A 115,343-nucleotide genomic window follows, 5' to 3' on the forward strand; every position below is an offset into this window, starting at 1 on the left:
GCCGAACCAGTCGCGCATCTGCTGCTCTTGCCGCGCCTTTTTCCACCCACCTTGGTTAAACATCACTTTTTCACACTGGCCCAAGACCATCCGTTTTTTAGCCATAGCTGCCGATGAAGCCCACGCAAATGCCAAAAAGTTCTCGTCATCATGAAGCAGCTCAGCAATATGGTTGTGATCCGGGTTATGAAGTTCCCCACCAATGGTCAGCCAGTTCTTAATCACCCAGTCTTTCAAGTCCACGGCGGGCGCAAGCAGAATTGCTTCTTGTTCTTCAGCGCGGTCAATTAAGTCTGCCGGAGGAAATGGTCTGATCTGTGCCATTGAATATCTGCCTTTTTAAATCTTTCAGCCATTGGGATGCTCGATAAGAATCAATCTGCAATGGGCCTGATTCTTCAATCCTGTAACGTTCCGCAGATTCCAATCGCACTACGGTAAAGCCCATTTCAGCAGCGTCATCGTAACGATCCAAGCTCCAAGCCTTATTTGCCAGTTTCCCAGCACGCCCACCAGACCAAGGCCCGCCTGAAATCTCAACTAAAATTCGATGTTCAATAAGATGAAAATCAAAACGCCAATGCTTTGTAGATTTAAACTGGAATTTCTTTTCGTATTTGATATTCAGGACATTGAGCGCTTGTTCGAAATATTCCTCAGCCTCTAGATATTTTTCTTTGGCCTTAGGTAAAGGTTTAGAACGTGGTTTCGTTTTAGGTGGGCGTTTCTTAGTTTTCCAAAAATAGTCATATGCGTTCATATATTGGGCCCATTAAAAAACCTCCCGAAGGAGGTTTTTTGAATTACATAATAGAAATCAAGGTAACTTAAAAATTTTCCCAGTTTCATTACTATGAAAATGTAAATCAAAGCTAGGCTTAATTATTTCATCAGCTATTTGTATATACCTGATGCAATCACCAAAACTATTAGGCTCATCATTTGATCTGTCGCACATTGCTTCGACTGTATATACAGCGCCATGTTGATCAACCACATCTACTAGAACTTTTTCTAATGGAATATTCATAGATTAATTATCAATCGCGACAATTTCACTTGCTTGAAATCCACGCTGCCCTTTAGATACTGAAAATTGCACTCGCTGACCTTCAGCTAATGTTTTAAAGCCATTTGACATAATTTGAGAAAAATGAGCAAAAACGTCACTACCATTATCTGCCGCAATAAAACCAAAACCTTTTGCATCATTGAACCACTTAACAGTGCCAGTAGTTAAATTAGACATATACTTTTCCTTATAAATTTTTGTGATAGAGCAAAATTTGAAATACTCTGAGCTTAAGAAAATAAAAGATAAATTAAAAACTCTTACTCTGTGATGGATTGAATAGTGTTAAAGAATTAAGAATACAATTTATAAAGTTTATTCAATTCAGTATAAAAAGATTTACCATCTAAATTCAGTTCAATTTTTTTGCCTGACTCAAGTTCAACTTGTTTTGCAACTTCAACCAAAGTGAGGCCACTCATTGTGCTTTGAACTTTATTTAACGGGATGATGTTAACTCGTATGACATCACCATTGATCGCTGCGGCTGTAGTCCAGCCATTTTTAATGTTCATTTTAATCACTCATATATTGAGCTTTTGTAAACAGAAACAGTCTTTAAAAGATAAAACCAATTGCAAGGTTGGAGATAGTTCACTTAAGAAGATATTTAAACTTATAGTATTTACAGTAGCTTGGAGATTTTGAAAAAAGATATAAAATTAAATTAGTATCTTGGAAAAATACTTAAGGAAAACCCACTAATAGCTGTGGGCTTCCCTTGATCGGCATGATGCGAATTCATGCTATGCGTTAACTGTTTGAATTCGGTGTGAACACCTGAGATTTTGAAGGGAATACGCAATTCCTATAACAACTCAAACACTACCGTTCCGCTTACGGATTCGATCGAGCCCACTATAACAGACCCTAGCCTTTTAACCTATTTATATCTAACTTTAATTTTTAGATTAAGAAAAACCCAGTAATAACCAACACCTAAATGAATTCCAAATATGCTGCTATGAATAAATTAAACCGCTATAAAAAAAACCTAGAAAGCATTAAGCAATCTAGGTTATAAACTTTGAATCTTTTTCGTTGGTAGCGGGAGCTGGATTTGAACCAACGACCTTCGGGTTATGAGCCCGACGAGCTACCAGACTGCTCCATCCCGCATCAACGAGTTAGCTTTATACGCTTTAAATAGTTACATAGCAAACTTTATTTTAAATATAAAGACTTAGTGCCGCTGCGGCATTATTTTTCGATATTCCCGATGCTTAGTGGATTTAAACTGAATATTTTTTCGTATTTGGTCCTAAAGTGCGCGAGAGATTGCTCGAAACTCTCTTCACATCTAAATATACCTCTTTAGCCTTAGGCAATGGCTTAGTACAGGGTTCTCTTATAATGGTTTTTTACAGGTAGTGAGTTAATACTGTTTCTCGTCCACGTATTGCGCTCATTGAATATTCAACCCAAGTTAACTTGACTGAAAAATCACTCAATCTTATAGGTAAATTTTAATTGATCAGGCTTTTTTCCATTACCAACCATACATAGCCATTTTTTTTATTGCCATATAAATAAAGCTGATAGTGCAACCAATTTGCACCAAAATCATCAAAGGTTCGCGACCATTTTATTATTTTATATGCTCGAATTTTTCCATATTCCGATTCCACACTTTTATCATAAAAAAGTACACTCTCAATTCGATTAGTGTGGACTCTAGCAGACATATATTCATAAGTTGAGATTAAACAAAAAACTATGACACCCCCACAAAGAATACTTTTTTATATAAATATTTCATTAAGTTATAAGTCGTTTATTAATATATTTTTGAATCTTAAATATATTAAATCACATGCACTACTTCCATCAAGAGCTAGTGATAAATTTCTAATTTTTGCATGATTAAAACTCCCCGCATTCTAGATGATGTAGAGGGCTTTTATGTGCCGTAATACGTTCGGCGGAAAGTTTTAAATCCTCTTCATATAAAACTCATCACCACACTATATTAAGTATGGGGACAAACCATGACGGAGAGGAACCATGAAGAATATCTACATGCTTATAGCATTATTTCTACTTACTTTCTGGATGATGATTTTTAGCTTATTGATTGAGATCTACTTAAAAAATATACCATTCTTAATAATTGGGATCATTTCTCTTTTTGCCCTAGTTTTAATCATTTTGGAGATAAAGAAACATCCGAACGATATACTTTTTTAAACCAATTAGGATGAAACAGCCGGCATAGCTACCACAGCAGTCCTATGCTGCGGTCCATGGCTACTCCCTACTTTGATTGCCACCTAATAGGCACGGTACTCATCAATTTTCGGTTTCATTATCAACTTTTGGTCGGGGCATCACTCCCAATTCTGATTGTCACTTTCCTGCATATCCTTTTCATGCTCAATGAACTGCATGGGTTGTACCCTCTTTCGCGGGGTCTAAACGCGTTTGCTTAAACAGTCTTTAGCTAATCAGCAAACTTTTGGAACTGGGCATGACTTTTCTCCAGATATTAAAAAAGCCCCATAGTTCCCTATGAGGCTCCACCTTTATCATTTGCGCTGATTTAGGATGCTATTTAGCAACCTGCATTATATATATTCTCTTTAAATATGTATATTAGATACATCTTATAATTTTTGCGCCCATTAATAAACCACCCAAAGGTGGTTTTATAGATCTTTTAATTTTCCGTACTTTCTGTGCCATTCAACTAAATTTAGAATTTGAATATGCTTTTTTAGCTTACCAATGAACCTTGCATTTAACTCTGTCCCCAAAATAACTCCATTTAAGGTACCTATATTTATTAGATTAAAATTACCGGATAAATAGTTTAAGTAATCACTAGGCTCACCATATTTTTCTTTATTTTTCAGGTAGTACTCAGCAAGCTTCACTACACAAAATGCCCGCTTAACAGAGAAGACCTCCTCTCTCTCAAGATTAATTACAACACTTTGCTCACCGGTTAAAATCAATTTAGTTGCAACTGGATTCAGATATTTTCCATTCTCTACTGTAATTAAGGGCATTCAAGCTTCCTAATAATAGTTATTAAATCACTACTTTGGGCTTAATCACAATAATTCAATAGTTTTTACAAATAAATCAGTAACATATTTTTACTATAAAATCAAAAAACCTTACCTTGAGCTTTATCATGAAACCGTCAATCGCCAGCATCTCACTCCGAGTCAAACCCGCTCGAAAAGAAAAACCCCGCCAACAACTAGAGTGCGACGGGGTTTTATATGCCGTAATACGTTCGGCAAGTTAATTTATTTCTTTAACCTTAAGGCAATCTCGGCAAAACCCTATATCCCCATCCTTACAATGTTGAATTTCAGTCACGCCATGAAAGCCGAATAAGCATTTAAAAAACTGAAGCATATTGTTGCCCTCAACGATATGGTTGTGATTTGGTGGGATTACACCATTTAAAAAGGATCGAATTCGAACTATTTAAAAATCAGGCAATAAAAAAGCCTGCCCTCTTGGAGAAAGAAACAGGCTATAAACTAAATGCACTACATGCCATGGTGAATCTGTTTATACGATAATAGTAACTGATTTTCAACATAATACAATTATTAAATATACCAAACGGTAAATTAATTTCACATTTAAAAGCCCGATCAAATGACCGGGCTTCCGTTGTTATATCTGGCGCGCCATACAAGAATTAAACTTGTGACCTACCCCTTATGAGGGGATCGCTCTATCCAACTGAGCCAATGGCGTATGTATGGTGCCAGCTGGATTCATTTTCAAACCGCTAGGATTAAAACAGCTGGCATAAAAAAGCCTGCAACCTCTGGGGGGAAGCTGCAGGATAAAAATTGTATTAGCATTCGTGGAGAAGTTAATACTTAATACCAAGCATTCTAGTATGCTTTATTCAAATATTCATGTAACTTTTGGTAAAAAAATACCCGCTAGATTAGGGCTGCGGGTATATAAACTTTGAATCCTAAAAAAAGCCCACCATTTAGCGAGATTTCCTTGATATCTAAATCTACTCTTTTGAACACTTCACTTCAAACTGGTATTCGTCTTGGGTAACCTTAATTTTAATATTTTTATATTTTCGTTTGTTTGGATCCATAGCTGAACCCGCGACTTCCTCAAAAAATCCACGATTATCCATTAGCTCGCTATATGCTTTATAACCCAACAAAATCTTTTCAGGTTTTTTGCCTTTAACTGCTAATTCACTGAGCGTATCATCTAATTTACTGAGAGTTAAAATTGCCATTTCAGTTAAAGCTCAAAAACAAAAAAGTCATTATCGCTTATTTTTATGAACAAACAATGTCAAAAAAAGCCCACCATTTGGCGAGCTTTCAATTTACTTTAGCGCTTTATATACACTTCGGTCACTATAACAGAAATATGCCATATGCTGTCCGGACAGTCAATTGATTCTTAATCGTTTATCGTGCCCATTTAAAAAATACTTGCCTGCAAAAATCATATTATCGATCGAAGTCTTCCCAAGCTTGAATTCGTTTTCCATTTGTCTAAGTGACATCCCACGGATATTCTTCTCAATGAAAAGATTGACCGCTACTTTCGCAGAATCACATATGCGTTTTGAAAACTTTAGATTGATAATCAGCTTATGCACCTCATCTGCTTCATAGTCGGTTATTTGGCACGTTAACTGATTCTTGCGAGGCGCCACCCCTTTATTATTCTCGCAAATTAGCCAATAGATTTGGTTTACACCCAATGTATCAGGCGCATTACCTGATTTCATGCGACAGGTTTGAATGTATGCCCCGTACTGCTTAAACCAGTCTTCAGCCGTTAATTTTGACCAATCCATCACTTCAATTTTTGCCGCTGCATTCATACCCTGCCCTCATACTTCTTTAATATCGATGTCGTGTACTGTTTTCATCAAGTGTTTCTTATTGCGATAACTCGCCAACTTCCGCGTTATCGCCGACTTCACATCCTCAACCACAAAGGCCCCATTTTCGATGTATGTGAAATCTGCAAAGTACCGCAGCGCGGGTTTAGCTCGCTTCTCACCTTGAATCTTTACTTTCGGCGCCAGCTCAAATTTGACCTGACACCGTAACTCTGAAATTTCACCCCGCTGCATTAACGCTGTAAGCTCGATATAGCGCTTGTACTCCTTGACGCTATCAAACTTCATTCCATCCTTTTCAATACGCTGTGCGTTGTATTTGCTGCGCCCTGATTTAGCTTTAGCCTTGGGTGCATATTGAGAGTGATATTCAGCGAGTGAGATGTTAGTCACTGTCACCTCGCCAAGTTTCAAAGAAGAACACCACTGGATCAGACTTAATCTCAATTAAGCCAAAACGATGTAAATGACGCGCATGTGTGCTATCACGAAGCAACTGAACATCGCGATAGTGCTCAATAGACTTACGCCACGATTCAAGACTCATTGAATGCTTATTGATGTTGCAAGGAACACATGAGGGATTAAGGTTCTCAATAGTATCTAGATGTCGGTTATGCATTTCACCAGTAGATTTAACGCCGCGCTTTGGGCACCACGCCAAAACCCTATCCACTGCCTCAATATGATCCGCATGCCACTTATCTCCCAACTCACAGCCACAGTAAGCACAATGGCCACCGAATTTCATTTTGAGTTCCGCACGCTGTTTTTTATTTAGATTCATGCTGTCACCCCAAATAATTGCTTTGCTTTCCCGCTCAAGTAATAGCGATATTCACGATCACCGCTGCCGACGATGTAAATCAACCCAATATCAGCAAGCGTTTTTAGATACCGTTGCACCGCGCGGCGCGATAAATCCGGCATTACCTGCTGCTGAATCTCTGTTGTTGTGGCTACTGGCATATGCTTAATTGCCAGCAGTGTGTCTATACCGCGGTTTAGCACTGCAGCCTTGGCGTAATTGGCTTGGCGCTCGTTCATGCGGCACCTCGATACGCAAGCTCATGTTTGAAATTGGCTTCAACCAATGCGCGTGACAACTGCGGGCAAACTGAGTTGCCAACCATACGTGTCTGCTCAGTCTTTGTGAGCCGGATCTCCACCCCACACGCATCAATTCCACGATCAAAAATGTATGAAGCTGGGAAGCCCTGCGCTTTGAAGAGTTCAGCCGGCTGCAGCATGCGGAAGCCAATATCCGTGATTTGATACTGCTGCTGATTGATCGTTACCAGGCCGAAGCGGTCACGGGTTGGAATAGTTCGCAAAGGCTCTTGTACTGAATTTCCATCTTTTTCATTGCCATAAAATGCAGTTAAGAAAGCCCCCACTTCAGCAAAATGGCCGCCGCCGCTGGTAATGGTATGCAACGGCTCATCAGCTGCCTGCCCGATGCAATTATTTCGCATTTTTGACAAATGACTGACCATCAAAGCATGATGACCGCCTTTGACTTGCGCACAGATCGTCCGCAGCGGCTCATTGATTGGCATTGAACGAGGGTTTGAAGCATTGGCACATTCAGTTAAGACCGGCGCCACAATCGCAAAGCCTGGTGCGCTTGTAATAGTCTGCAAAGGACTCATCAAGGATTGGCCTCTGAAGTAGCGGTAATAAGATGCAGTGTGATTTGCCTTCACAATGAATGGATTGCCAGAATTCAAGACAAACTTTTCAACCCCTTTGGCAATACGATTCATCGTTGCCTCAGCCAGCGGACGGCGGCGGTTGAAAATGCTCGGACACTCAATTGACCAGTCAATGCATTCAGCGGCCGTGCGCCATGGTTTCAAATGGCCCTTTTGCACCTGGATGCTTTCTGGATTGCCATGCGTAACTGCTGGCCATTGGATCTTAATTCCGTCACGGCGGGCAATTAAGAAGAAACGTTTGCGAATCGTTGGTGAACCATAGTCACACGCGCGCAACTCACGCCATTCAATTTCATAGCCTTGGCGTTTCAGCGCCTTCACAAAACTTTGAAAGGTTTCCCCTCGGTGTTTTGGACATGGCTTTCCATCTTCACCAACATGGCCCCAAGTTTTAAATTCCTCAACATTTTCCAGCATGATGACTCGCGGTCGCGCTTTAGCAGCCCAGCGCAATGCAATCCAAGCAAGGCCACGTATTTTCTTTTCTACTGGCTTGCCGCCTTTCGCTTTTGAGAAATGTTTGCAGTCCGGCGACAGCCAAACCAGACCGACAGGCTGATTACCTGTCACTTCAACCGGATCAATATCCCATACGCTTTCACAGTAATGCTTCGTGTCGGGGTGATTTATACGATGCATTGCGAGTGCCTTAGGATCGTGATTGATTGCGATATCAACCGGGCGCCCAAATGCCTGCTCAAGACCCGTGCTGGTGCCTCCGCCTCCGGCAAAGTTATCAACGATTAATTCGTGTGGTAGAAATGACATATTCATGCTGCTTCCCCTGCGATCGTTCCAGTGAAGCCCACCTGCTTGAGGTATTTCTCCCATTTTTTGGCTTGTGCTGGATCTTCAAGCTTGACGGCAATCTTGGCAGCCAGTTTTTCATAGCTGTCACCAGGTTCACTGAACTTGCTGGCGAATTCACTATGATGGGCAAGTTTCTGTGCGAAGGCAGCAATCTGTTTTTCAGTGAGGTGCTGCGGTTTTGAATCTCCAGCTTTGGCTTGATGGCCAGCTGCAGGTTTTGAATACTTGGTTCGGTATGCGTGAATCAGCCAATCTGCAAAATGGAAGTTCATCAGTGCATCACAAAGATTCTTGTCTGCGTTGTAAATTTCAAATGCGCGTTTTTCCCGATCTCCCCAACTTGCCGTCATGAGATATTCAAAATCCAAATCGGGATCTGCCAGATAAATTTCTTCACGAAGTTTTTTAAAGCAAAGCCAGTCTTTTTTATTTTTAGATTCTATTGGGAGATTCCTTGGGAGATTCTGTGTCCCAATTTCGGTACTGGTCTCGGTCCCAATATTGGTACTGGTTCCTGTACCGTTTTCGGTACTAGTACCAATATTGGAACCTGTACCTAAATTGGAACCAGTTCCGTTTTTACCACTAGTTCCTTTTTTGGTACTGGTTGGCTCATCTTCGCGACCCATCACGCCTATCAATTGATAGACTTTCACGCCATTTCCGACAATGCTGCCAGTAAATTTTATGAGCGATTTCCGCTCTAGATCATCAAGCACTTTGATGATCGTTTTACGGTTCATTTTCGTATCTTTTACCATACGCATAATGCTGGGATAGCATTTATGATCTTCGCCGGCCCTGTCTGCAAGCGATAGCAAAATGAGGCGTTGGGTTGAGCTGTCTACGTCAGCCTTCCAAGCCCAAATCGTTGCATCTAAGCTCATTGACCTACTCCTTTCATAAAGCAAATCCAATGCGTATTTGCACGCTTGCCACTGATATGGCCAAACAAGGGTTTATTAGGTGTGAGCTTCAATATTTCTGAGACTTTGATTTGAGTTTCATTCCACTTGAATATCAACACACCAAACTCTTCAAGCACACGAAAACACTCTGTGAAACCTTGCTGCAAGTCTTCTTGCCAGCTTTCATTTAACTTGCCGTACTTTGCTGCCAACCAACTGCTTGACCCTGCCTTTGTTAGGTGTGGAGGATCAAATACAACTAACTTGAAGCTGTTGTCATGAAATGGCAAAGCCCTAAAGTCCATCTGCTTGTCTGGTTTTATGTTCAATTCACGGCCATCACAAAGCTGCTGTTCTAAAACACGAATATCACCAAAAATGACATTGGCATGAGTGCGATCAAACCAAAACATTCTGCTTCCGCAACACGGATCTAAAATCAGCGCATTTTTCTTTGGATCTGTATTCATAATTTCTTTACCGCTGGCTTCACAAAGCTTCCGCCTATAAATTCAATAACACCCGCGCGGCCCATGCTCTTTTCAATTTCAAGAACGGTGTACATGGGTATGCGGTATCTGCACTGCAGCTGTTCGCGGTAAATATCGCGCTGTATAGCTGCATTCGCTTCGCTGTAGTTTCGCTTTCGTAAGTTGCGTTTAGCTGCTTCCATTAACTCATTCAGCAGATGCAGCGCGGGCTCATGCCACGACTGAATGCTATGAAGCTGCTTTTGATCTAATATCTTTTGAAATGCATGGCTCATGTGACCCAGCCTTGTGCGCCTAAGGCACGGTGCAGATAGATGGATTCATCTTGATTAACGGTTTCATGGCTGGCAGAGACAAATAGCGCTGCTGGCGCCGGCAGCCGTTGTTTAGCTTTAAGCTCTGCAGTTGTGGCAGAACGAATGAGGTGGGTTAATGCAAAGTTTCTATTGCCATCCAGCAGCACACTATTCCCCTGCACTTTATGCACAGTCATTAAGCGGTCTGTTTTAGAGTTATCGATAAACACGACTACATCACCAGCCAAGAAATCATCTGCAGTTTTCACATATGCATCGTCTGTGGCTAGGCCGAGTTCAAATTCACGGCTTTCAATATTCCGTGTTAAGTCATGTTGCGATTTGTTGTTTGTCTTACCAAGTTGGTTGTTGCCTAAATTGCGCTGTGCTACTTTTGTTTTGTTCATTCAATTTCTCCAAATTTTGATGAATCCATAAAGCCTGATCTGCCCGGTCGGGCTTTTTTATTGCTCTACGCATTTGTTTATTTGCGCCTCGAGCTCTGCCAAGACTTCATGCATGGCATGGATGACCTTGGACATATCTATGGCCTCGCCGCGGGTGATCCGTCCGTCCGCCATCATTTCTTTGAACAGCGCGTATATATCCCCACCGCCCATGCCTACACTCAAAACCAAATCCGTCAGCGCGGTATCTCTGCATTCAGGGATATTCGGCAGATTGATGGCCACTTTCCCGTGCTCGGCGCATAAGGCCTGCAGTATTCGGTAATCCCCTGTAATGGCCATAATGGTTGAGGCTTCCATCAGCGTGAGGTGATGTGTCTCTGTGTTTTGGTTCACTTTGCTGTTGAGCACTGCAACGCTGCGCATGCCCATTCGGACAGCGAGTGCGGCTGCCCCGCCTTTAAATTGGCGGACGGTGTGATAAGCGGCATCCAATATGTTCATGGCAGTTCCTTTTGAACGTGTTTATTGGATGGCGGGTTTATTACTATTTTGGGTAGAACGCTTTATAGGGACTTTGCCTTTTGCCAAATCACGAATTTGATATTCGCGCATCAATGGAATTTTCTTTTCTGGCCATTGGCTAACAGCCTGAGAACTAATTTCTAACTTCAAAGCCAAGTCTGCGACACTACAATTCAAAAGCTTTAGAGCTTCTTGTTTTGTCATTAATTTCACCCACAAAGGTAACTTTTCTTACCTTATTAAACAGCATAAAACTTACCTAGTCAAATGGTAAGATTCCTTACATCAAATATGGACCAATATTATGGAAACACTTGGTACACGCCTAAAAGCATTAAGAAAAACGAAAAAGGTGACTCAGCAACAGCTTGCTGATGCTATTGGTGTATCTAAAACTTCTGTAATTTATTGGGAGAAAGACGATAATCTCCCTAAACACGAAAGCCTAATGGCGTTATCCAAAGCCCTATCAGTAACACCTGACTTTCTCTTAAGTGGTAAGTCTTCAGGTGATTTAGACGCGAATATATCCACCCCTTTTCCTATTTCAGGTCGTCTTGTACCTGTCATCTCTTGGGTTCAAGCCGGTACATGGACCACTGTCGAAGCTGTGCCTGCGGGTACACAGTTTGAAGAATGGCTGCCGCCAAATCCTAAATGCGGCAAGCATGGCTATGGCTTAGAAGTTTCAGGCGAATCCATGCTCCCTGACTTCCGCCCTGGCGACAAAATTTATGTAAATCCTGACTTTCAGGTAAATGATTTAAAAACTGGGGATCTTGTCATTGTTTCTTGTGAAGGCGACAAAGCAGCAACGTTTAAAAAGCTGATCGTAGAAACAGACAATATGTATTTGCAACCGCTAAACCCCGAATGGTCTGAGAAAGCGATAGCTTTGGAAGATGGTTGTAAATTGGTGGGTAAAGTTGTTGGATTGTATAGGGATGTATAGTGCAATCACCAATACACCCCTCTTATATTTGATTATAAAAATAGAATCCCCTGTCTATTCACGTGCCTAGAAAACTTAGATTGGATATCCGCTAATAAAGTAGATCTTAAGCGAAAAGGTGTATTTAAATTAGAATATTCAATCGAATTGTTTTCATTTAGAGTTTGTAAATATCGATAATCTAAAACTAAAAATACTTCTTTATCTGCATAAATAAAATCTGGTGAAATATAGAGAGCCTCGGTATTTACATCAATTAACTCTTTCATTTCACTTCTTACAATTAATCCTTTCGCAATTTTTGGAAAAAAAGCTTTTTGTTGTACATAGTCACATAAAGGGTCAATGCAAACTTCAATAAGAATAGCATCGCTAAATAAACTATCTTTTTTTTGTCGGCATGTTTGTTTCTGAACACGCTTATTTAAATCGTTAAAATTAACATTATGATTAATCTGTTTTAGATTAGCTACAGCATCTTGCTTCGCACTCTTTATTTGATCACCATTTAACTCATTAATATTTATCTTATTTTTCTTATAATACTCATCAATCAGAGCTGTTCTTTTTTCATCTACAAGGTCAACAAAATCAGCAATTAATTCATTATGCTGAAAAAAATTCTCACTAGGATCACGCAAAATTATCTTATCAAATATTATTTTTTTGAATCTATCATTTTCACAAAGAACAACTGTACCAGGATACCTTGCATCCTTTTTAATAGGTGTTCCTGTCAATAATTTGGAGTTAATTTCTAACTTGGATAAAACAAGACCGTTATCATCTTGTGTTAGATCTAAATTATGAGTCAATGAGTAAAAACTTGTTTCCAATTTATCCATAAAAAGCTGATTAATTACTTCAAATGCAGCATTAACTTTAGTAGTGTCATCCGAAGTTGAGTAATGACGCCCAATACTTGCCTTTGCAAAAATATTTAAAAGCCCTCTAGTCTTAATAGCCCAATCTTTGTAATTAACTTCCGGAGGGAAGAACTCGGATGCAATTTGATTAGTAATATTATGAATATGATTTTCCCATTTATATAAACACTCTAATTCAGAAAAATTACTTAATTCATCCTCTAAAAACTTTTTGAGATTATTATAATCTCCAGTATCAACTCTAGTACCATCCAAATCAAAGAAAGAGATTTTATCTGCTTTCATTATATGAAACGGTTTCTTTTTATCCATACCACCAGTTTCATCAAAAACATAGCTTTCTAAATCTGAAATTTTATCATCATGTCTAGTCCACACTACAAGTAAGTATGGATGACAAACTGAATTAACAATACGATTTAGTACACCTTTTAATTGAGAAAAATGTGATTTATCAGGTATTTTATTATCTAGTAAATTTAAATCTAAAAAAATTATTCTTATATCATCGAAACCTTCCCCCTTTAATGGGAGTTCCTCTTGATTACCACTAAAATATTTAAAAGGTAAACCATTTTTAGATAAATAATTAATTAATGGTAATGCCTGATCAATTTGATCATCAATGATAATAATACGTCCATTTTCTGGTAAAATCATTATTTACTATGCCTTAAACTTTATTAAAACTAAACACAACAATTGCGCCATTATTAAATTCCAATGGAATATCAAAATCATTAAAATCTGGAAATTCTAAAATACCATTATTTGCAAGTAAAGCTTGACTAGCAATGTGCAAACCTAACCCCATACCAGAGTCATTAGGTTTGTATGAAACAAAAGGCTCTATAAGTAATGATTTATCTGAACTAAGATACCCAGTACCATTATCAGCAATAATAAGATGATATTTGTGCTTACTTTCTTGAAAATCAATATATATTTTCTTTGAGCCTAAAGGTGCATTTAATTCATCAAACTTTCTTCCTAACCAATAAAATGAGTTGTCAAAAACATTCTGCAAACTACCCAATATTAAATTCTTTGAAATCTTTATTTTAATATCTTTACGCTCTTTATATTTACTAATAACTTCAACATTGTGTGACATCTGCCGAAATTCAGTATTAAATAAAGCTTGATCTACAACTGTGCTTAATGATTGAACTTTTCTTGCTGATTTTTTTAACAACTCAGAATAGCCTTCAATCATTAAAGATAAATGCTCTACTAAATGCCTAGCTCTTTCAGATGCTTTCTCAACTTTAAGTAGTTTTTCAACCTCATAAATGATTTTTTCAACTTCATGAACTACAATTGAAAGGCTGAGCCCAGAACCAGCAGCATGTAAAAGATTTTCTTTAACAGACTTATAATCTGAATCAATCTTTTGTAAATACTTTACAATTTCATTTTTAACAGGTGTATCTTTTACATTTTTCTCAACATATTCTTTAGTTTCATTAATAATATAATCAACTGTTTTATTTTCTTTTTTTGCACCTAACTCAAGTCTAAGTTTTATTTTATCCTCTTGTCTTAGCTTTTCAATTAAATCTAGAACATGTAGTACTGCACCTTTAAAGGCGTAATAAGCCTCATTTTCAACAAAGCCTTCTCTATTTGTTTTTTCTTGCAAATCAAAACTTGCATCTCTGTCTACCTGAACCGCAGCAACTAAAAGGTTATTACTTACTGCCTTTGCAGGGGTTTGAAACCTACGATGATCTAATCCCAACCAATCATTTTCAGGTTCACCGTAGTCATATACCCGCAAACTATCTCTAAAAACTTTTACACCAGTATGCATTCTAAGAATATCTTTGAAACCTTTTTTATCAGCGATGCCGTAATTCATTACAACGGCTTCTAAATCAAAGATATAACCGACAAATTGAACTTTTCCAATTTTATAAGCATCTAAATTAATTAGTTTTCTATTTTTATTTTCGATCTCATAAAGGGTTATGCTTTCACTTATAAGAGGATAAGTAATATCAATCTTTCTTGGAGAAATTTTATCCAACATTTCAGACCAAGGCATAAACTCATAATAAAATTTTTGTATTGTTGTACCGTCAAAAACTACTTTAAATTTAAATAAGGCTCTTTCTCTAACTGTTTCCCAACTTTGTAAATCTGATAACCAATCACTATTTTGCTTCAATGTTAATGTTGGTTCAAACTTTTGACTTGTTGCTACAAACGGAGATTTTAATGAATTTACAGTTCGTGCAAGTTCACGAACCATTCGTCTATCCCATTTATTTTTAAGTCCCTTAATAATAATTTTAGTACCGGTTTGATTTTCTGACTCATTAAATACAGTTGGAATATCGTGTTCTATAACCTGAATAGGTACATCTTTTAAATATTTAACATTGTTAATATTTTTCCAATCAATATTAACCTCAACTTCTTTACAATTTTCTTTTTTTGTGATGAGTTGAATAACATCTCCTAGTTTATGAACACCAAATCGCCCAATTCCTTTTTCTCCAATTGGTAACCTTTTATATTTTGGAGAAAATTTTGGAGTGTTATCAGAATTTACTTTCGAGTCACTACCAGGCTCAAGCCATGCATTTTCGACAATATCGATATCCATACCATTACCATCATCTAAAATAATAATAGTACCAGTTTGAGGATTCATAAAATCGTCTAATATAACTTCACATAATGTGGCATCTGCATCGTAAGCATTCTTAATTAGTTCAATTACTGCAATATGCTCATTTTTTATAAGCTGATCACCCAACTGAGCTAGCAAACGAGCTCGAGGTTTAAATTCATATTTTTTAATATCAATCATTCTTCAAATTATCCTTTATCGCTTCTGCTATAACTCTAGCTAATAATACAGGAACAGCATTTCCTATCTGTTTATAGGCACTTGTACGACTTGGTTTGCCACTCTGACTTTCAAAGTAATAATCATCAGGAAAAGTTTGCAGTCTAGCTGCCTCTCTAGGTGTTAATGATCTGTTTTGCTCAATATCAGGATGAATATAATGGTGTCCATCTTTTGACATGTGAGCAACTACAGTATGCGAAGCTGGTAAGTCAGCCGCCACGATTTTAAATCGATCTGTAAATGACGTTGTTACTCTATGACTTTTCAATCTTTCTGGCAAGTCATTATAATTTAATCTTTTTTTATGTTCATTCCAAACTTGCACCACAGACTTATAAATTTCTAAATCTTGTTTTGTATTTGGCCTAGACTGATGCCAAGTAACAGGAAATTTAGTACTTATATTGGCTAATTTAAGCCATTTGCTCTGATTTTTTGATATTTCACATGGTAAGTGAGAGCCTTCACCAGCTTGAATTTTTGGAAGATCGGTCAGCGCATCCTTAACAGTTGCATACCCTATATCATTTATAAACTCAGGATAGAAATTTTCATGATACTGCCCTCTTTTTCCAATCAGAATAATACGCTTCCGATTCTGAAGCACTCCAAACTCAACTGCATTTAAAGTTTTGTATTCAATAGAATAACCAATTTCTTTGAACAGCTTCTTCATTTTATCAAAATAAAGCTCACCATCAGGATCTCTAGCAGACAATAGCCCTAATACATTTTCAAATACAAAATACTTAGGTTGATAGCGCTTTAAAAACTCTGCGTATTGAATATACAAATGATTCCGTGGGTCATCCTTCATGTTCCCGCGCGCGCGCCCTATAAGTGAATATGCTTGGCATGGTGGACCACCAACAATTAAATCTAGTTCTTTACCATCTAAATTTTTATCAACTTTTTCAAAAATAGAATCTAAAGTTTTCGGCTCAATAAATTCATTAATCACAGAGTCCAAAATAGATTTAGGTGCAACACTCCAAAAATCATTTCTAGAAATTTGACCATTTAAATAATCGACATAAGGCTGAATATTATTTTGTTGTTTCAACCAATGAAATACTTGCCTAGTTTTAAGCGTTGCACATGCAGCAGCATCTGCCTCTACATGAGCTACAGATTCAAAACCTGCTTGAACAAAACCTTCGGATAAACCACCAGCACCAGCAAATAAGTCTAAAAAATTAAAAGTAGGACGTAGAGGCTTCATACCACAAACACAACAAATAAAACATAAGCAAGAGTGCCAGGATAAGGCCATTGTTTCAAGCAATATTTCCAAATTTCATAAATATAGTTACATGTAAAGATCTTATTTTAAATCTCCTAGGCTGGGTTTTCTTTTGCCTACTATAAAACAAAACAATTAAAAGTAACTTTAATTACTAAATACACTTGACTCTAAAAGTAAGTTATCTTACCTTTATCTCACAGACAACAAAAAAGCGCACTGACCTGAGAAATCTAATGCGCTTTTACAGAAACCTGCGAGATAAGTATGAACAAAACCTTCACCCCATTCAATAGCTTTGCTGTAAGTATATTTACAGCCAGCATCGCAATTGGCGCATTAGCATACGCATACCAGCCAGACTTTCGCGGCATGCCATCGTCCAATGATCAAATTACCCCAGCGTATAACGCTGTGGCCGCTATGCAATTCAACACTGCCAATTCAGGCACTGCAGTAGTCCGCTTAGACGGCTTTACCCTAGACGTCAGCTTCGACTTCGAACGCATCGATGATTCATACGGCGTACCCGGCAGCGAATTCACCAATGCCGAAATCACAAATCTATCTGTAGACAAAGTCATGGATACATCTGGCTATCCAATTCGCGACTTTACAGACTTCAATGACCATCTAAGCATCAACCAAATGCTGGTGGCCCACATGCTCCAATACAAACTGCTGGAGGCTGCCTAATGAACAAGACTTTTGATAAACCATTCCGCGAAGACTTGGGCCTTGATGCTTCTGGCTTCCATCGCATCAGTATGGGCAACACGGTTTACTGCGTGAAGAATAGTGAAATCTACATCCTAAATACTGCAGGTGAACTCAACCGCGTAGACGAGGCCACACTGACAGCAAAGTCTTGGATCCGCCGCAATGTAAATGAAGTGCTCGGCGCTCAGAAGATCACTGCCCGCTTCATCTGCCGCCTAAGCCATGGCTATAAGGTGGATGTGAATGGTACTGAATACATCATTAAGGTTTCTGCAGATTTTTCTAAAGGCTTCGACCGCAACGTATTTGAAAAGAATGCCCCTGTTTTCTCCTGGTTATATTGCGTGGTTGTAATTGAAAACGGCATGCATAAAGCGGCTCCAGCAGATCTGGTCAATTCACTGCCATTCCAAACTGCAGTTAAAAGTGTCTTGAACCCACAGCGCAAGCTTGACCGTGTGACTCGTCACCATAGCTTCAAGCGCTGGAATTCACGCCATGAATGTGAGCAGTACAAGATTGCAAAACACAACTCTGATGCCTTTGGCACATCTTTTAAATAATTGAGCTGGGAGAAATAATATGAACGCATTACAGCAAATTCAGCTCGAATTAAAAGCGCCAAAGAGTAAATACAACTCCTTTGGTAAATACCACTACCGCAGCTGCGAAGACATTCTCGAAGCTGTTAAGCCTTTGCTGCAGGCAACCAATTCAACTTTGGTTATTACAGACGAAGTGCAGCAAGTTGGCCCAGTAGTTGTGGTTACTGCAAAAGTGGTCTTTACAGATGCAGACGGCAAAGAAACCACTGTTACGGCGCACGCAGGTGTAGAAATTGATAAGAAAGGTATGGACGTTGCGCAGACATTTGGCACATCCAGCTCCTACGCGCGCAAGTATGCCCTAAACGGCATGTTCCTAATTGACGACACCAAGGACTATGATTCTGATGAATATCACAACCAAGTGAATCAGCAGGCTAACCGCGGTCAATCAAATCAAGGACAACAACGCCAATCTGCACCCAAAAATCCGCCAGCGCAGCAGCAGGCAAACAATCCTCAGCAGAAGCCATTAGACCAGCGCTATCAGGATGCTTTGGTGTCTATTCGCAATGCCAAGAAGCCTGAAACTTTGGATAAGGCTATCAATACCTTTGGCAATACTAAATTTAATAATCAGATTCGGCAGGCCTGCCGCGCCCGTGCGGATCAAATGGGATGGTCAGATGCACCGCCACAGCAGAATCAAAACCCGCAGCCAAACAGTATGCATAGTTAATTGGAGGATATAACAATGAACCCTATTCTTTCAGGTACCGAAGCTTTTAATGCAATGATGGCTGGCAAGCATGTAATGTGCCGGCCTGTTGGTGACATGCTGGATTTTGATGAGCTGAACCAATTCCCTGCGACGATCTTTGGTAAAGCAGGTTTTGAGTTTTGCCTAAAATTAGAAATGATGGAAGTATCCGGCATCCGTTTTACCAAGCCATTAAATGCCTTTGAATTAAACGATGGCCAAGATATTTTTATCGTTCAGCCGACATGTATCGTACACACCAAATACGATGCCAAAAATGCTGAAATCCATGAAAGCTTACTCAATGGATTTGTTCAGGCAGATGAAGAAAATGCCAAACTGCAGCTGCAGGCAATTGCAGATCTATTTGGCCGCGTGGTCGCGCATCCAATCGTTAAAACTGCAGAAGTAAAAACCCGTAAAACTCGAACCCGTAAAGTTAAAGCGGATACCGCAACAGATGAGCAAAATTCAATATCACCTGATGCGGAAGTAAAGACTCAGCCGGCAGAAGTAGCCGTCGCTGAACCGTCAATCAGTATTGAGCCACCAGCGGCTGCCGAAGATCTTGAATATCAAAATTTGCTCAATGATTTACTGAACCGCGCGGCCATGGCCAAAACACCGACGGAAGCGACTACCCTAACCAGCTATACAAAACCGTGGAGTGAAGCGCAACGCAAGCCCCTGCTTGATGCAATTCATAAGCGCTTAAATGAGCTAAATCCGCCTGAAAATGCTCAAGTTAAAGAGCCACCGTCATTGATGGTACAAATTCAGAATGCTAAAGATTTGACTGAATTGGATTGCTTGGAAATTGAAGTATCTACTAGACATGCTGATATTCAGCCAAAGCTCATGGGTTGTGTGAAACGCCGCCGCTTTGAATTAGAGAATCAAGGCAGTGAGGTGGCTCAATGATTTGCCCTAAACAGCTTATCCCTGCTTTCACGATGTTTGTAGCAAATGATGATTATCAATGCGTAATCAATAAAATCCTTGGTGAAACAATCTTCACCAAAGCAAATAAGCCAGGACTAAAAATAGACCGGCTTGGGAATATGAATGAAGCAGCGCAAAAGCGTTTTGAGCTGTTCCTTAAATTATGGCTGAAGAATGGCAAGGAATTCGTTCTGCGCCTTCAGGCTCAGGCAATTATGTTGAAGGTGGCGTGATGGATATTAAAGAAAAACAAGCTATTTGGCTTAAAGAAAAACCTTTGTTTGAAGCTGAATTAATTCACTCTCATCTTCTACCGTTTTTCAACTTCAATGAAAATACCGGTGATTATGAAATCAAAACTGAAAGCGTCAATAACACAGATGAGGAAGATCGTAAGGTTGCTTATGAGTCTTTAAATACTGGTTGGGCGATGTGGTTACGCGCAAAACGCACCACCAAAGCCCAAGTGCCGGAAGGATTTGTTTTGGTGCCGAAAACCATTACAGATGAGTGGATGAGCCCTTTTGTTGTTCGGCTTGTTTGTGATTATGTTGAAGAATATAAAGGGCTGCCATTTGAGGTTAAAGATAGTGAAATACCTGGAATTGAAGAAAACTATCGATGGCCCATTCGTCAAGCGCATGAAAAGTTGATGAAAGTGATTGAAGCACAGGAGCAAGGCCAATGAAAAACTCTATGTCTAAAGATGAATGGTTTAATGTCTTGTCTGCACTTTTTGATATGCATGTTGGCCATGACAATGTGGATGAAGATGGGTGGATCGAAGACTACAACCAAGGAAAATCCCCGCACGATGCTTTCTATGATGAGTTTCCTGAATATGAAGGCATTGAGGATTAAAGAATGACTGAACTCTCCCCTGCAGAAATCGAACTTTTAGAAGAATTCCGTGAAGACCTGGCACCGCGCCATGTATCAGGAATGTTTCATACAACAACATTGCCGGCTGAATTAGTCACATTGTTATACAAGCTTATAAATGAAAAATTGGCTGCGGCAGATGGGTTGCCAGCGGCTGTGCGGAAAAGTCTGAAGAAGGTGTCTTGATGGAAAATAAAGGATACGACTTGCAGGTAAGTACGGTCGATTACTTATTTATTAAATACAGATCAATGACTGTAACATTGGAAGTAATGGCTAGGGATTATTACCCTCATTTAAAAAAAGCAGAGCTGCTAAAAAGAGCAAATGGACAAGAGTTCCCATTCTCAGTTTTTAAACTCGATAAAAGTAAACGTGCACCATTTTTAGTGCACGTTCGAGATCTTGCAGAGGCGCTAGATAAGCAGTATGAGATGGCTGCAAAAGATCATGCTACATTTCATTAATGAGATGTAGCATTTCATCGATAGTTAGCGGAGCTTTTCTCTTTTTGAGAGAGACATACCGTTGCAAGCTCTGCCAAGAGCTATGCAAACTGTATTGCTGAATTTGCGGCACCGTTAACCCCTTCTCAGCAAGTTGCGTACATCCTTCATGGCGTAAATCATGAAATCTTAAATTCTCAATACCTAGCGCATTACAGGCATGATGAAATTCAGTAGCAAGAGTTTGAGATCTTAAAGGCACCAAATATACCCCCTCTGTTTTTGACTTGAACCGCTTTCTAACTTCCGGCTGCATCAGCAGGTCAATGACTTTCTGGCAATCATCAGATACGATAAAAGACTTATGATTCCCCTTGGAACCATTTGGATTTTTAATGTCCCGAACTTGCCATGTATTAAATTCTTTTTCAAAATCCCTAAACTCAAGGCGTGTAATTTCAGCTTGACGACGGCACGATGTAATTGCCAACATACAAATCAAATGCATTGGGTATCGTGTAAATTTTTTTAACGTCCATTTATCATAAAAGAATAGTATCAGACGTTTTAGTTCATCATTAGTTGGCAATCTATCTCTTGATAAACTAGCAGAAATTTTTCGAGTCTTTCTTAATTGCGCAGTTGTCTTGTCAAAAACTTGGATATTAACTTCAGCATCCCACATGATTGATGCATGTGTTATCACCGTTCTTATTTGTAATAGCTCCTGCAAAATGGTAGATGGCGAAATAGGCCCAACTTTTACTTTGGGGCAATATGTATTTCTTAGAGCAACATGATCCGATAAATCTGTGGCACACAAGTGAGAAAGCTTTTTTTTGCCAATCGGAAATCGTTTTATTAATTTTAGCGTATTTACTTTGGATTTAGTGTACACCCCGCCAACCTCCTCAAGATAGAGATCTATTGCATTAGACAGTGTTAATGGAGTGTTGGCTTTTTTTGAATGTAAAACATTTGGATTAGCTTCTATCTCAAGTTCTCTTTTCTTTAACCACTTTTCAGCAAGTTTATTTGTGCTAAAGGTTTTACTTTCCTTGTAAACTGGATACTCTTTACGGTTAATACGGATCTCAGCCCTATATCTCAAAGTACCGTCAGATAGAGTTCTTTTAGAAATAGTGCCCATATATTTACGCCTTAAACCTTTTTTTTATTATGGCGTAACTCAGGGTGTAAATATAAGTTTGTTCGCATGTGTTTATTGCTGTTTGCGTGTATTTACATGCTATTTTAATGAACACTAAGACTTTGTAAATTATTGAAATTTTATGAGACGCTTATATAGCGCCGCATTGGAGAAGAAAGGTAAAACCTATGTTAAAATGGTTTGAAAAGCTTGTAGATCCTTACCCTGAAAAAGGCTTGAATGAACCTCTTCCGAAAACATTCTTCCCCTTTGTCTGGCAAGCGGCCAACGGCGTAAAACGCTATTTATTGCTGCTTGTGCTTTGTACAGCTGGGGCTGCAAGTTTTGAAGCATTTCTTTATGCAAAAATTGGCGATCTTGTAAATTGGTTAAGCCAAAGCCAGCCAGAGACATTTTTGCAAAATCATAGCCAAAACCTGACTGTTCTAACCTGTATTTTATTGGCCAATGTATTTTTTTCCAGTTTGCAAACTATTGTAAAGCATCAAATGCTGTACAGCAGTTTTCCAATGCGGCTGCGCTGGCGCTTTCATAATTTACTGCTGCAGCAAAGCTTAGACTTTTTTCATAACGATTTTGCTGGCCGCCTTTCCGCCAAAGTCATGCAAACCGCCTTAGCCGTGCGTGAATTCTGGATTATTTTAGGAGACATGCTGGCTTACGTCTTCATTTATTTTATTACGGTCAGTTTTGTTCTAGCCTCTATTTCTCCAATGCTGATTATTCCGCTGATGCTCTGGCTGGCACTTTTCATTTGTTCCGCCTCCTACTTTATTCCAAAGCTCAGCAGCATTTCCAATGAACAGGCAGATGCCCGGGCGGTCATGACTGGCCGCGTCACCGATGCCTACACCAATATTCAAACCGTAAAGCTATTTGCGCATGCTGGACGTGAAAGCCAGTATGCAAAAAGTTCAATGCAGCAGTTTATGGCCACGGTGTTTAAACAAATGCGCTTTGGCGCACGCTACTCCATCAGCATCAGTGTTCTGAATATAGTGCTGTATGGCGGCGTGATCGGCATGGCCGTATATTTGTGGATGCAGGGCCAAGTTGAACTCGGCGTGATCGCGGCAGCTACGGCCATGATTTTAAAATTGAGCAGTATTGCTGAATTCATTATGTGGCAGACTTCTGCACTCTTTGAAAATATCGGCACAATTCAGGATGGCATGAAAACCCTTGGCCGCCCAATCAGCATTCAGGACAAGCCTGATGCCAAAGAACTTCAAGTTAGCAAAGGTGAAATTAAATTTGAAAATGTCAGTTTTGCCTACAGCACTAAAAATGTATTTGATCAGCTGAATATCACCATCAAGCCTGGGGAGAAAATTGGTATTGTAGGCCGTTCAGGCGCAGGCAAATCAACCCTCATTCAGCTCTTATTGCGTTTTTACACCATCGACCAAGGCCGTATTTTAATAGACGGTCAAAATATAGAAGATGTTACCCAAGACAGCTTAAGGCGCAATATTGCTCTGGTGACACAAGATACGTCCTTATTGCACCGCACTGTAGAAGAAAACATTAAATATGGCCGTCCAGATGCGACCGATCAAGAGATGTATCAAGCGGTGCAAAAAGCCAAAGCTGATGAGTTCATTCCTCAGCTGGTCGATTTGCGGGGCAAAACCGGCTATGACGCCTATGTCGGTGAGCGAGGCGTAAAACTGTCCGGAGGACAGCGGCAGCGTATTGCCATTGCCCGCGTGTTCTTAAAAGATGCACCAATCCTCATCTTAGATGAAGCAACCAGCGCTTTGGATTCTGAAGTAGAAGCAGCCATTCAATCCAGTTTAAATGACTTGATGCACGGCAAAACGGTCATCGCCATTGCGCACCGCCTGTCAACGATTGCGCAAATGGACCGCTTAATTGTTCTGGATCAAGGAAAAATTGCAGAGCAAGGCACACATGAAGAGCTGGTAGCCATGAATGGTATTTATGCGCACTTATGGCAGCGGCAGACAGGCGGTTTTTTAATAGAGCAAGAAAGCAACAAAGAACAGAAAGGAACGGAATAGCATGCTGTATTTGGAAGATATAAAAGTGGGCGACCGCTTCATTAGCCGTGAATATGAAATGACGCTGGAGGAAATCAAGCAATTTGCCCAAGCTTATGATCCGCAAGTCTTTCACTTAGATGAAGATCAGGCAAAAGATCACCCGATTTTCCAAGGTCTAGCAGCCAGCGGATGGCATACTGCCGCAGTGACTATGCGGTTATGGACAGAATGTTTTCCCGTTGCCAATGGCTTAGTGGGTTCAGAGTCCAGCTTAAGATGGCCGCGCCCTACGCGGCCTGGCGATTTGCTCCATGTAGAAGTTGAAATTACAGCGATTGCGCCATCGAAAAGCAAAACAGACCGTGCCATTGTCACTTATGTGACGCAGGCGCTCAATCAGCATGGCGATGTTCTTTTTATTTCAACCACAAAGATTATTGTCTTTAAAAAAGAACCGCTTGTGGGATAGAACAACAGTATTGGCTGCATGTCCTGCAAACAATTTTATAGCACAGCCAGCCCCGCGGATTCACTGCAGGCTGGACAGTTAAATTGTCCAACAATTTTAATAGTCCTTCGCATTTTTTCATGCCAATATAGCTTTGGAAAAATAGAAAAAGATAAAAACTGCAACGGATAGCAAATGAAAACACCTTCTCTACGTCAAGACCAAGGTATTCCTGGTGTTTATGGATTATTGCTTTTAGATGTTGTATCCCGCTGGGGCTACAATGACCATACATTATTTGAACCTTTCGGTTTAAACAGTGAGCAGCTGGCTGATCCTAATTACCGCATACCGACTGCTGTTGCGAATGAACTAATGCAGCATGCCCTGCGTTTAACCGGCGAACCGACTTTAGGCTTTCATTTGGGTACGCAAATGCGTATTTCCATTCATGGCTTTATTGGCTATGCTATTATGACAGCACATGACATTACGGATGCGCTGATTCTAGCCAACCGCTTTATTCAACTGCGCATGCCTTTTCTGCAGCTGTTTTTTTCGACTTTTGACAGCAAAGCCACTGTACAGCTGCAGACAGACGTCACTTTAGAACCGTTGCGCACTGAAATTTCCATTGCTTTAATTTTCGGCATTATCAGCATGGGCAAAGCCATTACAGGCACAGATTACGGATCTGGCGACATTGACTTTGATTTTCCCAAACCAGAAGGATTTGAGCGCTTTATGGCAAAATTTCCACGCCATAATTTCCGCTTTGAACAGCCTCATTTAATTCTAAGTTTTGATAAGCATTATTTAGGCAATAAGCTTGTGCATGCAGACCCGATAGCCAGCCAAATCGCCATTAACCAATGCGAAGCCGAGCTGTCAGCTTTAGGCGAACGCCACCGTTTGGCAATGCGGGTACGTGACCTGTTAACAAACTCTGAGCAGCATTATTTAAGTATTGAGGCGGTAGCCGAACGCCTGCATATGTCTGACCGTACTTTAAAACGCCAGCTGGCCGCTGAGGGAACTTCCTTTTCGACGATGGTGGATGAAGTCCGTTACCGCCATGCCACTTCCCTGCTGTCGCGGACAGACTTTACACTTGAACAAATTGCTGATGAGTTAGGCTACAGTGATGTAGCCAATTTCAGCCGCGCATTTAAACGCTGGAGCGGGCGCAGCCCAAGCAACTGGCGTAAAGACCCTTATCTTTAATTCATTCTGATAATTCTTTTGTTTTTCGCGAAAAGCATGTATAAATCATGCCAAAAATGATTTTAATAGTTTTAAGGAGTTAGCCATGAATCATCCTTCAGATTTGAAATATGCAAGCACGCATGAATGGGTGCGCATTGAAGGTGATCTTGTCGTAACTGGCATTTCTGACCATGCACAAGATGCATTGGGCGACTTGGTTTACGTTGAAGCGCCGGAAGCAGGCACACATGTTACTGCTGGCATGCAAGCTGGTGTCGTCGAATCTGTAAAAACAGCATCAGATATTCATGCGCCTGTCTCAGGCACAGTCATAGAAGTGAATGCCGCATTAGAAGATGATCCTGATTTTGTGAATCATGAGCCTTATGGCAAAGGCTGGATTTATAAAATTAAGCCAGACAATATGGCGGATGTTGAAAAACTGCTTTCCAGCAGCGATTACGAAGCAGGCCTGTGATCCGCAGCGTGTTTATTCAGCATAAAAAATCGGCCGCAAAGGCTGATTTTTTATGTCTGAAAAATAAAACAGCGCTCAAATTCGATAGTCCAGACGGAATGAGGTCATGCTGAGCGAGCCGCCAACTGCAGCCTCATTAAAAAGCGACAATTCATCTGGATCTTCTTGCAGCCCCAACGCATACAGCATTGGGTAATAATGATCCGGCGTCGGTGTAGACAGTTTGAAGGCTTCTCCTTGCCTGTCCCATTCAATCAGTTGCTGATGGCGTTTTTCCAAAAGCCAATTCTTCATTTTAGCATCTGCTTCCAGTGCCCATTCATAGCCAAATACCGGCTCATTCAGCTTATCCCAAGCAACTTTCATTAAATTATGCACCAAATTGCCGCTGGTGATGATCAATACCCCTAAACGCCTTAGCGCCCGCAGCTGATGGCCAAACTGATAATGAAACGCGGCTGGCTGGCTGTAGTCAATACTCAGCTGCACAACAGGAATATCGGCCTGCGGATAGAGATGCACAAGCACACTCCAAGCGCCGTGATCAATGCCGCGTTCTGCATCTTCAGCAATGGACACCATACTGATGCAATGCTTCACGGCATTGACCAAGGCTTGAGAGCCTTGCACAGGATACTGCACATCAAACAGCGCTTGCGGAAAACCGCCAAAATCATGAATAGTCGCAGGATGCGCCGCGGCAGTGACCGCACTGAAGCCCTGCGTAAGCCAATGTGCAGAAATGCACAGAATTGCAGCGGGCCTTGGCTGAAGATTTTCCCCTATTTTATGCCAAGTTCTCGAAAAAACAGTGTCGCTAATTGCATTCATTGGCGAACCATGCCCCAGAAACAGCACAGGCATCGGTGCAGTCACGGGCAATTTAGTATTGGGCCGTGCAGCGGAAAGCAATTGATCATCTGAGTTCATCATGATTGCCCTCAAAAGCGATGATGTCTTTAGATTAATCTGAATCCGCAACGGAATGCGATTTAAATTGTAAACTTAAATAATTATACAAATAATCACATAAAGATAATTTAATGAAATTATTTTGATTTTATGCGGATATTTTTCAATGAAATATTACAATAACTATACTTTTCATCTATATGATTCTATAATAAACCTTAATTTCTGACGGTTTGTCTCATCTGCGCTCGTATAAAAAATATATAAAGAGCCAAGCCGCCTGTTCAATTTCATACATTCAGGTCACTTATGAACGCTGTAAATGCACAACATTTATGGAATAAGCCGTTTATTCTATGTTTGTTGAATAATCTGTTTTTATTCATCTTTTATTTCGCACAAACCACTATCTTGCCCATTTATATCCTGAATGAACTAGGCGGCAGCTTGTCTCAGGCAGGCTTAGCCATGACTTTATTCATGGTTTCCGCAATTGCAGTACGCCCCTTCAGCGGCTTAATTATAGAAAAACTGGGCACTAAAAAAGCGCTGTATATTTCTGAAACCTTATTCTGTTTATTCAGCCTTACTTATGTCTTCGCAGACAACCTCACAATTCTAATGATCATCCGTTTTCTGCATGGCATTTGGTTCAGCATTTTGACGACTGTGACTGTGCCCATCGTCAATGATTTCATTCCTGCAAAGCGCAAAGGCGAAGGCATGGGATATTTCCTGATGTCCATCAATTTAGGTATTGTATTGGGCCCGCTGATTGGGCTGACCTTTATACAGAGCATGTCATATACTGCGGTTGCAGGCATTTTGGCCTCTTTTGTTGTACTGGGTTTTATCTTTTGCTTTTTGATCCCGCTGCCAAGTCATCAGAAAACAGCGATGGAGACTCCCAAAAAACAGCTCAGCATTCATGACTTTATTGAATTTAAGGCTTTGCCAGTGGCTTTAATGGCCATGATGATTTCGTTTTGCTATGCCAGCATTATGTCGTTTATCGCGACTTTCGCCGAATCAAAACACATGCTCGCTTATGCCAGCGTGTTCTTTGCCGTATTCGCTATTTCAATGATGAGCCTGCGTCCGATTACAGGAAAAATATATGACCGCAAAGGCCCGAATGCTGTGGTTTATCCGGCATTAATTTTATTTTCAGTTGGCTTGGCAGTTTTAGCGTTTATCGACAGTGTGGCTGGCCTCTTATTTTCAGCTGTCTTGATTGGCATGGGCTTTGGTTCAGCGCAGCCTTGCCTGCAGACTATTTCGATTCAGCGTTCACCTAAAAACCGCATTGGCCATGCCACTTCAACTTATTTTACATTTTATGATCTTGGCATTGCCATTGGCTCAATTGTACTGGGCATGATCATTGCTGATACCAGCTATGCGGTTGCCTACAGCATATGCGCCGTTTTGGTCTTAATCAGCCTAATCTATTATAAATTTATGGTTGCCCGCCAACCTGCATCTTAACCAATGACAGCATCATCAGACTCAGCCTATTTTGAAGTGAAGATTATGCATAGCGCGGCAAGCGCCTTGCATAATCATTTCACAGACTATTGCATATGCAAAACTGGATTAAGATGCCTGCTGCGCGTCGCCACTTTCAGCTTTTTCTTCAGCCTGCATGCTGAATTCAGCCGCTGTATTTTGCATCGCTGGGTTTGCCCGCGGGCTTTTCAGTTTAATCTGCAAACGCAGCTCATTCATTGAGTCAGCATTTCGCAGCGCCTCTTCATATGAAATTGCGCCATCGTTATACAAATCAAATAAGGCCTGATCAAACGTCTGCATGCCCAATTCACGCGACTTGCCCATAATCGCTTTCAGCTCGTGGAATTCGCCTTTTAAAATTAAGTCTGAAACTAACGGTGTATTCAGCATAATTTCCACTGCGGCGCGCCGCCCTTTCCCATCTTCAGTTCGGATTAAGCGCTGTGAAATAATCGCTTTCATATTTGAAGATAAATCCATAAGCAATTGATTGCGGCGCTCTTCCGGGAAGAAGTTAATGATCCGGTCTAAAGTTTGATTGGCATTATTTGAATGCAGAGTCCCTAAACACAAATGGCCTGTTTCAGCAAAGGCTATCGCATGCTCCATGGTTTCTGTATCACGGATCTCGCCAATCAAAATGACATCTGGCGCCTGACGCAGCGTATTTTTTAGAGCATTGTGCCAAGAATGGCAATCTACGCCGACTTCACGGTGGGTAATCATCGATTTTTTATGCTTATGCACATATTCCACAGGATCTTCAACCGTAATGATATGCCCTGCACTGTGTTCATTCCTATAGTCGATCATAGCTGCCAAAGAAGTGGATTTGCCAGAACCCGTACCGCCCACGACGAGCACCAGGCCGCGTTTTTCCATAATCACGCTTTTCAGTGATTCTGGCAGCTGAAGTTTTTCAAAATTTGGAATTTCATTGGTAATGGTTCGAATGACCATGCCAACATTCAGCTGCTGCTGGAATACATTGACACGGAATCTGGATACATTAGGCACACTAATGGCAAAGTTGCATTCCAGTTCAGTTTCAAATTCTTTACGCTGTTTTTCATTCATTAAGCTAAAGGCAAAGAGTTTGGTTTTATCGGCTGTCAGTTCCTGCTGTCCAAAAGGCTTCATTAAACCCTGATGCTTAATGCTTGGTGGAAAATCTGCCGTAATAAACAAATCTGAACCGCCATATTCAACCACTTTACTGAGCATATGGAACATTAAACGGCGCGCTTCTTCCAGCAATTCGGCAGTGTACATAAAAAAATTTCCCAAAAATTCAATTCAGCAATACAAAATTACTGTTTCATCACAGTTTTTGTTTTTGTATTCATTTATTGTGCATAAAATCAGGCAGAGTCACAAATATAAATCATTCATTTAAATAATATTTTTAAAAAATAATGTGCAGTATTTCAAAGAAAAAGCTTAAAGCTTGATGGATTGTGTTTTCAATAAAAAATGCCCTTCAAAGTGAAGAGCATTCTGCTGCATGGGCTGAAACGATGATTTAAGCGAACAACGCTTATGCGCTGCGCTGCAACTGTGCTGCTTGTAAAAGTTCTGCAGTTTCCAACAACAGCTGCTGGGTTTTATCCCATCCTAAGCAGCCATCCGTGACCGACTGGCCATAAGTCATATTGCAGCTGACTTTCTGCGCGCCATCCACTAGATGACTTTCAAGCATGACGCCGCGTACGTTGCTGAACTGGCGTTCTTGCACAATTGTATGCAGCACTTCGGGCTGCATCAGCGGGTTCTTACTGCTGTTGCCGTGGCTGCAGTCAATCACCAAAGCAGGAAATTCGCCTTTTACCTTGGCTTTAATTTTTTCAATTTCTGCCAGCTGATAGTTAGGGCCGGTATTTGAACCGCGCAAAATTAAATGCGCTTTAGGGTTGCCCTTAGATGACAGCATACCTGGCAGGCCTGATTGGCTCATGCCCATGAATTGATGCGGATTTACAGCAGATTGAATGGCATCTAAAGCAATTTGAATTGAGCCGTCCGTTCCGTTCTTGAAGCCAATGCTGTAAGGCATTAAACTCGAAATTTCACGGTGAATCTGAGATTCGCTGGTGCGTGCGCCAATTGCGCCCCAAGCCAATAAATCGTCAAAATACGCGGTTGCCATCGGGCTCAAAATTTCTGATGCAATTGGCAAGCCCATTTCTATAATTTGCAGATAAAGTTCACGGGATTTTTCCAATCCCAATTGCATATCTGCTGATCCGTCTAAATTTGGATCATAAAGAAAGCCTTTCCAGCCGACTGTCGTGCGCGGCTTTTCAATGTATGCGCGCATCACAAGGAAAATTTGGTCTGAAACTTGTGTTTGAATCCGTTTTAATTTTTCTGCATAGTCTAAGGCTGATGCCGTGTCATGAATGGAACACGGGCCGGTAATCACCATTAAGCGTTTATCTTTGCCTTCTAAGATATTTTGTATAATTTTACGCTGTTCAGCAATTTGCTGAGCATGCGCATAAGATAAAGGCAATTGCGCCTTCAGTTGCGTTGGCAGGCTTAAAACTGTTTCTTGAGCGGCTGTTTCTTGTAATGCAGTGTTTAAAGCGTTCATTGATTTTTTCCTTGGGACTGCCTTTTTACAGTCCGATCTTTTATTTGAGCGTTATGGGGCGAATGGATTTCTGACAATGCGTCATAAACTGACTAAAATAAAACCAATATGAACTGCTAAAATATGAATAGTTAAAAGTCATCATGAGGAAATCTCCAAAATATTTATAAAAATCAAGACATAAAAAAACCTGATCAGGGTTGCCGATCAGGTATAAACTTGGTGGGCAACCATTTTCTTTGCCCGAATACATTCAGGCAATTATCTAAATTGCCAAAAATAATACGATGCGTTTGAAAGAACTGGCTGCTTTAACATTTTGAATTCATCAAAAAAAGGTGCTTGTCTGAAACTTAAAATACGCTGTATTGTCTACTTTGACAATAGTTTTTTATAATTTCCATCAGAATTGTCCAATAAATATAAAGATCATCCCTACGCACTATTTATTTATATATTGATTAAATATTCACCTTTGCTTAAAATGCTTTTGCAATCTATCCCCATGCACTTTTCAATTTTCCGCTATTTGAGTATCTGCCAATGAAGTAAGCGCTGTTTCATTATCAAAAACCGAATCTTCTTCTTTTTTGATGTGCAAAATAGTGCCTTTCATTCAGCTTACAATACGAACTGAAAAAATATAAATCATTAAAAATATTTAACTATTTTGCGCATTTTTGTCACTGCGAGGTGCGTTAATGACCCCACTAGCATGTGCTGTTTCTCAGCTCAACTTAGACTTCCTGAATAAAACACCCAATCAATCAACATTCCAAAAGCTGCAGTTCAATTTAACGCAACAGCAAATTTCAGCATGCACAGGCAGAAATGGCTTAGGAAAATCACTGCTGATGCAAGTTTTACATTTTCAGCGTACTTCGATACTGCCTTACAGCGGTGAAATTCTATGGCAATTGCCGCATGCATATTTAGCGCAATTGAAGCGTGTAGATGAAAACACCATCGCCGGAGCTTTAGGCATAACCGAGATGCACCAGGCGTTTATGCGTATTGAGGCTGGAACCGCCAGTCTTAAGGACTTTGATTTAACAGAAAATCAATGGCATTTGCCGGCACAGTGGAGCGCGCAATTAACACAGGCGAAATTGCCGGATAATTTAAGTTTTCCTGTTGAACTGCTAAGTGAAGGGCAAAAAACCAAGCTTGCGCTATGCGCTTTATTTTTAAAGCCTGATCATTATCTGCTTTTGGATGAACCCAGCAACCATTTAGATGCTGAATCTAGAACATGGCTAGTAAACAGTTTAAAAGCACATCCTGCTGGCGCGTTCATCATCAGCCATGACCGGACTTTACTCAATCAGGCCCATCATATCTATGCGCTGAATGAATATGGATTGCAGCATATCTCAGGCAATTATGATGATTATGTTCAACAGCATGAGCTGCAATATGGGGCGCTGGAACGCCAAACCGTCCAGCAAAAGCGTGAACTTAAGCAGCTGAAAGCCAAACAGCATGAAACATTAATGAAAGCGCAAAAGCGTCAACGCAGCGGCAAGCAGCTGCGGTCTTCCAGCTCGCAAGCGCCTATTTTACTGGACTTTAAAAAAGAACAGGCGGGCCAGAGCTTGTCTGGTGTGCAGAAACAGCAGCAAAAACAGATGGAGGAAAAACAAACGCTATTAAATGCTGCTCAAAACCAGTTAGAGCACTTTAAACAGCAGCAGTTTAAATTTCAGCATCATGCGGTTAAAACCGGCGAAATCTTAAGGATTGATCATTTACCGCTGCCATTCGGGACGGAAATTCCGCTGTGCTTTTCCTTAAAGGCGGGTGATAAAATTCATCTGCAAGGACGCAATGGATCTGGTAAATCGACGCTTCTTAAATTATTGAAACAGCAGGCGCAGGCAGCCAATCCGCATGTTTGCTTGGCGGTAAAGCCTGTATATTTAGATCAAAATTTCAGCAACTTACAGCCTGAGCATAGTGTTCTAGACAACCTATCGCTATTTAACCCTAAATTACCGGCGTCAGAATGGCGCAATCAATTGGGGCAGCTGAGAATCCGAGGAGATCGGCCTGAGCAGCCGCTATCACGCTTGAGCGGCGGAGAAAAGCTGAAAACTGCACTGCTTGGCTTGAATTTCTGGCCTGAAAATATTGAACTGCTGCTGTTGGATGAACCTGAAAATCATTTGGATATTGAGTCTCGGGAACTGCTGGCGCAGGCCATTGCGCAATATACTGGCGCAGTCATTTTGGTGTCGCACGATGCTGATTTTGTTGCACAATGCGGTATTGATATGCATTGGGACATAGAATCAAATTAATGCGCTGATTCAAATTTAAGCCCCTCATGCACCAAGTATGCAGCTGAGTATTGGTGCATGAGCAATGAAGTTGAACGGCTGTTAATGGCTTAGAAGTTCAGTTTGCTGGACAGCAAGCCGAATGCACGCTGCTTTGCGTGTTCCGCATAATGTTTTGCTTCACTTTTCCAGTCATTTGGCAATGAGCACTTGGCAATACGCACCCAGACACTGGCAAACTGCTTCATAAAGCTCGCTTCATTATAATGAATGCCATATTCAGCACACAGCGCTTTGATCTTAGGCGCAGCTTCAGCATAGCGGTTCGCTGGCATATCTGGAAACAGGTGGTGCTCAATTTGATGGCTTAAATTGCCGCTTAAAATATGCAGCCAAGCCGTGCCTGAAAAGTTGCTCGAACCGCGGATTTGACGCAAATACCATTCTGCACGGGTTTCATTGTCAGTATTGTCCATTTCAAAATTTTCAGCATCTTCCGTAAAATGGCCATTAAAGATAACGGCTGACGCCCATAGGCTGCGGATGACATTGGCCACTGCATTTCCGGCAAAAACAGGAATAGCGTTCGGGCCTGCAATGAGTGGAAAAAAGACATAATCCTTGATAATCTGGCGCTTCATTTTTTTGCGCACAGGAGCCGCATCTTCCCAGACCTGCGCCCAAGTTTTGGTTTTATAGGCAATCACATCTTCAATATGCAGATTCTGCACCCCCACATACCATTCAAAAAACAGCATCAATTGAGCAGCCAATGGAATATTCAGCAAAAAGCGCGGTTCCCATTTTTGCGACTCGCTGACCCGGATCAAGCCATAACCGACATCATGATCCATGCCAACAATATTGGTATACGTGTGGTGGATATAATTATGCGTATACTTCCAGTCAGGGCCTGTCGCCATGGTGTCCCAGTCATAATTTGCGCCGTTTAAGCTCGGGTCATTCAGCCAGTCAAACTGGCCATGCATGACGTTGTGGCCCAATTCCATATTTTCTACAATCTTTGACACGCCCAGCAGGCCTGTGCCCAGCAGCCACACGGGCGGCAGCCAGCCAGCAAACATCAGCATGCCGCGCGATGCAATTTCACTGTAACGGACAAAATTGCGGATTTTGTAAATATATTTAGCGTCATGCTCTCCTAAACTATCCATAATTTCACGGCGGATCGCTTCTACTTTGGCGCCAAACGCTTCAACCTGAGCGGTGCTCAAATACTGTGATTTACTTTTTTCACTAAAATTAATGGGCTTATTCATTTTTTTCTCCCCCTTTTCATGCTTATAGATTAATTGTGACTGGGCTGATGGCCTGTGAAATGCATAATTTAATTTGTGAATTGTTTTGACTGTCAATTTCACCCGTCAAAATATTCTTGACGCTACCCTGCACCTTGGTGCATGAACAGGTATTGCAAATTCCCATGCGGCAGCCATGCGCGGGCCTTAATCCCGCCTGTTCTGCGCTTTCCAAAAGATTGCTTTTGGCCTGAAACGCTTGCTGAGAACGCAAAAATTTTACAGGCTGTTCTGCCAATGTCTCATCGGCAGGAATCTGAAAATATTCTGTGTGCAATTGAGCGGTTAAACCCGCATGCAGATAAATCTGCTGCACACTTTGCATCATGGATGATGCACCGCACGCATAGCATTCACGCTGCATAAAACCATCGACCAACTGTTCCAGAAGCGCTTGGTCTAAATGCTGTTTCTGCTGCGCGGTATTAATTAAATGCAATTTAAATTGCGGATAATGCTCTGCTAAAGCTTGCAGTTCATCTGCATAAGCATTGTCCCGGCTAAAATATAGCAGATCGACTGGTTTTGAACTGCTCAGCAGATGACTGTTCAGCAAGGCATAAATGGCGGTAATGCCGCTTCCTGAAGCAATCATTAAATTGGCGCGTTCAGCCGGCTTGAGTACAAAATTACCCTGCGGCTGAGAAATTTCTACAATTCCGCCTAAGGCCAATGATGTCAGCGCATTTGAAACCGCACCTTGCTTTTTAACGGCAATACTCAGCAGGCCTTGCGGTGAAACTTGCACGACTGAATAGCTGCGCTGCTGGCGCACACCGCCAATAATTGCAGTAACAAGTACACTTTGCCCTGCCTGATAAGCCTGGAAATTAAAGTTTTTGTTCGGGCGCAGCTGCAGCTGAATAAAGTCGGTGCTTAATGGTTTAACACTGATGATTTCAGCTTTAATTTTCTTCCATGCCCAAATTGAGTTAATTTTTTCTGCTATAAAATCAACAAAATCTTCGCGGATCCATTCCGGCTTATATTCTGCGCGTGTATGCATGCGGCCCTCGTCTAGTTGAATAATAGATTAATAATATACAAGTGTTCATTATTGTGATGCCACAATATTACGCGCCTATTATTTGTTCTATATCAATTCAGGACATAATCGGCCATTTACAGTTTATTTGCATTTTCTGTCAGACAATGTGTCATATTTTGCCAATTTGAGAGGTGAGAAATGCTGGCATCAGAGAGAGGATTTTGCAAAAAGTGCCAAATCAGCATTTTAGGAGCCAAAAAAACCAAGCCGAAGCTTGGTTTTTTTCACGCGGCTGATTTATGCTTAATTTTCAAAATGCACGACAGAACGGATTGATTTTCCTTCATGCATAAGATCAAAAGCCTCGTTGATTTTGTCTAAGCCCATGGTATGCGTGACAAATGGCTCAAGCCGGATGTCACCTTTCATGGCTTCTTCCACCATGCCCGGCAGCTGTGAACGCCCCTTCACACCGCCAAAAGCGGTGCCTTTCCATGTGCGGCCAGTGACCAGCTGGAACGGGCGTGTTGAAATTTCCTGGCCTGCGCCTGCTACACCAATAATGACCGATTGCCCCCAGCCGCGGTGCGCGCATTCCAGTGCAGAACGCATGACATTGGTATTGCCGATACATTCAAAAGAATGGTCAACGCCCCAGCCTGTCATTTCGACAATCACTTCCTGCACAGGGCGGTCATGATCTTTAGGATTCACAAAGTCGGTTGCGCCAAATTCTTTGGCTAATGTATATTTTTCTGGATTGGTATCGACCGCAATAATGCGGCTGGCTTTGGCTTTTTGAGCGCCTTGCACGACTGCCAAACCAATGCCGCCCAGACCAAATACAGCAACAGTATCGCCTTCCTGCACTTTGGCTGTATTTTTGACTGCGCCCAAACCAGTCGTCACGCCGCAGCCCAGCAAGCAAACGTGCTCATGATTCGCTTCAGGATTAATTTTTGCCAGTGAAACTTCTGCCACAACAGTATATTCAGAGAACGTTGAGCAGCCCATATAATGATAAATTGGCTGGCCATTATAGGAGAACCGTGTTGTGCCGTCCGGCATCACGCCTTTGCCTTGCGTTGCGCGCACAGCTACGCAAAGATTGGTTTTACCCGACTTACAGAATAAGCACTCACCGCATTCCGCCGTATACAATGGAATCACATGATCGCCAGGTTTAACACTGGTGACGCCTTCACCGACTTCTATGACGACACCTGCACCTTCATGGCCCAATACCGCAGGAAATACACCTTCAGGATCATCACCGGATAATGTAAAAGCGTCTGTATGGCAAACGCCTGTGTGGCTGATTTTAACCAGCACCTCGCCTGCTTTTGGCGGCGCAACATCAATTTCAACAATTTCTAAAGGTTGACCTGGCCCAAACGCAACAGCTGCACGAGATTTCATCGAATGGATATCCTTTTATAATGGCTAGATTAACAGATGATCTACAGTAACCGCTTTTTATTCAATGATTCAACCTTTAACATGATGATAATATGAACGTATAACATTAAGGTGCCCTAAAAAATAAATATGCAGATTTGTTTAGCTTTTCAGGCTGGTTTCTTTTCTTTAATCATTTTTTCACTTACAGGGTGCAGTTTGCCAATGAATGAATCTAAACCTGATGCGCCTATTTATATGCATACGCAGCATTGGCTGAATGAACCCGGTGTAGAACAGCATTTGTCACAAGGTTTAACTGCGTATTTAGCACTGGATGAAGCGTTTATGAGCATTGCCTCACGCGTGCATTTAATTCGAAAAGCGCAGCATACAATTGATTTGCAATATTATATTTGGAAAGATGACTATATTGGCCACATGATGCTGCAGGAACTTTTAAAAGCTGCGGATCGCGGCGTGAAAGTCCGATTACTGATTGATGATCAGAATGGCACACAGCTGGACAAAGTCTTGAAACCGTTGGCATTGCATCCTAACTTTGAAGTTAAAATATTCAATCCGTATAAATTTAGAAAACTGCGCATTATCGATTACGCTTTTCGCTTCAAATATATTAATCACCGCATGCATAATAAGCTCATTATTGCAGACGGCGCTATCGCCGTCACAGGCGGCCGCAATATTAGCCGTGAATATTTTGATGCCAGTGATAACTTTCAATTTACCGACTTAGATATTTTATTTTATGGCACTGCTGTCAAACATGCGAATGAAGTCTTTTCAGATTTTTGGAATGATAATTTAAGTTATAGCGCATCACAATTATTAGGAGCTAGCTCAGAAGCCGAGCTAAAAAAATTGCGCCATCAATATGAACTGGATGCGACGCAAAAAAACCAAGTTGAAAACAAAATTGAATTTGCACAAAAACAATTAGATAAAGACCTAAAACAGCGTTCTTTCAACTGGGCGCCTGCACATTTTGTTGCAGATAGTCCAAATAAGATTCGCGGACAAGCCAGCGGAAATCAGCTCATTTATAATCAAATGCATCATCTGATGGGTGAGCCTAAAAAGCACATGGAGTTGGTTTCGGCTTATTTTGTCCCAACCCAGCGCGGAGCAGACTATCTTTCAAAATTGTCGAAAAATAATATTCAGGTCCGTGTTTTAACCAATTCTTTTGCTGCCAATGATGTGGCCGTTGTACATGCTTTTTATAACAAATACCGCCATGAATTACTGAAAAATGGCGTGCAATTGTATGAGTTTAAGCCCTATTTAGAGCGCAAAAAAAGAACATGGTATGAAGTAATGACGGGAAATGTAATTCCCGCAAAAGGAAAAAGTGCTTCTAGCTTGCATGCAAAATTTTTCGATATTGATGGTATTGTCTTCATTGGTTCTTTTAATTTTGACCCCCGTTCAGTGAACCTAAACACTGAAGTTGGCTTGGTGGTAGAGTCGGATGCATTGCAAAATGACATTTCAAAAATACTGAATCAGTACTTACCGCAAATTGCCTATCAACTTAAGCTAAATGCAAACAATGAAATCATCTGGACAGATCAGCGCCCCGATGGTTCTATCCATGAATTTAAAATTGACCCCGGAACCACACGGTTTCAGCGGTTCAGCATGAAAGCGGTTTCATACTTGCCTATTGAATGGATGATGTAATGACTTAGTCATTACATTTAAATACACATAAGCCTTTTATTTCTAATGCAATTGTACATTTTTTAAATTTTGCATCTTGAAAGGCTTTCACATGCTCAGCGACAGACATGTACAGTTCATTGTTTTGCATTGCGTCTAGTGCATATAAATGATCACAGACCAAATAGCAGCCGCCTGAATTCATCATTTTTTTAACTGCTTGATGAAATAACGGCGCATGGCGCTTATGCCTTAATTCATGAAGCGCCTGATGAATAATAATCACATCAAAAGGTTTATATGAACTCTGACTTTGCAGGGCCTCCTCCCATTGCGGCTGTTTAAAATCGCCTGTAATAAACTGGCATCGCTCCAACTCAGAAGGTATTAACTTGCGCTTTGCAAGCGCATGCATTGCATCCGAAAAATCAAAAGCAGTGTATTGAATATCGGGACATTGCCGAATCATGTGTTCTGCCAGATAACCCGGCCCAGCACCGAGCTCCAGAATATGACCTTTGGGCGCGTGCTTCAGAATCTCTTCTGCATAGAAATCAAAAAATTTATAGCGCCATGGCCGCTTTACATTGACTTCATTGGCCCATTGCAGTGCATCCGCCGCGTTTTTGAGATCAATTGGACTGTGCACATCTTCCGGCTGCATATCTTTATCTTCTTATCAATGATTCATGACTATTTATACTTAAAAAAGATCAGTCCATGCAAAGGTTTTACAGCTGTTTTTTATTACTTTAAAATTGCGTCTTTGCGGTTTCTCCCTTTCTCTCCTGTTTTGTGGTCTCTCAATGCATTTTTTTGATTTAAGCCGTCATTTTAATATTAATGATATTTTAATCCCTTATAAGACTTTAGAAGACTTAGGCCAGCAAGAATGGATCTTGGCCAAAGTCCGTGTAGAACATGACTGCTTAACTGACAATGAATTTCTAGAAGGTCAAGCGGTGTTAAAGTCCAATCAGAATATTCAGATTGAACTGGAATGGCTGATTAGAGATACGGGGCATGAACTGCAGGTTTTATTCAAAGGTGTGGAAACTGATGCCGCTACAGAAACATTGGTTTTGGTGAAAGGCGCTCAATTGGTCGATGCCGAAAATCAAACGCTGTCATCGCAAGCGCTGAGCCTTTGGATTGATGGAACATTGCTGCCCCTCATGCCAAATATCCGCAAGGAAATTAAAGCGCGTTTAAATTTATGGGATTATGTGGAATATGATGGTTAATGCTTACATTAATGGCGGCGTTTAAACGGCTGCGCGCATATTCAGCTCATTTAAAGCAGCGGCTAAAACATCAAAAACTTTTTTGTCTATGCACTGTGCTGCATTAAAACGGATAAACTGCGCAGCATTTTTGGATTGGCTGAAAGAATTTCCCGGCGCCAGAATAATGCCTTTATCCAAACACAGCTGCGACAGCTTGGCTGCATCCATATGCACGGGCAATTGACACCATAAAAAAATTCCTGCTTTCGGCAAAATGACGGGGTAAATACCCAATACGGCCAGTTTTTTCACTGTCTCAGACATGGTTTTTTGCAGCTGTTTTTTCAGCCATTCAATATGGCGCAAATAACTGCTGTCAATCAGCGCCTGGTAAATAATCTCTGCATTTAAGTGGCTGGTATTAAAGTGTGTCGCAATATTCAGATCGATTAATTGATCAATCATCTCTTCTTTAGCAATAATGTAACCGCATCGGATAGCCGCCGACAGTGTTTTTGTAAAGCTGCCGATTTGAATCACCTGTTTCAATCCCAGCAATGTCAGATAGCGCGGTGCGGGAACATATTCAAAGTCGCTAAAGATCTCATCTTCGATAATGTACAGCCCATTTTTTTCCACAATTTTGGCAATTTCAAAGGCAGTTTGCATCGAAAGTACAGCGCCTGTCGGATTATGAATACCTGAATTCGTCAGATACAGTTTGGGCTGATAGTGCATTGCCTGCTTAAATGCCTCGATCTCTGGGCCATTTTTACCAAATGGCACTGCAATGCAATTGAGCCCGTGCGCCTGAATTAATGCCCTAAAATTAAAATAGCACGGGTCATCAATAATGACTGTATCACCTGCTCTTAATAAATGCCGGAAAATCAAGTCAATAGATTGCGTAGCAGAATCACTGACTAAAATTTGCTTTAAAGTCAGCGTGATATCGCAGGCTTCCCGCTTTCGCGCAATATAGCGCCTTAACTCAACATGCCCATGCGGAATAGAATAATCCAGCAGCAAACTGCTGTCTGCTTTTGCGGCCATCTTCAATGCTTTTCGCAATGCCTGTTCCGGCATCCACTCTTTCGGCAGCCAGCCGCAGCCTGGCTTTAACATATGCGCTGGAGCATCTAAAGACTGGCGGGAAATCCACAGCGGATCGACTTCACGGCGATATTCAATTGTATGCTCTGACAATAAGGCCGATGCAGTTGAGGGCGGGCAAATAAAATAGCCGGCGCCAATTCTGGATTCTAAAATTCCAGCACTGACCAAACGCGCATAAGCTTCTACAACAGTCGAGACTGAACAGCCATGCTGCTGTGCATATTGGCGCACAGAGGGTATGCGCGCCCCTGCAGTGAGTTGACGCTGTAAAATTTGCGCTTTGATCTGCTGCATCACTCCTTCAATTTTTGTCATTTCTTATTTTCCTGTTTAGCTAACCTTTTCTATTTTAGAAGGGAAAAAGCTGCACAGCTCAATGAGCCGTTTGCGGTGAGGCAGAAGATTTCATATCACTGCATGAACTATGATTCAGCTTATAAAAACCGTCTTTAAAAAGCAAATTGTGTGGGTATTTCCATCATAACAGTTCTTTTAAATTGTATTGCACTGTATCTGTTTAACTCGCCAGCCTTGGCTTAAATTTCTGAACATCATTTGCGGCAATACATGAGCAGGAATACTAAAAATGAAAGCACTTCACCAAGGCTGGCTGTACGGATTAATCGGCATAGTGATTTTTGCAGGCTCTATGCCTGCTACACGGATCGCGGTGCAAGGTTTCAGCCCGGAATTTCTGACTGGCGCACGTGCCTGCATCGCTGCTGTTTTGGCTTTAATCCTGCTGATTGCCTTACAGCAGCCAAAGCCATCCCCGCAGCAAATCAAATCTTTATGCATTACATCCGCAGGTGTTGTTATCGGCTTTCCACTATTTACGGCACTGGCTTTGCAAACAGCTACGGCTGCGCATTCATTGATTTTCATTGCCTTGCTGCCACTAGCCACAGCTTTTTTTGCGGTGCTTCGCGCAAAGGAAACACCTAAACGTGCATTTTGGATCTACACCTGCATGGGCAGCAGTTTAGTCATCTTTTTCATGCTGAATCAATCAGGATTGCATCTCAGGGCTGCTGGCGATGGCTATATGGCTGCTGCTGTTTTGCTGTGCGGATTAGGCTATGCAGAAGGCGGTGTACTGTCGCGTGAATTAGGCGGCTGGCAAGTGATCTGCTGGGCTTTAGTGATTGCATTGCCGGCCATGCTGCTGATCAGCTGGATTTATTTTCCGCAAGATTTTTCTGCAGTACCGTCATCAGCCTACTTAGGATTGGCTTATGTATCACTGTTCAGCATGCTGATTGGATTCTTTTTTTGGTACAAAGGCTTAGCGCTTGGCGGTATTGCAAAGGTCGGACAAATACAGTTGATACAGCCATTTATTGGCCTGATTCTTTGCGCCCTAATACTCAATGAACATGTCACACCGCTGATGATTGCTGTTTCTTTGGCAGTTGCTGTTTGTGTTGTAATGGCTAGGAAATATGCTTAAGCCTAAGCTGGACTTTCTCAAAGCTTCATCTAATATCAATCAAACAGCGGGCAAATAACCAATGGCCTGAATGACCAGTTCATTCAGGCCTGTTTGCAACAGATAACAGCAGAGAACTGCTATGTTAACAGCTCAAAACTAGAATAAAAAAGGCCCCATCATGAATTTGCAAGACTGGAAGCACATCCAAAAAATTGCGGCAGCCGCACAGCAGTCCTCTATGCACTGCTCTATTGCAACGGTCGATCAAAATTTACAGCCAACCATTACACCCATCGGCACCCTATTTCTGCATGAAGCTACTTTTTCAGGCTTCTTTTTTGATACCTATTTGAAGCGCTGCAAGAAAATTTACCTCAGAATCCTAAGGGCTGCATACAATTTATTAACAGCAGCAAGCTGTTTTGGCTTCGCGCATTAGTACAAGGCCAATTTCAGGATTTTCCCGGTGTCCGGCTTTATGCTGAGATTGGAGATTTGAGGCCCGCAACTGCTGCTGAAATGGCTCTGGTCAATCAGCGAATTAAAGCATTAAGCTGGACCAAAGGCAGTCAGCTGATTTGGAACGACTTTAAGCTGGTTCGTGATTTTAATGTGCATGATTATAAATGGGTCAAATATCCCCATATGATGCCGGATCATTGAACGGCACCACTAAAATAACTTAAAGTAAGCCTATTTCTGAAAATAAAGAATAATAGGCTTCCGCTTTTTTTTCTAACGCCAGCGGATAAGCACGCGAGGAAGACGGCATTCGGTACAGTGTCAATTCCCGGCCTGCAAAAGTGTTTTTGACCGAATAGCCGATTTGCGGTTTTTCTGCGGCTGCTGGCATCGACAGCATCAGCGTATCGGTTGCTTTATCGCCTGTGGTCATTATGCTGCGGCAGGCAGGCATCTGTTCCAGCAGCATGGCAATATCAGTAGGCTGGTAAATCTGCAAAAATTTGTCTGAGGCATTGCCTTTTAGACGAATGACCTGATACGCCGTATCAAAAATGCCAATGCCCTTTTCATTGAGAAAATCCCGGATGCGCTGTTCTTTGAATGTTTTCGCATCGAGATTTAAGAAATAATTTTTGTCTTGAAAAAAGCATAAGCCAAAGATTTTCCACATATCGTTTTGGTAATTTGGATAATAAAAATCCATTTTCCAGCGCGCCTTTGGCGGTGGGAAACTGCCGAGCATCAAAAGCTTGCCATTTTCAGGCAAAAATGGCTTTAGGGGGTGGGTTTCCATTTCAGACATCATTTATAATCAATAGGTTAGGTTGAGTTTGCAAGGGCGGTTTTGATTGTGCACCATAGAGTTATCTTCCTAGATCTTAGCATAATATCTGATTTTACAGCGATATCACCTACTCTGCTAAGTGTGTTCTTGATTAACACCTGCAAAACTTTGATCAAAAATATAGAAAGTACTGACCATTATGACGAAAGAGAATCATGAAAATACGATGCGATTTTCTCAATATCTATAGAATTATGAGCATTCCAAATTTGCGCAATGAGCTTCCATGTAATCCTTTTCTCTACGGATCAGCTGGCGTACTGTAGTGTGTAATTTCATTTAGCTATAGTTTTTAGAGCTATATCAGCCATGAAAATAGCCCCTCTCAGAAGATTATTAGGGTTATTTTGGCAATCCAGCGCAGTGCAGTTTTTGGATTTTTCCAATCAAGAAAGTGTAACTGCTTTTTAATTTTTGTTAAAAATAAATAAAGAAAAGACTTCTGAATTGATATAGAATTCCTTTAATTTTTAGCACAACATTTGCTAAATTTTTATTATTTTTAAATACATACTTTAAACTAATTTAAAATTCGAGTAGTCCAATAATGCAATTATTAACTTCAAAATTTTCAAAACTAAGTTTTATTTCTCTCATAGGCTTAACTATCTCTGCATGTGGTGGAGATGGCACAGGTGACAGCTACAATAATAGTACCGCTAAAACGTCAATTAAATTTCCAATGCATACTTACGAATTAATAGGTGAAAGAAATGATTCCATAGGAATGGAATTATATAAAATATTTAGTGAATCGCTCATATTACACGATAATGATGCTTCAATAACTACTAGAACTGAAATTGATTTTGCTCAAAACTACGCTACGGCAGAAAATCCTTTTACAGAATATGATTTCACTCTTACTAAAGATAAATTATACGAATCTAATGGTTATAGCCTGCCTCTATATTTAGAAAAAAATGGGCAAGGTTCTGTAGTAATTTCGCATGACCAGCACAAAGGTGGCCTAACGCAAACCATTACATTTAAGACGCTGAGTCTGTCTAAAAAGAAAATGAACTCATCGGAAGTCATAAACTCTATTTTTGCTTCTGAAAATCTCAATTCAGAACCAACTGAATTTTTAAAGCTTAGACTTGCCTTTTTCAAATCTGCTCAAACTTTTCCTGAGGGAGCTGAATGTTACCAGTTTTTAAGCACCCAACTTTCGCACTCTACTATTGAATTTGATAAAACCAACTTAGTCAATAAAACATATTCAGCTTGGGTAAAAGAGAAAAAAACTCAAGGTTTAAATGTTATTACAGAACAGTGGGCAAATAAGAATGTTGCATATGTAAAAAAAGCTGATGGCGAGGTTTCAGATGATTCCCAAATGGTCGTAGCGGAATTAAATGGAAAATTATATTTTGGCGACTACACCTCTGACGAAAAAGTAGATTTAAGCAAATATATTGATCCTTCACTTAAATCCGGTTTATGTTCAGCTTTTGATCAAAAAGCTGCTTACGGGCTACATTTAGCCTTTAGAGATTTACCAACGAATCCTTGGTAATAACATATAAAAAGGCGGGTTTTCCCGCCTTTTTATATTCTCCAAAATTTGCAGCTTTCAATTTTGATCGCTGAAATCAATCACCTCATACCCCACACCCATTGATCAATCATCCCATTCAACATCCAAAGCTTTTTTAGGCTTTAATGCGATTTTTTGCTTTGTCATAAACTATGCTGTAAGTTCTCTTTCCAGCGGTAAAAGGTCGATTTACTTTAAGATTTTTTCAGCCGCTTCACAACCGCTGAGGTATGCGCCATGCACTGTACCCGCATATTTCAAGCTGCAATGTTCACCTGCAAAGAAAATAAGCTTTCTAATTGGCTGATGTAATATCTTAATAAGATCATCAGTGTGATTTAGTGAGGGAAAACTAAAAGAACCACAGCTATAAGGGTCCGCTCCCCAACGTGTAACTATTATTTTTTTGGGTTTATTCGGAATTCCATGAAATTGTTTTTGTAAGCTGCTAAAGACAAAATCAGATACTTCTTTATCTGTTGAATTGTCTATAAACTTTGATTTATCTCCTCCAAATAGCATTAAATAAGTTGGTTTTTGATAAATTTTAGATAAATCTAAAATGTTAAAGCAATCGGTGTCATTCCAATAAAAATCACTAATATTCTCCACTGAACCTTCCAACCGAGATGGAAGCGGTTGCTCTAATTCAAAAAATACTTTATTGAAAGATCCAAACCCGATTTCTTGAATAGAGTGAATATAATCACGAGATAATGGCGGGTGAAACTCTATGTGATTTTTTTTCAGAATACCAAGTGGCACGGTAACCACTACGCGCGAACCTATGTAAACATTATCATTGGAATCGATAAGCTTGACACACTCATCCTCATAATTAATTGTTTTAACATCTATATTTAATTTAAATTCTATATTTTTTGAAATACTTTCAACAACCTGACAGTACCCCTTGGGAAATACAACCTCATTTCCTTGAAAGTATCCCTCATAATTTTGATAATTTGAAGAAAGCAGATCTAGATTTGCAGCAAATGGGTCATTTGCTATTCGTTCAAAGAAGCTTAATAATAATTTTTTAAGATAGTTTTCTGAAAATGTATTACCTGAATAATTTAAAGAAAAAATTATTTCTTTAATGGCTTCAAGAGCAGATTTTTTTTGTGTTTGAGAAAGTGAGTTTTCTATTTTATCTATATAGAACTCAAATTCTTGCGCTTCTTTTTCTGAAAATGATTTTCCATTTTTATGAAAATACTGTGAATTATCATAATTAAAAATAGTCGTTCCTATATTATTTTCTTGGGTAATAGCCCATATAGGATTATCATCAATTCCATGAATCCATGATGCACCCAAATCAAAGATATCCGAATCAATTTTTTTAGAGTTTATGCGCCCGCCAATACTGGATTTAGCTTCTAATACGATAACTTTTTTACCATTTTCTTGCAGTTTTTTAGCACATGCTATTCCAGCTATCCCTGCGCCAATAATAAGAATTGGTAAATTAATATCACTATTATTTTGCATAAATTACCTATGATTACTCATTAAAGTTAAGATAATACACCTTATATCAAACACTTTAATTTATTCTTTCCTAATCATTATCTTACTTTTAGCCGTTCCAGCGCGGTCAGTGCACTAGAACGGCTTTTTTGTGATTATTCACGTTCTGCACCAGTTCATTGACTAAATAATACATTTAAGAAGTCTGGACTTTAGCCTATTCTAACTGCTGAAGTATTGATCACGCGGCGCTGCCTTATCTGCGGCCTCCAATCCTAACTAATAGAAATAGTTAAAAATGGCGGTTTTTGAAGCCATTTTAGAAGAAAATAACCGGAGTATTCACTATTATTAAAGAAACTCAATTTATCAAAAGATAGCTAAAATCTTAGTTAAAACCTGGATGAGTTCTAAACTTATAAAACCTGACGGATTTTATCCGCAACCTCTTTTGCCCAAATTTGGTAAATCTCTTTACTTGGATGAAAGCCATCTTCAGCCATTTCCAAGTTCAGCGCCTGATACTTTTGCAAATCATATTCAATCCATTGCATATGCTCATGCGCTTGTATAAATTTTTCTAATTCAGCATTCATTTGCTTGGCATACTGTCCAAACAGCCAGCCTAAAGGATTTGGCAGCGCAGGAAACATATGCATTGGGGGAACGCCTGCGGCAATAATAAGCTTAGGGGCGAACTTCTGCTGAATTAAATTGTACAGCTCATGCTGTTTTTTGATCCATTGCCGAGCCGACATGAGTTTAGTGACATCATTGACACCGACAGAGGTCAGCACCGCGTCATAATGACGGCTTTCTAAGGTATTTACGTTTTTAATGATTTGATGGCTATTGTCTCCTGACTTGGCATGCAGTTTCCAATCCAGCGCATAATCCATTTTTAATTCATTAATCACGGCGCCAAGCAAAGCATCTTCCTGAGACGCTACGCCAACACCCGCTGCGGCAGAATCACCAACAATTAAAATAGACAGCGGTTTTCCTGCGCCAGTTTGGCCAATACGTGCACCTTCAGGTTCGGGCAAACGCGGCGTATTTTTTTTAACGCGGCTTCCTTGAATGACCAAAGCTGGAATTAAGGCAATTGTTGCTGCTTTTAAAAACATGAAGGGATTACACAAAAGGTGGATGCGGAAAGTTTAAAGGATTCAATATCTATCTGCATTAAATGCAAGCAAAATATCTAAGAGAAATTACATCTTTACTTGGACGAATTATTGATTTGATCAAGGCACTGTGATTGAAAGGCAGATAAGTACGCCATATTATTGCAGAGGATGATCATGCACTGTGAAGTAAATACTGCATGCATTATCCATACTTATCTGATAAACAGAGTGTATTGAATATCAAATCAAGCAGGCTAGATTGCATGATCAATAAAATCACCCTCACTTTCGTGATGGCTATCATAAGTAGCGAATCAGCATTTGCCCTGACAGACTCAGAACAAAAGCAGGTGGATCATCTGGTTATGCTGTTTAAGCAGAACCATCCGCAAAAGATTGCGCTTAGCATTCAATATCCATTGCAGCGGGAAGCTCCAATTCCTGCTATTCAAAATGCCGCAGATATGGAAAAACGTTTTAATCAAGTCTTTGATGCTCAGCTGAAGCAGGACATTGCCTACTCTCAGCTCAGTCAGTGGAGTTCTATGGGCTGGCGCGGCCTGATGCTGGATAATGGTAAAGTTTGGCTGGACGGCGGAAAAATTACAGCGGTCAATTACAGCAGCAAGGCTGAACAGCAATATAAACAAGATTTAATTGCACAGCAGAAACAGCAGCTGCATCCATCATTGCAGAAGTTCAAAGCGCCCGTTTTCAGTTTTAACACCCAAAGTTTTATGGTGCGCATTGATGAGCTGAACAATGGCCAATACCGCTACGCTGCTTGGAAGGCCAATCAAAAGCAAGCTACAAAGCCGTCCTTAATTTTAAATCAAGGTTCAGTAACATTTGACGGCAGCGGCGGCAACCATTATTACACCTTTAAAAGCGGTTCAAATATCTATACGGTTGAACGCATTGTGATAGGTGAAAACACAGCACCTGAAGTGATATTGCGGGTAAAACAGCGGAATAAAACCATTCTGAATCAAACTGGAAAGCTCATAAATTAAAGCCATTAAACCAGAGGATATTTGAATAATAATGAAGCAGAATTTTTTAAATACGGACGGTTTCAATATCTGCTCATTTAAAATCAAACAGGTTCATGTACCTTCACGCCTTCCCAGCCAATCATGGCCGTTTTACGCGGAGCTCCCCATTTGTAACCGCCCATAATGCCTGTTGAACGGATAACGCGGTGGCATGGAATTAAAAACGCAACAGGATTGCGGCCTATAGCTGTACCTACTGCCCTGTTCGCTTGCGGACTTTCAATATCCTGCGCAATATCGCCATAGGTCTTGAGCTGACCCATCGGTATTTTCAGCAGGCTTTGCCAGATTTTCAGCTGAAATGGCGTGCCTTTTAAATGCAGTTTAATGCTTGGCAGTGATTCTGCATCAGCAAATATACGCAAAGCGCTTTGTTGAAAGGCATCGGTTTGCTCTGTGAATTGTGCCTGCGGAAAAGCATCAAGCAGCTTCCGGCAGGCCAATGCCCGGTCATCTTCAAAAGCCATATGGCAAATCCCTTTGTGCGTGGATGCTATAATCACTTCACCAAAAGGTGTGTCTGCAAAACTGTATGAAATTGCCAAGTTTTTGCCCTGCTTCTTAAATTCAGCAGGCGTCATGCCTTCAATCTGAATAAAAAGATCGTGCAAGCGGCTTGGGCTGGAAAATCCAGTTTCATAGACGGCATCCGACATTGAAAAGTCAGTGTTATTCGCCAAAATCTTTTTAGCATATTCCGCACTGATATATTGCAGAAACTTTTTTGGGCTGACGCCTACCCAGTCTTTAAACTGTTTTTGAAAATGCAGCGGGCTGAGGTGAACCGACGCAGCGATTTCCTCTAAACTTGGCTGCTGTTTAAAGTTCTGATGAATATATGCAATTGCATCTGCAATTCGGTCATATTGGTTTTGTTTGCACATTTCAGCATTTGTCATCGTTGCGGTCTCCATTGTTCCTCTCAGTATAAAAACATGCATCCGCAGAAAAAATCCGAAACTTGTGTTTTATATCTGTCATGTGAAAAAAAAAGCTCCATAAGGAGCTTTTTTTTAAAGATGGCACTAGCCGAGTTTCATTACTAATTTTAAAGGCAATACCTTCATTACTGTGCCTAGCGGCAGCCAAGGCCATTTTGGCACATACGCTTTAACCGGCTCTTTTTCAATTTCAGCGGCCAACAGGCGTGAACCAGTTTTTTCATCCACCTCAAAAGGCAGTTTTTTTGCGCCTTCATTAATTTCTGTGCGGATATACCCTGGAAAAATTGTCGAGACTTTAATTGGCGTATTGATCAATTCTGCACGAATGCCTTCCGCCAAATGTGCAACACCGGCTTTGCTTGCGCCGTAAGCAGTCAAGTGTTTTGGCATGCCGCGCACTGCGCTCATGGATGAAACCACCACCAAATGCCCTGCATTTTGCTCACGGAAAATTTCAACCGCAGCTTCACACTGTGCCAAAGCAGAAATAAAGTTGGTTTCTACTGTCGCGCGGTTAATATCAAAATTGCCTTTACCAATGCGGCGGCCGTCACCGACACCGGCATTTACAATCACACGGTCAATCGTGCCGAACTCTGCTTTAAAAGCGCGGAAAACTTCAAAGACCTGATCATAATGGGTCACGTCTAAAGTTTTAGCGATTACTTTTACGCCGTATTGACTTTCCAGTTCCTGCTTTAAGATTTCCAACCGTTCCAAACGGCGGGCGCAAATTGCAAGGTTATAGCCTTTTTGCGCAAATTCACGGGCCATGCCAGCGCCAATACCTGAGCTTGCGCCTGTAATTAAAAGTGTTTTCGCCATGATTTTTTCCTTAATTTTTTATCAAATCCATGTCAATAAATTTGGATTGGCAGCTTTAATAAAATGATGCTCATTCAAACTTAACAATTGCGGCTCATTGCCCACTAAGCGCAGTGTAGTGATGCTGGTATTCGCAATTGCCCAATTCAGCGCAAAAGTTTTTTCAGGGCTAAGGCCTAAAATTTTGCCAACAGCCACCGAAATGACACCGCCGGAAGTAAACACTACAGCATAGCGCGGCCTAGTCTGCGCCAGTTTATCGCACAAATTTTGCAAAGCGGTTTCTACACGGCTTTTAAAATGCGGCCAGGATTCATCATATTCATGGTGGTACTCGCCGCCGGTCCAGCGTTCAATAGCGCCTTCAAAAATTTTGGCTAAATACGCACGCGGATTGGCTTCTTTAGAAACATCTTCTTTCAGCAAATGCGGTTCATTAAAGCGCGGTTCATACTGCGCAAAAACCTGCTGATGATTAAACTCGTTCCAAGCGCTGTCCGTTACAATTTCACTTTCTGGAAAGCATTTTTCCAGCGCGAGGCTGGCGGTTTGCTGATGGCGCTGCATAGATCCTGCAACAGCATAAGGCGCTTCTTTCAAAATCTGATCAAAATACTGACCCAGCACTTTTGCCTGAAGCTCGCCATTCGGCGAAAGCTTGTCATAGCTTTCGGCACCAAATGAAGCCTGACCGTGACGAACTAAATAAATCGTGGTCATTTCCCTAAAATATCCTTCATTTTTTCAATGTATTTATGCGCAATTTCATTGGCTTCAATTTTTTGCAGGCCAATCAATTTTAACGCACGGATGTGCAAGGCATGAATGACAATCCAGAAATCCTTAAAGGCCGGATTATTGGTTTGCTTATGGTAAAACCGGTAGTAAATCTGCTGTGCAATGACAGCTAAGCGGAAAATGCCGAACACTTCATAAAAGGTCCAGTTGTCTGTGTGCAAACCGGTTTTTTCCAAATAGTATTCTACAACTTCTTTGCGGGTGAACATGCCTTTTAAATTGGTTGGCTGGCGGCGGGTGGCCTTGAAAATGGCATTGTCTTTATCTTCTACCCAATAGGCTAAAGCCGAGCCCAAATCCATTAGCGGGTCACCCAATGTCGCCATTTCCCAATCCAGCACACCGATCACCTGTGTCGGGTTTTCCGGGTCTAAAATGACATTATCAAAACGCCAATCGTTATGAATTATGCAGGTATTGGTATCTTCAGGAATATTTTCTTTTAACCAATTGCGCACATATTTGAATGACGGCACATTTAAAGTCTTGGCTTTTTCATAGCGGGCATCCCATCCCTCAACCTGACGGCGGCAGTAACCTTCACCTTTGCCTAATTTCTCAAGCGCTGTCCCCTTATAGGGCACCTGATGCAATTCAATCAATTTATCAATAACATTGATACACAGCTCGCGGACTTGCGCTTCATTAAAGTTCAGTTCTTTGGGTAAGTTTGCACGCGGGATAATGCCTTCCACACGTTCCATCACATAGAAGTCGCAGCCAATAACCGATTCGTCCTGACACAACGCCACCATTTCAGGCAAAACCGGGTAAAACGGTTTCAAATTTTTCTGAACGTTGTACTCACGCGCCATATCATGTGCAGACTTTGCTTTTGTGCCTTTCGGCGGCCGGCGTAAAATCAGGTCTGCGTTTTCATACTTGAGCCGGTAGGTCCAATTCGATGCGCCGCCAGAATATTGAGTCACTTCAACTGGCCCAGCAATATCTGCACCATTTTCAATGAGCCAGTTGCTCACTGCGCGGATATCTAATTCTTCACCCTCTCGAACTGATCCGCCTACATCAATGACTGACATTCTTTTATTTCCCTAAAACCTGAATTTCTATGATTTGAATTGCGGACTTCAACTGTGCACTGTTGATCTATGCGCAATTCATTTGTTCATTGTAAAAAATATAGTGTTAAAAAAGCATACAGCTTGTTATAGCATGACTGCGCATGATGAGCCATGCTATTCCTTAAATAGGCAATCGCTATTTCTTGCGGCGTGAACTGTAGCCGCGTTTGGCAAGTTCAAGTTTAGCAATCATGCCTTTATGCACTTCATCCGGCCCATCAGCCAAACGCAGTGAACGCGCCTGCGCAAAGAAACCGGTTAATGGCGTATCACGGGAAACGCCAGCACCGCCGTGAATTTGAATCGCCATATCCACGACTTTTTCCAACACGCTTGGCGCAACCACTTTAATGGCAGAGATTTCTGTCAACGCTGCCATATTTCCCAAAGTATCCATTTTATAGGCAGCGTACAGCGTTAAAAGACGCGCTTGGTCAATAGCGACACGCGCTTCGGCAACCCGTTCCAAATTACCGCCTAATTTCAAAATTTCTTTACCAAATGCAGTGCGGCTCATGCCCCGGTCAATCATCAATTCCAGTGACTTTTCCGCTGCGCCAATACAGCGCATGCAATGATGAATACGGCCTGGGCCCAAGCGGCCTTGCGCAATTTCAAAACCTTGGCCTGCACCGCCAATAAAGTTTGCCGCTGGCACACGGACATTGTTAAAACTGATTTCGCCGTGACCATGCGGCGCATCGTAATCGCCAAATACCGGCAGCATGCGTTCAATTTTCACACCTGCAGTATCGACAGGAACCAGCACCATAGAATGCTGATGATGACGGTCTTTGGTTTCATCTGGCGTATGCGCCATAAAGATGATGATTTTGGCGTTAGGATCGCCTAAACCTGAAGACCACCATTTACGGCCATTCAAAACAATTTCATCACCGTCGACAACCGCCGTTGCTTCCATATTGGTTGCATCTGAAGAAGCCACAGCAGGTTCTGTCATGCAGAATACAGAACGGATTTTTCCGTCCAAAAGCGGTTTCAGCCACTGCTCTTTTTGAGCTTCTGTGCCGTAGCGCCAAATTACTTCCATATTGCCGCTGTCCGGCGCATTGCAGTTAAACACTGTAGGCGCAATCAAGCTGCGTCCAGAAAGTTCAGCAATATGCGCATATTCTTGAACAGATAAGCCTTGCCCCAGTTCAGGGCACGGCAAAAACATATTCCAAAGGCCGGCAGCTTTGGCTTTGGCTTTTAATACTTCAAGCTCTGCGGGCCATTGCCACTTGGTCCAGTCACCGCCTTGATTCAGTCCATGAACTTTATGCCAGAAATCTGTTTCAACAGGTTCAATTTCATTTTTAATGAACGCCTTGGTTCTTTCAATATAATCCTGTGCGCGTGCTGATAACTCAAACATGGCATGATCCTTTTAAATATTGTGTAATTCGCTATTTACAACACCATAACCTGAAAACTATTATGAATAAAATGATTTAATTTTATAATTCAATATGAATACAATTCATAGCAAGAACCAAATGGATCTGGGTGTTTTTCACCGTATCGACATCAATTTATACCCGCTGTTCATTGCTGTTTATGAACAGAAAAGCATTTCTAAAGCAGCTCAGATCCTCTGCATTACGCAATCTGCAGCCAGCCATGCGCTGCAGCGCCTGCGGCAGCATTTACAGGATGATCTGTTTGTCCGTGCAGGCAGCAAAATGCTTCCAACGCCTTTTTCTGAACAGATTTACTGGTCGATTAAAGATGCCTTGTGCGCCATTCAAAACGTCTCGATGCAAAATCAGAGCTTTGATCCCAGCATGGTGCAAAGCCTAAAAATTGCCCTGCATGATGAAATTGAACCGCTGATTTTTCCGAAACTTGTTGAACATTTTCAGCAAAGCCAATTCAATATTCAACTGTCCAGCATCAAATTGGACCGTAAAAATATTGCAGCCGATCTGGCCTCCCAGCAAATTGATTTTGTCATTGATTTAGAACAAAACTTTGGTGAAAAAATTCAATTTCAAAAACTGCAGCAAGATTATTTTGTTATTTGTTCTCAGCGGTCAGAAATGAATGAAGCCCTCTACCTTTCTTCCAAGCATATTGGCGTTTCATCACGGCGTACAGGCGTATTGGTCGAAGATATTTTTCTTCACCGCAAACAGCTGTCGCGGCAAGTTATTTTGCGCTGCCAGCATTATTCAACCGCTTTGCAAATTTTAGTTCAGCAGCCCAGTGCTGTTTTGACCATCCCCAAGAATCTTTTAGCGAATTTACAAGTTGCCGATTGCTTAAATATTTTTGAAGTTCCCGTTGAACTTCCTAAAATTACGATGGGTATTTATTGGCATAATGATATTGAGAAAAATGAGCGTCATCATTTTTTGCGAAGCGAAATTATAAAAATTTTTGCTTAGGCTATTTTAATTGCATGATTGAGGGTTGCTTAGGCTATTTGATTCCTGTCAGTTTTAAAATCGGCTTCCAGAATAAAATTCAACCAAAACATTGATTAATATTTAATTTTAAATCGTTAGCTGTTTATTTAGCCCATCAATGCATCAAGTTTCCTTTACAATAATGTTTCTTAACAGCTCCAACTTTTGCTGAATTTATTTGATACGGATCAATAAATTCAGCAGCTTTTTTTATGCTCGAAAATTTATCACCCGGCTGGCTTATTGGCCTAGGCATCGCACTGTGCCTCATCGCTCTATTTCTATTTCATAAACTTTACGTTTTCCTGACTGAGCTTTTCCGTCCATTCAAAAAAGGCAAATCTTACTGGTGCCGCGTCATCGCAGTCAGTGATGGCGATACCCTGACCTGCACCTGGCTGAATGTCCGCAGATCGCAAACGAAACTGCGTTTTGCCTATGTGGATGCCCCTGAATCAACACAAAGTTATGGCAAAGAATCACAGCGTGTCGTTAAAACTCTGGTGTATAAAAAACTGGTGCGGGTGAAAATTACCGATATTGACCGTTATGGACGATGTGTCGGCATGATTTACCGTTATCGGCGCAATGTAAATGAAGAAATGGTCAAACGCGGCGCTGCATGGGTCTATGAAGAATATATTCGCGATAAAAAACAGCTGCAGCACATGAAGTCCTTGCAGGATACAGCCAAAAAGCAAAAGAAAGGCCTGTGGAAAGATAGCCGTCCAATGCGCCCTAAAGAATATCGGAAATTGAATAAGTAAAAGCTGCAAAGCCTTGCAGCCCGCCTGCCATGCATTTCGTACTATTTTTATCAGGACGCTGACCCCGCCTGATTAATTTAGCCCGTCATGTTTACAGCATTTTTATCATTTCGGCTGCATCAGCTTCAGTACGCTTGCATTGTTGTTCTACTGAAACAGCTGCATCGATTTTTTAATATTTAATGTATTTTTAGTACTGCAATCCCCTATTTTTCTCTTGAATATTATTTTTAATCGGCGTACAGTTTCAATAAATTAGTTACCCTAGTTAACTACAATGAATTCAAGATTAGGCTTCCGCGCTTCCCTCATGCGCTGCGCGCGCATGTTCAGCGATGAAGTGAATACCATATTACTCCCTTACCAGCTTAATTATTCCCTGTGGCAAGTCATGTTTGTCATTCAGGAAAAGCAAGGCTGCACGTCCATAGAAATCGCTGAATACTTGAATGTATCTAAGCCTTCTATTGCAAAACGCACACAGATACTGGCTCAGCTAAACATTGTATCTCAGGTGCAAACTGAAGATAGACGCCAGAAAAAGCTGATTCTCAGCCCTTCTGGACAAAAGATGTATTTGCAATGTGCAGCAGAAATAGATCAATTTGAACAGCAGCTGATTCAGCATTTAGATCAGCAGAAAATTTTACGCAGCGTGCAGGTTCTTCACCAAATCAGCAATGCGCTTGAGGCCTCTAAAGCGGGTACAAACCATGAATGATCAAGCCCCGCTGTGGACAAGAAATTTTGTTCTGGTCAGTTCGATTAACTTCCAATTGGTATTAATCTTTTATCTTTTGGTTGTGGTTATTGTCGGTTATGCCGTTGCTGAATTAGGCGCAACAACGGCTCAGGCAGGCCTTATTTCCGGCTTATTTATTGTCGGCACATTGGTCGGCCGTCTGCTGGTTGGCCAATTTCTAGAGCATTTTGGCCGAAAAACAACCTTAGTTGCAGGCCTGATCGGCTTCTTAATTTTTTCTTTCATGTACTTCATTCATTTTGACGTAGGCATGTTGCTGCTTGTACGGTTTATGCATGGCTTTATGATGGGTATCGCGTCTTCTGTCTTAGGCACCATCATTGCACAAATTTTACCGCCGGCGCGGCGCGGTGAAGGTATTGGCTATTACAGCATGAGCAGCACGCTGGGAACGGCTATTGGTCCATTTCTTGCGATCTGGATGATGCTGCACATTGGCTATAAGGCAATCTTCATTGTGTCCAGTATTATTGCTGTCAGCTGCCTGATCGTTGCCTTATTGATTCAAATACCGAATTTGCCGCAAACTGAAGCAGCGCCAATAAAAGAAAATGCTGTTCAACTGGCAAAAACCAGCTTAATGTCTCGCTTTATAGAACCCAAAGCGTTGCCTATTTCAATTATTATGCTGCTGGCTTCCATCTGTTATTCAGGTGTATTGTCGTTCATTAACTTTTATGCCAAAGAAGTTGACTTGGTTGAAACGGCCTCTTTTTTCTTCCTGACCTATGCAATTGCAATCTTGATTTCCCGCCCAATTACTGGCCCGCTCATGGACCGCAAAGGCGCAAATATCATTATGTATCCTGCATTCGTGCTTATGGGCATCGCTCTGATTTTACTCAGCACAGCGAACAGCGCTTGGGGGCTTTTACTTTGCGCAGCGTTACTGGGTTTTGGCTATGGCAATATTCAATCGGTTTGCCAAACCATTGCTGTTAAAAGCACCAGTATCGAGCGTATGGGCTTTGCGACTTCAACGTTCTTTATCTTCTTAGATGCTGGCCTAGGCTTTGGCCCCTACTTTATTGGCAAATCTTTAGATTATATTGGCTATTCAGAACTGTATCTGTACAGCGCTCTTGCCGCCTTTGCTTGTATTGCGGTGTATTTCCTGCTACATGGGCGTCATGTGAAACCAAGCGTTTAAGCTGTCTTAGCGTCTTTTCACCGAATACCGCCGGCTAAAACGCCAGCGGTATTCTAACGGAGTGAACCCAGTTTTTTTATGAAATAATCGGCGGAACGAATACATCACGCGCACCAATATTCAAATTGAAAGCGCTGATGATGATCCTGTTTTTTAGTATTACTTAAATACTTTAAAACGCGCAGCATCATCCATATAAGTTTTGGCTTTGGCTTCACCTTCTACAGAGCCAAAGACCAGCTGAGCACGTAATTTCCAGTTTGCCGGAATATCCCATTCTGCATGTGCTTCAGCATCTACAATTGGATTGTAATGCTGCAGCGAAGCGCCTAAACCCTCTGTATGCAGGGCTGTCCATACTGCAAATTGAGCAATTGCCGTTGAATGTTCTGCCCAAACAGGGAAGTTTTCTGCATATGATGGAAACTGTTCCTGCAAGCCTTTCACCACATCCATATCTTCAAAGAACAATACGGTGCCTACGCCGGCAGCAAAACTTGCCATTTTCGCAGTGGTTTTTGCAGCGCCTTCTTCATCTTTGGCATAAGATTTTAATTTCTCTGCAACCAAGCCCCAGAACTTTTCGCTTTCACCATTAAATAAAATGACCGCACGGGATGACTGAGAGTTAAATGAAGAAGGACTTTGCTTAATTGCAGTTTGAATCAAATCAGTTAAATGTTCCGGCGTGTGCGCTGCATTTTTGCCAATGGCATAAATTGTACGGCGCTGTGTAATTTGATCTAAAAACTGATTTGACATAAATATTTCCTGTGCATTGCCATTCATAATGTAAGCTGCTCTTTATACTGCACATCTGATTAAACATTGAGATTGCACAGCAAGGCCGCTGATAAACACTTAACCTTATGCAATATCAATTCCAGATTCCAGCTGAAAAAGAAGGATTCTTAACCATTTGATAAATTTTTAAAGCATATTTTCCACTAAGCTTATGCAATATCAGTATAACCGATATGAAAAATCCCCCATGTATTGGGGGATTTGATCAGGATATTTTTTCAATCCAATGCTTCACAGAAAAAGCGGAATGATCCCAAGTGCTGCATTGGATATTCGAACTGAAGTTCAATCGATTAGAACGTTGCCTGCAGCACTTTCGCAGACACTTTGCCTTTCCACAGATCACGCAGTATCGGCAAATAGAATTTCTCGCCAAGTTCTACCAATTCTGCATCAATCAAGCCATGCACTTCGTGCATAAATAAATAATCTAAATCAACACTAGACAGCATCGAATGCGCTTTAGAAAAATCTTTACGCTTTTGCTGTGCCTGCTTCACTAAATTGTCAGCATATTTTCGGTCTTTGTACTGCGCAATCGCATTTAAACGCAATTCAATGACGCCCCATCCGCTGAGCAGCAATTTGAAAACTTCAAAATCCTTGGTGGTCGATTCCCAAGTCATTTCTTCCAAGTTTTCATTCTCTGGCAGCACAGGAAGCATGAGCTCCATAACGCTTGGGAAAATCTTCTTAAAATTTAAAACAAATTTAACAGGATGCTCACCCGGATAATCCTTAAATTGAACTTTCTTTTGAACATCTGTCAAATAAATATCGAACATTAAAAAACCTTATATAAAATACTGTTTTGTATCGTTTTATTATTTATCTCGCATAATAAATGCAAACTAAAAACAAAATCGAAACAGTGGGAGAAATGTATTCTAACAATTTTGACAGTTTATTCAAAGCCACTTGAAATATAAAAAATTATGTGAATATAAACCCTAACCAGCTTAGCCTTTCAACATCAATTCCGCCCACAAAATTTTTATCTCACCTCTGTATATTTTGCTTTTCGGTTTTAAACAACGCTGACTGGCGCTAAATTAAAGCGCATGTAGTTCATTCAGCACCATCTTTAATGTCCGAATCGCTGAAGCGCGAAAAATAGGATCAGTACCATCAGAAGAACAATGGGTATCCGTCCAAGCAATTGCGGCAAGGCATTGAATGCCTACATAGTATAAAAATTTTCTTTTAGGCACTGTCTGCTTATATGTAGATTCCCAGCCCGCTAAAACGGCATTTCTCAAATCTAGTTCAGAAAAATCCATGTTTACCCAAACGATTTTCGCTAAATCATAGATAGGGTCTCCTATGCGGGCTGCTTCAAAGTCGATAACCCCTGAAATTCGATTATCCTTGCCCACAAGAATGTTGCGCCCGATATAGTCACAGTGCAGCAAAGTAAGCTGTGCTGGCTCAAACAGAGCTGTATCATATTGGCGCAATTTATCCAGCTGGCAACTAAATTCTTGATAATCAGATGATAATGGATTAATACGAGTGACCCATTTTGAGATCATTAAATCTAACTGTTTATTCCACAATACGGAATGTGTTGATAGGCCATCTCGATCTTTCCAAAATTTCATATTCAATAAATCAGTTTGCGGGATTTTATGATGAAGACCGCCAAGAGTTAAACCTATGTCATAAAATAAAGCATTTTTTTGCGCCTGCGTGCAATTTTGCAATGCTTGATCAGCTTGCATGCCTTCAATAGCAGTCATGCTAATCACAGACAAGCCTTTCCATTCAAATTGATCCAATACATTTGGGGTTCGCGGAAAATCTGTGAGGGCTTCTAATATTTCAAAGTAACGGTCATTAGCAGTCTTGTTTTCAGTTATCTTGATAAAGACTTCTCCTTGAGGAGAATATCCTTGATATACAGAAGATCCATTTCTTTGTGTAACTAGCTTTAATTCTGTTGTCTGAATCCTATTCTTTAAATCAGATAAATCTTTCATACTTCCCAATGAGTTCAATACTGTTAATAAAAATCATTCTAAAGCAATACAACTTCCTATATTTATGAATATATTATTTTTATATTTCAGATATCAGCCGTTATGCAAAAATCAAATTCAAATCGTTGTAAAATTCCTCCAGCTTCAACAAATACTAAAAAACCGGCTTATTTCTAAGCCGGTTTTATGAGCAATTTGATCTTTATTACCCAATAACAGAATACGCAGAAAAGTACGTTGATAAAGACTGGAGGTAACGTCTTTTCTTCAATATGAAGATCGAACATCCATTAAAGCCAATATATCAAATCAAAAGATATTCACATTGGACTTCATCCAATATTATCTGCACCATTTTATTTCGCATTTGCTGAAACCATTTGTTCTGGGCGGACCACTTCATCAAATTGCTGCTCAGTCACCAGTCCAAGCTCTATCGCAACTTGTTTTAACGTCTTGCCTTCTTTATAGGCCGTTTTTGCCACTTTGGCTGCATTTTCATAGCCAATTACAGGGTTTAGCGCAGTCACCAGCATTAAAGAATCATGCAGGAAATGATCAATTTTTTCACGGTTCGGCTCAATGCCTATGGCGCAATGATCATTAAAGCTGTTGCATGCATCACCTAACAGCTGAATAGACTGCAGCAGGTTAAAGGCAATTACAGGCATAAATACGTTTAATTCAAAATTGCCCGATGCGCCTGCAAAATTGATGGTTGTATCATTGCCCATCACTTGCGCAACCACCATTGTCATCGCTTCACTCTGCGTTGGATTGACCTTGCCCGGCATAATGCTCGAACCTGGTTCATTTTCAGGAATGCGCAGTTCGCCAAAACCGCAGCGCGGTCCGCTAGCCAGCCAACGAATATCATTGGCGATTTTATTTAAGCTGGCCGCCAATGTTTTTAGCGCTCCAGAAGCAAACACAGCAGCATCCCGGCCCGCCAAAGCTTCAAATTTATTTGGCGCAGTCACAAATGGCAGACCTGTCAAATTGCCAAGCTGCTCTGCAGCTTTTACTGCATAATCAGGATGCGCATTTAAACCTGTACCGACAGCCGTACCGCCGAGCGGCAATTCATAAAGGCCTGACAAGGCTTGGTGCAATCGCTTTAAGCCATGATCTAACTGAGAAACATAGCCGCTGAATTCTTGCCCTAAGGTTAAAGGCGTTGCATCTTGCAAATGGGTACGGCCAATTTTGACAATATCTGAAAACGCTTTGGATTTTGCATCTAAAGTATTGCGCAGCTGATCTACTGCCGGAATCAGTAATTCATTGATTTGCAGGCTGGCCGCCACATGAATAGCTGTTGGAAATGAATCATTAGTCGATTGCGCACGGTTTACATGGTCATTGGGATGTACGGGCTTTTGCGAACCGAGCGGGTTGCCCAGCTTTTGGTTGGCAATATTGGCAATCACTTCATTGCAGTTCATATTGCTTTGCGTACCTGAACCCGTTTGCCAAACCACGAGTGGAAACTGTGAATCCCATTGCCCTGAAATCACTTCTTCAGCAGCGCTCACAATATATTGCGATAATTCTTGAGAAATCTGATTTAATTCTGCGTTGGTCATCGCCGCCGCTTTTTTTACCAGCCCCATTGCGCGGATCATAGGGCGCGGCAGCCGTTCACCGCCAATTTTAAAATTTTGCAGACTGCGCTGTGTTTGTGCGCCCCACATTGCTTCGCTTGGCACTTCCACTTCACCCATTGTGTCGTGTTCAATACGTGTTTGCATGTTGCAACCTCATTTCCTTGTTTAAGACCTGGCTCTGGCAAAAACAGCTTGCTTTGGCTATTTCCTGCAGTTTATGCAAGTTTGAAATAATTGTAAATGATAATTATTTTCAATAAATACTGTGAATTCAGATGATGCTTATTCATCTTTTGAATCAGCTGTACTTCTATTTTTATGCTTTTTCTAAGGATTTATCCAGCCATAGCACTATTTATATTTTGTAAAAACCGGCCGCTTCAGAGTCATGTTGCCCATATCCACCTGCAAGCTGGCTCCTTCATGACGCTTCTGTAAATTTTTGATTAAACGTAAATAAGCCAATGATGTGCCCTAAACGCGGTAACAGCTTATTGTCCGCGTAAAGTCATTTGATAAAAACGCCATTCATCTTCTAAAGTTTTTTTCAAACTATGCTCTGGCGCCCAATTCAGTATTTCTTTCGCTTTTTCCGAATGGCTTCCCAGCTGGTCAAATTCAGCATAAGGATAATACGGCGCATCAATGGTTTTAATCGGACTGTAAGTGACTTCAGCAATGAGGTCCAAGAGTTTTTGAATCGAAATCAATTCACCGGAAATATTGAACGCTTCACATGTATGCTCTTGGGTATCTAGCCAATTCAGCGCCAATAAAACTGCCCTACAGGCATCCAAGACATGCAAAAAACTGCGCTCTGCGGTATGGTCTGCCGTATTGGCCTGCTTGCGCAATTCTATAAATTCGCGCTGCAGCGCCCCCACCTGCATGGCTAGAGGTACAATATTTTTTGGCAGCGGCGCAATAAACTCACCTAAAACGCCATGTTCAAATGCGCCAGCAATATTGCTTAAGCGCAAAATAGCAATTTTCCACTCATTGTCTGTACGCGCTGTATCCCGGATAATTTCCTCAACCATCTGCTGTGATTTAACATAGGGATTTGGATAGGCATAATGAAATGGCGTATCTTCCTTGAGATCCGCTGAAGACTGTCCATATACGGCTAAACTGGACAGGTTCACCAAATTCCGCACTCCTGTACGCTGCATGGCGCGCATTAAGCTCATAATACAGCTGACATTATCATTATAATATTCCAGCGGTTTCAGCACCGACTCTTCTAGTGATTTAAACCCTGCTGCGTGCACGACGGCACGGATTGAATACTGCTCGAACACTTTGTTTAATGCAGGCGTATTGCGGATATCAATTTTAACAAATGGCACATACATGCCAGAAATGTATTCAAGGCGTTCTAAAATCTGCAAATTAGAATTTGATAAATTATCGACAATAATGACTTCTTGTCCTTGTGCCAACAGATTTAAAGCAATGTGCGAGCCTAAAAAGCCTAATCCACCAGTCACTAAAATCATTGTTTAGGTACTCCTTATATTTATCAAGTATTTACATCCAATTGGTGTAAATTTCGCGTTACCCCCTACTTATCTACAGATATTAAAAGCAAAAAACCGGCTCATAATTTATCTTGAGTCGGCCAATACGCAAGAGCGTTATAGTTTCATCTTATAGCTTTAGAATATCGCCTGTGTGCAGTTATGGTTATTAACTGTATTTTGTTTATGACAAGAAATACTTTGATTTCGGCATCAAAAAACCGCCATATGGCGGTTTTTTGATGCCGCTCAAGAATGCTTATGCATTCTTTGTCCGGACTAAATTTAAAAAGTGGAGATGCCTCTCGTATTGATCAATGACATCTTGCAAGAGGTCTTCTTGTGTCCAATCAATAATATCGTAATTCTGGCCGCCTTCCCTTAAAAATACCTCGGCCTGATAATCATGCAGTATTTCTTTCGGATCCATCATGAAGCTTGGTGTCTTCTTTTCCTGCGCAACCACTTGATAAATAAAGTTCATTTCATCCTTATGATTGACCCTCAGCTGCAGGCCAGCATCAATATTATGAATAGATACATCTAAATGGCGGCGTTTAAACTCTTTCTGCAAATTTGAAAACGCTTGCCTTACAGTTTGGTCAATATACTGTTCAACTTCTTCACGCGTATGCGGGTAATGCATGATAAGCCCTAAGCGTTGCTGCCAGCTTCTCGGGTTTTGAATTGCTCTTGGGGTAATGCGCGCTTCTTGCAAGGCCTGCATTTTAGTCGCGTCTAAGTGCAAAGCTTTCACCAAACCCCAGCAAATCAGCAACATTACAAAGGTAAATGGTAATGCGCTTAGCATTGTTGCTGATTGCAGTGCGCCTAAACCGCCTGCAAATAACAGAACAATGGCGAGCACAGCCATTAAGCATGTCCAAAAAAGCCGCTGCCATGCTGGAGAATTTTCCGATTTAGCCGTTAAATAATCTGTGACTAAAGCGCCTGAGTCTGCAGATGTCACGAAGAATAGCATGACTAAAATAGTCGCCACAAAACTCATGACGCCAGAGAAGGGTAATGTATTTAAAAACTCAAAGAGAGCAACAGACGAGTCTCGCTGTACTGCCGCAATCAGTGAGGTATTTGCTTCATTTAAAATGCTGTATAGCGCGGCATTCCCCATAACCCCCATCCAAATAAGGGTAAAGCCAGTCGGAATGAGTAAAACCCCCACAATAAACTCGCGGATCGTGCGGCCTTCGGAGACTCGTGCAATGAACATGCCCACAAATGGCGACCATGAAATCCACCACGCCCAGTACATAATGGTCCAGCCGCCAATCCAGCCATTCGATTGATAGGCATATAAGTTAAAGGTCATATTGAACAAATTTGAAAAATATTGACCTGCATTTTGTATAGTCGTTTGCAATATAAAGATGGTTGAGCCAGCAAAAAATACAAACAGCAGCAGGATTAAGGCTAATCCCAAGTTAATTTCTGATAGCCGCTTAATGCCTTTATCCAGGCCCATAAAAACAGACAATGAAGCCATGCCTGTGACAATGACAATTAAAATAAGCTGCGTGGTCAGCGAATATTCAATACCAAACAGGTAATTAAGGCCCGAGTTAATCTGTGTCACGCCAAAGCCTAATGTCGTTGCAACACCAAATACTGTTCCGATCGTCGCAAAGGTATCTACGCCATCGCCTATCGGGCCATAAATTCTTTTTCCAATTAAAGGGTATAAAGCGGAACGGACTTTTAAAGGCAAATTGTGTCTATACGCAAAGTAAGCTAATGCTAAACCAACGATTGTATAGATAGCCCAGGCATGTAAGCCCCAATGGAAAAATGTCACGCGCATGGCTTGCTGTGCAGACTGAATCGTTTCAGGATCGCCTGTAGGCGGTGAAGCGTAGTGCATTACTGGCTCTGCAACGCCAAAGAACATTAAACCGATGCCCATACCTGCAGTAAACAGCATGGCGAACCATGAACTGTTGCTGTATTTGGGCTGACTATGATCTAAACCCAGTTTAATTTTGCCCATGTTTGAACAGGCAATATAAATAAGCACAATTAAAAAGATTGCTACGGATAATACGTAGAACCAGCTAAATGAGTCTGTGACCCATTGATTCAGCTGTTTTGTTATTAAGTCAAAAGCATTGGGAGCCAAGAATACAATGGCAATAAAAATACCAATAATAACAACAGTGCTGATAAATACATTTGGATTCACATTGGAATACCATGACGGTTTCAATGAAGACATACCTTCCCTATTCCGTTTTATTTGTAAGACAGATCTAAATTGATCAAAAAGATATCCGCTAGATGCGGACAGAAACAGGCTTGTCGTGATGAGTGCTATCGCTTTTATTCTCATTTTTAGACAAATATTTAAAATATTCGCCTAGATAAAATGAAAAAAGTGAGCCTGACTCAATCAAAGCCACTGCTTAGAATCTGTACATGTTATCATATTTTTAGATACATAATTTAATATTAAGCAATAAATCAAATTAAGGATCATATCAAAGCAAGATAAAATCTATATTTTTATTTTATTTATCAATATCTTACATTCACACATGATTTCTGAAATCTTATTATGATTTTTATCAGATATTTGATGATTTTTTCTAAATTTTTCTAAATGCACAATTGTAAAAAACCACCCGAAGGTGGCCTTTTTCTAGCAAGCTGGATCGCCTTAGCCTGTTGATCAGGTCAAGCTTGAGCTGTTTTTTCTCATTCCTTCTTCGCAGACTGATTTAACGGTCTACCCCCATATGCAATTTATAGTTTACTGTTCTATTATTGCGTGCAGTATTGCGCATTTGATAAATCTGAATTAAATAATTGCCGGATTCTGGCAATTTGAGCTGTCCTGCTGTACCTGTTGCAGATCCAATCACTAAAGCTTCTGCTGCACCTGGTTTATCACCCGGAGCATATATGTTAATTTGAGCAAGATTCCCATTACTTGTAAGCTTATAATTTAAAGTCTGCCCCGCCTTAGCCCGCAAACTATACTGAACATCATCATAACCTTTAAATGAGCCTGCAACGGTAGTGCCAACAGAGCCTTTCGCAAATTGAATGGGCTTGACAGGCGCCGCAAATACGCTTAATGCGGCTGTAGACAAAGCCAAGATTATTGAACCCACTAAAGTTATTTTTTTCATCTCTGATTGCCTTTCTCAACCTAATATATATTTAAAAATCACCTGAAATTATAAATTTCATCAACGATTTATTATTCATATCGTATTTAGTATTAGGCTCTTTTTCCATATTCATTTGTTATCAATTTATATAAAAAATCGCCCGAAGGTGGTCTATTTTTTATTTCAGCAATCTGTATCGTTTATGCGGAGATATTTTTAATTCGGACATATGGCCGTACAGCATATAAATCAGTTAAGGATTCAGTTTGGTGAATGCTGAGCTATGTATTCTCCGCCATGTTTGGCTAAACATAGTATGTCTTGCAACGTCGGTCGGATGATTTCTTTAAGCAATCAGGCTTGCTGCTCTGAATTGAGCTTTGCACATGCATCGATTTGCTGTTGCAGGACTTTTTTTAAACGTACGTCGCGTACCCATTTGCGGAATTCTTTTACAATTGGGGTTCGGGCAAAGAATGTGATGAGATGTTTATAACCTAAAGCTTTTGCTTATTCAGCAGACTTCCAATCTAATTCAGAGGCTATGGCTCAGAGCATTTTACATAGTCCAGCCCATAGTTTTGAAAACCATCAATATAGTGCTAAATTCATAATATACAAATATTTATAAGGGAATAGATGTGGAAAATCTGGCGGTATTAGATATTCTTCAGCAAAAAATTGTTTTCATTCATACTTCCAGTGGTGAAATAGAATATACCATTGAACAAGTTGGCTACGCCGATGGCTTGCAGATCGATAAAGCCAATGGATATTTGTATTGGACAGACATGGGGCCGAACCGCAATGGCGAAGACTTCCTCCTCCCTGACGGTGCAATCTACCGTTCAAAACTGGATGGCAGCGCAAGAGAACTGCTGATCGGCAATGGTCAAATATGTACTCCAAAACAATTACAGCTTGATTTAGAAACACAGTATTTATATTGGTGTGACCGCGAAGGCGCCAACGTCTGCCGTGCAAAAACCGATGGCAGCCAGCTAGAGAAATTGGTTGAGCGTGATGATTCCCCCATCTATCCAAAGAATAGCCAAGACCAGTGTGTCGGCATAGCCATTGATAAAGACCGTGACCATATTTATTGGACACAAAAAGGGCCTAAAAAAGGCGGTAAAGGCAGAATTTTCCGGGCTGGCCTCAATATCCCTTTAGGTGAAAATGCTTTAAACCGCAGTGATATTTTGACATTACTTTCCGATTTGCCAGAGCCAATAGATTTAGAGATGGATCAAGCAAACCGAATTCTGTACTGGACGGACAGAGGCAGCGAACCCAATGGCAACACTTTAAATTGCGCAAGCATGACAGATGAAGGATTAGAAAATCATAGAATACTGGCAAACGGTTTCAAAGAAGCAATCGGCTTAGTATTAAAGGACTCTCATATTTTTGTTTCGGATCTTTCTGGCTGTATATATCGTATCAATTTAGATACTCTTGAAAAAGATGTGATTTATTCTGGCGGAGAATCACTTACAGGTATAGTTATTTATTAATACATTTTGATGAGTGTGGTTTAGAAATCCTTATTTCTAAACCGCTTTTTATTAAAAGACCACTTAGAATGGGCGTCTAGCTCTAAAATACGGTTCAAATTGACGGCCAGATCATCACCATGCAGAAGCTCCCAATAATCCAATTATTTTCACGCCGTAACTCCTGAAATGAAAAATTCGGCTTATGCACATTTATTCGATTGAAAATTTTAAACTGAGTTAATAATGCTCTTGCATAAAACTGTGTACTGCTCGAGGTTAATCAGAAGTATCCGAAGAAGAAAAAAAATACGATTGTATGCATTGATATAAAATCAGGAAAATCACCAACCAGGTTCTAATGTTCAAAATACAATTTATAGATTCGGCAGAACCTAAAGCAAAGACAATACGCTATGCATCTATTTTTATTTAATTTACAAATTTTATTCGCAATTAATTTAAGGCACCTGCATAAAACTGATACATTAAAATTACATAAAAAAGGAGTCAGTGCCAACGATGAAAACTAAGCATTTTATTCTCAAATTAGCAGTGAGCTGCATATTTTTAGGTTCAACATACGCAATTGCCTCACCTGCACTCTCCAATAACAGTACAAATCAAATCTTAGATCTTCCCGCTAAAGTGCCTGGTACAATCTTATCTATACAGGCACAAGATACTGATTTATTTACCAACGCCTCACAGCGATTCTTAGTTAATTACCGCAGCCGCGGTGTACAGTCCGAACCAATCGTGGCTTCAGGGTTTATTTTACTGCCTAAAGGGAAAGCGCCTAAAGGCGGCTGGCCAGTCCTCGCTTGGGCTCATGGCACAACCGGTGTAGCAGATACTTGTGCGCCTTCTAATGACTTTGCCGGCGGACCCGTTCATGTCTATCAGCAAATAGCTGCCAAAGCGCTAAATGCGTGGCTGGCGCGCGGTTATGCCGTTGTTGCACCTGATTATCAAGGCTTAGGCACTCCTGGCGGGCATCCTTATATGAATGCACAAAGTCAGTTGCACACTGTAGTTGATGCTGTCCGCGCAACCCACCTTTTAAAGCCTTATCAATTCAGTAAAAATTGGTATGTCATGGGCCATAGCCAAGGTGGTGCGGCATCTCTTGCTGTTGCAGCATTTGGCCCGAAAGATGCTCCTGAGCTGAATCTGCGCGGTGCAATTGCGCTGGCTCCGGGCGGCTATCAATATGAGGGAATTGCTGAATATGTAGCAACCCAAACTAAAATTGATCCAAGCGTTGCGGCATTTTTTCCTATCGTTCTTCTTGGTGCTGAAGCGGCAGATCCCTCTCTCAATCCAGAAGACTTAGTTAGCCCGGAAATGGATAAAGTCTTGAACTATGCCCGTAAACGCTGCTTATCTGAATTGCAATCTGATCTAAAAGAAGCGCCTAAAACTGTTTTCAAATCTAATGCTAATTTGACGCCTCTGACAAATTATTTAAAAAAACAGTCTATTGATAATATCACACCCAATGTGCCTCTTTTACTTGTACAAGGCGATAAAGATCAGCTAGTCGATTACCGCGGAACCTATGCTTATTATCAACAAGTATGTAAAGAGCGAAAACCGATGGCGTTTCACCCTGTCAAGAATGGAGATCATCGTGACTCCTTAAGACAAAGTGAATTCCTGATTGGAGACTTTATCAACTCCGTTGAGCAAGGCAAACCTGTAAATACCTGCAGCTTAAAATAATAGCGCAGATTAAGACATTTGAGACTTAAAATAGAGCGCCATAAGGCGCTCTATTTTAGAAAAGTGAACGGCTGAATTCAGTCTCTTATAAATAAGGAATGTTTCTAAGCTGCCTGTATGGCAGTGAACGATTTCGTGTCCATCCGTTTGAATCATCAAAATTTCTAAGCTGCCTGTATGGCAGTGAACTAATGGAACCACCACCATTACTTCCACCGCCTTTTCTAAGCTGCCTGTATGGCAGTGAACGTGATCGAATCAAGCAGCAGCGTGATCCTGATTTTCTAAGCTGCCTGTATGGCAGTGAACTTGAGAAGTCAGAAATAGTCTTGACGAAATCATTTCTAAGCTGCCTGTATGGCAGTGAACACCCAATCAAAGAATTCACACGCTTGAGGAAATTTCTAAGCTGCCTGTATGGCAGTGAACAAATATCGTATGTTAAGCCTTTGTTTCGTATATTTCTAAGCTGCCTGTATGGCAGTGAACTCTTCTACTTTTTGCATGTCTTTTTGTTTGTTTTTCTAAGCTGCCTGTATGGCAGTGAACTTAAGCGTCAAGGTGCGCTGTTTCAAAACATTGTTTCTAAGCTGCCTGTATGGCAGTGAACGCATATAAGGAACTGGATTAATTCTTTCAAAATTTCTAAGCTGCCTGTATGGCAGTGAACGGTGTAATGAGTCGGCAGGCTTTCATAAGGATTTTCTAAGCTGCCTGTATGGCAGTGAACAGTAACTCAATACTTAAAATTACTTTTATAACAATGACTTAATATTAAACAAATAATATAACCCAATTTTCCAAGCGGAAATATAACTTATTGATTTTACTAATCTATTAATGAGTGAAAAAATATTGGGTAAAATCGTCTTTCACCGTCAAATAAATATAACTCAATCTCCAAATAAAAGTGAGCAAGATCAAAAGGAAATGGCAAACTCAATATATATGCATATTCCTGCATAAACATACCACCAATTCCTGTTCGTACCATACCAGCTATTCCTATTCCAACTGCACCAATCTATCTAGTTTAAAGAAAACTATAAATATTCTTCTTAGATACAAATAGCTTAGTCATTAATGGTAATTATTCAATTTAATTCTTTCATCTGGTTGAGATACCTGATCTCCAATGGTTCTTTACTTTAATAATATTGTGATAAACGATCCTATTGATACTAGTAAAGCATATTTTATGTTGAATTTTCATGTGTCTGCAATCATAAAACTAGCCCCTAACTAAAAACCCATTCAAAATATGAATGGGTTTCTGGATTATTGAAAAAAGAAACTAATTTATTCTGTTGTCCATGCTAGTAATGCTCGCCTAGCAGGTTTTCCGACAATTGTTCGAGGCCAATCATTTCCTAGAAATATTGTAGCTTCAATGAGTAATTGATCTAATTTTTCAGTAATATACTCATTTAAAGTTGATATTGAAATCTGAGGGTCAATAGTACAGAAAATCGTAGGTTTAGCTGATGGTGTTGATGGTGGAAAAACAGCAACTTCATTTATTCCATGAATCTCTGATATAGCTGAGGATATTTCACCAGCTGATTGCAATTTTTGAGTAGTGTTGTCAAACCACACATCTTCAGCACGTCCTAAGACTGCAATAGAACCATCATCATTGATACTAACAGCATCACCTGTCTTATACCAGCCATCGCCAAAAGTTGATTCTGTACGAACTTCATCTCCCCAATATAATGAGGCCATATGAGTACGTTTAAAATATGGTTCACCTATATTTGGAAATTTATCGGAAACTGCTTTTAATGGACGTACTTTCATTTCTATACCATTCATTGGCCATAGAGTTGGAATACTTTGATTGTCTTTCTCTAAGTCCGCGCACATTATGCCTGCTTCTGTAGCACCATATAAGCGTTTTAATTTAAGCCCTGCTTTATTCTGAATCATACTAATCGTGACTGGAGATAGTAGGGCCCCGCCAGTTAGCGCCCATCGCACATTGTTTCCTAAATTCGGGTCAGTACTATTGATTGCTAGATACGTATAATGAGATGGCAAGGCACTCATCATCGTTACATTATGCTTAGATATACTGTTAATAATATCTGTTACATCATCACTTCTGATATTGTGGTGAACAACAGTTATACCTATAAAGAGTGCAGGTAATACATGTACATCTATACCATGGGCAAAATCCAAGGCATGTAAATTAAGGATAGAGTCTTGTAAATTCAAAGACAAATCATTAATCCAAGATTTTCTATCTTGGATTAGATTATACTCAGTCCAATAAACCCATTTAGGTTCACCTGTACTTCCAGAGGTTTCTAGAATTCGCCCTGATGAATATAAACTAGACTCAGGTAATTCATTTTTTAGAAAAATATTTCCATCATGCTTATTAATCGCTGTTCGTAATGAAGAAAATTCTGTTAATACACCTGCATCAGATAAGGACGTAATCGCACTCCAAGGAGTGCCTAACCGCTGTAGTCTTGACCAAGTTGTATATCGATCCCGTGTGGATAAATGTATACCGCCAGCTGATACTACACCGATGAATTTGCAAATATATTCAAATGGATCAGATTCAAAATCACAAACAACAATTTCACCTTGACTAACTTTATTAGTTAAATGTTCTTTCCACCATAGACACCGTTCAGAGAGTTCTGTATATGTCCAAGACTTATTACCATAAACAATAGCCACTTGAGACGAGTCATGTTGAAGTATAATATCTAAGATTGAATTTCTGATACTCATTGTAATTGCCCTCTAAATAAGTGACGAGTACCATTTTCGGTAATGGTATTTCTGCCATGTATAACTTTAGAGTTATTGATTATCAGTAAATCCCCTACATTCCAACGATGAGAATAAAAAGCATCACAATTCTTGAGGAATTGGTCGAGCTCAACTAGTAAATCACGGCTGTTTTGTTCATCATGATCCGCTAAACGTACAGACCAAGCTGGTGCTTTCTCAGTTGTATCAAATGGGAGGGCTAAATTAAATGATGTAGTTCCATCATCTTTTTTAATCAAAGGTGGTACAGATATCCATTTATGTGCAATGGATGGGAAGTGTGAGGCGTCATGTATTTTATATTCCCAGTCTTTCTCAAATATTGCTTTCAAATGTTCTGGCATAGATTCAAATGCTAATTTCTGATCACAAATTTCAGTTTCACCATATCCATTACTCTGATTAAACTCAACACAATAAAGAATAATATAACTAGGATGTGTTCCTACAAATGCGCCATCATTATGCAATGGTAGTGCAACGCGTCCAGTTACGTATTTTTCTGGATTTGGATCTGCATTAAGATCTAGTAATTCAGCCGAACCTGTTCCGAATCGGTGTTCCGCTGTCTTTCCTGCCAAATTAACTAGTTCCTTGAACTGTTCCCGCGTGAGTGAGAGGTTCTTGGCCAATGCAACACCATGCTCTTTCGCATTAGAAATCACTTCATCAGCCAATTCCTTTAATGAGGGCCAAGCTTCGTTTCGAGCTAACTGGATCCCTATTTTTGAATTAGCTATCTGTTCTATAGTTGTTTTCATAATTAATCCTGATAAAAATATTCAGAGCTATTTGCAATATTGGATTGATATTTCTAATTCCAAAATGCAAATAGCTATATTCAGCCTAGTGGGCAATCGCTTTCCATAACTGTTTAATATGTTCATCCAACGTCAATGGTAACAGCGATTCAGATAAACCTTGCTCTAGGTTTGACCCCTGATGAATTGCTGTTTTATATCCAAATGCTATCTTTTCAGGCAACCTTCTTTGGGCTAGTTTTCTCAAATAATACTTTTCGAAAGTACCATCAGATTTCAATATTTGGTCTACAGCTAATTGAGCTGCAATTGTGGAAGCCTGCCAATAAGGGTGGTGAATCAAGTATTTACCTGCCGTACCAAGAGCATTCGTTTTGAGTAATCCTGATCCACTAACATTTATGATTCTATCAGCTAGACCCTGTTCATCAGGTGAAGCTTCCATTCCTGTTTCTGAAACAGAATTAAGTAGATCACTTCCCATACCTGTAACAAGATCTCGACCTTGACTGCTCGCATAGTTATGCGCAATTGTTACTAATAACTGAATCAAAGTTATCTCAACATTATCATGCTGAATCCAACGTAGTGTTGGTTCTATACCAGCTAATAAGTCTTCCTTAGATAGTTCAAGAGTTACTAATGGCACACCCACATGTGCAGCTGTCGCTGTTGCTCCCTCTAATTCATCCCCCCATGGCGTCTTAATAGTGACAGCTACTACATCAGCTTGTTGTGCAGCCAAAAATGAACAGAGTAATCCTGAATCAACACCACCAGATAGCAACAACATTACTGGCCGTTGTGATTGGGCAATAGAACCTACAGATATAGCTAAAGCTTCTTCAACATTTGATATTGCTTCAAATAAGTCTGTTACCGTTGTTGTAGATATTAACGTATTCTTTTTGCTAGTGATTTCTATATCCCAAATACCATTGTCATTTTTGTTAATTTTTACAAAATTACCAGGATCGAGCTTGATCAACTCTGTAGTATGAGATGACTCTTTATTCCAAGTAGCAATCAATTGCTCAGCAAAAATATAGTCATTAGTGACAACCCATTCTCCTTTCTCTACATCACGTTTTGCAATAAATAATTGCCATTGACCCAGTGAGGGAGCAGTAATCTCAATAGAGCTCGCTCCAAAAACCGTACCCGCTTTTAATGCAATATCCTTACGATATACATTGTATACAGACCTTTCTGTCTTGTTTTTGGTAAAATAAAAACCAGAGATAACAAAAATTCCTGCATTAAGTCCTAAATCCATTATATATTCCAAATACTTTTAGGTTGCTAAATCTAAAACTAATAAATTATTGTCTTTAATTTCAGTAAATTAACAGACGATATCAATCATCTCTTACTTACTCTTTTTACTTAACTACTAATCACTTCACGCATGCGTTCTTGTGCTGATTGTGAGGCGGCGAATCCAGCACGGTGAGCTCTAGTCGCTTCGATTCGTGCATGCTCAAGTCGTTCAATAATGCCTGCATTGGCATAACGTTTAGTTGTTTTAAAAGGTACTGGTTGGTATTTTGAAAATTGTTGAGCGATAGTTTTTGCTTTTTCAAGAACAGATTCATTTTCTGAAGCTACCACGTCAACCAAACCATCCTCAAAAGCTTTTGGTGCTAACCAAGGTTCACATGTCATGATCATTCGATTTACTACATGTGGCGCAACTCTTTCATTTAATAAACAAGAACCCAAAACACATGCAATACCAAGTTTTAATTCAGGCATCCTTAAATCGGCAATATGAGATGCAACTCTATAATCCGCACACAATGCCAGTTGTAAACCAATACCAATAGAATATCCATCAAGTGCTGCAATTACCGGAACTGATAAAGCTAAAACGGATGTATACATGCGAACACATGCTGCAATCCACTTATCAACTTCATCTGATCCTTTAAAAGTATTAACTTCATGAAAATCACCACCAACCCCGAAAGATCGGCCTTCACCAGCAGTGATGATGACTGCTCTAATACTGCTCGTATCCAAATTTTCTAAAGTTTCGGCAATTTCATTCATTTTCCAAGTTGCAAATGTATTGTGACCAGAACCTGAAAATGTGAATACAGCTACTTCGCCTTGTACTTCCATATTTCCAGCTGTATTTTCTTTTATTAAATTATTCATATCTAACCCTTTAGTATATTTAAGTATATAAAAATGATAAAAAATTATCGAGATGGATAGTAATGAATTTTATTAAAAATAAAATTGGCTAAAAGTTACACACTCTCTTTAATCTCAACTTAAAATAAATTTTCCGAAATGAGTTTGTCGAATGTTTAAGGTTTTTTTAGCTTTCATTAGTAATCATATTAATTATATAAAACGATGATTTTTTAAGTGATACCTGTAAATTTACACATTAGGCAACTTGCATAACTCACAAAATGAATGACTATTTGCTGTAATTCTTCACCGACATTTTTTAATATTTCATGCATGAAATATATTGATATACGGCTTTGTTGGACAAAGCTGTTGTTAGTGGCAAAGGGCAGCAATAGGTGTGCCAGACTCCGCTTGCTTCAAGATGGACATGATCTGGCTGTTAGTAAATTTAGATGTTTTCATGCAGGATCTCCCGCTTATACTTTCAGATAAAATTCTACTTTTAGATCCTTTTATTTTTAGGAGGGATTACTATACCGATGGTGCTTATGACACTAAACACTGCCGAAAAGTCATTTTAGATAGACAAGCACATGCAGTGATTCCTCCAAAAAATTCAAAACATTGGAAAGATAAACAATCGAGGTCTATCGAGCGGAATGAGTTATTGAAAACAGTCAAGCCATCAGGAAGATCACTTTGGAAAAAGTGGTTTGGTTATCATCGTCGAAGTTTGGTGGAAACCAAAATGCATTGCATCAAATTATTAGGCGATAAATTAACAGCAAGGAGTTTTCCTAGTTAGGTGAATGAGATCCATGCACGTGTGGCAGTCTTAAATAAGTTTACGATATTAGGCCGACCTCATACCCAAGTTGCCACTTAAATTTGAGTCGCTTAGAGAAGTTATACTTTTTAAATCTTTGTGCAACAAAGCCACGAGAAAGTAAAATTCAATTTTATCGTTATGAAATGTCAACAGCCCTAGATAAATGCTTTAAATAATAAAAATCCAGTTAAAGTAGCAAATTCTTTTATATTCATTATGTATAGGCAATGTACAATAAAATGTTATAGGCCTATCCTCAATCTTTTTTAGCCTCAACTTTTCAGCAAAGGTAAATTTTAATGTCTGATATTAATTTTTCTGATGAACTACCTCAGGGCTTTATTGGGTTAACAGCTAATGTTGGCCTCAAAAATCTTGATGATGATTGTTTATTAGTGGCTTCTACCGTTCAGGCAAGTTCGGTATCTGTATTCACAAAATCACTATTTGCTGGACCTAGTGTGGTCCTTAGTAGAGAGAGTCTAGTAAATGGACCTCTTCAAGGTGTAGTTGTCCTTTCAAAGAACGCGAATGTGGCTACGGGGAAGAAAGGCTATGAGCATGCACAAGAGTTACAGAAACTTGCTGCTGATGTCCTCGGATTGCCACAAGATAAACTGTTAGTTGCTTCAACAGGTGTTATTGGTAAAAAATATCCAATGAATGATATCCGTGAAAGTTTCCATGATTTTTCTGGAAAAATAGGAACTTTGACTGCCCAGAATGCAGCTAAAGCAATAATGACAACAGACACGCATCCCAAAGTTTCAAAAGTAAAATGTGGTAATGCGACTCTAGTTGGTATTGCCAAGGGGGTTGGAATGATCGAGCCTAATATGGCTACAATGCTGGCTTTTTTCTTTACAGATGCGGCATTAGCTCAAAATCAATTAAATACTATCTTTAGAAATGTTGTTAATCGTACATTTAATGCACTAAGTATTGATACTGATACATCGACTAGTGATACTGCCGCCATTTTCGCAAATGGGCTAGCTGGTTCAGTTAACGAAGATGAGTTTAGTGATAGTTTATATCAATGTGCGTTGAATTTAGTGAAACAAATCGCTAGTGATGGTGAGGGTGCTACAAAGACAATCATTGTTAATGTAAAAGGTGCTAGAAATAATGAACAAGCTAAGTTAGTTGCAAAAAGTATTGTTAATTCTCCATTGGTTAAAACAGCAATTCATGGTAGCGACCCTAACTGGGGGCGTGTTGTAATGGCGATTGGTAAACTAGATACAGAGACAGATATTGACCCAATAAAAACTGTTATTTCCTTTGGACACCAGCAAGTTTATCCATTATTGAATGATATTCAACAAGACCATGAGTTAAAAAAACTAAAGGATTATCTCTCAGGATCTGAGATTGAGATTAATATATTTTTATCTATAGCTGAGGGGGAATTCACTGCTTATGGTTGTGACTTATCTGAAGGATATATACGTATTAATGCAGATTATACCACCTAACTAAAATTAAGGATAAAAAACAGTTTGAAAAATAAGGTTAGAGCTTTAGTAATTGATTACATCAACTAAAGACTCTAACTATCGTATTTAATTCGGCTTTATTGTATAAAGATTTGAAAGGTTGAGTTTCCCTAAGTAATTCTAATTTAAGATACAACTTGGGTATGAGGTCCGCCTAATATCGTAAACTTATTTAAGACTGCCACACGTGCATGAATCTTTTTAACTTGGCTGTCAAAATTTCTAGCATTGAGTTTATCGCCTAATAACTTGATGCAATGCATCTTGGTTTCCACCAAGCTTCGGTGATGATAGCCTGACTATTTTTTTCCATGTGTTCTGCCTAAATATTTGACTGATCGAAGTAACTCATTTCTCTCCTTAGAATGTGCTTTTGTATCTTTCTAAGGTCTTGCATTTTTTCTGGGTGGAATCACAGCATGCGCTTGTCGATCCGTAATGACTTGACGGTATTTTTTTGTGTCATAAGCTCCATCGGTATAGACAGAGTGTATTGGCTCATCAAGTGGAACCTGATCAAGTAAATCACTAAGTACCTGTGAATCACTCACATTGTTCGTCGTGAGTTGAACAGCTGGTATTTGCAGGGTTTCAGCATCTATACCAATATGTAGTTTTACGCGATTGGCGACGATATTCAGGCTGATGTTTCTTTCATTTCCATTCATCTTCACCTAGAAACTTTAGACCAGTAGAGTCGACAAGTAGATAGAGTCTATCACTACTTTTTTGATAGCCAATCGCAATATCGATATGCCTTTGTCTTCTACATAGTGTTGAATAATCTGGCGCTATCCAATTTAATCCGCAAAGCTTACTTAGATTTTGGACAAAGCCAGTAACCATTTGCAAAGACAATTTAAATAGAGATTTAATCATTAAGCAGCATTGGATGGCTGCGTCAGAATAAGTTTGATTTAGTCCGTGTTTGCCTTGTGGGTGAGTATACCATTGAGTCGTAGGATCAAACCAAATCGAGATATTTCCATGATTTATTAATGTTCGGTTATAAGCGGACCAATTCGTTGTTCTATAGATTTTGGGTGTAGGCTTATTCATTTTGAAATTATATTGCTGAACAGACCTTCTTGGATAGGTTTGTACAACAAAGCCCTTTCTCGTTATTCCTTTGAACAGAGAATGTTAATATGCTCTAAAATAATATAAATTATTTTGCCTCAACACCCTCACTTGCTGTATGAGTTGTTGAAACCCAATCTTCCCACTGGTCAGCTAATAAGTCTTTCATATGTGAGCTTGGTTGCTTTCTCCAAATTTCCTCCCACCAATAAGAGGGTTGAGTGTGACGAAGAATAGCTAAAGGATGCACGTATAATTTACGAAGTTCATTAAATTTTTCTTTCTTCATTAAATAACTATGTACTGAATTACGGTGAGGACTATCATAAAGGTAAGCCCATAAACTCGCAAAATTTTGTAGCATTCTTCGCCCACCATCACCAATTACTGTAGAAATATGAGCTCGAGTTTCCAATACATCAACTTTCTCATTCTTATATTCTCGAACAATCACTAACTCACCCTCAGGGGAGATATTCCTTACAAAGTGAATCTTTTTAACTTTGCTCATAAAAATTTCATGATCAGAGATTCCTTCTGTTTGAAATAGCTCTAGAATATCTCGCTCAGGTGAACCTGAAGCATCGAATGAAGAATGTGGTGTTGGATAGCCATCACCATGCACCAGCCAATCTTGCTCTACCCCTAAGAATTCAGCGATTTTTCTGAGTTCAACAAATGTAGGTTCATGTTTGCCTTGTACCCAATCCAAAAAGATTTCTGCTGTTTCATACTCAAGCTGTTCTGCAATATGAGAATACTTTAACTCTCGAAAGTTATTAAAATTTGCCCATTGAATAGCATGAACTAATCTATCTGATAATTCTTTTTTACGATCTAAAAGTTGGTAAGGGCTTAATGTAATATTCCCATGTTCTGAATCCAACTTCTTGAAATTAAAGCTATTTTCAAGGCGTGCCACAATTTCTGCATTCATTGAACGTTTAGCATCTTGCGCTTCAGCTTCAATTCTTTGTTTTAATTCAGTTGGTATTCTTAGTTTTACTTGAGAATCACTTAATAGACTCATAGAACATGGACCTTATATATTGATATATAAACCACATTGGTTTAATATATTTAAACCAATGTGGTCCAGAGAGGTTTCTATGAACCCCAATACTCATGAACTCGCTCAACTTAAAATTCGTATTCCTGCTCATTTAAGAAAGCAACTGCAGGAAGAATCTATTGCTCAACAAAGATCCATGAATGCTCAAATTAACTTTATTTTAAAGCAATTTTTGCAAATTCCTAGCAATGTACAACAGATGAAAGATAATTAAATATGGCAGAAATAATAGAGACTCATGCGGGTACATGAGTCTCTAATGTTGTCTTAATTTTGCGGTCAAGACAATTTCATTGTATTGAACATCGATTGATTTATCAATGTTCACGCGGTGCTTTCTGCCTCTTTTGAACCAAAGAGGTCCATTCCTATGCGTATTGAAACAGATAAAATTAGGCAAATTGTTCGACTACTTAATCTTGGGTATAGCCAAAGGTCAACAGCGATACAGGCTCGGGCTAACCGCAGTTCTGTAAAAACCATTTTTGATAAATTAACACTTTTCCCGATTGATAATAGTGAGCTTAATTTATTTACTAATCTGGAGTTGTTGGATTATTTTGAGATTTCACGTACTCCAACTTACCCAACACGAAAAATTTATCCTGATTTTGAATATATCAATCAAGAGCTTAAAAAGCGGGATATGACTCTGGAACTCCTTTGGCAAGAATATATTGCTCAATATAAAGAAGGTCTTTCATATTCTCGTTTTTGCCATGTATTTAATCATTTTCGTAATAAAAAACATGCGTCAATGCGCCAAACTTTTAAGAGTGGTGAGGCTTTACTAGTTGATTTCTGTGGTAGAACAATGGAAATTACCTCACCTGTAGATGGGTCAAAGAGCTATGCTCAAGTATTTGTAGGGGTTCTAGGGGCTTCTGCTTATACATTTGCTTATGCTGTGCCAAGTCAAAGGGTGGAACATTGGCTCGAATGTTTTATCAAAACTTTTGCTCATATCGGTGGTGTTCCTGCAACCGTGATCACAGACAATCTCAAATCAGCAGTCATTAAAAACAATAAGACTGGTTTAGTTTTTCAAAAGGATTTTGAAGACTTTGCGGCACATTATGACTTTGCAATTATTCCAACTCGTCCTCGTCATCCTAAAGATAAAGGTCTAGCTGAAGTTAGTGTTCAAATTGTGCAACGTGCTGTACTTGCCTCTTTACGAAATCAAAAATTCTTTTCGATTGAAGAGTTAAACCAAGTCATTCAGGAAAAAATGGATATCATCAATCGAAAAATAACTCGACGTTTTACCATCAGTCGCTACGAACAATTTTTGGTGCTGGATAGCAAGGATATATCACCATTACCACTTTATCCTTATGAACTCTGCTCATGGAAAAGACATGTGCGGGTGAGTGAATTCTATCGAGTTGAATATGATGGGAATCAATATTCAGTTCCTTATAGCCATATACATTTGCATGTCGATCTCAAAGTTACTCAATCAACACTACATATCTTTTATGAGCGTGAAAAAATTGCGGAACACGTGATTAGTCACGGTATACGCCAAGATATATGTCTTGATGAACATATGTCACCTGCACACCTTACTCAAAAAGGTTTATCAAAAGATGAAATTATTTATTGGGCAAATCGGGCTGGCCCAAATACTTCACATTATGTATGCCATATTTTAAATCAAAAACGTGATCTCGCTAGAAATATTAAATCATTAAACAAACTGAGAAAGTGGGTAGTTGACAATCAAAAGTCCCATTGTCTTGAAGAGGCTTGTGATTTTGCAACACAACGACAAATTTATGCTCTGGATCGACTACAACGCATCATTGCAAACAGTGCTTATCAAATCCAGCAACAACCATTGTCAGATGCATTAGTTCATACTCCAACATCCCACCATAATATCCGCGGTGCTGATTACTATTTACAAAATTCTGGAGTTGCTCATGCTTAAACAATCGGTGAAAGATAAATTAGAGCAACTAAAACTCAAAGGCTTCTTGCGTACAGCAGAGGCTTCTTTAGATCAAATGCTTGCTGAAGGTAAAAGCTTTGAAGAATTCTTAGATTTGTGTCTAGATGCAGAATTAAATGATCGGACAAATAGACGGATCGAAAGACTTTTTTCGATTGCAAAATTTCGTTATCCCACTGCACGATTAGAGCATATTGACTACGCTTCTGAACGAAAAATTAAAAAGGCAGATATTGCTCGCTATGCTAATTGTGAGTGGATCAGTGATTACAGGGGGCTAATTATCTCAGGGGCGACAGGCGTAGGGAAATCATGGTTAGCTTGTGCTTTGGGTGCTGAAGCTTGTCATCGTAGCTACAGTGCCATGTATTTTAATGCAATAAGCCTATTCGATGAAATTAGCAGTGCAATTACATTAGGTGAAATCAAAGATTTTAAGAAAAAGGTATGTTCTGTGAAATTACTTATTATTGATGATTTTGGATTAGGTGGTTTTAATCAATCTTTAGCTCCATCATTCTTGGAAATCATTGATAAGCAATCACAAAATGGTGGCTTGCTCATTACTAGTCAAGTACCTAAAAAATTGTGGTTTGAGCAATTCCAAGATCCAACGATTGCAGATGCAGTTATGGATCGCATTTTACATCGTTCATACGAGTTAGAAATTTCTGGTCGATCGTATCGAGAAAAAATCTATTCTCAGTAAAAGCTACCTTCTTTATCTCAGGGAGACGGTTCCACTACTGTTCTCTCTTTTATTTTAACTCAAGTGGTATAGCACGAATAGGAATGACTGGTATGGTACGAACAGGAATGGGTGGTCGTTTTATCCAGTATTTTGCAGCCACCTTTTCCTTTCAGCGCGAATTCAGCTTCCGATACAATTCGGCCTTCTTTAATCAATGTAAACTTGGCGTAGCTCATATAAGTCACAAAATCCCAAGAGCGCAAAGCTGTATAATTCATTGTTGTTTCACAGAAAGCCGGTTTTGAATTTTCAGGATAGAAGCGCGCATTAATCTTATATCGGGCAAAACTGCGCGCTACAGACTGATCAAACCCATCTATAGTGACTTTAGGATTTGCGATTACGCAAATCTGTTTAACATTTTGAGGTTGAAAGCCTTCACTGTTATTCACTTTGATTGATGTGCAGCCAGTGACCGCAAAGGCAAGTGCGCCTGATGTTAATAATTTTTTCATATTACCCCCTTAAAACAAGGCGATAAAATACTTATTTTATGATTAAAAGTATATATAGCTAACAGAAAAAGCACCCGAAGGCGCTTTTAATATATTATGAATCACAGCTTCCACAGCATAAGCCCAGCTTGGTATCCAGCACCCAGTGTCCACAAAACAATAAGATCCCCTTTTTTGAGCATTCCCTTATTCAGCCTGCTTGCATAAGCTATAAATAGGCTATTCGCCCCTGTATACCCATACTGATCCCCAACATATTCAATTTTCTCCCAAGGGATATTCTTTTTCTCTTGAAGAATATCAATATTCATTTTTGTAAACTGAGAAAGCAAAAAGCATGAAATATCTTCCAGCTGCAGATTGTGCTTATCTAATAATTCATCAAGTGCTTCAGCGGCAAACTCTACACTTTCGATTCCGCTAAATGCAGCCCAATGAATTTTTTCATTTGCGCTCTCACCGCAAGAAAAGCCCTTCGGAGGCCAAACAATAGTATCTTTGAAACTGCTGTCTGTTTTATAGGTGCGATCGATCATGCCTGATCCTAATCCATCTGCTGCTTTTTCCAAAATAAGCGCAGCAGCAGCATCACCGACGATACTTGAAGGGATTGGCGTATCCTCACTGCCAATCTTGCTCAATTGGTCAGCACCGACCACTAAAGCACGCTTATAAGATTCTTTAGACTGAAGTAAAACTGACGCCTGCTCTAAAGCTAGAAACATACCCAAACAGTTCGCATTGACATCAAAACACACACAATCTTTTTTGATTTTTAAAGCTGAATGCAGCCACAATGCATTGGTTGGAGATAAGTACTCCAGCGTTGTTGATGCGAAAATAATAATATCAATATCGCCATCCTTAATATTATGCTTTTCCAATACTTTTTCTGCAGCGTTAATTGCCATGGTAAGCGCATTTTCTTCAGCATCGCCTATTACATATCTCTTATCCCGACCCACTTTTTTTAATAAGTCCGGTATCTTCTCATTTTCTTTGAATCGTTCAAGATAGTAGTCATTATCACGGATCGTTTCTGGATGATAGATATCCACTGCAGCAATATTCAGAGAAGGTTTTTCTCGACCTTTAGTTTCATAAATAGTATTCATTTTGCTTCTTATGGTTCTCATTAATTGAGATTTATTTATATTAAATTTAGAATAATTTTCAAGTATTAAAAACCAATCTCATACAGATTACCCAGTATAAAAATACACTCAAAAAATATGCAATTCGCACGGCGCCTCGTACAGTTTAAAATATAAATGAATGCTGCTGCCGTGCAATGGCATCGCAGCGGGAGTATAGGATCGGACTCGGGCAATGACATTGAATGCCGTCAAACTGAAATGCGCCACATAACTGAACCTAGACGCCTCATCCAACTTGCACCCAAACTTATCGCGGACCTTCTTCTGATGCTGTAGATTTGAATTGAAATTTACCTTCATGGCCATTTAAATATTTGTCTTATTGCTGCAATAAGATTTCATCGGCTTCTAAGCATTTTTTTGGCTGTTGGCAATCGCTTGTTTGTTGGTTTTCCCCAAATAATCACTTTTATCCATAAATTGCGCCCATTAAAAAAACGCCTCCGAAGGCGGTTCTATTCAGAAATCACTCAATCTTATAAGTAAATTTTGATTGATCAGGCTTTTTTTCCATAGTTAGCCATACCTCGCCATTCCTTTTATCGCCATATAGATAAAGCTGATAATGCAGCCAATGTGTACCAAAATCATCAAAAGTGCGCGACCATTTTTTGATTTTATACCTTCGTATTTTTCCATATTCGGATTCCAAACTTTGATCATAAAAAAGCACCCTATCAATTCGATTAGAATGGACTCTAGCAGACATATATTCAAAGATTGAGATTAAACAAAAAATGATGACTATCCCACAAAAAATATTTTTTTTATATAAATATTTCATAATATTATAAGTCGTTTTATTTATATTTTTTTGAATCTTAAATATATCAAATCATCTCCACCACTTCCATATAATAAATTCCTAATTTTTTTCATAATTTATGACAATCACCATTAACCTGAAAAAGAAAAACCCCGCCAATATCTAGAATTAAGCAGGGTCTTATGTGCCGTAATACGTCCGGCAAACTGGAGAACTATTTAATTAATCTAATTAATCATTTTTTCCACATTTACGGCATATTTGTATATATCCGCAGTCAGGATCGTAATCAAATTCATATTCATGAATGCAAAATAATTTACGAAGGAAATAGATCATAGCTTTCTCCTTAATCGCGATTATGGGATATGAGAGGGATAATCATTAGATGGGCTATTTAGCCTCCCTAAATAATTAATAGGGCTAATTTCACTTTTTTAAAGGCATCAAATTCGAGGGAATTTGAATCTGGGCGCCAGCCGAATTCATTTTTAAACCGATTAAAGGGTAAAAACAGCAGGCAAAAAAATACCCATCTTATGGGAAGACGGGTATATAAACTTTAAATTTTTTTCGTTGGTAGCGGGAGCTGGATTTGAACCAACGACCTTCGGGTTATGAGCCCGACGAGCTACCAGACTGCTCCATCCCGCATCAACGAGGTGCTCGTATACGCCCTTCGCACGCACAAAGCAAACTTTATTTGAAATATAGCCATTTACGGCATAAATTAAATAAAAAGTGTCTTAAAAACTAACCAGCTCCCGCTTCTGTTATAAAGCTTGGATGTAAAGCCTTGTATGAACTCAATCTTCTTTTTTCATTTTCCAAAAATAATTTAGGCTCTTCCGACCATACCGACTTTCTTGAATCAAGGCCTGAGTGGCTTAAAGCCCAATCAGAAACGGTGCCATACACAAACGTATTATCAGCGAAAACTAATTTTGTCTTCCTGCCCACGCTGCTTACAAAAACTTTATGTGTTGGCAATGACCCAAATGTACTCATTTGAGTACATAAGTATTTATAGATTTCAGACATAGAATAAGGTACTTGAACGACAAGCCCATTATACCATTTTAATCAGTTAAAAAGCCCAAAAGCTTCGCGGAGCGAGACGCTGCTGACAATCACGTCAAGCTTATTCAAGATCGTTTGAATTTTATCCTGAAGATAAATTTATTCACAAAAAGGTTGATTTAAAAATCAATGATGCAGATATTATGAATCGAAAATGGCTCCATAATGCAATTTTGATGAACATTATTATGACTCAATTTGGAGATAGCCAGCCCCGCTTTATAATAAAAGGCCTAGAGAATATACAGCGGCTTTAATGCTGCATTCCAAACAAAATCCACTCTGTGTAGGTTTTTCACCTATTTGTCTTTATAATTCATTCATCAATAACAGCAAGACAAAACCATGAAAATAAAAATACTCAGCACTCTGCTCATTACTTTGACAATCACCGGCTGCCAAAAGCAGCAGGCAGAGAATCCTGCAGAAAATCGCACGGCTAAAACCCAATTTGAAAAATCAGATGTGATTATCGGCAACTATCTGGATAGGCTCGACAACCCAAACACACCTAAAGCAGAGCAAATCAATATAATCTGCAAGGATTACCCTGCCGAATATAAAAACCATTATATGCCTGCTTTGTTGCAGCTGCAGCCTCATGACTACACAGAAACAAAGCTGCTGAATGACCTGGATATGGCAGTGAACTACTACAAAGAAAAATTAAACATCGGCTGCAGTTAAGGTTAATTCACTTGATAAAAAAACCGAGAATTTCTCGTTTTTAAAGATTAATGCAATTTATTCAGCAGCACATCCATAAGGGATGCTTTGAATACTTGGCCATGCTTTAAGTTGGGATAAATCAAAAATTTTGCATCAATACCCTGCTCATCAAAATTCGATAGTATTTTTCTGTTTTTATCGATTCCGTTCATATCAAAATTTGAACTTTGCTTTTCGCCATCATTCATTGAAACATCGCCTTCCATCAGCAATACATGCTTCTCAGTCGGCGCTTTAATTTTAACAGCATTAATTTTATCCATCATTCTATTATCGGCCCATGACAGTGATGGACTTGCCGCAAAGTAATGACTGAAATAATCCCCTGCCAGCAAGCTGTCCAATACAAATAGACCGCCATATGAATGACCCCATACAGCTCTCTTATTGGCATCCAATTTAACGTTTTGCTCTACCCACGGGGCAATATTATTTAAAAGCACCTTTCTAAATTCTGCACTTCCGCCGCTCATGCGCTCAGGGCTTCGCGGATCAGCTGCCGGTTGACCGGCAGCCATATCTGCTGGCGTGTAGTCTAAGGATCTCGAAGCAGATTCAAACGGCAAGTTTGTCTTATAGCCTATAGCGACCAACACTGGCGAATCATTTTCAGTTAAGGCTTTCAGTAGTGGATCATTCAGATGAGACATCACTGCGTTGCCATCCAGCATGAATACAGCAGGCAACTTTTGTTGAATATTTTGATTGGTCTTGGGGATACCTAGCCAAACTTTATATATCCGCTTATTATCGTTTGATGCAAACTCTTTGACTTTAAAGCTGTAATATTCGGAGCCCAATTCTGCAATATTGGCGCCAAGCGGTTTGATGTCCGGTTTTGCATGTGCCGCCACATTCATCCCCATGGCAAAAACGGCAGCCAATGAATAGGCCATTATATTTTTTAAGCAAAGAGTCATTGTTCATTTAAGTTCTAAGTCAGTTGCCACATACTACAAGGTATTAATTATCATTATCAAATGATAATTAATACCTTTACCTCAATATAAAGCGTAACCATTTTCTTCTATTCATCATTTACTCGGGCGAGTACCATATTATTTATAGACAATTTTTATTGGAGTAATTTATGCTTGAATATACATTCATTACAGCCATCATTTTACTGATCATTGTCCTGCTTATAATTTTTTATACAAAGAAAAAATAGCTTTGCTCATCTATCTTTTAATTATTCTGTCATCTTGTCCAGCTATGCTGTGTCTAAGGTTTGAAGGCTAAGCAAACCTGCAATAACTAAGTAACACCTATCTCACCCTATTTTATATAGGGTTTTATTTTTGGAACGAAGTCCACTAAATTAGGGTCAGTATTTATCAATCAACCCTACTGTTGCATGGCTTTCTTTTGCCGAATATAAATCAAAAGAACAAAAATAATTTAAATGACCCAATCCTCTTGGTTATAAAAAATAAGTTATCTTGGCTGTATAGCACAGGCAGCAAAAAAGAGCTGCAGTTAGGTGCAGACTGTATTTTAGTTGATCAACAAAGTAGAAAATGAAAGAAAACCTAGAGAATTCTGTGCAGATAAAAAAGGAGTTCTTTAGTTTAAAAAATATCATAATTTATTGTTTTTAAATACTTATTTAAAAAATAATTCCCACATAAAGCACCAAATTATTTAGATGCTGCGCAAAATCATTGTATAATGCCTTTTTCTTATGAAGTCTGGGCAAGCTAACTGCAATTGCCAGTTTCCGCAGTGAATTTCAAATGAGCACTTTATTACTGATAACCTCCTCGCCTACTTCTATTCATGCCTGGCATGCTTTAGGCCTAGCTCAGGCTTTGCAAAACAAGGAAGAAGAGTTCCGCGTATTTTTCTACCAGGATGGTGTTGCAGCAGCCAATGCCCTGCAATGGGTACCGGATGATCAGCGCAAACTGACGTCAGAATGGCAGAAACTTGCTATTCGCTTGCCGGTTTGCGTCAGCGCGGCATTGGCCCGCGGAATTACGGATCAGGAAAATGCCCAGCGGCACAATATTCAACAGCATAATCTTGCCGAAGGCTTCGAGCTGGTTGGCCTTGGTGAACTGGCCGATGCGGTTCAATCCTCGCAGCGGTTAATTCAATTTTAAGATCTAAATTTCCTAAAATTTGCAGCATTTAAAAGGTTGATTGTGTGAATACTGTACTTGTTATCTTAACCCAGCCGAACTTATCCAGCCTGCAGGTGCATGAAAGTTTGTCTGCCACAATGGTGCTTGCGACATTTGGCTGTGAGGTCAGGGTTTTACTGCAAGATGGCGCATTAAGCCTGCTGGCATCTGAACTTGAATTTAATCAATTGAAACATGCATTCAAGATTGCATCGAATATGGTCGACAGTTTTGAATTCTATGATCTGACGCCTGTGCTGATTGAAGAACAGCATAGAGACAATCCCTTTGTTCAACATTCAGCACAAGAGCTTGAGTTCACGGAGTTTAATGCCGCGCTCATTCAACAATTTGACCATGTTCTGTTCTGGTAAGCGGTGAAATATATGTCCGGCAAAAAGTCCTCAGAAAATACTTTATATCTTATACAAGCCAGCTATGCTGCGGCTCCATTGGCGCTTTCTAAATTGCGGCAGCTCTATACCAGCGGCAATCAGGTCGTTCTCATGGGCGAATCGGTCATGCATGCAGCGCATGAGGCGATTCAGGCATTGGAACACTGCTACGTGCAGGAATGTGAACAGCCGCTGCTGAATTCAGCTCCAGAGAATATTCAGCTGATTAATTATGAACAATTCGCAGCGCTGTGCCTGCAATTTACCCGCTGTATTTCTATCAAATAAATTAAATATCGGTTTTAGAAATGAACTTAGAACTCGACCAAGATGGTCATTTAGTCGATTACACCATTTGGAATGAAGCTGTTGCGCAAGAACTGGCAAAAACTTTAGAGTTGGAGCTGACTTCTTGGCATTTTGAAGTGCTGCAGGCCGTCCGTCAGTTTTATCAGCAATTTGGCCATTCACCTGCCACCCGCCCGCTGATTAAGTTTTTAATGAAAACGGTCAGTCCTGAAATAGACAATGCCCTTCTGCAGGATAAATTTAAAACAGGCTTAGTCGCACGCCATCTCAGCCGTTTGGCAGGTGTTCCAAAACCTGCAAATTGTTTATAAATGAATTAAGCACTTAAATATTTCAAGTTAAGCCTGTTTTTGCTCAGAATTTATCAGATTGTAATAGCTCCGGGTAAAAACCGGCTTAACCTGTTTGGCATGGACCTCTTCCCGGCATTCGGAACAGACCAAAACCGGATGAAATAATTCTCCGCAGCCTTGATGGATATATTGAACAGGCGCGCCGAGTCCGTCATCCATCCATTTATCCGCCCATTTTGACATAGACAGCAAGATTGGATACAGCTCAAGCCCTTTATCCGTTAAACGGTATTCAAAACGTTCCTGCCGGTCAAAATAAGCGGCTTTCATTAAAATTTCATGTTCAACCAAGCGCTTTAAACGTTCTGACAAGACATGGCGGGTTACGCCTAAATTTTGCTGAAAATCATCAAAACGGCGCATGCCCATAAATGCATTGCGCAGAATCAGCATGGTCCAGCGGTCACCTAATATTGATAATGTCCGCGCTATTGAACACGGCTGACTGCCGATATCGTCCCATTTCATGTTGATTAACCTGCTGCATGATGTATAAAGCTAAAATTAATGGAATAAATCTGTTTTGGAAAGCATAACTTGCTCAATCTTTTCATCTGAAAAAGTGCCTAAAAACGAATTTCATCCAAATGCCGCTCTATAATGTCCAGCCACGCGCGCGTTGCCGGACTCATCGCCACGGTCGTGTTCCATGCCATGCTGAGCGTCCAGTTCAAATTGGGATTTTCCAAAAGGCTGACATTATACTTTTGCTGATCCAGCTGATCGCAATAAATTTTAGGCAGCAATGCGATGCCGACATTGGATTCAACCATTTTAACAATAAAGTCCCACTGGCTGCTTTTACACACAACTTTAGGCTCAAATCCGACATAATTGCAGGCCTGAATAATCATGTTATTTAAAGTAAACGTATCGGCATACAGCATAAAAGATTCTTCTTTCAACTCGATTAAAGACACCTGTTCGCGGTCATGCCATTGTGACTGCCTGTGCGACAGCAGGCACAGCGGTGAGTTCATAATTTGAATGCCGCTCAAGAACGGTTTTAAATGTCCTAAAATAATGCCAACATCAATTCTTTTTTCAAGAATTGCGTCTTCAATACCTGCTGCGCCGACTTCAAAAAAACTCAATTCAATATTTGGATATTGACGGTGAAATTGGGCAATTAAAGCGCTCAGCAAAACGGAGCTGAGCGGCGGCAGGCCCAAAGTCAATTTACCCTGCTTTAACGCGCGAACTTGAGTCACTGTTTCAGTAATCCGCTGCTGTTCATTTAAAATGACCAAGGCATGCTGATAAATTTTTTCGCCGATATTGGTCATGACGGCTTCACGCTTGCGCCCAGCACTGCCTTTATGAAACAGAGGAACGCCTATTTCATCTTCCAGCTGGCGGATCATCTTGCTGATCGTGGGCTGCGTTACGCACAATTCTTCTGCAGCCAGGCTGAAGCTTTGCTTCTGCACAATAGTGACAAAAACATTTAATGCCTTAATATCCACCTAAATTATTCCAAATAAGCATAATTATTTTTTTATTATTCATAATTATTAACATGGGTCAATTTTAAAATAGCGTTATTCCAATTAATTTAGTCAGATATGTTCACTTTAAGGCAATACCCCAAATTCACACACTTGTTAAAAACAGCAGCACAGCTTGCTTTGCTGGTGCTCATTTGGTGGATGGGCGCTTTGATCCAAAGAAGTCTCAATCTTCCTATTTCTGCTGGGGTTATTGGACTGCTGCTGCTGACAGCAGCTCTACTGAGCGGCCTCTTCAAGCTGCAATGGATCAAACAAGGCTCGGATTTGATTTTAGCGGAACTGGTGCTGTTCTTTGTGCCGATTGTTGTCGGGCTGATTAAATACAAAGCGCTTTTTTTGACCCAAGGCTGGCAGCTTATTGTGGCTGTCGTTTTAGGAACTGTCTGCGTGATGGTCTGTACGGCTTATTGTGTGTTCTTTGGCTTTAAACTTGAATCAAAATTTAAAAACCATAAAAAACAGCAAGACGCTTCCAATCATAAAATAGTGCATGGCAAATAAAATGAACATCCTTCATATCAATTTTATGTCTGTCATCTGTTTGGCTTTAACGCTGATCGGCTATGTACTGGTGAAAAAGCTTCACCGCAAATTTCCATATATGCTGCTGTCGCCAGCCTTATTCGTGCCGTTTATATTAATCATCTTCATGCTGGTATTTCATGTTTCTTATGATACTTATATGCAAGAAAATCAATGGATTGTCTGGATGCTTGGGCCTGCAACCGTTGCATTCGCCATTCCAATTTATGAATACCGCCAAGTCATTAAAAACCATCTGTTTTCGATCAGCCTAGGTATTGTGGCCGGCATGCTGTCAGGTATTATCAGCGCATTTTATCTGGCCCAGTTATTCAGCTTTAATCAGGAAACAACCTACAGCTTAATGGCGCGGTCTATTTCAACACCATTTGCCATGGAGTTGACATCTCATTTAGGCGGCTCTGTCGAATTAGTCATTTTATTCACCATGATTACCGGTATTGCAGGCGTTGCATTTGCTGACCTTGTATTGGCTGGGTTGAAGCTGCATTCTAAATTTGCGCAAGGTTCCGCTTTAGGCAATTCAGCGCATGGCTTTGGCACCAGCAAGGCTTTTATGCGCCATAAAGAAGAAGGTGTAGCCGCCTGTCTCAGCATGGTGCTGGCAGGTGTTTTTATGGTGCTTTTAGGGCCTAGTTTAATTCACACTGCGGTATGGCTTTTAAATTAAGTGAGCATCACTGTTATCAATTTAAGTGCTGGTTCCCCGCAATTAAAATGCATGATCAGTATGCTATAAAAACTAACAATTGGTCTTTATACTCGCCTACCGGCAGATCTGGAGAGATCCGGTATGCCACATGCACATTAACAGTATCGCAGTTTTTAAGGCATGCGGCTGCGCGGCAGCAGTATTCCAGCTTAATCTCCGACCCTGCGATTAGCCATGCAGCTCAGTTCAGATTGAATGGTGGAGAAAGGCCCTGAATATGATTATCTTCTCGCTGCATTGAGCCATTGTCTGGCACGGCATTCTTGCTTTCCATATTTCACAAAAACTCATGCCCGCCTGCAGTCACCTCTTAAGGCAATGCGGTGCCATTTACGCCAATAGGATACGGGCCGTCTGCTGATGATCGGTAAATATAAAGCCGCTGGGCAGCTGATTTTGATTGCTGTCCAAAGGCATGAACTCGAACTGATGTGTATGAATTAATAGATAAATGCTGTTCTGTAAAAGCAAATACTAGCTTTCCTGCTGCTTAAAATTCATTAGTCATTAATATTGAAAATGGCCGTGTGAATAATTATTCGACTCATACGATTATTTACCCCATCATTTTCTGATCAATATATTTCATTTAAACAGCAAGATAAAAACTGCCAATCACAAAAGCCAATAAGCTGACACATTCGGAAATTTCAATACCGGCTCCAACGGTGTCCCCGGTAATTCCACCGATCCGCTGTATAAATTTACGGCGCAGGTAAAGCAAGGTGATTAATGTACTGATACTGGCAATCAACCCCAGCCATGAAAAATACCCAGACGCGGCAATTACTGCGCTAAACAGTCCCCATGAAGCTGTGCGCGGAATAAAATCAGCCATTGAATTGCCTAAACCCTTGGCGCGCACATATTGAGTTGTGAGAAATAAAAATAAAGGCGCCAAACGGCCTAAAATTGGAAAAAGAATAAGCGCGCTGTACAGCTGTTTTTGCAGCAGCAGATAAATCGCTGACCACTTTAATAAACAGATGATAATCAGGCTGAGTACGCCAATCGGCCCGCAGGCGGGATCTTTCATAATTTTCAAAGTCCGTTCTGCATCGCCAAAGCCGCCCACCCAGGCATCAGCAGTATCAGCCAAACCATCCAGATGCAGCCCGCCAGTCAGCCAAATCCAAATCACCAAAATTGAACTGGACAGCAGTATGGCTGGAATGGCCTGCAATATATAAGCAATTGCAAAAAGAATGACGCCTATCATCAGCCCGACCACTGGATAAAACAGCAAGGATTGGCCATTTTGCTGCTTGCTGGGCATTGCTTTTAATTGGACTGGAAATACCGTCAGAAATTGCAATGCAATCCAAAATGGCGTCATCTATGCTACTCACTTAAATAAATCGTTTCAGCATCCGGCATTTCAAAATGGCTTAACTGGCCCAGTTCTGCATTCATTTTTAAGATGTCATCCAGAGGCTGATTCAGCGCCTTGCATTTCAGCAGCTTAATCACACCGCCATGGGTCACAACCAGCGCCCGCTGATATTTATGGCTTTGCAAAATTTGAAGCATTTGCCCAAGCCCCGACATTACCCGATTTTCAAAATCCTGCATCGTTTCAGCATTTGGCGGGCTGAAACGCGTGGGCTGCAGCCAGAACCGTTCCAGCGCTTTCGGTTCAGTGTCATAAAGATGCTGTACTTCTACGGCTTCCCAGTCACCAAAATGCATTTCTTGCAGACTTGGCAAAATCATCAATTCCAGACCCAGCTGCTGTGCAGCCTGTGCCGCAAATTGGTGGCAGCGCTGCAGCGGCGAACAGACAATCACATCCCATTGCCGCTGCATTGCCAAAGACTGGTCTAATGTGCGCTGCATTTGCAGCCAGCCCTCAGCGGTCAGCGCATCATCAGTCGATCCGCGCAAAGTATGGCTTAATGCCGTTTTTCCATGCCGAAGCAGATCAATCTGAAACATCTGATTTACCAAATCCTTGAACTATTATGCCTGAATAGGATTAAACTTTTTCACCGGTTACTGCGGCTTCAGCAAAAGTGGCCATGTTATTGTGCAGGCTGCATGCCAGCTTAATCACCCCTAGAGATGCTCCCGCACCGCTGCCTTCACCTAAGCGTAAATTCAGTTTCAGCAATGGTTCAGCCTTCAGCTCATCCAGCAGGCGGCGGTGGCCATACTCTGCAGATTGATGCCCAAACAGCATCCAGTCATGGACTGCTGGATTCAGCCGTACAGCCACTAACGCAGATACTGTTGAAATAAAGCCATCCACCACAATAGGCAAGCCAATTTGCGCGCATCGGATATATGCCCCCGCCATGGCTGCAATTTCCAAACCGCCTACAGCACACAAAGCCTTGAAAGCATCTGTACCTACATAATCTTTATGCAGCGCCAAGGCCTGATCAATAACCTGCTTTTTATGCGCCAGCTGCTCAGCGCGAATCCCAGTGCCTACACCTGTCAGCTGCTCTGCTGGTTCATTTAATAAAAAGCAGGAGACAGCAGATGCTGAACAGGTATTGCCAATCCCCATTTCACCAGCAATATAAATCGAAGCGCCTTGTGCCAACGCTTTTTCAGCGCTTTGACGGCCTAAATTCACCGCATCTATGCACTGCGCTTCAGTCATGGCAAGCTGTTTAGCAAAATTGGCTGTGCCAGGAATAATGCAATGGCGTTCTACCCCGGCATATTCATAGGCATCACCTACTGAACCGCAGTCAATCACCTGCAGCTGGGCATGATATTCTTTGGCAATCACACTGATGCAGGCGCCGCCAGATGCAATATTCTGCAGCATTTGACGGGTTACCGCTTGCGGATAAGCTGAGATATTTTCTTCCATTACGCCATGATCGCCTGCGAAAATAGCAATCCATGGCAGTGTCACTTCTGGCTTCGCCTGATTTTGCAAAGCTGCCAGCTGTACTGCAGTACGTTCTAACTCAGACAATGACCCTGTCGGCTTAGTGAGTTGAAGCTGGCGCGCCTCAGCTTGCTGTCTTGCTTCTTCACTTGGCGTTTTGCACGCATCTAACCACCAGTTCATGCTTTATCTCCTTTCAAAATCATGGGAAAACCCGCGACACAAAATACAACTTTGTCAGCAATCTGCCCCAATTGCTGGTGCAGGCGGCCGCTTTCATCCACAAATTTACGGCTGATTTGCCCCATCGGCACAACGCCCAAACCTGTTTCATTGCTAACCAGCAAGATCTCGGCCTGCAATACAGGTAAAACCTGCAATAATTGAGCGCATTCATCTGCTTGAATGTTCTCATCTTTTTGCATTAAGAGGTTGCTCATCCACAGCGTCAGACAGTCCACTAAAATCACGTGCCCCGCTTGGTCCAGCTGCTTCAAGCGCACTGCCAAATGCAAGGGCTCTTCCACCAATGTCCAAGCTGCAGGGCGCTGTGCCTGATGGTGCGCAATACGTTCCTGCATTTCATTATCCCAAGCCTGAGCCGTTGCGATATATGTAACAGGCTTGTTCGATGCAATAGCGGTCTGTTCCGCTAAGCGGCTTTTACCAGAACGCGCACCGCCTAAAATGAATTGAATCATAAGCTGTCCAGATTAAATTGCTGATGTGCTGAAAGCGGCCCTTGCAGCTGCTGCGCTGCATAGGTGCCAAAAGTCAGCTGCTGCACATCGATCTCAAAAGTGCGCTGCTCGATTTTCTGCATGCGCAAAAACACATCATTGCTGTTCAAGGCATGGCCATATAAGCCAATTGTAATATGCGGGCAATAGCTGAGCGGCGCAATTTCGTTTGAACATTGATAAAACTGCCGGCGGATTGATTTTAAAATGCCTTGGCTATCTTCTACTTCAATAAACAACGCGCTTTCAAAACTGTTGATTTTGCCTGTTTTCAGTTTAAACGGCGAAAGGTTCAGCTTTTGCAATTGGAGCGTCTGCGCATCTAACTGCTGAAAGTTAAAATCGTCGTCGAATTGCTTATATTGTTCCCAAAAACCGCAGATAAATAAAGTAATATGAAACTGGCGGGTGTTGGGCTGAAATAAAAAATCTGAAAATTCCGCACGAAGCTGCTCTAAATAATTGAGCAGCTCAGGAGAATGAACCTCTAAATACCAGAGGGAAAATGCGGTACGGCCTTTATGCCACTCAGGATAGTTGTGTGCAAGCGTTGGCACCACTGGCGTTGAAGGCAAAAGAAACACACGCACATCACAATGAAATTATTTCATATATTTAAGCATGAATGTGAATAATTAGGATGGCTTGTTGCTTTAGCAATATTCATTTTGAACTGAATTTTATTCATTCTGCAAAAAGACTTCTATGCAATCACTCAGCAATCCCACTGAAATTTGAATATAACGGAAGCACTTAAACTGCTTGCCTTATTGCTGATACTGCCCTTTTCCCATTCATTTAAAAAATACCGATGAATGCAATCTACTCCTTTGCCATCTGAGGCTGTGCATTAGTGAACTGCGCTTTGACTGCAAAATAAGCCATCAGCGCAACAACATTGAAAATTAAAAAATAATAGGGATAAGCCGAATGCCATTGATACAGCCCTGTACTGATCAGCGGCCCCGCTACAAAGCTAAGCGCCTGTGTTGCTGTGCACAGGCTGGCAATTTTAGCCTGCATGGCTTGCGGCGCGGTCTGGGCAGCGCCCGTGGTAAAGGCAGGAATCAAACAAGCTACGGAAATACCGTACAGCACATAAGCTGCTTGAAAAATATGCAAGTGCTGTGTAGTCACTGAAATCAGCAGCCCAGTGAGCATGGTGATTAAACCAACCCAAAGCAGCCGCTGTACTGGCCATTGCAGATATTTAGAGATTAAGCTTTGCATGGCAACCAATGAAATCCCGACAATCAGCGAACATTGCGCAAATGATACTGCTCCCTGCACAATACCCGTTTTGAAATGATCCTGAATATAAAACCCTGCCGTTAAATTCAAGGTAACAATAGCTAAATACAGGCTAAAACCCAGCAGCAGCCATGAAAAGCATTGCTTAAAACTGAACTGAATGCCATCCTGTAAATTGACCAGCTGCTGATTTTCAAAGTTCAGCACTTTCAGTTGCGGTGCTGTTTCTTCACGATCAAAAGTGAATACAATCACAGCGCTAATGCCGGCAAGTATCAATATTGCGGCCCATAACGGCGCCAGCATCCCTTGAGACAGCAGCAGCGTTGTCAAAAGCGGCCCAAAAACCACTCCGACACTATTCAGTGCGCCAAATTTAGACATGCTTTGCGCACGCGCCTGTTCATTGCCATAGCGGGTCATCACATATGTTTGCAGCGCGATTTGCGGCATGGCCATAAATAAGCCGGTACTGGCGCGAGAAATCATCAGCAGTGTAAACAAAACCAATAAAGAAAGATGTGCAGCCAGCCCATACATCAATACCCCAGTAAAAACACCCCAAGTCACAGCCATGCCAACAAAGCCGATGCTCAACAGCTGAAAAATGGAGTATTTTTGCTGATGCTTGCTGATATAGATTGCCGCTATAGCCATAAGCAATGCGCCGATAGACACCATGGCGCCGGCTTGCAGTTCAGACAGCCGCAGCTTGCGCACCAGCGGCGCCAGCATCGGTAAAATCATGGAAAAGCTTGCGCCATTGGCAAGGCTGGCTGCAATAAAAATTTTATTATTTTGATTCATTATTTTAATCATTTACAGGGCTGACATGGTTATAAAGCAAAAAAGGCAGCATGCGCCAGCTTTTTTCGATGCATTGCATTTGGCGCTAATGGCTTAATACAATGCATGCTTCAGGATATCCATAGGTTCTGCCCTGCGCGGGAAGGATTGAAAGCGGGTCATGGACTTGCCATCGGCATTCCAAAGGTGATACACGCCAAGGCCTTATGTGCTGGCCGTATTTTTTCTTTAGCAGAGATACCTCACAACAAATTAATAGTCTTACAAAAATATATTATTAACTAAAAGACCCCGCTATCCCTTCATTTAGTGGGGTCTCTATTTTCTAACTATGGTTTAGGTACAGTTAATTTAATTGTTTATAGGCCCATTTAATAAACCTATCCTTATCTCTAAATAAAGGAACATTGAGTAAATTGATCTGAGTAACATTTCCAAATTTTCCACGCAAACTGCTTGGGCTCGAAATGATAAAATCAGAAACTGCCCCTAAATGCGCTTCTTTAAAGAAGTCTAAAACCTGATTATGAGGACTTTTTTTATTGAATCCCTCGCGCTCAATAAGAAATTCATATATTTGATATAAGACATATAGTTCGAAATCTTTATTCATGGCTAATTATTCACTTATTCTTAAAATAAGCAGTTAAATTAACTTATTGCCTTAGCTATAAAAATTGCATAAAAACTCAAAAACATAATAATTTATGTTTTTACTATATGTAAAAAACAATTTATATATTATGTATTTAAATTATAAAATATCATTTAAACCCAAAATTTATTTTTTAATCATTGGTAAAATGTTACTAGTTGAAACACCATTTATTAATTCAGAAGATCTAAACGATAAACTTACTCAATGCAGGATTTGTTAATTGATTAAGACTGTATTTTGATCGCGCATTATTATGCAAAAAACCCACTAAAATGATAAACTTTTAATTAACGCTGGCGCTTTGCATACACTTTTCAGTCACTCGTTTTTTTATATCAACATTTAAAATTTAAAGCAGCCTTAAAATATCCAAATTTAAATTATAGCTTGGGTAGATGTCCTGCCTAATACTGTAAATTTATCTGCCACGTTGTGATGCAATATCTCATGATTTCGTCCGTGTTTACCTTTTAGCGATGCATAAAACAGATCGAAAGATTGCCCACGACTCACCAAAGCGCGGCTGTAAGAAGGCCCATGGGATAAGATAGATTTTAGATGCAGGCTTAAGTTTGGATCATTTCGTAATTAGTAAATGTCCACTTTTTGATATGGCTACAATAAAACCTATCTTATGATCGTTCAAATTTCAAAAATAAATGAGCCCAGATGGATCTCTAGGCTCAAAGGGATGATTTAATCAATTAAGCCCATATGCTGTTTTCTGCTGCATGTTTTTGACGGTGCTTCGCTTTCAAATAAAACCAAATAAAGAGCGCTGCGAAAGCGATAGCAAAGATATCAATCCACCATAACGATGACATTGAAGCCCATATACCCAGCTGAGGAAATATCAGTGCGATGAAAGATGTCAACGGCAGGCAGCACAATACCAATGCAATGGCAAATAAAAGCTGCGGCAATGCTTTCCCTGCGCCAACCGTAAAACCATATACAATGCTCAGTAAAAAGACCGCATAATAACTATACAAAAACAAATGATTTACACTGCTTAATTCTGCATATAGAACATAGCCCCAACGGCCAATTAACATGCTGCTCACTACGGCAAAAATACAGCCTAAACATGCCCCAACTGTAAGATTGGCAATCGCCATAACATCCTTACGCTGCTTTGGCGGCGCTGACTCAATATTTTTTTGCCGTTTCAGACGCGATTCAATCCAGAGTAAATTGCCAGAATAAAAGAGGAAAGCGCCGCCCAAACCTAAAATTAAATATAACCAGCGCGTGAGGTTTCCACCATAATTACCAAAATGTAAACTAAACATCGAGCGGACCACTTGATCCATCGCTGTTGCATGTGTATTTAAATTGTTGGTATTTAATGGTTTATTTAAATAAGGATTAAACATCATGACATCAAAACGGTCACCGCGCAGCATTTGATCTGCACTGTATAAATTAACGCGTGCAGACGCTTTTTCGGGCACATCTAAATTATTGAAGCTGATTGAACTGACCTGATATTCAGGTGCTTGCTGCTGAATTTTTTCCAGCAGTTTTTCAATATTTAAAGGTTCAATAGGCTCTGCAATCTTAACAGCTGGCGGCCGCGCAGGCTTTTCCTTGGCAATTAATCTATCGATCGCATCATAAAAAACATCATGAAAGGCAAAAGAAATAACGGTGACACTGATAATAATATGAAACGGGAAACTGGTGATTCCAACCACATTGTGGGCATCCAGCCAAAACCTTTTTTTATTTTTACCGGCACGAATTGCAAAATAATCCTTCACCAAAGTCGGCAATAAGATGATTAAACCTGTCATTAACGCTAGAAAATACAAGACACAAATGATCGCCATCACATACACACCTATGGTGTGATGGCCTAAAGTCCCTGGAATACCTGCCGTTTCATGCAGCTGCTCGATCAGCCAGCCCAATTTCGACAAGTTTTCTTGTTTAACCTGCAATGCGCCATCTGCATTTAGGGTGGCGAGCATACTTTGCTGATGTGTGTTGAAATCATGATCATCCTGCCCTTTCAGTACAGGTGTTTGCCACTGCATTGGCGCATTATAAAATTCTTTGGAATTAAAATTTAATTGGTAACTTTTTCTTGTTTCTGGATATTGTGCCTGAACTTGCTGAATAAGCGGATCATATTGAGCTGCTGAAATGGGCTGCAACTGCTGCTGTGGCGGTGTTGCCCATCGGCTCAAGTCATGCTGAAACATGCTGAGGCCGCCAGCAAAGAAACAGATAAATAAAAAAATCCCAGAGGTAATTCCAGCCCATGTATGCAGCGTTTTAGCATGGCGAATAATATCAGTACGCACTTTCATGTCATCAACCTCGCATCCAACATAAAATGCCGTAAGCCAAAATATTCAATACCGTAAAAATTAAAATGGACTGCCAGCCTTTGGGTATAAAGTACGCAATAAAACATACAGGCAGCCAAATCCAGGGAATAGACCACATGCCTAATTGCGGCGCCAAACTTGGGCTTAGATTTTGAATGGCCCATAATGTAATAATTGATGCGCAGAATAAGGAAAAAATAAAACCTAAGCATATTCCAGCAAAGGATTTTGACCACCAGTCAGATTGAATTTTCTGTTGAAAAAATGAGTTCATGGGCTATTCTTTTTAATCATCAGCGGTATAAATGGTAAAAATGTCCACACGACCAGCATGGTTAACAGCCACATATAAATTGCAGCGAGCTTAGGCAAAGCTGCTAAAAAAAGAAGCAGCGATAAAACCACACAGCCAAGGCCAATCCAACGATAAAACGGTGGCAAAACCGCCTGAACCAAGCGCTGGTTTGGGTGCGTGCAATACAGCAAAATGCTGCCAATAAAAACAAAAGAAAATGCAAGGAATTTCAAAACTTACACCCTTTAAAAATGGAAAAATACGAGATACCGTTCCAGCCATTGGAAGATATCCCGTTTCTTGCGTTTAGAATTTCGTTAACACTAAATATTCTTAGAGATTAGAAATCAAAACTCACACCCAGTTTATAAGTACGGCCTGCGCCTAATGTGGTAAAGCCGCTGTTGAATACACCCGCCCAATATTTTTCATTCGTCACGTTATCTACATTGGCGCGGAAGGTTGTATCTACTCCGCCAATATTGGCCGTATATTTCGCGCCTAAATCAAGCAAAGCATAATCAGGCAATTCTAAGGTATTGGTATTATTTAAATATTGATTATCCACATAGGTGCCGCGCGCATTAAAGCTTAAGCCATCCACATAGGGAAGTTTATATTCAACACCCAAGCCAGCAGTAAATTCAGGCTGACCTTCAACGGTATTCCCTGAGATATCTACCTTGCCATTCATCCCTTTCTTATATTCAACATCAATATAGGCCAAGTTGCCCCAGACAATTACATCATCAGTCACGTTGCCAGAGAAACCATATTCAACCCCTTTCGAAGTTGTTTCACCGCCATCGGTGGTGATTTGGGACACACCATTGACCGTCGTTGCATAAAATTCTGTGATCGTACTTGGCTTATCAATTTGATATGCCGCTAAAGTGTGCAGCCATGAACCATGCTGATATTTTGTACCCACTTCATATTGCTTGGTTTGGAACGGCGCAAAAGTTTTGCCGTAATTTGCATCTAATGTATTATTTACAGTACTGCCTTGTGATAAACCTTCTACATAGCTGGCATAGAATGATAAATCTTCACTCCATGGCTTAATGACAATCCCTAAACTCGGAGAGAGCTTATCTTCACTATATTTCGTATTTGTACTAGTAATTACGCCAGTTCTATAGTTTCGAGTGTAACTCGTACTATCGACATCGATATCTTGATAACGCAGCCCCAAAATGAATTGTAATTTATCATCCAGCATCGACATTTGGTCGGTTAAAGTGTAGCTGACATATTCATTGTCTGCTGTTGGTAAAACCTCTGGTGTATCAACAGGCATTGATCCGCCTGCACTTGGGTTATATAAGTTGGTTATAAAAGTTATAGGCTCTGAGCCTTGACCAGCTTGTGCATCTTTTTTAATTTTTAAATAGTCCGTACGCAATCCCACGGTATGTGAAATAGCACCTGTATTAAAAGCACCCTCTAGACCTAAATTTGCTGAGGTATTATTTTGCTTCATATTGACATGATAGTACTGTGAGTTCGCATCGCCTGCATCATTGGTCACAATCATGCGTGTACCAAAAATATGCCCTTGATACTTTTGCTCAACAGTTCCAGCACCAGCAATCACTTTCAAGTTATCCAGCAGTTTATATTCGCCAGACAAGCCAATATATTGCGCGGATTGACGGCCATGAATGTTCGGGAAGAAATTACTCTTGCCATCTGGCGCATCCAGTACTTTACCCAATTGCGCAAATGACACCATCGCAGGCGAGCCGCCATCACGCTTGTCTTGGGTGCTATATGCATCCAGATTGATTTTGGCTTTATCCGTGGTCCAATCTAAAGCCAAAACGGCCGATGTGCTTTCGTCTTCCAGACCCTCAACAATGTGTTCGCCTTGGCCATGGTTCGCACTTAAACGTGCGCCAAATTCTTGGTTCTCACCAAAGCGGCGTGAAATATCAAAACCTGATTTATAATAGCCTTCATCTTCAAAATTAGCGCTCACGCGGGTAATGTCTTTATCCGCCCGCTTCGTATTGGCAATAATGACCCCGCCAACGCTGCCGCCAGGCGCCATGCCGGCAATCAATGCATTTGGACCTTTTAATACCGTCACAGAACTTAAAATATCGGTCGTGATACGTCCTGTTGGCGCCATGCCATAGGCCCCATTTAAATTATAATCTTCCCAAGTAATGCCAAATCCGCGCATATTAAAATTTTCATTTAAATGGCCTGTATTGGTTGTAGTGCGAATGCTTGGATCAATTTTAAGGACATCCATCATTGAGTGAGCATGTGAATCTTGAATGGCTTGATCACTGTAGTTACGAATCGTAAAAGGCGTATCAAGGACATCTTTTTCACCCAAAATATTCAGCGTTGCTTTGGTTTTAAGTTTCCCCGTCACATCAGTTTCTTGTGAGTCCGCTTTGACTACAATTGTCGGCAGTGACACAGTTTCTTCAGCCATTGCAAAAAATGGAGATGCAGCTAGAGATAAAAATAAAATGGTTCTTTTCAAAGTAATTTCCCTCATTAAAAAATGATTTTCTAATGGTTGGATACTATACAAATAAATGATAATCATTTCCATTAATAAATCATAATAATTATCATTAATTTATATTTTCTCAATTGCGCTATGATTTATATTATGCAATTTAAAAAATTCCGAAGAATTTTGTTTATATGGCCAACAGCCTCATGTTTTGCAATTAAATGCTCTTGAATAAAAAAGCCCCAATCTTAATATCTAAGGCTGGGGCTTAAAAACAAATACTATTATTATTCTAAGTAAAATGTTCTTAATGGCGGATAGCCATTAAATTCAACCGATGCATATGAAGTCGTATATGCGCCCGTACTCAGCCAATATAAACGGTCCCCCATTTTCAGGTCTTGCGGCAATTGATACGGTACTTTTTCATACATAATATCAGTCGAATCACAGGTTGGGCCTGCTAAAACAACATTGGACTTCGGCGCGTTATTTTGCATTTTGGGCGTATAAATTGGATATTTAATCATTTCCCCTAACGTTTCAATCAGGCCGTTAAAAACTCCGACATCGGTATAAATCCAGCGCTTGTCATCCTGTTCTGATTTATTCGAAATGAGCACAATTTCAGAGACAATGACCCCTGCATCCCCCACCAAAGAGCGACCAGGCTCTAAAAACAGCGTGATTTTCCGCTGAAAGTTTTCATTGATATAATTTTTAATGCGTTGCGCGTAATCCTGAATAGTGTCTATTTCTGCTAAATACTGTGCAGGAAATCCGCCGCCCGCATTAATCAATTCCAATTGAATGCCATGCTGCTGCTCAAGCGTATCAAAAACTTCTTTCACAATTTTTAATGCAGTTCTCCAGACTGTCACATCATTCTGCTGGCTCCCTACATGAAATGAAACGCCATAGGGCTGAAGTCCCAGCTGCTTTGCTTTAACCATCAGGTCAATTGCCATTTGGGTATCACAGCCAAACTTGCGTGATAATGGCCAGTCAGACGTCGTGCCTGATTCCACTAAAACACGCACAAAGACCCGTGAATTGGGCGCAAACTGTGCAATTTGCTCTAAATCCGCTTGTGCATCGGTGACAAATAAACGCACGCCTTGATCATAGGCATACTTCACATCTGCCGCTTTCTTAATGGTATTGCCAAAAGAAATCCGCTCTGGTGAAATGCCGCAGCCAATCACGCGATCCAATTCATACACTGATGCAACATCAAAATATGAACCCAATTGATCTAGGCGCCGCAGCACTTCACAGCTCGGATTGGCTTTCACTGCATAAAAGATATGCGCCATGGGGAAACTTTGCTGAAGTTCCTGATATTTAAATTCAACACGGTCTAAATCAACCACTAAAAATGGACTTGGCTTATGCGCAGCAAAGTCTTGAATTTTTTGCCATTGTTGAGATGAATAATAATTATTTAACTGCATGGAAGATCCACTCGCGTTACTTACCGCATTTAACGAAAATGGCCTTTGGCTATTGAAATTGGCTAGGGCCGTTTAATAAAGTGATCAATCCTAAGATTAATCATTCGGGTTATATCATTGCATTATGCTGGATTGCGCTTTAAACGATCCTGCCAATCAGCCAGCGTCGGCTCTTCAACCAAATCCTGAAATTCAATGCTCACACCCAATTCACGCCACTGACCAACCAGCGTCATCAAACTGACTGAATCCAGCCCGAGCATAAATAAATTGTCATCATTTTGAATTTCACTGGCGTCTATTTCCAATTGTTTCGCAATGGTTTGACGAAGCCCCTCCAAAGTCAAAGCAGCCTGACTCATCGTACAATCTCCGTTTGAAGTTCATTTAAGACTGTTGCGGTATCTACCACTTTGGCACAACGCCCAGCCGCATATTTCAATGCCATTTCATGTTCTTCTAAACTGAAATCTGCCAGCGCATCGCCCACTAAAAAGGCCTGCATATCCAGCATAAAGGCTTCAGCCGCTGTCAATAAGCAGCCGATATGCGCATAAACACCGCAAATGATCAGCTGGTCTCGGCCTGCATCTTTAATGCGCTGTTCAAAATCACTTTTCTTAAATGCGCTGTAACGCCATTTGGTCAGAACGGTATCCTGCTCTTCAGGCTGAAGGCTTGGAATAATTTGTACCATATTGAGATCTGCTGCCAAGCCCTTACCCCAAAAATCAGTCAGCAGCTGGCGATGCTCTGAGCTTTGATCGCCCGGCTGCGCGGTGTAATACACAGGAATGCCGACCTTATGGCATTGATCAATTAATTGACGGCAATGCTGTATCAATTCTGGAATAGGCGCCTGTGTTTGATCATAAAAATCTAAGAAGTATTGCTGCAAGTCATGCACTAAAAGTACGGCGCGGCTTGGGTCAAGCGTCCAATTCACTTTATTGCTTGGAAATTGCTGTACTTGCGGCATTGGATAACTTGCGATACGCGGAATAGCCATGGTTTTACCTATATATTTTATAAAATGTGTGCTGCAGCTAAACGCTGTCTGAGGGCTTTTTTATCTATTTTTCCCAAAGCGGTATAAGGCATGTCTTCAACAAATTCAATATGATCTGGAATTTTATAAGTTGCCAAGCCATAATGTTGAACATATTGCCGAAGCTGCATGCTTAGCCGTGTTTGACTGGGGTCTTGCCCATCTATGCGCCATTGAATATAGGCGCAGCTTTTTTCACCCAGCATCGAATCAGGCATAGAGACTAGTGCTGATTGAATGACTTGAGGATGCTGATTAAGCACTTGCTCTACTTCTTCAGTGGCAATTTTTTCACCGCCACGGTTGATCTGATCCTTACTGCGCCCCTCTACAATAATGTTGCCTGCAGCATTGATGCGGACTAAATCACCCGTGCGGTAGAAACCATCAACCGTAAATGCGTTACGGTTATGCTCAGGCGCATTGTAATAACCCCGAATGGTATAAGGCCCTCGGGTTAAAAGATGCCCAACTTCACCTATCGGCAGCTCTTGGTCTTCATCATCCACCACTTTGATTTCATCGTCCTCACTGATGCGGCTGCCTTGTGTCGAGATGATTTGCTCAATATCGTCATCATAACGGGTGTAATTGACTAAACCTTCCGCCATGCCAAAGACCTGCTGTAAGCGGCACTGATATTGTTCAGTCAATTGACGCGCCAAAGCATCGGCTAGCCGGGCTCCCCCAACTTGCAGTACCGCAAGGCGGGGAAAAATATTCTCCTGCCCTTTTTTCACGGCCTCAGCCCAAGATGCGGCTAAAGCGGGCACTAAGGCAGCATGAGAAATTCCATGCTTTTTGATTAAAGCAAAACATGCTGCTGCTGAAGGATCTTGTGATAAAACCAGCGTGCCGCCAGAATAAAACAGCCCCAATGAACCGGCAGAACTCATGCTGAAATTATGCGCAACAGGCAATACCATCAACATTTTGGTTTGCTGATTCAGCTCACAAATGTCTGCACTGGCGCGGATACTATATAAATAGTCATCATGCGTACGCGGAATCAGTTTTGGCGTACCTGTGCTGCCGCCGGAAAGCTGGAAAAATGCCACATGGCGTGCCGTCAATTGCGGCGGAACGATGCGCTGCATTTGGGGCTGATCCGTCTCAGGCCATGCATCAAAATCACCGGCATCCCCCACAACAATGACGCGCTGCAAACTTTCACACCGTTTCAGACATTCATGCGCTAACCTGCGGTAGTCAAAACCCATAAATTTATCAGCGCAAATATAGAGCTTTGCATTGGTTTGACCAATAAAATGACTGACTTCAATGTGACGATGCGCGGGCAAACTCATGATTGGCCGCATACCAATACGCAGTGCGCCAAAATAGGCAATAAAGAACTCAGCAATATTCGGGAGCTGAATCACTACGCTATCGCCCAGCTGATAACCTTGTTTGCTTAAATACACCGAAAACGCATCTATACGCTGCTGCAAATCCGCATAACTGAACTGGCGGGCGCCACAAATAAGCGCAGTGTTTTGGCTGTATTTTTCAGCACATTCAATAAAGAAATCACTAAGAGTTTGCCCCTGCCAGTAGCCTTTGGCTATATATTTTTCTACAAACTCAGGCGGATATTGCACAATACCGTCCCAGAGATGCTGTGCGTTCGTTGCTTGTTTAAACATGACACTGCGCCTTATTGATATGTCAGTTGATCGGCATTCAAGCCCAATGCATTCAGCATGGTCTTAAATTTCGCAATTGTTTCATTCAATTCACTGGCCGGCTGTGATGCCTCTACAATACCTGCACCTGCATATAACCGTGCTGAATATTCAAAAATACGGCCGCAGCGCACATTCACAGCCCAAGCACCATTGCCGTAAGCATCACTCCAGCCCATCGTGCCTGCAAATAAATTGCGGTTGAAAGGTTCTAAATCAGAGATCAATTGACGCGCTAAAGGTGCAGGCTGCCCGCAAACAGCAGGTGTCGGATGCAAAATTGAGGCTAAATCGAAAACATGCATTTCAGGATCTTTCAGTGTGCCTTGAATTTGAGTGGCCAAATGCCAAACCGTTTGAGTTTTGATTAAGGATGGAGACTTCGGAATACTCAGCTTGTCACACAATGGCGAGAGTAAATCCGCAATGGCTTCAATCACCACAGCATGTTCATGCCGGTCTTTTGCAGATTCCAGCAAACGCTGCGCTTGCGTTTGGTCTTCTAGCGCATCGGCATTCCGCGCCAAGGTTCCTGCAACTGGATTGCTGAACACATACTGATTTTGCTTGGCAACCAGCAATTCAGGGCTGGCTCCCATAAACCATCCAGACTTTTTAGGATCCTGCGCCAAGGCAAAGGTATAGCCTTCAGGATTATTCTTGAATAATTGATAGAATAAATCTACAACAGGTATTTTTTGCTCACATTGAAGATCAATTGCCCGCGCCAAAACGGCCTTTTCCAGCTCAGTTGTTTTCATTAATTCAACGAGTTTCGCTACACCATCGACATAGTCGGCCTGTGGGGGAACAAGGGTTGCTTGAACTTGTGAGAGTCTTTCAAAAGGCGATGCAAAATTTAATCCATCCGTAACATAGCTATTTTTTGCTTCCGCAATCGACATTTCAGGTAAATCACGATGATCGAAAGGCAAGCTTCCCACCAAAATGAGTTCAGAATTTCCGGTCGCTTGGATTTTTTGCTGCAGTTTATGCTGTGCGTGCTTCAGCCATTTCTGCTGCTGCTCGACAAAAGACAATTCCGGCTGACGCTCAAAATGGATATTTTCGAGCAGTTTTTTACTTGAAATAGTTCCCGTAGGTGTCGCAAATACAAAGCCGGCAACTTCTGCTTCAATTAAATTCTCCCTGGTTATTCCAATCATATTTTTAAAAACTGATGGTTCTACTGCCAACATATTTGCTCTCACATCTTTCAATTATGTTTTTAAATGTTCAGTCCTACTGCCTTCTGGCTAAAGTAGTTGAACGCAACAACTATAATGATTATTATTCTCAAATAGTAACGATAATCGTTATTTTTTGTTAACCGATTAAGGGATGCTTAAATGTCCACAGTATTTATTGTGACAGGTGCCGCACGCGGGATTGGCGCAGCGGTGGTAAAAAAATTACTTCAACAAAGCCATCAGGTCATTGGGATAGATCTGCAGCCTGACTCTCAAAAATGGCAAGTCATTCAGACACTCTCCCCATCAGAACAACAAAATTTTTATGCAATTTCACATAATATTAAGCGAACCAATAGCCTGATAGAGTGTATTCAGCAATCCCCTTGGGCAGAACAGCCTATTACAGGCTTAGTGAATGCCGCAGGCATTTTAGAAATGGGCAGCCTGCTAGAGACCACCGAAGCCCAATGGCAGCACAACTTAGCAGTTAACTTTATGGGGCCCGCCCTGCTGTCTCAATGGGTTGCCCAGCAAATGATTCCTTATCAATCCGGGGCCATTGTCAGCATCAGCTCAAATGCTGCGCTTATTCCCCGCATGAACATGGGGTTATATGCCACCACAAAAGCCACAGTCAGCCACTACTTTAAAAATTTAGCTTTAGAGCTTGCACCGCATGGCATCCGCTGCAACTTGGTTTCGCCGGGTTCAACCTTAACTCAAATGCAAAAACAGCTATGGACGGATGATCAGCCGCCCGCGGGCATTATTGAAGGCAACCTTGAACAGTACCGCAGCGGCATTCCGCTGAGAAAAATTGCCGAGCCTGAAGATGTCGCAAATGCCGCCTTGTTCTTGCTGTCAGATCAGGCCAAACAAATTACTATGCATGAACTGGTTGTTGATGGCGGCGCAACGCTCGGGGTTTAATCGCCTGCAAATAAAGCGTATTAAACACTGCCAGATTTAATCTGGCAGTTTTTTTTCAATGCTTAATTGATTGGCTAACTGCTCGGGCTGCTGCAGCCATAAGCGCAGCATGCGCATAAAGTCATGCCAGTACTCGCCTAAAGCTTCGACATTGTAGAGTTCTTTATGCCCATCGACCGCAAGATATAAGCGCTCAACGCCATCCACAAACTTATTGGTGATCGCGATATCAAAGTCCTCAATTGGACCTGCAGAAATGGTAGTCTTTGTTAAATGACAGCCTTCAAAATACTCAGGCAATGGATAAGGAATCCAGTTTACGATAGGGCCAAATAAAATGTTGTCAAAGGGATCAAATCCATCTAATACAAAACGCATTTGTTCAAAATAGCTGTTCTGATGCGGTCTGACTTCGGCAAACCGCTGCGCTAGGAGCTGAACGGTTTCTTTAAGGTTCTCTTGTCCTGTTCCAGCCAACCGTAAAGGTAAAATATTCATGACTAAACATGGGATGCGCATTGAGGCAGTCCCTAAACGCGACATCATCGGCACACCAAAGCACTGCTTGCTGTCACCGGACTGCTTAACCAAATAACTCATCATGACGGCCATGACCACCATGGCACTCGGCAATTTCAGCTCCGCAGCCAATGCGTTCATTTTCTGCTGCGTTTCCCAATCAATGACCTCTTCATAACGAGGGCCTTGATAAAACGGCTGTTTTAGCTTCCGCTTTAAGCGCTTTTTCGGTGCAAGCTCATGAGAAAAATTTTCACGCCAAAACTGTAAATCCTGCTCAGCTTTTGGTGAAGCAAGATAGCGCTGTTCATCTGCTAAAAACTTATCAAAGTGATCAAAAGCCTTGTTTTTTAAAGCCGATGCATTTTTTAAAGACTGGTAATAATCTAAGAAGCGATTAATCATCAATCCATAGGCATAACCGTCTAGAGCCACATGGTGCGCTCTAAAAAACAACCCATATTTATTATCATCTAGATGGGCAAAAACATAATCATATAAATGGCCTGTGCTTAAATCAAAAGGCGGTTCTACCGCACAATCCGCCCAATCTAAAATGGCTTGGTCATCCAGATGCGATAAATCGGCAAATTGTGGCGGACGAATATCCACATCATCTATACGGTAAACTTTGCCATCTTTTTCAAGGGCTCGCCAATGTAATGCCTTTGCCTCTTTTAATGTGAATTCAATCGCTTGATGAAATAATTCCCGGTTTAGCGGACCATCGATGACCAGCCATTCTGCAGTATGGAATGGGTAGCTGCCATGATGATGATGCCCTTTCCACATACTGTGTTGTGCACGGGTTAAAGGAGCCAGAGAATCCATTGTTTGCATGTGTAGCACCGTAGATCAAACATTTTTTATAAGAATAAAAAATTGAAATGTATTTATAGGACGTGTGTTGTCTGACTGAATTGAGTCATCTTTTAGATATTAAATACAATGATTATCATTTGCAAACAATATTCATTTACATTACATTAGCACCACAAGATCTTTCGATTAATTCATCAAAACCTGTCCCCCATTTGTTACTTAAACGTTAAGACGCAGAAAACTATGGCTTTTCCATCACCGACACCGCCGCGTTATATTTGTGTACATGCTTCTGAGCAATTATCTCCGCATTTGCAGCGGGTCTATTTTTCAAGTAAGGATTTTTCTGATTTCCCTACCGACCAAAATGGCGCACACATTAAGTTATTTTTTTCAGAACAAGCACACTTAAAACCCCTGCTGCCTTACCGCAATGAACAAGGAAAAGTGCTGTGGCCTGATGGGCAAAAGCCAATTACACGGACATACACCATCCGCAATTTTTTAGCGGATGAACAACTTTTGGTGGTCGATTTTGTACGGCATGCGGATTATGGGACAGCAGCCAATTGGGCCATAAACGCTCAACTGGGGCAAGTCATTGGCTTAGCGGGCCCTGGCGGCCGCCCACGATTTCATCCAGCTGCAGACTACTGGATTTTTATTGGTGACCTTTCAGCCTTGCCGATGATTGCTGCTTCTTTAGAACTGCTTCCGGCTCATGCTCAGGGTGAAGTTTGGATTGAAATTGAAGATGAAAAAGATTGCATCCCCCTGATACATCCGGCTGCCGTAACAGTACATTGGCTGATTCAGCATCCAGATGCCGAAACACAAATTCATGCCTCATTAGCGCAATTAGATTGGAATCAACAGCAAATTTCTGTGAGTTTAGCGGGTGAAAATTCTCGGGTCGTGTCTTTACTGAAAGCGTTTAAACATCTTTATAAAGTCAAAAAAACGCATTTGTACGCAGTCCCGTATTGGAAAAAAGGCCACACAGAAGAGTCTTATCACCAAGAACGCCACCATGTCATGGACAATACAGCTTAGGCAAATATAGCTGCTCAATCGCGCTAATCATAAAACCTTAATACATAAAACTTTAAAGCAACTCATTAAATGCTTGAGTTAATGTTAAATAATCATACAGCTAATTATTTTATAAGGATTTTTACATTGAAATTAAAACATGAAGTTATTTTTATTATGATTATGAGCAGCTTAATAACCATAATCGTCACTGAGTTTATTATGAGGACTAATTAACACTTTACCGCAGCTTTACCTCATACAACCGCCCCCAAGATTGCTTAATCTCATCTACATAAATATAGCTATTTGAAGATAAATTTAAATGTAAAAATTTCTTTCCGAATATTACTTAAGAATTGAATTCACCTGTACAACAAAAAAACTACCATATTCCATCTTATTCTGGGCATTAAAGATCAAGGCTATAAGTGTAACGGCAATTTTAATACTCATGGCGATATTAGTTTTGTTGTTCATCAATTCATTAAACGTCCCTGCACTGTTTACCCGCTCATTAAATCATGCAGGAAAAAAGCAGTGAAAATAGATTGAAAACTTCTGAGAAATCCAAATAAGGAAACAATTAGTTACCCTAAAAATCCCAATATTTTCAATATGATTTAATGCATTCATTCATCAGAAAATCTTAGTTTGGATAAGCAGGCTTAAAACTCTAGACTTCTGCAAAATCAATAAGCACTTACAATTTAAAATAAAAAATCAACTATGATTTACATACAAACTTTGATCATATTTTTTCATTAATTTCCAACTAAAAATCATGAATTAATTAAGTAACTTTATGGTGTTTATTGTATACGTTTGTATCTAAAAAATCATTCCTCTTCGAATATTCAGTGACTTTAACACCCTAAATAGCTAATAAGTAAATACTTTAAATAAACTATACCCTAAGTTCTAAAAATTCCTTATGTTTGCACAGGAATCAATCACATAGTATTTTAAAAAAACTGTGAATTAAGAATACTGTAAAACTTAAAACATCCTAAAAACTAGAGGCACGACATATTATAAAGTGAGAATCAAAAATGATTGAATGGTTACAAAATGAATTAAAACATAGCCCAGAAATCCTATTGTTCCTATCATTGGCAATCGGTTTTTGGATTGGTCAATTTCAGTTTGGAAAGTTTCAATTCGGCGGTGTCGCAGGTTCACTTCTTGTTGCTGTTGTATTAAGCCTGCTTGGTGTCCCTATTGATAATGGTGTCAAAGCCATACTCTTTGCATTATTTATTTACGCAGTCGGGTTTGAAAGTGGTCCGCAGTTTTTCAAATCGCTTGGCCCGCAATCGATTAAAGAAATTTTATTAGCAGCCTTTATGGCTGTGACTGGCCTAATTACAGTTTTAATTATGGCCAAGCTTTTCAATCTTGATAAAGGTTTAGCTGCTGGTCTCGCTGCTGGCGGGATGACTCAGTCTGCGATTATCGGTACTGCTGGTGATGCAATTTCAAGACTGGATCTTCCTCTTGCAGAGATTCAAAGGCTTCAAGCCAATGTCGCAATTGGCTACGCAGTGACTTATATCTTTGGTTCACTTGGCGCCATTATTATTTGTGCAAACATACTGCCTAAATTCATGGGCCGCGAAATTCGTGATGATGCACTTAAA

114 protein-coding genes, 3 tRNA genes, 3 pseudogenes and 1 CRISPR repeat array (1 of these 121 running past the window's edge) are annotated in these 115,343 nt (G+C 40.6%); of the genes and pseudogenes, 43 read left to right on the forward strand and 77 right to left on the reverse strand.

The window, feature by feature from the left end; genetic code table 11:
• From JZ784_RS15575 to JZ784_RS15670, 20 genes are all read right to left on the reverse strand, one after another.
• A partial coding sequence (locus tag JZ784_RS15575) for a putative metallopeptidase (RefSeq protein WP_346315489.1) occupies positions 1 to 324 on the reverse strand: 324 nt, incomplete at its 3' end.
• The gene (locus JZ784_RS15580; RefSeq protein ID WP_346315490.1) at positions 284 to 760 is read right to left on the reverse strand and encodes a hypothetical protein; all 477 of its coding nucleotides are present in this window, start codon (positions 758 to 760) and stop codon (positions 284 to 286) included. The genes JZ784_RS15575 and JZ784_RS15580, both read right to left, overlap by 41 nt.
• A 57-nt stretch (positions 761 to 817) precedes the next feature.
• Complete coding sequence (locus JZ784_RS15585; protein ID WP_346315491.1) at positions 818 to 1,030, reverse strand: hypothetical protein; 213 nt, start codon at positions 1,028 to 1,030, stop codon at positions 818 to 820.
• A 3-nt stretch (positions 1,031 to 1,033) separates the two neighbouring features.
• Positions 1,034 to 1,249 (reverse strand): cold-shock protein, encoded by a 216-nt coding sequence (locus tag JZ784_RS15590; protein ID WP_346315492.1) that lies wholly within the window; start codon positions 1,247 to 1,249, stop codon positions 1,034 to 1,036.
• A gap of 116 nt (positions 1,250 to 1,365) precedes the next feature.
• Positions 1,366 to 1,587 (reverse strand): transposase, encoded by a 222-nt coding sequence (locus JZ784_RS15595; protein ID WP_346315493.1) that lies wholly within the window; start codon positions 1,585 to 1,587, stop codon positions 1,366 to 1,368.
• 527 nt (positions 1,588 to 2,114) lie between these two features.
• Positions 2,115 to 2,191, reverse strand: a tRNA-Met gene (locus JZ784_RS15600).
• Between the two features lie 1,526 nt (positions 2,192 to 3,717).
• On the reverse strand, positions 3,718 to 4,080 hold the full coding sequence (locus JZ784_RS15605) for a hypothetical protein (protein ID WP_346315494.1): 363 nt from the start codon (positions 4,078 to 4,080) through the stop codon (positions 3,718 to 3,720).
• A gap of 632 nt (positions 4,081 to 4,712) precedes the next feature.
• Positions 4,713 to 4,789: transfer RNA gene (locus JZ784_RS15610), tRNA-Met, on the reverse strand.
• 274 nt (positions 4,790 to 5,063) lie between these two features.
• A complete protein-coding gene (locus tag JZ784_RS15615; RefSeq protein WP_346315495.1) occupies positions 5,064 to 5,303 on the reverse strand; it encodes a hypothetical protein in 240 nt (79 codons plus the stop codon).
• A gap of 159 nt (positions 5,304 to 5,462) precedes the next feature.
• Entirely contained in the window at positions 5,463 to 5,903 is a 441-nt protein-coding gene (locus tag JZ784_RS15620; protein WP_346315496.1) for a hypothetical protein, read from the reverse strand.
• Positions 5,904 to 5,912: 9 nt separating this feature from the next.
• Positions 5,913 to 6,317 (reverse strand): DUF1064 domain-containing protein, encoded by a 405-nt coding sequence (locus tag JZ784_RS15625; protein ID WP_346315497.1) that lies wholly within the window; start codon positions 6,315 to 6,317, stop codon positions 5,913 to 5,915.
• Positions 6,310 to 6,711 carry an HNH endonuclease gene (locus JZ784_RS15630; protein WP_346315498.1) on the reverse strand — a complete coding sequence of 134 codons (402 nt, stop codon included), beginning with the start codon at positions 6,709 to 6,711 and terminating at the stop codon, positions 6,310 to 6,312. Before JZ784_RS15630 ends, JZ784_RS15625 begins: the two co-directional genes overlap by 8 nt.
• Positions 6,708 to 6,971 carry a hypothetical protein gene (locus JZ784_RS15635; RefSeq protein WP_346315499.1) on the reverse strand — a complete coding sequence of 88 codons (264 nt, stop codon included), beginning with the start codon at positions 6,969 to 6,971 and terminating at the stop codon, positions 6,708 to 6,710. The genes JZ784_RS15630 and JZ784_RS15635 overlap by 4 nt, the downstream gene beginning before the upstream one ends.
• Positions 6,968 to 8,416 carry a DNA cytosine methyltransferase gene (locus JZ784_RS15640; RefSeq protein ID WP_346315500.1) on the reverse strand — a complete coding sequence of 483 codons (1,449 nt, stop codon included), beginning with the start codon at positions 8,414 to 8,416 and terminating at the stop codon, positions 6,968 to 6,970. The genes JZ784_RS15635 and JZ784_RS15640 overlap by 4 nt, the downstream gene beginning before the upstream one ends.
• Positions 8,413 to 9,339, reverse strand: coding sequence for a helix-turn-helix domain-containing protein (locus JZ784_RS15645; protein WP_346315501.1), 927 nt, complete (start codon positions 9,337 to 9,339; stop codon positions 8,413 to 8,415). Before JZ784_RS15645 ends, JZ784_RS15640 begins: the two co-directional genes overlap by 4 nt.
• A complete protein-coding gene (locus JZ784_RS15650) occupies positions 9,336 to 9,830 on the reverse strand; it encodes a class I SAM-dependent methyltransferase (protein ID WP_346315502.1) in 495 nt (164 codons plus the stop codon). The genes JZ784_RS15645 and JZ784_RS15650 overlap by 4 nt, the downstream gene beginning before the upstream one ends.
• Positions 9,827 to 10,126 (reverse strand): hypothetical protein, encoded by a 300-nt coding sequence (locus JZ784_RS15655; protein ID WP_346315503.1) that lies wholly within the window; start codon positions 10,124 to 10,126, stop codon positions 9,827 to 9,829. The genes JZ784_RS15650 and JZ784_RS15655 overlap by 4 nt, the downstream gene beginning before the upstream one ends.
• The gene (locus JZ784_RS15660; protein ID WP_346315504.1) at positions 10,123 to 10,554 is read right to left on the reverse strand and encodes a hypothetical protein; all 432 of its coding nucleotides are present in this window, start codon (positions 10,552 to 10,554) and stop codon (positions 10,123 to 10,125) included. The genes JZ784_RS15655 and JZ784_RS15660 overlap by 4 nt, the downstream gene beginning before the upstream one ends.
• Positions 10,555 to 10,611: 57 nt before the next feature.
• Positions 10,612 to 11,058 (reverse strand): phage regulatory CII family protein, encoded by a 447-nt coding sequence (locus tag JZ784_RS15665; protein WP_346315505.1) that lies wholly within the window; start codon positions 11,056 to 11,058, stop codon positions 10,612 to 10,614.
• Between the two features lie 21 nt (positions 11,059 to 11,079).
• Positions 11,080 to 11,283, reverse strand: coding sequence for a Cro/CI family transcriptional regulator (locus tag JZ784_RS15670; protein WP_346315506.1), 204 nt, complete (start codon positions 11,281 to 11,283; stop codon positions 11,080 to 11,082).
• A 100-nt stretch (positions 11,284 to 11,383) separates the two neighbouring features.
• Between JZ784_RS15670 and JZ784_RS15675 the strand changes: the two genes are divergently transcribed.
• Positions 11,384 to 12,031, forward strand: a complete 648-nt coding sequence (locus JZ784_RS15675; protein ID WP_346315507.1) for a S24 family peptidase — start codon at positions 11,384 to 11,386, stop codon at positions 12,029 to 12,031.
• Between the two features lie 32 nt (positions 12,032 to 12,063).
• Here the strand turns inward: JZ784_RS15675 and JZ784_RS15680 are convergent, their stop codons facing one another.
• The 3 genes from JZ784_RS15680 to JZ784_RS15690 are packed head-to-tail and all read right to left on the reverse strand — an operon-like array spanning position 12,064 to position 17,000.
• Positions 12,064 to 13,578 (reverse strand): hypothetical protein, encoded by a 1,515-nt coding sequence (locus JZ784_RS15680; protein ID WP_346315508.1) that lies wholly within the window; start codon positions 13,576 to 13,578, stop codon positions 12,064 to 12,066.
• 13 nt (positions 13,579 to 13,591) lie between these two features.
• Positions 13,592 to 15,736 (reverse strand): ATP-binding protein, encoded by a 2,145-nt coding sequence (locus JZ784_RS15685; RefSeq protein ID WP_346315509.1) that lies wholly within the window; start codon positions 15,734 to 15,736, stop codon positions 13,592 to 13,594.
• On the reverse strand, positions 15,729 to 17,000 hold the full coding sequence (locus JZ784_RS15690; protein ID WP_346315510.1) for a DNA cytosine methyltransferase: 1,272 nt from the start codon (positions 16,998 to 17,000) through the stop codon (positions 15,729 to 15,731). Before JZ784_RS15690 ends, JZ784_RS15685 begins: the two co-directional genes overlap by 8 nt.
• 288 nt (positions 17,001 to 17,288) lie before the next feature.
• Here JZ784_RS15690 and JZ784_RS15695 point away from each other — a divergent pair, with 288 nt between their 5' ends.
• From JZ784_RS15695 to JZ784_RS15735, 9 genes are read left to right on the forward strand one after another with little or no spacing between them, the layout of a single operon-like run.
• Positions 17,289 to 17,717: a hypothetical protein gene (locus JZ784_RS15695; RefSeq protein ID WP_346315511.1), complete on the forward strand. Its 429-nt coding sequence runs from the start codon at positions 17,289 to 17,291 to the stop codon at positions 17,715 to 17,717.
• On the forward strand, positions 17,717 to 18,304 hold the full coding sequence (locus tag JZ784_RS15700) for a hypothetical protein (RefSeq protein WP_346315512.1): 588 nt from the start codon (positions 17,717 to 17,719) through the stop codon (positions 18,302 to 18,304). Before JZ784_RS15695 ends, JZ784_RS15700 begins: the two co-directional genes overlap by 1 nt.
• 19 nt (positions 18,305 to 18,323) lie before the next feature.
• Positions 18,324 to 19,025 (forward strand): ERF family protein, encoded by a 702-nt coding sequence (locus JZ784_RS15705; protein ID WP_346315513.1) that lies wholly within the window; start codon positions 18,324 to 18,326, stop codon positions 19,023 to 19,025.
• Between the two features lie 15 nt (positions 19,026 to 19,040).
• Positions 19,041 to 19,967, forward strand: a complete 927-nt coding sequence (locus tag JZ784_RS15710) for a hypothetical protein (RefSeq protein WP_346315514.1) — start codon at positions 19,041 to 19,043, stop codon at positions 19,965 to 19,967.
• Entirely contained in the window at positions 19,964 to 20,221 is a 258-nt protein-coding gene (locus JZ784_RS15715; protein ID WP_346315515.1) for a hypothetical protein, read from the forward strand. The genes JZ784_RS15710 and JZ784_RS15715 overlap by 4 nt, the downstream gene beginning before the upstream one ends.
• Positions 20,152 to 20,676: a hypothetical protein gene (locus JZ784_RS15720; protein WP_346315516.1), complete on the forward strand. Its 525-nt coding sequence runs from the start codon at positions 20,152 to 20,154 to the stop codon at positions 20,674 to 20,676. The genes JZ784_RS15715 and JZ784_RS15720 overlap by 70 nt, the downstream gene beginning before the upstream one ends.
• Positions 20,673 to 20,849, forward strand: a complete 177-nt coding sequence (locus tag JZ784_RS15725) for a hypothetical protein (protein WP_346315517.1) — start codon at positions 20,673 to 20,675, stop codon at positions 20,847 to 20,849. Before JZ784_RS15720 ends, JZ784_RS15725 begins: the two co-directional genes overlap by 4 nt.
• Positions 20,850 to 20,852: 3 nt before the next feature.
• On the forward strand, positions 20,853 to 21,056 hold the full coding sequence (locus JZ784_RS15730) for a hypothetical protein (RefSeq protein WP_346315518.1): 204 nt from the start codon (positions 20,853 to 20,855) through the stop codon (positions 21,054 to 21,056).
• Positions 21,056 to 21,337: a pyocin activator PrtN family protein gene (locus JZ784_RS15735; RefSeq protein ID WP_346315519.1), complete on the forward strand. Its 282-nt coding sequence runs from the start codon at positions 21,056 to 21,058 to the stop codon at positions 21,335 to 21,337. Before JZ784_RS15730 ends, JZ784_RS15735 begins: the two co-directional genes overlap by 1 nt.
• On the opposite strand, the gene JZ784_RS15740 is transcribed toward JZ784_RS15735, so the two are convergent.
• On the reverse strand, positions 21,324 to 22,466 hold the full coding sequence (locus tag JZ784_RS15740; RefSeq protein WP_346315520.1) for a tyrosine-type recombinase/integrase: 1,143 nt from the start codon (positions 22,464 to 22,466) through the stop codon (positions 21,324 to 21,326). The two genes, JZ784_RS15735 and JZ784_RS15740, sit on opposite strands and share 14 nt — an antisense overlap.
• Positions 22,467 to 22,654: 188 nt before the next feature.
• Between JZ784_RS15740 and JZ784_RS15745 the strand changes: the two genes are divergently transcribed.
• The 4 genes from JZ784_RS15745 to gcvH all read left to right on the forward strand — a co-directional run bounded on the left by JZ784_RS15745 (position 22,655) and on the right by gcvH (position 26,625).
• Positions 22,655 to 24,511, forward strand: a complete 1,857-nt coding sequence (locus JZ784_RS15745) for an ABC transporter ATP-binding protein (RefSeq protein WP_005009709.1) — start codon at positions 22,655 to 22,657, stop codon at positions 24,509 to 24,511.
• A gap of 1 nt (position 24,512) precedes the next feature.
• Positions 24,513 to 24,962: a MaoC family dehydratase gene (locus JZ784_RS15750; RefSeq protein ID WP_346315521.1), complete on the forward strand. Its 450-nt coding sequence runs from the start codon at positions 24,513 to 24,515 to the stop codon at positions 24,960 to 24,962.
• A gap of 174 nt (positions 24,963 to 25,136) precedes the next feature.
• Positions 25,137 to 26,165, forward strand: coding sequence for an AraC family transcriptional regulator ligand-binding domain-containing protein (locus JZ784_RS15755; RefSeq protein WP_346315522.1), 1,029 nt, complete (start codon positions 25,137 to 25,139; stop codon positions 26,163 to 26,165).
• Positions 26,166 to 26,250: 85 nt separating this feature from the next.
• Positions 26,251 to 26,625: a glycine cleavage system protein GcvH gene (gene gcvH, locus JZ784_RS15760; RefSeq protein WP_346315523.1), complete on the forward strand. Its 375-nt coding sequence runs from the start codon at positions 26,251 to 26,253 to the stop codon at positions 26,623 to 26,625.
• Between the two features lie 75 nt (positions 26,626 to 26,700).
• On the opposite strand, the gene ygiD is transcribed toward gcvH, so the two are convergent.
• Positions 26,701 to 27,558, reverse strand: a complete 858-nt coding sequence (gene ygiD, locus JZ784_RS15765) for a 4,5-DOPA dioxygenase extradiol (protein ID WP_346315524.1) — start codon at positions 27,556 to 27,558, stop codon at positions 26,701 to 26,703.
• Positions 27,559 to 27,846: 288 nt separating this feature from the next.
• Between ygiD and JZ784_RS15770 the strand changes: the two genes are divergently transcribed.
• On the forward strand, positions 27,847 to 29,025 hold the full coding sequence (locus tag JZ784_RS15770; RefSeq protein ID WP_346315525.1) for an MFS transporter: 1,179 nt from the start codon (positions 27,847 to 27,849) through the stop codon (positions 29,023 to 29,025).
• Positions 29,026 to 29,133: 108 nt separating this feature from the next.
• Here the strand turns inward: JZ784_RS15770 and JZ784_RS15775 are convergent, their stop codons facing one another.
• Positions 29,134 to 30,321, reverse strand: a complete 1,188-nt coding sequence (locus tag JZ784_RS15775) for a PilT/PilU family type 4a pilus ATPase (protein ID WP_346315526.1) — start codon at positions 30,319 to 30,321, stop codon at positions 29,134 to 29,136.
• A 265-nt stretch (positions 30,322 to 30,586) separates the two neighbouring features.
• Positions 30,587 to 31,642, reverse strand: a complete 1,056-nt coding sequence (locus JZ784_RS15780) for a 3-deoxy-7-phosphoheptulonate synthase (RefSeq protein WP_346315527.1) — start codon at positions 31,640 to 31,642, stop codon at positions 30,587 to 30,589.
• Between the two features lie 701 nt (positions 31,643 to 32,343).
• On the opposite strand from JZ784_RS15780, the gene JZ784_RS15785 reads away from it, so the two are divergent.
• The gene (locus JZ784_RS15785; protein ID WP_346315528.1) at positions 32,344 to 33,942 is read left to right on the forward strand and encodes an ATP-binding cassette domain-containing protein; all 1,599 of its coding nucleotides are present in this window, start codon (positions 32,344 to 32,346) and stop codon (positions 33,940 to 33,942) included.
• 89 nt (positions 33,943 to 34,031) lie between these two features.
• Here JZ784_RS15785 and JZ784_RS15790 read toward each other — a convergent pair whose 3' ends face one another.
• From JZ784_RS15790 to JZ784_RS15800, 3 genes are all read right to left on the reverse strand, one after another.
• Positions 34,032 to 35,201: an acyl-CoA desaturase gene (locus JZ784_RS15790; RefSeq protein WP_346315529.1), complete on the reverse strand. Its 1,170-nt coding sequence runs from the start codon at positions 35,199 to 35,201 to the stop codon at positions 34,032 to 34,034.
• Positions 35,202 to 35,223: 22 nt separating this feature from the next.
• Positions 35,224 to 36,246, reverse strand: a complete 1,023-nt coding sequence (locus JZ784_RS15795; protein WP_346315530.1) for an FAD-binding oxidoreductase — start codon at positions 36,244 to 36,246, stop codon at positions 35,224 to 35,226.
• Between the two features lie 285 nt (positions 36,247 to 36,531).
• On the reverse strand, positions 36,532 to 37,647 hold the full coding sequence (locus JZ784_RS15800; RefSeq protein ID WP_130146872.1) for an S-(hydroxymethyl)glutathione dehydrogenase/class III alcohol dehydrogenase: 1,116 nt from the start codon (positions 37,645 to 37,647) through the stop codon (positions 36,532 to 36,534).
• 129 nt (positions 37,648 to 37,776) lie between these two features.
• On the opposite strand from JZ784_RS15800, the gene JZ784_RS15805 reads away from it, so the two are divergent.
• Positions 37,777 to 39,330, forward strand: a complete 1,554-nt coding sequence (locus tag JZ784_RS15805) for a phospholipase D family protein (RefSeq protein ID WP_346315531.1) — start codon at positions 37,777 to 37,779, stop codon at positions 39,328 to 39,330.
• A gap of 4 nt (positions 39,331 to 39,334) precedes the next feature.
• On the opposite strand, the gene JZ784_RS15810 is transcribed toward JZ784_RS15805, so the two are convergent.
• On the reverse strand, positions 39,335 to 39,973 hold the full coding sequence (locus JZ784_RS15810) for a class I SAM-dependent methyltransferase (RefSeq protein ID WP_346315532.1): 639 nt from the start codon (positions 39,971 to 39,973) through the stop codon (positions 39,335 to 39,337).
• Positions 39,974 to 40,115: 142 nt separating this feature from the next.
• Between JZ784_RS15810 and JZ784_RS15815 the strand changes: the two genes are divergently transcribed.
• The gene (locus JZ784_RS15815) at positions 40,116 to 40,553 is read left to right on the forward strand and encodes a hypothetical protein (protein ID WP_346315533.1); all 438 of its coding nucleotides are present in this window, start codon (positions 40,116 to 40,118) and stop codon (positions 40,551 to 40,553) included.
• A gap of 21 nt (positions 40,554 to 40,574) precedes the next feature.
• On the opposite strand, the gene JZ784_RS15820 is transcribed toward JZ784_RS15815, so the two are convergent.
• Positions 40,575 to 41,966, reverse strand: coding sequence for a PLP-dependent aminotransferase family protein (locus tag JZ784_RS15820; RefSeq protein ID WP_346315534.1), 1,392 nt, complete (start codon positions 41,964 to 41,966; stop codon positions 40,575 to 40,577).
• A gap of 271 nt (positions 41,967 to 42,237) precedes the next feature.
• Between JZ784_RS15820 and JZ784_RS15825 the strand changes: the two genes are divergently transcribed.
• On the forward strand, positions 42,238 to 43,101 hold the full coding sequence (locus tag JZ784_RS15825) for a DMT family transporter (RefSeq protein WP_346315535.1): 864 nt from the start codon (positions 42,238 to 42,240) through the stop codon (positions 43,099 to 43,101).
• A gap of 157 nt (positions 43,102 to 43,258) precedes the next feature.
• Positions 43,259 to 43,746, forward strand: a pseudogene (locus tag JZ784_RS15830) (pyridoxamine 5'-phosphate oxidase family protein).
• Positions 43,747 to 43,765: 19 nt separating this feature from the next.
• On the opposite strand, the gene JZ784_RS15835 reads toward JZ784_RS15830, so the two are convergent.
• The gene (locus tag JZ784_RS15835) at positions 43,766 to 44,350 is read right to left on the reverse strand and encodes a uracil-DNA glycosylase family protein (protein WP_346315610.1); all 585 of its coding nucleotides are present in this window, start codon (positions 44,348 to 44,350) and stop codon (positions 43,766 to 43,768) included.
• Positions 44,351 to 44,939: 589 nt separating this feature from the next.
• Here JZ784_RS15835 and JZ784_RS15840 point away from each other — a divergent pair.
• Complete coding sequence (locus JZ784_RS15840) at positions 44,940 to 45,911, forward strand: hypothetical protein (protein ID WP_346315536.1); 972 nt, start codon at positions 44,940 to 44,942, stop codon at positions 45,909 to 45,911.
• Positions 45,912 to 46,121: 210 nt separating this feature from the next.
• Here the strand turns inward: JZ784_RS15840 and JZ784_RS15845 are convergent, their stop codons facing one another.
• Both JZ784_RS15845 and JZ784_RS15850 read right to left on the reverse strand, forming a co-directional pair.
• A complete protein-coding gene (locus JZ784_RS15845; protein ID WP_346315537.1) occupies positions 46,122 to 47,426 on the reverse strand; it encodes an NAD(P)/FAD-dependent oxidoreductase in 1,305 nt (434 codons plus the stop codon).
• A gap of 395 nt (positions 47,427 to 47,821) precedes the next feature.
• On the reverse strand, positions 47,822 to 48,532 hold the full coding sequence (locus JZ784_RS15850) for an SGNH/GDSL hydrolase family protein (RefSeq protein ID WP_346315538.1): 711 nt from the start codon (positions 48,530 to 48,532) through the stop codon (positions 47,822 to 47,824).
• Between the two features lie 296 nt (positions 48,533 to 48,828).
• Between JZ784_RS15850 and JZ784_RS15855 the strand changes: the two genes are divergently transcribed.
• A complete protein-coding gene (locus JZ784_RS15855) occupies positions 48,829 to 49,548 on the forward strand; it encodes a hypothetical protein (protein ID WP_346315539.1) in 720 nt (239 codons plus the stop codon).
• A gap of 83 nt (positions 49,549 to 49,631) precedes the next feature.
• Here JZ784_RS15855 and JZ784_RS15860 read toward each other — a convergent pair whose 3' ends face one another.
• The 5 genes from JZ784_RS15860 to JZ784_RS15880 all read right to left on the reverse strand — a co-directional run bounded on the left by JZ784_RS15860 (position 49,632) and on the right by JZ784_RS15880 (position 54,617).
• Entirely contained in the window at positions 49,632 to 50,474 is an 843-nt protein-coding gene (locus tag JZ784_RS15860; protein ID WP_346315611.1) for a methylated-DNA--[protein]-cysteine S-methyltransferase, read from the reverse strand.
• Between the two features lie 141 nt (positions 50,475 to 50,615).
• Complete coding sequence (locus JZ784_RS15865) at positions 50,616 to 51,359, reverse strand: SDR family oxidoreductase (RefSeq protein ID WP_346315540.1); 744 nt, start codon at positions 51,357 to 51,359, stop codon at positions 50,616 to 50,618.
• A 21-nt stretch (positions 51,360 to 51,380) separates the two neighbouring features.
• Positions 51,381 to 52,079, reverse strand: coding sequence for a histidine phosphatase family protein (locus JZ784_RS15870; protein ID WP_346315541.1), 699 nt, complete (start codon positions 52,077 to 52,079; stop codon positions 51,381 to 51,383).
• Entirely contained in the window at positions 52,076 to 53,197 is a 1,122-nt protein-coding gene (locus JZ784_RS15875; RefSeq protein ID WP_346315542.1) for a phosphotransferase family protein, read from the reverse strand. The genes JZ784_RS15870 and JZ784_RS15875 overlap by 4 nt, the downstream gene beginning before the upstream one ends.
• Before the next feature lie 178 nt (positions 53,198 to 53,375).
• Positions 53,376 to 54,617 (reverse strand): acyl-CoA dehydrogenase family protein, encoded by a 1,242-nt coding sequence (locus tag JZ784_RS15880; protein WP_346315543.1) that lies wholly within the window; start codon positions 54,615 to 54,617, stop codon positions 53,376 to 53,378.
• Positions 54,618 to 54,711: 94 nt separating this feature from the next.
• Between JZ784_RS15880 and JZ784_RS15885 the strand changes: the two genes are divergently transcribed.
• The 4 genes from JZ784_RS15885 (at position 54,712) to JZ784_RS15900 (ending at position 58,330) form a co-directional block, all read left to right on the forward strand.
• On the forward strand, positions 54,712 to 55,629 hold the full coding sequence (locus JZ784_RS15885) for a LysR family transcriptional regulator (protein ID WP_346315544.1): 918 nt from the start codon (positions 54,712 to 54,714) through the stop codon (positions 55,627 to 55,629).
• 233 nt (positions 55,630 to 55,862) lie between these two features.
• On the forward strand, positions 55,863 to 56,417 hold the full coding sequence (locus tag JZ784_RS15890) for a thermonuclease family protein (protein ID WP_346315545.1): 555 nt from the start codon (positions 55,863 to 55,865) through the stop codon (positions 56,415 to 56,417).
• A gap of 277 nt (positions 56,418 to 56,694) precedes the next feature.
• On the forward strand, positions 56,695 to 57,138 hold the full coding sequence (locus JZ784_RS15895) for a MarR family transcriptional regulator (RefSeq protein WP_346315546.1): 444 nt from the start codon (positions 56,695 to 56,697) through the stop codon (positions 57,136 to 57,138).
• Complete coding sequence (locus tag JZ784_RS15900; protein WP_346315547.1) at positions 57,131 to 58,330, forward strand: MFS transporter; 1,200 nt, start codon at positions 57,131 to 57,133, stop codon at positions 58,328 to 58,330. Before JZ784_RS15895 ends, JZ784_RS15900 begins: the two co-directional genes overlap by 8 nt.
• Positions 58,331 to 58,489: 159 nt before the next feature.
• On the opposite strand, the gene JZ784_RS15905 is transcribed toward JZ784_RS15900, so the two are convergent.
• The 7 genes from JZ784_RS15905 to JZ784_RS15935 form a co-directional block, all read right to left on the reverse strand.
• Positions 58,490 to 59,092 carry a nitroreductase family protein gene (locus JZ784_RS15905; RefSeq protein ID WP_346315548.1) on the reverse strand — a complete coding sequence of 201 codons (603 nt, stop codon included), beginning with the start codon at positions 59,090 to 59,092 and terminating at the stop codon, positions 58,490 to 58,492.
• Positions 59,093 to 59,427: 335 nt separating this feature from the next.
• Positions 59,428 to 59,919: a hypothetical protein gene (locus tag JZ784_RS15910; RefSeq protein ID WP_346315549.1), complete on the reverse strand. Its 492-nt coding sequence runs from the start codon at positions 59,917 to 59,919 to the stop codon at positions 59,428 to 59,430.
• A gap of 267 nt (positions 59,920 to 60,186) precedes the next feature.
• Positions 60,187 to 61,113 carry an aminoglycoside phosphotransferase family protein gene (locus JZ784_RS15915; protein WP_346315550.1) on the reverse strand — a complete coding sequence of 309 codons (927 nt, stop codon included), beginning with the start codon at positions 61,111 to 61,113 and terminating at the stop codon, positions 60,187 to 60,189.
• Between the two features lie 356 nt (positions 61,114 to 61,469).
• Positions 61,470 to 62,864 (reverse strand): class II fumarate hydratase, encoded by a 1,395-nt coding sequence (gene fumC / locus JZ784_RS15920; RefSeq protein WP_346315551.1) that lies wholly within the window; start codon positions 62,862 to 62,864, stop codon positions 61,470 to 61,472.
• Between the two features lie 347 nt (positions 62,865 to 63,211).
• Positions 63,212 to 64,219: an NAD-dependent epimerase/dehydratase family protein gene (locus JZ784_RS15925; protein WP_346315552.1), complete on the reverse strand. Its 1,008-nt coding sequence runs from the start codon at positions 64,217 to 64,219 to the stop codon at positions 63,212 to 63,214.
• 280 nt (positions 64,220 to 64,499) lie between these two features.
• Entirely contained in the window at positions 64,500 to 66,470 is a 1,971-nt protein-coding gene (gene betT, locus JZ784_RS15930) for a choline BCCT transporter BetT (protein WP_346315553.1), read from the reverse strand.
• Positions 66,471 to 66,972: 502 nt separating this feature from the next.
• Entirely contained in the window at positions 66,973 to 67,386 is a 414-nt protein-coding gene (locus tag JZ784_RS15935; RefSeq protein WP_346315554.1) for a DNA breaking-rejoining protein, read from the reverse strand.
• Positions 67,387 to 68,009: 623 nt separating this feature from the next.
• Between JZ784_RS15935 and JZ784_RS15940 the strand changes: the two genes are divergently transcribed.
• Both JZ784_RS15940 and JZ784_RS15945 read left to right on the forward strand, forming a co-directional pair.
• The gene (locus JZ784_RS15940) at positions 68,010 to 68,885 is read left to right on the forward strand and encodes a hypothetical protein (RefSeq protein ID WP_346315555.1); all 876 of its coding nucleotides are present in this window, start codon (positions 68,010 to 68,012) and stop codon (positions 68,883 to 68,885) included.
• 501 nt (positions 68,886 to 69,386) lie between these two features.
• Entirely contained in the window at positions 69,387 to 70,589 is a 1,203-nt protein-coding gene (locus tag JZ784_RS15945; protein ID WP_346315556.1) for an alpha/beta fold hydrolase, read from the forward strand.
• Positions 70,590 to 70,690: 101 nt separating this feature from the next.
• A CRISPR array of direct repeats spans positions 70,691 to 71,319; the repeat unit is 28 nt; unit sequence TTTCTAAGCTGCCTGTATGGCAGTGAAC.
• A gap of 569 nt (positions 71,320 to 71,888) precedes the next feature.
• On the opposite strand, the gene JZ784_RS15950 is transcribed toward JZ784_RS15945, so the two are convergent.
• From JZ784_RS15950 to JZ784_RS15965, 4 genes are all read right to left on the reverse strand, one after another.
• On the reverse strand, positions 71,889 to 73,340 hold the full coding sequence (locus tag JZ784_RS15950) for a fatty acid--CoA ligase family protein (RefSeq protein ID WP_163146479.1): 1,452 nt from the start codon (positions 73,338 to 73,340) through the stop codon (positions 71,889 to 71,891).
• On the reverse strand, positions 73,337 to 74,143 hold the full coding sequence (locus JZ784_RS15955; RefSeq protein WP_163146478.1) for a TauD/TfdA family dioxygenase: 807 nt from the start codon (positions 74,141 to 74,143) through the stop codon (positions 73,337 to 73,339). Before JZ784_RS15955 ends, JZ784_RS15950 begins: the two co-directional genes overlap by 4 nt.
• Positions 74,144 to 74,228: 85 nt before the next feature.
• Positions 74,229 to 75,419 carry an asparagine synthase-related protein gene (locus tag JZ784_RS15960; protein ID WP_163146477.1) on the reverse strand — a complete coding sequence of 397 codons (1,191 nt, stop codon included), beginning with the start codon at positions 75,417 to 75,419 and terminating at the stop codon, positions 74,229 to 74,231.
• Positions 75,420 to 75,529: 110 nt separating this feature from the next.
• On the reverse strand, positions 75,530 to 76,303 hold the full coding sequence (locus tag JZ784_RS15965; RefSeq protein ID WP_163146476.1) for an enoyl-CoA hydratase/isomerase family protein: 774 nt from the start codon (positions 76,301 to 76,303) through the stop codon (positions 75,530 to 75,532).
• Between the two features lie 445 nt (positions 76,304 to 76,748).
• Between JZ784_RS15965 and JZ784_RS15970 the strand changes: the two are divergent.
• Both JZ784_RS15970 and argJ read left to right on the forward strand, forming a co-directional pair.
• Positions 76,749 to 77,174: pseudogene (locus JZ784_RS15970) on the forward strand (transposase).
• A gap of 242 nt (positions 77,175 to 77,416) precedes the next feature.
• Entirely contained in the window at positions 77,417 to 78,595 is a 1,179-nt protein-coding gene (gene argJ, locus JZ784_RS15975) for a bifunctional glutamate N-acetyltransferase/amino-acid acetyltransferase ArgJ (RefSeq protein WP_163146475.1), read from the forward strand.
• Positions 78,596 to 78,741: 146 nt separating this feature from the next.
• Here argJ and JZ784_RS15980 read toward each other — a convergent pair.
• Both JZ784_RS15980 and JZ784_RS15985 read right to left on the reverse strand, forming a co-directional pair.
• Positions 78,742 to 79,675 (reverse strand): annotated as a pseudogene (locus tag JZ784_RS15980) (IS5 family transposase).
• Positions 79,676 to 79,784: 109 nt separating this feature from the next.
• Positions 79,785 to 80,726 carry an Arc family DNA-binding protein gene (locus JZ784_RS15985; RefSeq protein ID WP_163146474.1) on the reverse strand — a complete coding sequence of 314 codons (942 nt, stop codon included), beginning with the start codon at positions 80,724 to 80,726 and terminating at the stop codon, positions 79,785 to 79,787.
• A 79-nt stretch (positions 80,727 to 80,805) separates the two neighbouring features.
• Here JZ784_RS15985 and JZ784_RS15990 point away from each other — a divergent pair, with 79 nt between their 5' ends.
• The 3 genes from JZ784_RS15990 to istB all read left to right on the forward strand — a co-directional run bounded on the left by JZ784_RS15990 (position 80,806) and on the right by istB (position 83,434).
• On the forward strand, positions 80,806 to 80,982 hold the full coding sequence (locus JZ784_RS15990) for an Arc family DNA-binding protein (RefSeq protein ID WP_005141051.1): 177 nt from the start codon (positions 80,806 to 80,808) through the stop codon (positions 80,980 to 80,982).
• 156 nt (positions 80,983 to 81,138) lie between these two features.
• Positions 81,139 to 82,704: an IS21 family transposase gene (istA, locus tag JZ784_RS15995; protein WP_317113568.1), complete on the forward strand. Its 1,566-nt coding sequence runs from the start codon at positions 81,139 to 81,141 to the stop codon at positions 82,702 to 82,704.
• Positions 82,697 to 83,434, forward strand: a complete 738-nt coding sequence (istB, locus tag JZ784_RS16000) for an IS21-like element helper ATPase IstB (RefSeq protein WP_163146473.1) — start codon at positions 82,697 to 82,699, stop codon at positions 83,432 to 83,434. Before istA ends, istB begins: the two co-directional genes overlap by 8 nt.
• A 59-nt stretch (positions 83,435 to 83,493) precedes the next feature.
• Here the strand turns inward: istB and JZ784_RS16005 are convergent, their stop codons facing one another.
• From JZ784_RS16005 to JZ784_RS16025, 5 genes are all read right to left on the reverse strand, one after another.
• Entirely contained in the window at positions 83,494 to 83,931 is a 438-nt protein-coding gene (locus JZ784_RS16005) for an Sbal_3080 family lipoprotein (protein WP_346315557.1), read from the reverse strand.
• A 101-nt stretch (positions 83,932 to 84,032) separates the two neighbouring features.
• Positions 84,033 to 85,046, reverse strand: a complete 1,014-nt coding sequence (locus JZ784_RS16010; RefSeq protein WP_346315558.1) for a 3-oxoacyl-[acyl-carrier-protein] synthase III C-terminal domain-containing protein — start codon at positions 85,044 to 85,046, stop codon at positions 84,033 to 84,035.
• A gap of 558 nt (positions 85,047 to 85,604) precedes the next feature.
• A complete protein-coding gene (locus JZ784_RS16015) occupies positions 85,605 to 85,727 on the reverse strand; it encodes a hypothetical protein (RefSeq protein ID WP_346315559.1) in 123 nt (40 codons plus the stop codon).
• Positions 85,728 to 86,431: 704 nt separating this feature from the next.
• A tRNA-Met gene (locus tag JZ784_RS16020) sits at positions 86,432 to 86,508 on the reverse strand.
• A gap of 99 nt (positions 86,509 to 86,607) precedes the next feature.
• Positions 86,608 to 86,895: a hypothetical protein gene (locus JZ784_RS16025; RefSeq protein ID WP_346315560.1), complete on the reverse strand. Its 288-nt coding sequence runs from the start codon at positions 86,893 to 86,895 to the stop codon at positions 86,608 to 86,610.
• Positions 86,896 to 87,279: 384 nt separating this feature from the next.
• On the opposite strand from JZ784_RS16025, the gene JZ784_RS16030 reads away from it, so the two are divergent.
• On the forward strand, positions 87,280 to 87,621 hold the full coding sequence (locus tag JZ784_RS16030) for a hypothetical protein (RefSeq protein ID WP_346315561.1): 342 nt from the start codon (positions 87,280 to 87,282) through the stop codon (positions 87,619 to 87,621).
• Positions 87,622 to 87,668: 47 nt separating this feature from the next.
• Here the strand turns inward: JZ784_RS16030 and JZ784_RS16035 are convergent, their stop codons facing one another.
• Positions 87,669 to 88,559: an alpha/beta hydrolase-fold protein gene (locus JZ784_RS16035; protein ID WP_346315562.1), complete on the reverse strand. Its 891-nt coding sequence runs from the start codon at positions 88,557 to 88,559 to the stop codon at positions 87,669 to 87,671.
• Between the two features lie 840 nt (positions 88,560 to 89,399).
• Between JZ784_RS16035 and tusD the strand changes: the two genes are divergently transcribed.
• From tusD to JZ784_RS16055, 4 genes are read left to right on the forward strand one after another with little or no spacing between them, the layout of a single operon-like run.
• Entirely contained in the window at positions 89,400 to 89,768 is a 369-nt protein-coding gene (tusD, locus tag JZ784_RS16040; protein ID WP_346315563.1) for a sulfurtransferase complex subunit TusD, read from the forward strand.
• A 44-nt stretch (positions 89,769 to 89,812) separates the two neighbouring features.
• The gene (locus JZ784_RS16045; RefSeq protein ID WP_346315564.1) at positions 89,813 to 90,163 is read left to right on the forward strand and encodes a hypothetical protein; all 351 of its coding nucleotides are present in this window, start codon (positions 89,813 to 89,815) and stop codon (positions 90,161 to 90,163) included.
• Between the two features lie 12 nt (positions 90,164 to 90,175).
• A complete protein-coding gene (locus JZ784_RS16050) occupies positions 90,176 to 90,472 on the forward strand; it encodes a hypothetical protein (protein ID WP_346315565.1) in 297 nt (98 codons plus the stop codon).
• Between the two features lie 20 nt (positions 90,473 to 90,492).
• Positions 90,493 to 90,804, forward strand: coding sequence for a TusE/DsrC/DsvC family sulfur relay protein (locus tag JZ784_RS16055; protein WP_005009615.1), 312 nt, complete (start codon positions 90,493 to 90,495; stop codon positions 90,802 to 90,804).
• A gap of 27 nt (positions 90,805 to 90,831) precedes the next feature.
• Here the strand turns inward: JZ784_RS16055 and JZ784_RS16060 are convergent, their stop codons facing one another.
• Both JZ784_RS16060 and JZ784_RS16065 read right to left on the reverse strand, forming a co-directional pair.
• A complete protein-coding gene (locus tag JZ784_RS16060; RefSeq protein WP_346315566.1) occupies positions 90,832 to 91,314 on the reverse strand; it encodes a helix-turn-helix domain-containing protein in 483 nt (160 codons plus the stop codon).
• A 98-nt stretch (positions 91,315 to 91,412) separates the two neighbouring features.
• Positions 91,413 to 92,312, reverse strand: coding sequence for a LysR family transcriptional regulator (locus JZ784_RS16065; RefSeq protein WP_346315567.1), 900 nt, complete (start codon positions 92,310 to 92,312; stop codon positions 91,413 to 91,415).
• 99 nt (positions 92,313 to 92,411) lie between these two features.
• Here JZ784_RS16065 and JZ784_RS16070 point away from each other — a divergent pair, with 99 nt between their 5' ends.
• Complete coding sequence (locus tag JZ784_RS16070) at positions 92,412 to 92,858, forward strand: CidA/LrgA family protein (RefSeq protein ID WP_346315568.1); 447 nt, start codon at positions 92,412 to 92,414, stop codon at positions 92,856 to 92,858.
• A gap of 16 nt (positions 92,859 to 92,874) precedes the next feature.
• Positions 92,875 to 93,570, forward strand: coding sequence for an LrgB family protein (locus JZ784_RS16075; protein WP_346315612.1), 696 nt, complete (start codon positions 92,875 to 92,877; stop codon positions 93,568 to 93,570).
• A 631-nt stretch (positions 93,571 to 94,201) separates the two neighbouring features.
• Here the strand turns inward: JZ784_RS16075 and JZ784_RS16080 are convergent.
• From JZ784_RS16080 to JZ784_RS16150, 15 genes are all read right to left on the reverse strand, one after another.
• Positions 94,202 to 94,948 (reverse strand): adenosylcobinamide-GDP ribazoletransferase, encoded by a 747-nt coding sequence (locus JZ784_RS16080; RefSeq protein WP_346315569.1) that lies wholly within the window; start codon positions 94,946 to 94,948, stop codon positions 94,202 to 94,204.
• A gap of 5 nt (positions 94,949 to 94,953) precedes the next feature.
• Positions 94,954 to 95,547 (reverse strand): histidine phosphatase family protein, encoded by a 594-nt coding sequence (locus JZ784_RS16085; RefSeq protein ID WP_346315570.1) that lies wholly within the window; start codon positions 95,545 to 95,547, stop codon positions 94,954 to 94,956.
• Between the two features lie 40 nt (positions 95,548 to 95,587).
• Positions 95,588 to 96,640, reverse strand: a complete 1,053-nt coding sequence (cobT, locus tag JZ784_RS16090; RefSeq protein ID WP_346315571.1) for a nicotinate-nucleotide--dimethylbenzimidazole phosphoribosyltransferase — start codon at positions 96,638 to 96,640, stop codon at positions 95,588 to 95,590.
• The gene (gene cobU, locus JZ784_RS16095) at positions 96,637 to 97,158 is read right to left on the reverse strand and encodes a bifunctional adenosylcobinamide kinase/adenosylcobinamide-phosphate guanylyltransferase (protein WP_346315572.1); all 522 of its coding nucleotides are present in this window, start codon (positions 97,156 to 97,158) and stop codon (positions 96,637 to 96,639) included. Before cobU ends, cobT begins: the two co-directional genes overlap by 4 nt.
• A complete protein-coding gene (locus JZ784_RS16100) occupies positions 97,155 to 97,781 on the reverse strand; it encodes a 2'-5' RNA ligase family protein (protein ID WP_346315573.1) in 627 nt (208 codons plus the stop codon). The genes cobU and JZ784_RS16100 overlap by 4 nt, the downstream gene beginning before the upstream one ends.
• 238 nt (positions 97,782 to 98,019) lie before the next feature.
• Positions 98,020 to 99,255 carry an MFS transporter gene (locus tag JZ784_RS16105; RefSeq protein WP_346315574.1) on the reverse strand — a complete coding sequence of 412 codons (1,236 nt, stop codon included), beginning with the start codon at positions 99,253 to 99,255 and terminating at the stop codon, positions 98,020 to 98,022.
• A 1,362-nt stretch (positions 99,256 to 100,617) separates the two neighbouring features.
• The gene (locus JZ784_RS16110) at positions 100,618 to 102,228 is read right to left on the reverse strand and encodes a PepSY-associated TM helix domain-containing protein (RefSeq protein ID WP_346315575.1); all 1,611 of its coding nucleotides are present in this window, start codon (positions 102,226 to 102,228) and stop codon (positions 100,618 to 100,620) included.
• 4 nt (positions 102,229 to 102,232) lie between these two features.
• Positions 102,233 to 102,523: a hypothetical protein gene (locus tag JZ784_RS16115; protein WP_346315576.1), complete on the reverse strand. Its 291-nt coding sequence runs from the start codon at positions 102,521 to 102,523 to the stop codon at positions 102,233 to 102,235.
• 90 nt (positions 102,524 to 102,613) lie between these two features.
• On the reverse strand, positions 102,614 to 102,826 hold the full coding sequence (locus JZ784_RS16120; RefSeq protein ID WP_346315577.1) for a hypothetical protein: 213 nt from the start codon (positions 102,824 to 102,826) through the stop codon (positions 102,614 to 102,616).
• Between the two features lie 58 nt (positions 102,827 to 102,884).
• Positions 102,885 to 105,059, reverse strand: coding sequence for a TonB-dependent siderophore receptor (locus JZ784_RS16125; RefSeq protein WP_346315578.1), 2,175 nt, complete (start codon positions 105,057 to 105,059; stop codon positions 102,885 to 102,887).
• A 248-nt stretch (positions 105,060 to 105,307) separates the two neighbouring features.
• Positions 105,308 to 106,474 (reverse strand): type III PLP-dependent enzyme, encoded by a 1,167-nt coding sequence (locus tag JZ784_RS16130; protein ID WP_346315579.1) that lies wholly within the window; start codon positions 106,472 to 106,474, stop codon positions 105,308 to 105,310.
• 122 nt (positions 106,475 to 106,596) lie between these two features.
• On the reverse strand, positions 106,597 to 106,836 hold the full coding sequence (locus JZ784_RS16135) for a phosphopantetheine-binding protein (RefSeq protein ID WP_346315580.1): 240 nt from the start codon (positions 106,834 to 106,836) through the stop codon (positions 106,597 to 106,599).
• Positions 106,833 to 107,483, reverse strand: a complete 651-nt coding sequence (locus JZ784_RS16140) for an isochorismatase family protein (RefSeq protein WP_346315581.1) — start codon at positions 107,481 to 107,483, stop codon at positions 106,833 to 106,835. Before JZ784_RS16140 ends, JZ784_RS16135 begins: the two co-directional genes overlap by 4 nt.
• Before the next feature lie 17 nt (positions 107,484 to 107,500).
• Entirely contained in the window at positions 107,501 to 109,168 is a 1,668-nt protein-coding gene (locus JZ784_RS16145) for an AMP-binding protein (RefSeq protein ID WP_346315582.1), read from the reverse strand.
• Between the two features lie 11 nt (positions 109,169 to 109,179).
• Complete coding sequence (locus tag JZ784_RS16150; protein ID WP_346315583.1) at positions 109,180 to 110,373, reverse strand: isochorismate synthase; 1,194 nt, start codon at positions 110,371 to 110,373, stop codon at positions 109,180 to 109,182.
• A 183-nt stretch (positions 110,374 to 110,556) separates the two neighbouring features.
• Here JZ784_RS16150 and JZ784_RS16155 point away from each other — a divergent pair, with 183 nt between their 5' ends.
• Positions 110,557 to 111,330, forward strand: coding sequence for an SDR family oxidoreductase (locus JZ784_RS16155; protein WP_346315584.1), 774 nt, complete (start codon positions 110,557 to 110,559; stop codon positions 111,328 to 111,330).
• Positions 111,331 to 111,366: 36 nt separating this feature from the next.
• Here JZ784_RS16155 and JZ784_RS16160 read toward each other — a convergent pair whose 3' ends face one another.
• Positions 111,367 to 112,689: a condensation domain-containing protein gene (locus JZ784_RS16160; protein WP_346315585.1), complete on the reverse strand. Its 1,323-nt coding sequence runs from the start codon at positions 112,687 to 112,689 to the stop codon at positions 111,367 to 111,369.
• Positions 112,690 to 112,914: 225 nt separating this feature from the next.
• On the opposite strand from JZ784_RS16160, the gene JZ784_RS16165 reads away from it, so the two are divergent.
• Positions 112,915 to 113,724, forward strand: coding sequence for a siderophore-interacting protein (locus JZ784_RS16165; RefSeq protein ID WP_346315586.1), 810 nt, complete (start codon positions 112,915 to 112,917; stop codon positions 113,722 to 113,724).
• 1,031 nt (positions 113,725 to 114,755) lie between these two features.
• Positions 114,756 to 115,343, forward strand: the 5' portion of a protein-coding gene (gene aspT / locus JZ784_RS16170) for an aspartate-alanine antiporter (RefSeq protein ID WP_346315587.1). The gene runs 1,098 nt beyond the window's last position; only the first 588 of its 1,686 coding nucleotides appear in the window; its start codon is at positions 114,756 to 114,758; its stop codon lies off the right edge, out of view.

Origin of the sequence: Acinetobacter sp. CWB-B33 (genome assembly GCF_039655955.1) — a bacterium.
GTDB classification, from domain to species: domain Bacteria; phylum Pseudomonadota; class Gammaproteobacteria; order Pseudomonadales; family Moraxellaceae; genus Acinetobacter; species Acinetobacter bouvetii.

Coding starts and splice junctions, on each gene's coding strand:
- JZ784_RS16050 (WP_346315565.1), top strand. CDS start 90,176: ATGTCCGGCAAAAAGTCCTCAGAAAATACTTTATATCTTATACAAGCC.
- JZ784_RS15595 (WP_346315493.1), bottom strand. CDS start 1,587: ATGAACATTAAAAATGGCTGGACTACAGCCGCAGCGATCAATGGTGAT.
- JZ784_RS15965 (WP_163146476.1), bottom strand. CDS start 76,303: ATGAATAATTTAATAAAAGAAAATACAGCTGGAAATATGGAAGTACAA.
- istA (WP_317113568.1), top strand. CDS start 81,139: ATGCGTATTGAAACAGATAAAATTAGGCAAATTGTTCGACTACTTAAT.
- cobT (WP_346315571.1), bottom strand. CDS start 96,640: ATGAACTGGTGGTTAGATGCGTGCAAAACGCCAAGTGAAGAAGCAAGA.
- ygiD (WP_346315524.1), bottom strand. CDS start 27,558: ATGATGAACTCAGATGATCAATTGCTTTCCGCTGCACGGCCCAATACT.
- JZ784_RS15840 (WP_346315536.1), top strand. CDS start 44,940: ATGCAATTATTAACTTCAAAATTTTCAAAACTAAGTTTTATTTCTCTC.
- JZ784_RS15750 (WP_346315521.1), top strand. CDS start 24,513: ATGCTGTATTTGGAAGATATAAAAGTGGGCGACCGCTTCATTAGCCGT.
- JZ784_RS16135 (WP_346315580.1), bottom strand. CDS start 106,836: ATGAGTCAGGCTGCTTTGACTTTGGAGGGGCTTCGTCAAACCATTGCG.
- JZ784_RS15745 (WP_005009709.1), top strand. CDS start 22,655: ATGTTAAAATGGTTTGAAAAGCTTGTAGATCCTTACCCTGAAAAAGGC.
- JZ784_RS15685 (WP_346315509.1), bottom strand. CDS start 15,736: ATGATTGATATTAAAAAATATGAATTTAAACCTCGAGCTCGTTTGCTA.
- JZ784_RS15785 (WP_346315528.1), top strand. CDS start 32,344: ATGACCCCACTAGCATGTGCTGTTTCTCAGCTCAACTTAGACTTCCTG.
- JZ784_RS15635 (WP_346315499.1), bottom strand. CDS start 6,971: ATGAACGAGCGCCAAGCCAATTACGCCAAGGCTGCAGTGCTAAACCGC.
- JZ784_RS15885 (WP_346315544.1), top strand. CDS start 54,712: ATGAATACAATTCATAGCAAGAACCAAATGGATCTGGGTGTTTTTCAC.
- JZ784_RS15855 (WP_346315539.1), top strand. CDS start 48,829: ATGGCTATCATAAGTAGCGAATCAGCATTTGCCCTGACAGACTCAGAA.
- JZ784_RS15710 (WP_346315514.1), top strand. CDS start 19,041: ATGAACCCTATTCTTTCAGGTACCGAAGCTTTTAATGCAATGATGGCT.
- JZ784_RS15590 (WP_346315492.1), bottom strand. CDS start 1,249: ATGTCTAATTTAACTACTGGCACTGTTAAGTGGTTCAATGATGCAAAA.
- JZ784_RS16160 (WP_346315585.1), bottom strand. CDS start 112,689: ATGCAAACAATGGATTCTCTGGCTCCTTTAACCCGTGCACAACACAGT.
- JZ784_RS15720 (WP_346315516.1), top strand. CDS start 20,152: ATGGCTGAAGAATGGCAAGGAATTCGTTCTGCGCCTTCAGGCTCAGGC.
- JZ784_RS15790 (WP_346315529.1), bottom strand. CDS start 35,201: ATGAATAAGCCCATTAATTTTAGTGAAAAAAGTAAATCACAGTATTTG.
- JZ784_RS16030 (WP_346315561.1), top strand. CDS start 87,280: ATGAAAATAAAAATACTCAGCACTCTGCTCATTACTTTGACAATCACC.
- JZ784_RS15690 (WP_346315510.1), bottom strand. CDS start 17,000: ATGAAGCCTCTACGTCCTACTTTTAATTTTTTAGACTTATTTGCTGGT.
- JZ784_RS16070 (WP_346315568.1), top strand. CDS start 92,412: ATGTTCACTTTAAGGCAATACCCCAAATTCACACACTTGTTAAAAACA.
- JZ784_RS15780 (WP_346315527.1), bottom strand. CDS start 31,642: ATGAACGCTTTAAACACTGCATTACAAGAAACAGCCGCTCAAGAAACA.
- JZ784_RS15700 (WP_346315512.1), top strand. CDS start 17,717: ATGAACAAGACTTTTGATAAACCATTCCGCGAAGACTTGGGCCTTGAT.
- gcvH (WP_346315523.1), top strand. CDS start 26,251: ATGAATCATCCTTCAGATTTGAAATATGCAAGCACGCATGAATGGGTG.
- JZ784_RS15775 (WP_346315526.1), bottom strand. CDS start 30,321: ATGTACACTGCCGAATTGCTGGAAGAAGCGCGCCGTTTAATGTTCCAT.
- JZ784_RS16035 (WP_346315562.1), bottom strand. CDS start 88,559: ATGGCCTATTCATTGGCTGCCGTTTTTGCCATGGGGATGAATGTGGCG.
- JZ784_RS15900 (WP_346315547.1), top strand. CDS start 57,131: ATGAATGATCAAGCCCCGCTGTGGACAAGAAATTTTGTTCTGGTCAGT.
- JZ784_RS15695 (WP_346315511.1), top strand. CDS start 17,289: ATGAACAAAACCTTCACCCCATTCAATAGCTTTGCTGTAAGTATATTT.
- JZ784_RS15735 (WP_346315519.1), top strand. CDS start 21,056: ATGGAAAATAAAGGATACGACTTGCAGGTAAGTACGGTCGATTACTTA.
- JZ784_RS15860 (WP_346315611.1), bottom strand. CDS start 50,474: ATGTGCAAACAAAACCAATATGACCGAATTGCAGATGCAATTGCATAT.
- JZ784_RS15870 (WP_346315541.1), bottom strand. CDS start 52,079: ATGACCACGATTTATTTAGTTCGTCACGGTCAGGCTTCATTTGGTGCC.
- JZ784_RS16150 (WP_346315583.1), bottom strand. CDS start 110,373: ATGATTGGAATAACCAGGGAGAATTTAATTGAAGCAGAAGTTGCCGGC.
- JZ784_RS15755 (WP_346315522.1), top strand. CDS start 25,137: ATGAAAACACCTTCTCTACGTCAAGACCAAGGTATTCCTGGTGTTTAT.
- JZ784_RS15955 (WP_163146478.1), bottom strand. CDS start 74,143: ATGAAAACAACTATAGAACAGATAGCTAATTCAAAAATAGGGATCCAG.
- JZ784_RS16140 (WP_346315581.1), bottom strand. CDS start 107,483: ATGGCTATTCCGCGTATCGCAAGTTATCCAATGCCGCAAGTACAGCAA.
- JZ784_RS15880 (WP_346315543.1), bottom strand. CDS start 54,617: ATGTTTGAGTTATCAGCACGCGCACAGGATTATATTGAAAGAACCAAG.
- JZ784_RS16155 (WP_346315584.1), top strand. CDS start 110,557: ATGTCCACAGTATTTATTGTGACAGGTGCCGCACGCGGGATTGGCGCA.
- JZ784_RS15620 (WP_346315496.1), bottom strand. CDS start 5,903: ATGAATGCAGCGGCAAAAATTGAAGTGATGGATTGGTCAAAATTAACG.
- JZ784_RS15655 (WP_346315503.1), bottom strand. CDS start 10,126: ATGAGCCATGCATTTCAAAAGATATTAGATCAAAAGCAGCTTCATAGC.
- JZ784_RS15630 (WP_346315498.1), bottom strand. CDS start 6,711: ATGAATCTAAATAAAAAACAGCGTGCGGAACTCAAAATGAAATTCGGT.
- JZ784_RS15815 (WP_346315533.1), top strand. CDS start 40,116: ATGCATTTTTTTGATTTAAGCCGTCATTTTAATATTAATGATATTTTA.
- JZ784_RS16085 (WP_346315570.1), bottom strand. CDS start 95,547: ATGTTTCAGATTGATCTGCTTCGGCATGGAAAAACGGCATTAAGCCAT.
- JZ784_RS15935 (WP_346315554.1), bottom strand. CDS start 67,386: ATGAAAAAAATAACTTTAGTGGGTTCAATAATCTTGGCTTTGTCTACA.
- JZ784_RS16145 (WP_346315582.1), bottom strand. CDS start 109,168: ATGTTTAAACAAGCAACGAACGCACAGCATCTCTGGGACGGTATTGTG.
- JZ784_RS15895 (WP_346315546.1), top strand. CDS start 56,695: ATGAATTCAAGATTAGGCTTCCGCGCTTCCCTCATGCGCTGCGCGCGC.
- JZ784_RS15665 (WP_346315505.1), bottom strand. CDS start 11,058: ATGAACATATTGGATGCCGCTTATCACACCGTCCGCCAATTTAAAGGC.
- JZ784_RS15740 (WP_346315520.1), bottom strand. CDS start 22,466: ATGGGCACTATTTCTAAAAGAACTCTATCTGACGGTACTTTGAGATAT.
- JZ784_RS16010 (WP_346315558.1), bottom strand. CDS start 85,046: ATGAATACTATTTATGAAACTAAAGGTCGAGAAAAACCTTCTCTGAAT.
- JZ784_RS15675 (WP_346315507.1), top strand. CDS start 11,384: ATGGAAACACTTGGTACACGCCTAAAAGCATTAAGAAAAACGAAAAAG.
- JZ784_RS16120 (WP_346315577.1), bottom strand. CDS start 102,826: ATGGCTGGAACGGTATCTCGTATTTTTCCATTTTTAAAGGGTGTAAGT.
- JZ784_RS16125 (WP_346315578.1), bottom strand. CDS start 105,059: ATGAGGGAAATTACTTTGAAAAGAACCATTTTATTTTTATCTCTAGCT.
- JZ784_RS16015 (WP_346315559.1), bottom strand. CDS start 85,727: ATGGAAAAATACGAAGGTATAAAATCAAAAAATGGTCGCGCACTTTTG.
- JZ784_RS16165 (WP_346315586.1), top strand. CDS start 112,915: ATGGCTTTTCCATCACCGACACCGCCGCGTTATATTTGTGTACATGCT.
- tusD (WP_346315563.1), top strand. CDS start 89,400: ATGAGCACTTTATTACTGATAACCTCCTCGCCTACTTCTATTCATGCC.
- JZ784_RS16080 (WP_346315569.1), bottom strand. CDS start 94,948: ATGACGCCATTTTGGATTGCATTGCAATTTCTGACGGTATTTCCAGTC.
- JZ784_RS15705 (WP_346315513.1), top strand. CDS start 18,324: ATGAACGCATTACAGCAAATTCAGCTCGAATTAAAAGCGCCAAAGAGT.
- JZ784_RS15680 (WP_346315508.1), bottom strand. CDS start 13,578: ATGATTTTACCAGAAAATGGACGTATTATTATCATTGATGATCAAATT.
- JZ784_RS15615 (WP_346315495.1), bottom strand. CDS start 5,303: ATGGCAATTTTAACTCTCAGTAAATTAGATGATACGCTCAGTGAATTA.
- JZ784_RS15865 (WP_346315540.1), bottom strand. CDS start 51,359: ATGGCGAAAACACTTTTAATTACAGGCGCAAGCTCAGGTATTGGCGCT.
- JZ784_RS15960 (WP_163146477.1), bottom strand. CDS start 75,419: ATGGATTTAGGACTTAATGCAGGAATTTTTGTTATCTCTGGTTTTTAT.
- JZ784_RS15730 (WP_346315518.1), top strand. CDS start 20,853: ATGACTGAACTCTCCCCTGCAGAAATCGAACTTTTAGAAGAATTCCGT.
- JZ784_RS16005 (WP_346315557.1), bottom strand. CDS start 83,931: ATGAAAAAATTATTAACATCAGGCGCACTTGCCTTTGCGGTCACTGGC.
- JZ784_RS15605 (WP_346315494.1), bottom strand. CDS start 4,080: ATGCCCTTAATTACAGTAGAGAATGGAAAATATCTGAATCCAGTTGCA.
- JZ784_RS16025 (WP_346315560.1), bottom strand. CDS start 86,895: ATGTCTGAAATCTATAAATACTTATGTACTCAAATGAGTACATTTGGG.
- JZ784_RS15810 (WP_346315532.1), bottom strand. CDS start 39,973: ATGCAGCCGGAAGATGTGCACAGTCCAATTGATCTCAAAAACGCGGCG.
- JZ784_RS15650 (WP_346315502.1), bottom strand. CDS start 9,830: ATGAATACAGATCCAAAGAAAAATGCGCTGATTTTAGATCCGTGTTGC.
- JZ784_RS15910 (WP_346315549.1), bottom strand. CDS start 59,919: ATGTTCGATATTTATTTGACAGATGTTCAAAAGAAAGTTCAATTTAAG.
- JZ784_RS15945 (WP_346315556.1), top strand. CDS start 69,387: ATGAAAACTAAGCATTTTATTCTCAAATTAGCAGTGAGCTGCATATTT.
- JZ784_RS16115 (WP_346315576.1), bottom strand. CDS start 102,523: ATGAACTCATTTTTTCAACAGAAAATTCAATCTGACTGGTGGTCAAAA.
- JZ784_RS15835 (WP_346315610.1), bottom strand. CDS start 44,350: ATGTCTGAAATGGAAACCCACCCCCTAAAGCCATTTTTGCCTGAAAAT.
- JZ784_RS15915 (WP_346315550.1), bottom strand. CDS start 61,113: ATGAAAGATTTATCTGATTTAAAGAATAGGATTCAGACAACAGAATTA.
- cobU (WP_346315572.1), bottom strand. CDS start 97,158: ATGATTCAATTCATTTTAGGCGGTGCGCGTTCTGGTAAAAGCCGCTTA.
- betT (WP_346315553.1), bottom strand. CDS start 66,470: ATGTCTTCATTGAAACCGTCATGGTATTCCAATGTGAATCCAAATGTA.
- JZ784_RS16130 (WP_346315579.1), bottom strand. CDS start 106,474: ATGCAGTTAAATAATTATTATTCATCTCAACAATGGCAAAAAATTCAA.
- fumC (WP_346315551.1), bottom strand. CDS start 62,864: ATGCAAACACGTATTGAACACGACACAATGGGTGAAGTGGAAGTGCCA.
- JZ784_RS16055 (WP_005009615.1), top strand. CDS start 90,493: ATGAACTTAGAACTCGACCAAGATGGTCATTTAGTCGATTACACCATT.
- JZ784_RS15795 (WP_346315530.1), bottom strand. CDS start 36,246: ATGCATACACGCGCAGAATATAAGCCGGAATGGATCCGCGAAGATTTT.
- argJ (WP_163146475.1), top strand. CDS start 77,417: ATGTCTGATATTAATTTTTCTGATGAACTACCTCAGGGCTTTATTGGG.
- JZ784_RS16105 (WP_346315574.1), bottom strand. CDS start 99,255: ATGAATCAAAATAATAAAATTTTTATTGCAGCCAGCCTTGCCAATGGC.
- JZ784_RS15850 (WP_346315538.1), bottom strand. CDS start 48,532: ATGTTTTTAAAAGCAGCAACAATTGCCTTAATTCCAGCTTTGGTCATT.
- JZ784_RS15990 (WP_005141051.1), top strand. CDS start 80,806: ATGAACCCCAATACTCATGAACTCGCTCAACTTAAAATTCGTATTCCT.
- JZ784_RS15875 (WP_346315542.1), bottom strand. CDS start 53,197: ATGTCAGTCATTGATGTAGGCGGATCAGTTCGAGAGGGTGAAGAATTA.
- JZ784_RS15585 (WP_346315491.1), bottom strand. CDS start 1,030: ATGAATATTCCATTAGAAAAAGTTCTAGTAGATGTGGTTGATCAACAT.
- JZ784_RS15645 (WP_346315501.1), bottom strand. CDS start 9,339: ATGAGCTTAGATGCAACGATTTGGGCTTGGAAGGCTGACGTAGACAGC.
- JZ784_RS15640 (WP_346315500.1), bottom strand. CDS start 8,416: ATGAATATGTCATTTCTACCACACGAATTAATCGTTGATAACTTTGCC.
- JZ784_RS15660 (WP_346315504.1), bottom strand. CDS start 10,554: ATGAACAAAACAAAAGTAGCACAGCGCAATTTAGGCAACAACCAACTT.
- JZ784_RS15580 (WP_346315490.1), bottom strand. CDS start 760: ATGAACGCATATGACTATTTTTGGAAAACTAAGAAACGCCCACCTAAA.
- JZ784_RS15985 (WP_163146474.1), bottom strand. CDS start 80,726: ATGAGTCTATTAAGTGATTCTCAAGTAAAACTAAGAATACCAACTGAA.
- JZ784_RS15890 (WP_346315545.1), top strand. CDS start 55,863: ATGCTCGAAAATTTATCACCCGGCTGGCTTATTGGCCTAGGCATCGCA.
- JZ784_RS15805 (WP_346315531.1), top strand. CDS start 37,777: ATGCAGATTTGTTTAGCTTTTCAGGCTGGTTTCTTTTCTTTAATCATT.
- JZ784_RS15845 (WP_346315537.1), bottom strand. CDS start 47,426: ATGCAAAATAATAGTGATATTAATTTACCAATTCTTATTATTGGCGCA.
- istB (WP_163146473.1), top strand. CDS start 82,697: ATGCTTAAACAATCGGTGAAAGATAAATTAGAGCAACTAAAACTCAAA.
- JZ784_RS15925 (WP_346315552.1), bottom strand. CDS start 64,219: ATGATTTTAGTGACTGGTGGATTAGGCTTTTTAGGCTCGCACATTGCT.
- JZ784_RS15950 (WP_163146479.1), bottom strand. CDS start 73,340: ATGAGTATCAGAAATTCAATCTTAGATATTATACTTCAACATGACTCG.
- JZ784_RS15670 (WP_346315506.1), bottom strand. CDS start 11,283: ATGACAAAACAAGAAGCTCTAAAGCTTTTGAATTGTAGTGTCGCAGAC.
- JZ784_RS15715 (WP_346315515.1), top strand. CDS start 19,964: ATGATTTGCCCTAAACAGCTTATCCCTGCTTTCACGATGTTTGTAGCA.
- JZ784_RS15905 (WP_346315548.1), bottom strand. CDS start 59,092: ATGTCAAATCAGTTTTTAGATCAAATTACACAGCGCCGTACAATTTAT.
- JZ784_RS16060 (WP_346315566.1), bottom strand. CDS start 91,314: ATGAAATGGGACGATATCGGCAGTCAGCCGTGTTCAATAGCGCGGACA.
- JZ784_RS15725 (WP_346315517.1), top strand. CDS start 20,673: ATGAAAAACTCTATGTCTAAAGATGAATGGTTTAATGTCTTGTCTGCA.
- JZ784_RS15820 (WP_346315534.1), bottom strand. CDS start 41,966: ATGACAAAAATTGAAGGAGTGATGCAGCAGATCAAAGCGCAAATTTTA.
- JZ784_RS16110 (WP_346315575.1), bottom strand. CDS start 102,228: ATGAAAGTGCGTACTGATATTATTCGCCATGCTAAAACGCTGCATACA.
- JZ784_RS15825 (WP_346315535.1), top strand. CDS start 42,238: ATGAAAGCACTTCACCAAGGCTGGCTGTACGGATTAATCGGCATAGTG.
- JZ784_RS15770 (WP_346315525.1), top strand. CDS start 27,847: ATGAACGCTGTAAATGCACAACATTTATGGAATAAGCCGTTTATTCTA.
- JZ784_RS15800 (WP_130146872.1), bottom strand. CDS start 37,647: ATGAAATCTCGTGCAGCTGTTGCGTTTGGGCCAGGTCAACCTTTAGAA.